The organism is Microbacterium sp. NPDC089189 (assembly GCF_040685095.1).
Classification (GTDB): domain Bacteria; phylum Actinomycetota; class Actinomycetes; order Actinomycetales; family Microbacteriaceae; genus Microbacterium.
Genome location: NZ_JBFBHG010000004.1, coordinates 1 through 115,343 on the forward strand (window position 1 = coordinate 1; position 115,343 = coordinate 115,343).

Here is a 115,343-nt window from a genome sequence, read left to right on the forward strand (position 1 = left end):
GGGGTTGGGGCCGGCGGGGTCCCCCCCATACAGCTCTTGGGCGCCGCGCGGGTGTTAAAAACCCGCTGTCTCGGCGCCAAAGTGCTGTCTCGCGGGTCCTGCGGGGCGGGCCGGCGGGTGGGAATGAGTGAGGGGCGGGTGCGATGCACCCGCCCCTCACTCATTCGGGCGGTCAGCTGATGGCGTCGACGATCGCGTTCAGGGTCGCGGACGGGCGCATGACGGCGTTCACACGCTCGACGTCGGGGTGGTAGTAGCCACCGATGTCGACGGGCGAACCCTGCACGGCCACGAGCTCGTCGACGATCGTCTGCTCCTTCTCGGCCAGCTCCGCCGCGATCGGCGCGAAGGCGGCGGCGAGTTCGGGATCAGCGGTCTGCGCAGCGAGCTCGCCCACCCAGTACAGGGCGAGATAGAAGTGGCTGCCACGGTTGTCGATCGTGCCGAGCGCACGCCCCGGCGACTTGTCGTTCTCGAGGAAGGTGCCGGTGGCCGCATCCAGCGTGTCGGCCAGGACCTTGGCCTTGGCGTTGCCGGTGAAGCCGGCGTAGTGCTCGAACGAGGCGGCGAGGGCGAAGAACTCCCCCAGCGAGTCCCAGCGCAGGTAGTCCTGCTCGACGAGCTGCTGCACGTGCTTGGGGGCGGAGCCGCCCGCGCCCGTCTCGAACAGTCCGCCGCCGGCGAGCAGCGGCACGATCGAGAGCATCTTGGCGCTCGTGCCGACCTCGAGGATCGGGAACAGGTCGGTCAGATAGTCGCGCAGCACGTTGCCGGTCACCGAGATGGTGTCCTCGCCCGCGCGCAGCCGCTCGAGAGAGAACAGCGTCGCGTCGAAGGGCGCGAGGATCTCGATCCGCAGCCCGTCCGTGTCGTGGTCGGCGAGGTAGGTGCGGACCTTGCGGATGAGCTGCGCGTCGTGCGCGCGGGTCTCGTCCAGCCAGAAGACGGCCGGGTCGCCGGTGGCGCGCGCACGGGTGACGGCGAGCTTCACCCAGTCGCGCACCGCGATGTCCTTGGTCTGCGTCGCGCGCCAGATGTCGCCCGCCTCGACCGTGTGCTCGAGCACGACGTCGCCGTGGGAGGTGACGACCTGCACCACACCGGGTGCCGCGATCTCGAACGTCTTGTCGTGGCTGCCGTACTCCTCGGCGGCCTGAGCCATGAGGCCCACGTTCGGCACGGTGCCGATCGTGGCGGGATCGAGCGGGCCGTGGGCGATAACATCCTCGATGACGGCCTGGTAGACGCTCGCGTACGAGGAATCCGGGATGACGGCGAGGGTGTCGTCCTCGCCCCCGTCGACGCCCCAGAGCTTGCCGCCGTTGCGGATGAGGGCGGGCATCGACGCATCCACGATCACATCCGACGGCACGTGCAGGTTGGTCGTGCCCTTGTCGGAGTTGACGTACGACAGACGCGGACCGGAGGCGAGATCGGCCGTGATCGCCGCCGCGATCTCCTCGCCGCCCTCGACCGAGCCGAGGCCCGAGAGGATCGCCCCGAGGCCGTCGTTCGCCGAGAGACCGGCGGCCGCGAGAGCGGCGCCGTGGTTCTGGAAGACGTCCGCGAAGTAGGCCTTGACCACGTGGCCGAAGATGATCGGGTCGCTGACCTTCATCATGGTGGCCTTGAGGTGCACCGAGTAGAGCACGTCGTCGGCCTTGGCCGTGGCGAGCGTCTCGGCGAGGAACGCGTCGAGCGCCGCCGCCGAGAGGAACGTGGCATCCACGATCTCGCCCGGCAGCACCTTGATGCCCGACTTCAGCACGGTCTGGGTGCCGTCGGTCGCGACGTGGCGGATCTCGAGCACGTCGTCCTGGCCGCTCTCCCACGAGATCTCGTTCGAGCGGAAGTCGTCGTGGCCCAGCGTGGCGACGCGCGTCTTGGAGCCGTCGGCGAAGGGCTTGTTGCGGTGCGGGTGCTTGCGCGCGTAGTTCTTGACCGACTGAGGCGCACGGCGGTCGCTGTTACCCTCGCGGAGCACGGGGTTCACCGCCGAGCCCTTGATGCGGTCGTACCGTGCGCGCACGTTCTGCTCGTCGAGGGTCGACGGCTCGTCCGGGTAGTTCGGCACGTCGAAGCCCTGCGACTGCAGCTCGGCGATCGCGGCCTTCAGCTGCGGGATGGACGCCGAGATGTTCGGCAGCTTGATGATGTTGGCCTCGGGCAGCGTCGCGAGGGCGCCGAGCTCGGCGAGCGCGTCGCCGACCAGCTGCTCCGGGGTGAGCTGCTGCGGGAACGAGGCGAGGATGCGGCCGGCCAGCGAGATGTCGCGGGTCTCGAGCTCGACGCCGGCACGGGCGGCGACGGCACGGACGAGGGGAAGGAAGGACGCGGTGGCGAGTGCCGGAGCCTCGTCGGTGTGCGTGTAGATGATGGTGGAATCAGGCACGATGTTGTCTCTCCGTAGAGGCGTCGAGGGTCGTCGTCCAGCCTATCGCACGGCCGAGATATCTCTCGATGTCGAGATATCTCGACGGGGGCGGGCGACGGTCTCCGAGCCCGCAGGACGGCGGCATGACACACGCGACGACGACCGTCCCGGTATTCCCGGCGCAGAGTCTCCCCACCGGGAACCGCGGCGCGTTAGCCTGTGTCCATGACTCTCCTGCGCCTCGAAGAGCTGTCGGCCGCGACGATCGTCGCCGTGAACACCCTGGGCCTCAAGCCCGGACAGGAACAGTTCCTCGCGCCGGTGAGCTACGGCGTGGCGGGCACGGTGCTCGACCCGCGCACCGGCTGGCAGCGTGTCGTCCTCGACGGCGACGAGGTCGTCGCGTTCGTGAGCGCGAACTTCGACCCGGAGGAGTCGACGCCCTGGTTCCAGTCGGTGCTCTGGCGCATCAACGTCGACGCGGACGACCAGGGGCGCGGCGTCGGCCGTTTCGCCATCGAGGGGCTCGTCGACGAGGCGCGCGAGCGCGGCATGGACCACGTCGACGTCATCTACGAAGCCGGCGAGGACGGCCCCGAGGCCTTCTTCCGTCGCGTGGGCTTCGAGCCGTTCGACGAGACCGAGTTCGGCGAGGTCGTCGCCCGCATCACCTTCTGACCCCGCCGGCGGGGGCTTCAGCCCATGCGCGTTCTCGGAGAATCCCGCGTTTCTCGGAGGATGCGGGGTGGATCGTCCGAGAAACGGCGGATTCTCCGAGCACCCTCTCTCCTCCCCACAGCGTTCCGACCGCCCGTCACCGCACAACGCCGGCAGCCCGGGTATCCGCGGTCACCGAAGCGCGGACGCTGGGGCGATGGAACTCAGAACCTGGCTCGAGGCGCAGGGCGCGATCGCGCACCGTGACGCCGCAGCGGCGGCGGGGTTCTCGCGCGAGCACGTGCGCGCGGGCATCCGGTCCGGACAGGTGCACCGCATCCGCCGCTCGTGGATCGCGACGGATGCGGCACCGCCCGACCTGGTGACCGCAGCCGCGGCGAGCGCCCACCTCGCCTGCCTCTCGTCCGCGCGCCGACGCGGATGGTGGCTGCCGCCGGACCTGCCCGAGGTCGTGCACCTGCATCTGGCCCCGCATGCGTCATCCGCCGGTCTTCCGCCGGATGCCGTCCCCCACTGGAGCGAACCGCTCGCACCGCCTGCCCGCCATTCGCTCCTCGAGTCCGTCGAAGACAGCCTCCGCCACATCGCGCACTGCCTCCCGCCCGAGGCCACGCGCGTCGTGTGGGAGTCGGCCGTCCGCGTGGAACGCATCGATCCCGACGCCCTGCGCCGGGTGCGCTGGCGCTCCCCCGCCGCATCCGCGTGCGCCGCCGAAGTGCGCGGCCTCTCGGATTCCGGTATCGAGACGCTCTTCGTCGTCCGGCTGAGCCACTGGGGGCTCCCGCTGGTGCAACAGGCCGTCGTCGCCGGTCGCCGCGTCGATCTGCTGATCGGCGAGCTGCTGGTCGTTCAGATCGACGGGTTCGCGCACCATCGCGGCGCCGCGCAGCGCGGGGCGGATGTGGCGCATGACGCCGAACTCCGGCTGCGTGGATACACCGTGCTGCGGTTCACGTACGCACAGATCGTCTACGACTGGCCCACGGTGGAACGAGCGGTCGCTCGCGCGATCGCGGCCGGCCTCCATCGCCGCCGCTGAGGGTCACCGCTCACCACCGTTCTCGGAGAAACACGCGTTTCTCGGAGGATCGACGCCGGTTCCTCCGAGAAACGGCGGATTCTCCGAGAAAGCCGGCCGCGGCGGCCGCGCCAGCCGCCTCCGCGCCTCCGCCGCCGCCGCCAGTCGCGTCAGCGCGGGGCGCGGGCGCGGCGGATCGCCTTGTCGACCTCGACCATCACGGCGGGCACGAGCGACAGCCCGAGCGCGGCGAGCCACTGCCCGCCCGACAGGCTCGTCGTCATGAGCAGGTGCTGCGCGAAGCCCACCTCGACCGAGACGACCGTGATGAGGACGGGGATCCACAGGTACTTGAGGGCGTCCGCCCAGGGGGCGACGAATCCGGATGCGGGATCGCGCCGCATCGCCACGCCCGCCAGCACCGAGCCGAGGCTCAGCACGACGAACGCCATCGTCACCGGCACGGTCGGCGCGGTCGTGCTGGGCTCGCCGGGGGCGAGCAGCAGCGCGGCGAAGGCGACGGCGAAGATCGAGAAGCCGTAGACGAGCCACTGCACGAGCGCGCCGCCGTGAGCCAGGCGCACCCGGACGTCGCGGGGCGGCCGGTCCATCAGCCCCGCGGGCTCGGGCGCGAAGGTGATCATGAGCACGGGGAAGAACGTGATGACCGTGCTGAGGAAGATCACCATGAGCGGGGTGAGCGGCACGCCGTCGTTGATGCCGAAGATGCTGGCGACGAGGAAGAGCAGCACGAGCGAGAAGAGCGTCGCCATCTGGTAGCGCACGTAGCCGACGATCTTGTCGTAGATGCCGCGGCCCAAGCGGATGGCGGCGACGAGCGTGCCGAAGTCGTCGTCGGTGAGGATCATGCGCGCCGCCTGTTTGGTGACCTCGCTGCCCGACCCCATCGCGACGCCGATGTCGGCCTGCTTCAGGGCAGCCGCATCGTTGACGGCGTCGCCGGTCATCGCGACGATGTCGCCGCGCTCCTGCATCAGGCGGGCGACCCGCAGCTTGTCCTCCGGCGTCACACGGCCGAAGACGTGCAGCTCGGGGAGCCGCGCCGAGAGCTCCGCATCGCTCAGCGCCGCCAGCTCCGGCCCGCTGATCGCTCCCGGACCGAGTCCCAGCTCCGCGCCGATGGCGGCGGCGGTGACGGCGTGGTCGCCCGTGATCATCCGCACCTCGATGCCGGCGCGATGGGCGGTCTCGACCGCGGTGATCGCCTCGGGCCGCAACGGATCGACGATGCCGACCAGGGCGACGAACACGAAGTCGTCGGCCAGCGCCATCGGGTCGGCGGCCGCCTCGGCCTCGCGCCCGGCGACGTCGCGGTACCCGAAGGCGAGCACGCGCAGGCCGCTCTCGGACAGCCGCCGGTTCGCGGCCAGGATGTCGCCCCGCGCCTCGGCGATCGGCACCACGCCGTCCGCGGTCAGCGCCCGATCGCAGCGGTCGAGCACCACATCCGGTCCGCCCTTGATCGTCGCCGTGAACGCCGGCTCCCCCTCGAGCGGAACCCGATGGAAGGTGACCATGAACTTGTACGCCGAGTCGAAGGGCACCTCGGCCAGCCGGGGGTAGAGCCGGCGGGTCTCCTCCGCATCCACGCCGAGCTTGGCGGCGAGCACCACGAGCGCCGCCTCCGTCGGATCGCCCACCACGGCGCCCGCGTCCGAGACGGTGGCGTCGCTGTTGAGGCACAGCCCGTAGGCGAGGGAGGTCAGGTCGGGGTTCTCGAGCCCGGCGGCGTGGCGCAGCGCGCCCGTCTTGCGGTAGCCCTCGCCCTCGACGGTGAACCACTGTCCGCCGGTGTAGAGCCGGCTCGCCGTCATCTGGTTGAGCGTGAGGGTGCCGGTCTTGTCGGAGTTGATCGCGGACGTGGCCCCGAGCGTCTCGACGTCGCTCAGGTTCTTCACGACCGCGCGGTGCTCGGCCAGCTGCTTCGCCCCGTACGAGAGCATGACCTGCACGAATGTCGGAAGCCCCGAGGGGATCGCCGAGACGGCCACCGCGATGCCGACGAGCAGCACCGTCTCGAGGGACTCGCCGCGCAGGATCCCGAGCACGATCATGATCGCGACCGCGCCCCAGGCGATGAGGCCCAGCACCTTGGTGAGCCCGTCGAGTTCGCGCTGCAGCGGCGAGCGCGTCGGCGACACCTCGCTGAGCATGTCGGCGATCCGCCCCATCTGCGTGTCCATGCCGGTCTCGGTGACGAGCATGACCGCTGTCCCGCGCGTGAGGCTGGTGTTCTGGAAGAGCATGTTCGCCCGGTCGCCGAGGGCGATCTCCGCGCCGGTGACCAGCACCCCCTCCGACTTGGGGATGGGGGCGCTCTCCCCCGTCAGCGCCGACTCCTGCGCCTCGCAGGTGGCACTGCGCAGGATCCGGCCGTCGGCGGGCACGAGGTCGCCCGACTCGAGGTGGACGAGGTCGCCGCGCACGATGCCGGTGGCGTCGATCTGGCGCAGCGTCCCGCCGCGTACCACCCGCACCTGCGGGATCTGCAGCTCCGACAGCGCGTCGACGCTCCGCCGCGCGGCGAGCTCCTGGCGGGTGCCGAGCGTGACGTTGATGAGCACCAGCAGTCCCACCACGATCGCCACGGGGATCTGCGCGATCACGATGCTGACGACGATGACGCCGAGCAGCATGAGGTTCATGGGGTCGGCGATCTGCCGCAGGGCGATCGTGAACGCACGCGGAGGCGGCGGCGCGGCGATCGCGTTGAGTCCGTCGGCGGCGAGCCGACGTGCGGCCTCGGCATCCGCGAGTCCCTCGACCGCGTCGGTGTCGAGCGCGTCGGCCACGGCCGCCGCATCCATGCCCCACCAGGCGCGGGATGCGGGGCCGTTCTCCGCCCCGCCCGTCGTCGTGCCGACCGTCGTCTCGCTCATGGCGCACCCCCGTCGCGATCCTACTCACGCAGCCCCTCGCCCGCCCGCCGATTTCCGGTGGCGGACCGCGCGGGCGGACACGGATCGGACACCGGATGCCGCTCTGCCCGCCGCAGCAGCGACGCGGGACCGGATGACGCACCGGACACCGGCAGGACAGTGCCGGATTCGACGGCTCAGCGGCGCCACGGGCACCCCTCGCGACGCCCTATCGTGTTCGTCATGCCGCGCTTCGACATGGACCCGCACGCCCTCCAGAGCTATCTCCCCGACGTGCGCGAGCCGAGCGACTTCGACGATTTCTGGCAGCGCACGCTAACCGAGTCCCGCGCCGTCGAGACGCCCGTCGTCTCGACGCGCATCCAGACGCCGTTCTCGCTCGTGGACGTGTACGACGTCACCTTCCCGGGCTTCGCCGGCGACCCGGTGAAGGCGTGGTTCACGGTGCCGGCCGGCGCCGATGGACCCCTCCCGACCGTCGTCGAGTACAACGGGTACGGCGGCGGGCGCGGTCTGCCGGGTGAGCGCCTGGCGTGGACGGCTGCCGGCTACGCGCACCTGTTCATGGACACGCGCGGGCAGGGCTCGATGTGGGGCGCGGGCGGCGAGACCCCCGACCCGCACGGCACCGGCCCGTCGGCGACCGGGTTCATGACCCGCGGCATCGACGACCCCGAGGACTACTACTACCGCCGCGTGTTCACCGACGCGGTGCGCGCCGTCGACGCCGTGCGCACCTTCGATGCGGTGGACGCCGACCGGGTCGCCGTCTGCGGCGGCAGTCAGGGCGGCGGTATCGCGCTGGCGGCGGCCGGGCTGTCCGACGGACTCATCGCCGTCATGCCCGACGTGCCGTTCCTCTGCCACTTCGAGCGCGCCGTCGGCCTCACCGACGCCGACCCCTATCAGGAGGTCGTGCGCTACCTCTCGGTGCACCGCCACCAGGAGGAGCGGGTCTTCACCACGCTCTCCTACTTCGACGGGGTCACCATGGCGCGCCGTGCGACGGCGCCCGCGCTGTTCTCGGTGGGGCTCCTCGACCCGGTGTGCCCGCCCTCGACCGTGTACGCGGCCCACAACCACTACGGCGGCCCGCGGAGCATCGAGGTCTACCCGCACAACCAGCACGAAGGCGGCCAGATGCACCAGTGGATGGCGCAGGCCGCCTTCCTGGCAGGTCATGCCTGACGCGCGCACCCCCGGCTGGACCGCCGACGCCGATGACGAGGCGCGCCTGACGCGCAGCGTCCGGCGCTCGAAGCCGCTGCGCTCGCTGCTGCTCCTGCTGCGCCCCCACCGCACCGGGATGCTCGTGGCGATCGCCGCCTTCATCGTCAAGGACAGCCCGCTGTGGGTGCTGCCGCCGGTCACCGCCGCGATCATCGACATCGTCGCCGCGAACGGTCCGCTGTGGCGGATCGGCGTGTGGGCGGGGATCGCGGCACTCCTTCTCGCCCTGAACTACCCGTTCAGCATGCTCGTCGTGCGCCTCACGAGCCGCGCCACCCGGGGCCTTGCCTACTCGGTGCGCTCGGGCCTCGCCGCGCGGCTGCAGCGCCTGTCGCTCGGCTTCCACAACCGGCAGAGCGCCTCGGTCGTCCAGACGAAGATCGTCCGCGACGTCGAGAACCTCGAGCTCATGCTCGCGCAGAGCTTCCCGACGATCCTGTCGGCCACCACGACCCTCCTCGGCGCGATCGTCATCACCGCCATCAGCGTCCCGCAGTTCGTCGCGGTCTTCGCCCTGGCCATCCCGATCGCCGCCTTCCTGATCGTCTGGATCCGGCGCCGGGCGGCGCGCAACAACGAGCGGTTCCGCCAGGAGGTGGAGCTGCTGTCGGCACAGGTCAACGAGATGGCGGCACTGTTGCCACTCACCCGCGGACACGGCCTCGAGGACGTGGCGACCGCCCGCGTCGCGGAGCGCGCCGCATCCGTCCGGCGCGCCGGCCAGGACCTCGACGTGCTCAACGGCCGCTTCGGCGCGATCTCGTGGATCACGTACCAGTTCCTGGGTCTGCTCTGCCTCGTGGGGGCCGCATCCGCCGCGGTCACCGGCATCATCCCGATCAGCCCCGGGCAGGTCGTGCTCGTCAGCACCTACTTCACCCTGCTCACCAACGCGATCGTCATGCTCATGAACGCCGCACCGATTCTGGCGCGCGGCATGGACGCCATGCGTTCCATCGCCGACGTCGCGGAGGAACTCGATGTCGAGGACGCCAGCGGGCGCGTCGTGGTCGGGCGGGTCCGCGGCGATATCACGCTCGACGACGTCGAGCTCCGCTACCCCGACACCGCCGACGAGCCACCGGCGCTCGACGGGATCAGCCTGGAGATCCGCGCGGGCGAGACCATCGCCTTCGTCGGCCCGTCGGGATCGGGCAAGTCATCGATCCTGAACGTCATCCTCGGGTTCGTCCGCCCGTCCGGCGGGCGCGTGCTCATCGACGGCCAGGACCTGCGGGAGATCGATCTGCGGTCGCTGCGGCGGAGCGTGTCGATCGTGCCGCAGGAGACGGTCCTCCTCGCCGGCACCGTCCGCCAGAACGTCACCTACGGCGCCGGCGAGCTTCCCGACGACGTCGTCATGCAGGCGCTGCGCGACGCGAACGCCCTCGACATCATCGCGGACTCCTCGCACGGTCTCGACACGCTCGTCGGGGAACGCGGCTCCCGCCTGTCGGGAGGGCAGCGCCAACGACTCGCGATCGCGCGCGCCCTCGTCCGCGATCCCCGCATCCTCGTGCTCGACGAGGCCACGAGCGCCCTCGATCCGCAGTCGGAGGCCACGGTCACCGAGGCGCTCGATCGCGCGCGCCGCGGACGCACGACGCTGATCGTGGCGCACCGGCTCTCGACCGTGCGCCACGCCGACCGCATCGTCGTCATCCGCCGCGGGCGCGTGGTGGAGGTGGGCTCCCACACCGAGCTGATGGCGGCGGGGGGCCTCTACTCCCAGCTGGCGCTGCTGCAGACGGGCTGAGCGCTCGCTCAGCCCTCGATCCGCTCGAGGTGCAGCACGAACGCCTGCACCGGCCAGAGCGTCGGCAGCTGGAGCCCCACGGTCGACAGCAGCGCGCCGGACGACTCGAGACCGCCGTCGGTGAACCACGACGGCGCGATCCAGCCGTAGCGCGCCGCGCCGATCTCGTCCCGCACCCGCACCCGGTAGCGGGCGTCGCGGTCGAGGCCCGGGATGCGCAGCCGTTCGGCGCGGGCGTCCTCGAGGCTCGCGATCGTCGCCACCACGACGACCGCCGCGTCCGTGGCGACGGAGGCCGTCGCCCGCCAGGCCGGATCGCGCAGTTCGGGATGCAGCACGCGGCCCGTGTGCACCACCGGGCGCAGCTCGCGGTAGAGCTCGGCGAAGCGTGCGATCGTGGCCGACTCGGCCTCGTCGCACCCGGCGATGTCCCACTCGAAACCCGCCGACCCCAGGAGACTCGTCGCCATCCGGTACGACAGATCGGTCGTCCGACCGGAGCTGTGGGAGGTGGTGGGCCCGACGTGGGCGCCGACGAGCTCGGGCGGAAGCAGGAGCCCCGTCCAGCGCTGGATGTCCTGGCGCTCGATCGGGTCGTTGGAGTCGCTCGCCCAGACCCGGTCGCACACCTCGAGGATCCCGAGGTCGGTGCGCGCACCGCCGCTCGAGCACGATTCGATCTCGAGCGCCGGGTGGCGCTGCTTCAGCTCGGCGATGAGCGCGTAGACCGCGCGCATCTGCGCGTGGGTCCCGGGCGCTCCCGCGTGGACGCTCTCGACCAGATCCCGGTTGTGGTCCCACTTGATGAAGTCGATGCCCAGCTCGCGCACGCGGTCGTCCATCTGCCCGAGCACGTGCGCGTACGCACCGGGATCGGCGAGATCGAGCACGTACTGGCCGCGCCACGAGAGGCCGGGGTCGTGATCGAGGTGCCGCGGGTCGTGCAGGAGCCATTCCGGATGCTGCCGCGCCAGGTCGGAGTCCAGGCTCACCATCTCGGGCTCGAACCACAGCCCGAACTGCATGCCGAGCTCGTGTACGCGGGCAGCCAGCGGCTCGAGGCCCTCGGGCCAGACCTCGCGGTCCACGACCCAGTCACCGAGACTCGTCGAGTCGTCCCGGCGCCCGGCGAACCAGCCGTCGTCGAGCACGAACCGCTCGATCCCGAGCGATGCGGCGTGGTCGGCGAGCGCGAGCAGCCGTGCCGGATCGTGGTCGAAGTACACGGCCTCCCAGGTGTTGAGCACCAGGGGGCGATCGGTGCGGGGATGCTGCGGACGCGCCCGCATCCAGGTGTGCACGCGCCCGGCGAAGCCGTCGAGCCCCGCGTCGCTGTGGACGAAGGCGATGCGGGGGGCCGCGTGGCTCTGCCCCGCCGCGAGCACGATCTCGCCGGGGCGCAGCACCTCGCCGGCGCCGATGAGCGTGACGGCGTCGGTGACCCGGTCGACGCGCATGGTGACATCCGACGACCACGCCGGGTGCACTCCCCACACCTCGCCCGCACCCCATCGCGGCTCGCCGATCGCGGCGAGCGCGGCGATCGGCGCATCGTGCCCTGGACGTCCGCGCCGCGACTGCCGCACGGTCGATCCCGCCGGCATCGCGGTCACGACAGGACGCTTCTCGCGCGTCCACCGACCGTCGAAGGTCAGCAGTCGGTCGGTCGTCGACGGCACCGGCAGCGCCGATTCCAGCCAGTCGATCTCCACCTCGGCATCGGCGTCGTTGGTGAGCGTCTGCTGCACCCAGACCACGCCGCCCGTCTCGATGCCCACGGTGATCGTGAGCCGCAGCCCCGCGGCCCGGTCGTCGGCGTGGACCACGACGGCGTCCGGCGCGGCCTCGACCCGCGTCGTGCTCCAGCGCGGCCACAGCACGCGCCCGCCCCGACGCAGCTGCATCCCCGGGCGTCCCGTCCACCCGTCGGCCTCCTGCGGGCTGAGCGAGAGCTGCCAGGCCGCGTCGAGCGTGCCGGGGGCGCCCTGCCTGCTGAGCGCGCCGGGCAGAGCCCGCAGATCCGCGTCGTCGACCGGGCCGAGCGCGTCGCCCCAGTGGAGCACGGTGGGGAGCCCCGCTCCGGTGGCGTCCAGCACCAGGGCGATGCCGTCACGTTCGATGTGCACGAGGCGGTCCGTCATACGGAGGTCCTTTCGTCGGGGGCCCGCTCGCCGGATCCGCGCTCGACGACCCAGGTGGGCAGTTCGAGCTGTCGGGTGAACCCGGCGGGGTCACGGGTGCGTTCGATGGTCAGTCGGGCGGCGCTGCGGCCGAGCTCGACGGGGTCGTAGGAGACGACCGTGACGCCCAGGACGTCGGCGGTGTCGAAGTCGTCGAACCCGACCAGGGCGATGCTGCCCTCGTCCGGGCGCCCTCGGAGCACCCGGAGCGCGCCGATCGTGATCCGGTTGTTCCCGGTGATGAGCGCGGTGGGCGCGTCGGGGCCCTCGAGCAGGTCGGCGACGAGACGCTCGGCCGGCACCGAGAGGTCGTCGGCCAGCCGCTCCCACCGGGCCGAGTCGGTGATTCCGTAGGCGGCGAGCGCGTCGCGGTACCCCCGGAGACGCTCGGCCTGCGTGTAGACGGATGCGGGGTTGCACACGTAGCCGATGCGGCGGTGCCCGCGGGCGAGGAGTCGGGTGGTCGCGTCGAACACGCCCCGGTGGTTGGCGAGCACGAGCGAATCGGCGACGAGGTTGCGCGCCGGCCGGTCGATCGTGATGACCGGGGTGCCGAGGTGGCGCTCCCCCTCGAGATACGACTGGTCGTCGGCGACGGGGATGAGCAGCAGGGCGCCGATGCGCTGACCGAGCAGGGCCTCGGCCACACGCTCCTCGCCTTCCGGCGAGTCGTCGGTCGTCGCCACGACGAGCGAGAGCCCGCTCAGCGCCAACTCGCGCTCGATGCCCGCGGCCACCTTGTAGTAGAAGGGGTTGCTCAGCTCGCCGATGATGAAGCCCACGGTGTTGGTCGCGCCGCCCCGGCGCAGCCCCCGCGCCAGCGGGTTGGGTCGGAAGCGCAGTCGCTTGGATGCGGTGAGCACCCGTTCGACGGTCTCGGCGGCGACGAGTTCGCGGTGCGTGAAGACCCGCGAGACGGTCTTCGAGCTCACACCGGCGAGGCGTGCGACGTCTTCCAGGGTTGCCCGCTGTTGCATCGTCATCTCCCGCCTCCTTTGCCGCGGCCTTCACCGTATCAAGCGCGGGCTCGGATGTCCACGATGGACATTGCTCGGACATCCGCAGTGCCATTGCGTTTTCTCGGCAAGAAATAACCCAGATCAGTCGCACTTAAATATCAAGCCAGACTGATTGGACAGACTTAGACAGCGTTGACATCGTGGCCTTGTGCATCCCGATTTCGCCGCTTAATCTGACCTGGCGACCGGCCGAGCGAAGCAGCTTCGGGCGGGATGTTCGAAGACGAACCCGAGGAGAAATCACATGGCGAAGAAGGCATTGGTAGGCGTCGTACTGACGGCGGCCGCCGCGGTGGTCCTGAGCGGCTGCGCCGGCGGATCCGGCGCCGACGACCCGTCCAACACGATCGACGGCGAGGTCAAGGGCGACATCAAGGTCGTCACCTGGCGCACCGATCTCGTGTCGGACGGCACGTTCGACAAGTACGCCGAAGCGTTCAACGAGGTGTACCCCGACGTCAACGTGACGTTCGAGGGCATCACCGACTACGCGGGCGAGATGAAGACCCGCATGTCGACGACCAACTACGGCGACGTCATCGGCATCCCCGACATCCAGTCCGACCAGTACGAGCAGTTCCTGGAGCCGCTCGGGCAGACGACCGACTTCGAGGACACGTACCGCTTCCTCGGCTCCTCCGCCTACGAGGGCACGCAGTACGGCATCGCCTTCGGCGGCAACGCCAACGGCGTCGTCTACAACAAGAAGGTCTTCGAAGAGGCGGGCGTCACGGCGCTGCCCACCACCGAGGACGAGTGGCTCGACGCCCTGCAGAAGGTCAAGGACAACACCGAGGCCGTGCCGATGTACACGAACTACAAGGACGGCTGGCCGCTCACGCAGAGCTTCGGCAACCTCGGTTCGATCACCGACGACGTCGAGGCACCCGCGACCATGGCGGCCGACCCGGCACCGTGGACCGAGGGCACCGACGTGTACGCGATCGACGGTCTCCTCTTCGACACGGTCGCGGCCGGACTCACCGAGGCCGACCCGCTGACGACCAACTGGGAGCAGTCGAAGGTCGATCTCGCCACCGGCAAGATCGCGACCATGACGCTCGGCTCCTGGGCGATCTCGCAGATGCAGGCCGCTGCCGAGGACAACGGCGGATCCGCCGACGACATCGGGTTCTTCGCGTTCCCGGCCACGGTCGACGGCACGCAGTTCTCGGTCGTGGGCGGCGACTACAACCTCGCCATCAGCAAGCACTCCAAGGCCAAGGCCGCCGCATGGGCGTGGATCCAGTGGGTCGCCGCCGACTCGGGCTACACCGAGGCGCAGGGCATGGTCTCGTCGGTCATCGACAAGCCGCTCCCCGAGAACCTGACCGCCTTCGAAGAGGCCGGTGTGGAGCTCATGGAGGTCGACCGCGCGGGTGAGGCTCCGCTGCGCGAGATCGGCGACTCGGCCCAGATCGACCTGTACGGACCGCTCTACCGCCAGAAGCTCGTCGACATCGCCCGCGGCGCCGCTGCCGGCGACAAGGAGAGCGCGTTCGCCGAGCTCAACGAGAAGTGGGGCGCGGCCGTCAACGGCTGACGTACCACCCACCCCCGAGCAAGACGGAGACGATGATGGCGATTGCAACACCCGGCACGGCACCCGCCGATGGCCCCGCCGAACTGTCCGTCGCGCTGCGCTCTCGCCGGTTCCGCGGTTTCCGCCGCGGAACCGGCGACGGGCCGCACGGCGACGCACCGACGGGGCGCAAGCGCCTGCGGTGGCTGACACCCTGGCTGTTCCTGGCCGTGGGAGTCGGGCTGCTGCTGCTGTTCACCTACTGGCCCGCGGCCAACCTGGTGTACTACAGCTTCACCGACTGGGACGGCATCGACCTGACGAAGAACTTCATCGGGCTCGACAACTACGTCCGGGTCTTCACCGACCCGAGCATCTTCAACGTCTTCTTCGTCAGCCTCTACTACTTCGCGGCCACGTTCGCGCAGATGGCGATCGCGCTCTACTTCGCGGCGATCCTGAGCTTCTCGACACGCTTCTCGAACCTGTTCCGCGGCGTGATCTTCTTCCCCTACCTCATCAACGGCGTCGCGATCGGCTTCGTCTTCCTCTACCTCTTCCAGCCCGGCGGAACGCTCGACACCGTGCTCGCGTGGTTCGGCGTGGCCGACCCGCCGCAGTGGCTGGGCGACCCGAACCTCGTGAACTGGTCGCTGGCCGGCACCTCGGTCTGGCGCTACACCGGTCTGAACTTCGTGCTCTTCCTCGGCGCCATCCAGTCGATCCCGAGCGACCTGTACGAGGCCGCCGAGCTCGACGGTGCCAGCCGCTGGCAGCAGTTCTGGGCGATCATCTTCCCCGGCATCCGCCGCGTGATCGGCCTCTCCTTCATCCTCGCGATCTCGGGAGCCCTCAGCGTCTTCGAGATCCCCTTCATCATGACCGGCGGCGCCAATGGCTCCGCGACCTTCGTGATCCAAACCCTGCAGACGGCCTTCAGCTACCGCAACGTGGGACTCGCCTCGGCCATGGCCGTGGTCCTGCTGCTGATCGTGCTGGTCGTCACCTGGATACAACGCAAGGTGTTCCCCGACGAGAAGGTCGATCTGACATGACCACCGCCACCCGCCCGCCGCAGCAGTACATCGGGCGCTCCCTGGGCTCGCGCATGCGGTCCATGAGCGCCACGACGGCCAAGTACGCCAGCCTCATCATCGCGTCGATCGTGACGCTGCTCCCCCTGTCGGTGCTGCTGTTCGCCAGCCTGAAGACGGCATCCGAGTACGCCACCACCGGGCCCTTCGACCCGCCGTCCAACTGGTTCAACGTCGACAACTTCGTGACGGCGTTCACCAGCGGCAAGATGCTCGAGGGCTTCTGGAACACCACGATCGTGCTGGTCGTGTCTCTCATCGGCACGATCCTCATCGGCACGATGGCTGCCTACGCGCTCGACCGCTTCGCCTTCCGGGGCAAGAAGCTCGTCATGGGACTCTTCCTCGTGGCGACCCTCATCCCGTCGGTCACCAGCCAGGTCGCGACGTTCCAGCTCGTCAACGGTCTCGGGCTGTACGACACCAAGGCCGCGCTGATCCTGCTGTTCATGGGCACCGACGTCATCGCGCTGTACCTGTTCATCCAGTTCATGCAGTCGATCCCGATCTCGCTCGACGAGGCCGCGATGATCGACGGCGCCAACCGGTGGACCATCTACTGGCGCATCGTCCTGCCGCTCCTGCGTCCCGCGATCGCCACCGTCGTGATCATCAAGGGCATAGCGATATACAACGAGTTCTATGCCCCCTTCCTCTATCTGCCGTCCGAAGGCATGATCTCCACCTCGCTGTTCCGGTTCAAGGGACCGTTCGGCGCGCAGTGGGAAGTCATCGCCGCCGGCACGATCGTCGTCATCATCCCCACCGTGATCGTCTTCCTGCTGCTGCAGCGTTGGATCTATCGCGGCCTCACCTCCGGAGCCGTCAAGTGACTCTCGCCCCCCTGCCCCTGCCCGCCGACTGGACCCTCCGCGCGAGCGGCGGGCCCGCGCCGGAGGACGTCGCCACCGCGACCGTCGCCGCGACCGTCCCCGGGTGCGCGCACACCGACCTGCTCGCCGCCGGGCTGATCCCCGACCCGTTCCTCGACGACAACGAGAGCGCGACGGCCTGGATCGGTCTGGTCGACTGGCGGTACGAGACGACGTTCACCTGGAACGCGGACGCCGCCCAGCGCCACGACCTGGCCTTCGCCGGGCTCGACACGGTGGCGGAGATCACCCTCAACGACCGCACCATCGGCGCGACCGAGAACCAGCACCGCAGCTACCGCTTCGAGGTCTCCGACGCGCTCGTCGAGGGTGAGAACACCCTCGTCGTGCAGTTCCGATCGCCGGTGCGTCACGCCAACGCCCGCAGCGTCGAGCTGGGCGCCCGCGAGCGCCCGTACCCGCTGCCGTACGAGGCCATCCGCAAGTCGGCGTGCAGCTTCGGATGGGACTGGGGAATCGCCACCGCGACCAGCGGCATCGTCGCCCCCGTCACCCTCGAGGCGTGGAGCATCGCGCGCCTCCAGGAGGTGCGCGTGGTCGCCGCCGTCGACCAGAGCGACGCCGGCACGGTCACCGTCGACGCCACGCTCGAGCGGGCGGACGAGGCTCCCGTCGCGGTGCGCGTCACCGCGGCGGGCACGACGATCGAGGTTCCCGTGGCGGGCACCGACACCACGGCGCACGCGGTCGTGCACCTCGACGGCGTCGAGCGGTGGTGGCCCGTCGGCTACGGCGCGCAGCCGCTGACGGACGTGCTCGTCGAGCTCGTGGACGCCGACGGCGCCGTGCTCGACACCCGCGCCCGGCGCGTCGGCTTCCGGGATGTGCACTGGGACACGACGCCGGATGCGGCGGGCACCCCCTTCACGCTCGTGGTCAACGGACTGCCGATCTTCGTCAAGGGCGCCAACTGGATCCCGGACGACGCGCTCACCGTCCGCATCACGCGCGAGCGGCTGCGTCGCCGCCTCACCCAGGCCGTGGACGGCAACCTCAACCTCATCCGCGTCTGGGGCGGCGGGCTCTACGAGTCCGACGACTTCTACGACCTGTGCGACGAGCTGGGGCTTCTGACGTGGCAGGACTTCCTGTTCGCCTGCGCCGCCTACCCCGAGGAGGAGCCCATCCGCTCCGAGGTCGAGGCGGAGGCGCGCGAGAACATCGTGCGACTCGCGCACCACGCCTCTCTCGTGCTGCTCACCGGCAACAACGAGAACCTGTGGGGGTTCGAGGACTGGGGCTGGAAGCAGCGCCTCGACGGCAAGACCTGGGGCGCGTACTACTACTACGACCTGTTCCCGCGGCTCGTCGACGAACTGGCTCCGCAGGTGCCCTACGCGCCGGGCAGCCCGTTCAGCCCGGGAGGCCAGCACCCCAACGATGAGGCGCACGGCACCATGCACCTCTGGGAGCAGTGGAACCGACTCGACTGGCTGACCTACCGCGACCACCGGCCGCGGTTCGTGGCCGAGTTCGGCTGGCAGGGCCCGCCGGCGTGGACGACGCTCACCGAGTCGCTGTCGGACGCGCCGCTGACCCCCGAATCGCCCGGCATGATCGTGCACCAGAAGGCGATGGAGGGCAACGTCAAGCTCACCGGCGGCCTCGTGCCGCACTTCCGCAAGCCCGAGCAGATGCGTGCGTGGCACTGGGCGATGCAGCTCAACCAGGCCACCGCGGTGCGGACAGCTCTCGAGCACTTCCGGTCGCACTCGCCCCACACGATGGGCGCGATCGTCTGGCAGCTGAACGACTGCTGGCCGGTCACGTCGTGGGCGGCGATCGACGGCGCCGAACGGCCCAAGCCCCTCTTCCACGCGCTCCGCTCCGCCTTCGCCCCGCGCCTGGTCACGATCCAGCCGCGCGAGGGCGGCCTGGCCGCGGTGCTCGTCAACGAGCTGCGCGAGAGCTGGACCGGCGCGCTGGAGCTTCGCCGCCTGCGCTTCGACGGCACCGTGCTCGCGTCCGAGACCGTCGACGTCGACGTGGCCGCGGGCGGCACCTCGACGATCGACCTGCCCGACAGCATCCGGCAGTCCGGCGACGCGACCGCCGAACTCGTGACGGCGACGCTCGGCGGCATCCGCGGGGAATGGTTCTTCGCAGAGCCGCGCGACAGCGCCCTCGAGGCCGCGCGCGTGCAGGTGTCGGCCAGCCCCACCGCCGAGGGCAGCCTCGTGACGATCACCGCGGACAACCTCGTGCGCGATCTGACGCTGCTGGTCGACGTGGCGGCCTCCGACGCGACCGTGCTCGACGGGCTCCGCACCCTCCTGCCCGGCGAGAGCACGACGCTCGCCGTGCGCCACGGGGGCGTCGTCGCCGCCGACGCGTTCGCCCACGCGGACGTGCTGCGCACCGCGAACGAGCTGGTGGTCTCGTGAGCGCGCCCCTCGCGCTGCCGGTGCGCGGGATGACCTGGGGATGGGTGGGTCGGCGCGGCACGTGGACGACGCCCGCCGCCGCCGCGTCCCTCGACCGGATGGTCGAGCACGGCGTGGAGTGGACGGCGCTCGCCTACGCCGCGCAGCAGGACACCGCGTTCAGCACGGAGATCCACTTCCGGGACGCCCCGACCGTCACGGACGACGAGATCGTCTTCGCGATCAGGGCGGCCAAGGAGCGGGGGCTCCGGGTGTGCCTGAAGCCCGTCGTCAACTGCGCCGACGGCACGTGGCGCGCGCACATCGGATTCTTCGATCAGGACGTGCCGGGTGAGCCGACCTGGGGCGAGTGGTTCGCCTCATACCGCGAGTTCCTGCTGCACTCGGCGGCGATCGCCGAACGCGAGGGCTGCGAGATGCTCTGCATCGGATGCGAGATGGTGCGCGCCGATGCCCGCGAGGCCGAATGGCGCGCGCTGATCGCCGACATCCGGGAGGTCTACTCCGGGCTCGTCACGTACAACTGCGACAAGTACCAGGAGGACCGGCTCACCTGGTGGGACGCGGTCGATGTCATCTCGTCGAGCGGGTACTACCGGATCGACGACTGGGAGCGCCAGCTCGACCGGATCGAGCCGGTCGTGCGCGCGCACGACAAGCCGTTCGTGTTCCTCGAGGCGGGCTGCCCGAGCCGCGTCGGTTCCGCGCAGCGCCCCAACGACTGGTCGCTCGAGGGCGCGCCGTCCGGCGCCGAGCAGGCCGCCTGGTACACCGCGATGTTCGAGGCCTGCGCCACCCGGCCCTGGGTGGGCGGGTTCATCATCTGGGATTGGCCCGCCGAGCTGTACGACGAGGCAGCGGCGGCAGAGGACGACGACTACTGTCCCTACGGGAAGCCCGCCGGCGATGTGCTGCGGGACTGGTACGGGCGAGCGGGGAAGGCGACGTCGTGACGACGAGAGAGACGGTGCTGGCCGTCGATGCCGGCCAGACCGGGATGAAGGTGCGCTACCGCGATGCGGACGGGCGCGTGTGGGAGGAGACCCACGCCGGCATCCGCACGGACGGCGCCCTGCTGCCGCAGATCGCCGAGGTCGCCCGCGCCGTGACACGTCGCTCCCCCGCGCCGGGCCCGCTCACGCTGGCCGCGGGCGTGTCGGGGCTCACGTCGCGCGAAGCGGATGCCGACCAGTTGCTGGCGATGCTCCACGATCTGCCCGTGCACCGGGTGGCCCTCGCGCACGACTCGACGACCTCGTACCTCGGCGCGCTCGGCGACGCACGCGGCGCGGTCGTGGCGGCCGGCACCGGCGTCGTGACGCTCGCGGTCGGGCCCGACCGCCTCGCCCGCGTCGACGGGTGGGGGAACCTGCTCGGCGACGCCGGGAGCGGGTACTGGATCGGCCGTGAGGCGCTGGACGCCGTGATGCGCGACTTCGACGGGCGCGGGCCCGCGACGCCGCTGCGCGCCCTCGCCGAGGAGCGCTGGCCGCTGCTCACCGAGGCCTACATCGATCTGCAGACCGCTCCCGACCGCGTGCGGACGATCGCCTCGTTCGCGGCGCCCGTCGCGGCTCTCGCGGCCGCCGGCGACCCCGTCGCGCTGCGCATCACCGACCGCGCGGCCGCCGAGCTCGCGCATTCGGTGGCCACGGCACTGCACCGGGTCATGCCGGAGGGCGGGGCCCTCGCGCCGGTCTGCACGATCGGCGGGGTGTTCCACTCGCAGCCGCTCACCGAACGTTTCGCCGCGCACCTGGCGGCGAGCGGCGTTCCGGCGCAGATCGTGCCGGCTCAGGGCTCCGGCCTCGACGGCGTGGTGGCCTTGGCGGCGCTCGCGTCCGCGCATCCGCTCTCGAGTGCGATCTCGAGCGCCGCATCGATCGTGGGCGCCGCGTGAGCGGAGCGCGTCTGCTGTTCGGGGGCGACTACAACCCCGAGCAGTGGGCCGAGGAGGTGTGGGCCGAGGATCTGGCGCTCATGCGCGAGGCCGGCGTGAACGCGGTCACGCTCGGTGTCTTCTCGTGGAGCATGATCGAGGTCGACGACGACGTCTGGGACTGGGACTGGCTGGACCGGGTCATCGCCGGGCTCTCGGATGCCGGTGTCGGCATCGACCTGGCGACACCCACCGCGGCGCCGCCCATCTGGCTCCACCGGGCCCATCCCGAGATCATCCCGGTCGACCAGCGCGGCATCCGGTACCACCAGGGCGGCCGCCTCGGATGGTGCGCCTGCCAGCCGGCGTGGCAGCACTACTCGACCCGCATCGCCCGGAAGCTCGGCGAGCGGTACGGATCCCACCCCGCGGTGTCGATGTGGCACGTGAGCAACGAGATCGGCGGCGGCAACCGGCTCTGCTACTGCGACCGCTCCAGCGAGGCCTTCCGCGCGTGGGCGCGCGCCCGCTACGGCACCATCCAGGCGCTGAACGATGCCTGGGGCACGGCGTTCTGGGGTCTTCGCTACCGCGACTTCGACGACCTGCAGGCCCCCCTCGCCGCGGAGTCCGGCCAGGGTCCGGCGATCCGCCTGGCCTTCGACCGCTTCAGCTCCGATGTGCTCGGCGACCAGTACCGGCGCGAGCACGCCGCGTTGCGCGCCGCCGGCGTGCAGACGCCCATCACGACCAACCTGATGCTCACCACCGGCGGCAGCGTGGCCGACTACGTCGATTGGCTGCCGGAGCTCGACATCGTCGCGATCGACCACTACACGCGGTCCGCCGACCCCCGCCGCGAGGGCGAGCTCGCCTTCGTCGCGTCCCGGGCGCGAGGCCTGGACCGCACCCGCCCGTGGTTGCTCATGGAGCACGCCGCGGCGGCGGTGAACTGGCAGCCGCGCAACGTTCCCAAGCCCGAGGGCGAGGTGATCCGGCACGCGCTGCAGCACATCGCGCACGGTTCGGACGGCGCCCTGTTCTTCCAGTGGCGGGCATCGACGGCAGGCGCCGAGCAGTACCACGCCGGTCTCGTCCCGCATGCGGGACGCGAGACCCGCCAGTGGCGAGAGGTCGTGGCACTGGGCGGCATCCTCGACCGCATCGGCGAGGTGGCCGGCAGTCTGGTCGCTCCCACCCGCACCGCGATCGTCGCCGACATCCCCGCCAAGTGGGCGTGGGAGGAGGGCGACAGGCCCGTGCACGACTTCGCGATCGACCGAGCGGGTCGCCACTGGCACGAGGCGCTCGCGGCGCGCGGCCTCGCGCCCGACGTCGTGCCGCTCACCGCCGACCTCGCCGCGTACGACCTGCTCGTCGTGCCGGGGCTCTACGCCATCTCGGATGCGGACGCCGCGGCGGTGGCGCAGGCGGCCGAGGCCGGAGCGACCGTCGTCGTCGGCTACCTGTCGGGCATCGTCGACCCCGAGAACCGGGTACGCCCGGGTGGGTACCCGGGCGCGTTCCGGGAGCTCCTGGGCGTGTTCGGCGAGGAGTTCCATCCGCTCCTGGAGGGCGACGCCGTGACGCTCTCGAGCGGTGCCGTCGCCGAGACGTGGACCGAGCGCATCCGCACGGTCGACGCCGAGACCGTCGCGACGTACACCTCGGGTCCGCTCGCGGGGCTTCCGGCGGTCACCCGTCGGCGCGTGGGCCGCGGCTCGGCCTGGTATGTCTCGGCCGATCTGTCTTCGGGACTCGACGAGCTGGTCGGCCGGATCGTGACCGACGCCGGCGTGACGCCGGATCTCCCCGTCGTCGACGGGGTCGAGAGCACCCGGCGGACGGACGGCGACCGCACCTGGCTGTTCCTCATCAACCACAGCGGCCTCGACCGGGACGTTCCCGCCGACGGCGTCGAACTCGTCACGGCCGAGACCGTCTCCGGCACGGTGACCGTGCCAGCCGGTGCCGTTCGCGTGGTCCGCGAGAACTGAGCTCTCGCGGACCACGCGGCGGGGTCAGACCAGCGACTCCCGCCAGGCGGCGTGCAGCTGCGCGAACTTGCCGGTCCCGGCGATGAGGGCGTCCGGGGTGTCGTCCTCGATGATCCGGCCGTGCTCCATCACGAGCACGCGATCGGCGATCGCGACGGTCGAGAGCCGGTGGGCGATGATGATCGCCGTACGGTCGGCGAGCAGCGTGCCCAGCGCCTCCTGGATCTGCCGCTCGCTCGGGATGTCGAGCGACGCGGTGGCCTCGTCGAGGATCAGCACCGCGGGGTCGGCCAGGAACGCACGGGCGAACGAGATGAGCTGACGCTGCCCCGCCGAGACGCGACCGCCGCGCTTGTTGACGTCGGTGTCGTAGCCGTCCGGCAGGCGTTCGATGAACGCGTGCGCGCCCACCGCCCGCGCGGCCGCCTGGATCTCGTCGAACGTGGCATCGGGCTTTCCGAGCGCGATGTTGTCGGCGACGGTGCCGCTGAACAGATACGCCTCCTGCGTGACCATCACGATCGCGCGGCGGAGGTCCTTCGGATGCAGCCGCCGCAGGTCGACGCCGTCGAGCGTCACCGCGCCCGCCGTCGGGTCGTAGAACCGCGAGACGAGCTTGGCGAGGGTCGACTTGCCCGCCCCCGTGGTGCCGACCAGCGCGATCGTCTGCCCCGCCGGGATGTCGAGCGAGAAGTCCGGCAGGATGATGCGGTCGTCCGAGTAGCCGAACCGCACGCCGTCGAAGCGGATGCCGCCGCGCGCCTCGCGGAGATCCTCCGGGTCGGTCGGGTCGGGCACCGTCGGCTCCTCCTCCAGCACGCCCGACACCTTCTCGAGCGCCGCGGTGGCGGACTGGTACGAGTTGAGGAAGAACGCGACCTCCTGCATGGGCGCGAAGAAGTTGCGCACGTACAGCACGGCCGACAGCAGGAAGCCGAGGGTGAGCGCGCCGTCGACGACGCGGAGCCCTCCCCAGAACACGACGAGCGCGAGCGACACCGACGCGACGGCCATGAGCCCCGGCTCGAAGATCCCGAAGAGCCGGATGGAGCGCATGTTCACGTCGCGGTACTGGTCCGACAGCGCGCCGAACTCGTCGTCGTTGCGCGGCTCCTTCCGGAAGGCCTTGACGGCGCGGATGCCCGTCATCGTCTCGACGAACTTGACGATGACCTGCGCGCTGACGACCCGCGACTCGCGGTAGACGACCTGCGAGCGCCGGTAGAACCAGCGCATGAGCAGCGCCAGCGGCAGGCCCATGACCGCGAGGATGACGCCCGACTGCCAGTCGAGCAGCAGCAGGGCGATGAGGGTGAAACCGCCGTAGAGCAGACCCGAGACGAGTTCGTTGAGACCGCCGTCGAGCAGCTCTCGGATGGTGTCGAGATCGCTCGTCTGACGCGAGATGATGCGCCCGGACGTGTAGGACTCGTGGAACTCCAGGCTCAGCTTCTGCGTGTGCAGGAAGATGCGCTTGCGCAGATCGATCATGACGGCCTGCGTGAGCCGGGCCGCGACCACGGCGTACCACCCGATGAGGGCGGCACCGCCGATGCCCGAGGCGAGGTAGACGGTCACGACGAGGATGGTCGGCATCCAGTCGGTCTGGTCGATGACCGCCGGCAGGGCGTTCGAGATGCCCCATCCGACGAGCGCGGGTCCGGCGACGCGGAGCGCGGTCGACACGACCAGCACGAGGGCGGCCAGCAGCAGCTGCCACCGCAGCGGCGACACCAGGGTTCCGAGCAGGCGCAGCGACCGGCGGCGGATCGACCGGCTCTCCTCGCGGGTGTAGTCGGAGCGGTCCTCGCCGCTGGTTCCGGAGACGGTTGCCGAGCTCACAGCCGCACCTCCCTCTCGCGCTGACGCGCCTGTTCGTCCTCGAGACTCGAGATCACGTGCCGGTAGTGAGCATTGGTGCGCAGCAGCTCGGAGTGCGTTCCGACCGCCGTGACGCGGCCCTCCTCCAGCAGCGCCACGCGGTCGGCGAGCGTCACCGTCGAGGGACGGTGCGCCACGACCAGCGCGGTCGTCTCGGCCAGCACGACCCGCAGCGCCTCTTCCACGAGCGCCTCCGTGTCGACGTCGAGAGCCGAGAGCGGGTCGTCGAGCACCAGCACGGCGGGCCGCGCGGCCACGGCGCGTGCCAGCGCGAGGCGCTGACGCTGGCCGCCCGAGAGGCTCAGCCCCTCTTCGCCGATGACGGTGTCGAGCCCCTTCGGCAGGTCCTCGACGAACGAGGCCTGCGCCACCTGCAGCGCTTCGGCGAGCACCGCCTCGGCTTCGGCGGATCCGGGTACGAGGTCCTCGCGTCCGAGCAGCACGTTGTCGCGCACGGAGGCGGAGAAGAGGGTCGCGTCCTCGAACGCCATGCCCACGTGACGGCGGAGCTCGGTGAGGCTCAGCTCGCGCACATCCACGCCGTCGAGCAGCACCCGCCCGCCGGTCACGTCGTACAGGCGTCCCGGCAGCGTGGTGAGGGTGGTCTTGCCCGATCCGGTGAGCCCCACGAGCGCCATGGTCTCGCCCGGGCGCAGCACCAGGTCGATGCCGTCGAGCAGATCGCGATCGCCCGCGGGCGCATCCTGGTAGCGGAAGTGCGTGCCCTCGAAGGTGAGCTCGCCGCGCACCTCGGTCAGGGAGACCGGATCGGCGGGGTCGGTGATGGTGTTCTCCTCGTCGAACACCTCGAAGATGCGGTCGGTCGCCGTGCGGGCGTCGACCAGGAACGAGAACAGGAAGCCGATCGACTCGACCGGCCACCGCAGGATCGTGGCCATCGCGAAGAACGCGATGAGCTCGTCGACCTGCACCTGCCCGGCCTGCGCCAGGTAGATGCCGGTGCCGAGGCACAGCGCGAAGGCGATGTCGGGCAGCAGCACGAGCCAGAACCAGATCCAGCCCACCGCGTACGCCTTGCGCATCTCGGTCTGGCGCAGCGTCTCGGCCTGCCGGGTGAAGTTCCCGAGGGCGTGGGAGCCGCGGCCGAACGCCTTGAGCACGCGGATGCCGTGGACGCTCTCCTCCACGGCGGTCGCGAGGTCGCCGGCTTGGTCCTGGCTCTGACGCGACAGCATCCCGTAGCGCTTCTCGAACAGGAACCCGGCGATCCACAGCGGCATCGAGCAGACGACGAACACCGTGCCCAGCAGCCAGTGCCAGCGGAAGAGGATGACGGAGCCCACGACGATCGTGATGACGTTGACGACCAGCAGCACCAGCCCGAATGCCAGCCAGCGGCGGATGAGGCTGATGTCCTGCATCATGCGGCTGAGCAGCTGGCCCGACTGCCAGCGGTCGTGGAAGGCGACGGGCAGACGCTGCAGCCGCGCGTAGAAGCCGGTGCGCAGCTCGTACTCGACGTGGGTCGAGGGGGCGAGCACGAACCAGCGGCGCGCCCACACCATGAGCGCTTCGAGCAGGCCCAGTGCCAGCACCGCGGCGGCGCCCCACGCGATGAGGCCGGCGTCACCCGAGGAGATCGGACCGTCCGGGCCGACGATCACCTCCAGCACGAGGGGGATGCCGAGGCCGAGGAGGGCAGCGATCAGCGCGCTGACGAAGCCGAGCACGAGGCGCGGCAGCACCGGGCGGGCGAACGGATAGAGCCGCGCGAGCGAGCGCGCGGTGGACAACGGGGGGCGAGAGGGCGTGACAGTCATGATCCTCGACGAAAGCGACGGGCGAGAGCACGCGGGCGACGACGTCGCCACGCGCGGCGAAGGGGGGATGCGGCGCGGGGCCGGCGGCTAAGAACGGCGGGCGAGGGCCGGAAGCGAGGCGGGAATCTTCATGGCGACGATGGCCTGATGCATGTCTTCCTCCTCGACGTGACGGGCCGCCGCCGCGGATGCGACGTCAGCCCTCCAGCTTACGGCTGGGTATTCGCTGAACACAACCACGGGCTCGACGATCTTCTTCCCCGGGCGCCGGGGCAGGCAGCTCAGGCGGCTTCGCGGGCGAGCAGGCTGCGCTTGACGTCGAGACCCCAGGCGAATCCGCCCAGTGTGCCGTCGGTGCGCAGCACGCGATGGCACGGCACGAACAGGGCCGGGGCGTTGCGGGCGCAGATGGAGGCAGCCGCGCGCACCGCCGTCGGCTGCCCGAGCGCCGCCGCGAACCCGGTGTAGGTGAGCGGCGCGCCCGGGGCGATCGCGCGCAGCGCCGCCCAGCCGCGCAGCTGCAGCGGCGTACCGCGCTGCGCCACCGCCACCGTGTCGATCGCCGCGACGTCGCCGTCGTAGAACGCGATCGCGGCCTCCGCGGCCGCCGTCTCCCCCGGGCGGATGTCGGTCGGGCGCCGGGTGGGATGAAGGCGCTCGAGGATCGTCGCGGCGTCGGTGGTCCAGCCGGACGCCATGACCCGGCCCTCGTCATCCGCCAGGATCGTGAACGGGCCGTCCGGCGTCTCGATCGTCTGCAGAGTGCTCATGGGGTCTCCTCGAGGAGGTCGATGCGGGCGGTGGTACGACGGCTGACGCGTCGGGTCGGGGGTGCGGCGCGCCAGAGATGCGCTGTCAGGTAGCTGCGCCAGGGCGCGGTGCGCGATGCCCAGCGGTCGAGGTCCGCGGCGTCGCCCGGCAGCCCGATCGCCGCCGCACCGTTGCGGACCGCGACGTCGCCGGGCAGGAACACATCCGGATCTCCCAGCACCCGCATCCGCACGTAGTCCGCCGTCCAGGGTCCGATGCCGGGCATGGCGAGCAGCGCCTGCCGCTGCGTCGGGCCGTCGTCGCCGGCGGTGAGCGTGAGCGTTCCCTCAGCCAGGGCTGCCGCAGCACCGCGGATCGCCCGGATGCGCGCCGCGGGGCCCCGGAGGACCTCGTGCCCGCGCTCGGCGATCGCCGCCATCGTCGGGAAGAGCCGCTCGGCCCCCTCGGCGATGGTCGTGGGCTCGCCGAGGGCGGTGGCCAGCGAGGTGAGCGCCGTGCGCGCCGCCGCGACCGTGATCTGCTGCCCGACCATCGCGCGGATGAGCATCTCGTGGGGATCGATCGCGCCCGGCACGCGGATGCCGGGAAGCGCTGCGACGGCGGGGGCGACCTCGGGGTGGGCGGCGAGCGCCTGGTCGACGGCGACGGGGTCCGCATCGAGGTCGAACAGCCGGCGCGCGCGGCTGATGAGGGCGGGCAGGTCGCGCAACTGGCTGAGTCGCGTGCGCATCCGGATGCGGCCGACCGCATCCTGACGCAGCTCGAACCACGCCGGGCCCGCGGGCAACTGCACGGTGCGGGCGAACGAGGTGGCCGTCGCCGTCTCGACGCCGTCGAGCGCGCGCACCGACATCCACGAGAACAGGCCCGCGGCGTCGAGCGCCCCGCGGTGGGGCAGGATCAGATCGATCGCGCCGGCCGCCGGCTCACCCCCGGACCGACGGCGCGCCCGCAACTGCAGCGGGGTCATCGCGAAGACGTCCTGCACGGTCTCGTTGAACTGCCGCACGCTCGCGAAGCCGGCGGAGAACGCCACCTCGGCGGCCGGCAGGTCGGTGCCCACCAGCAGCATGCGGGCCGTGTGCGCGCGGTGGGCACGGCTGAGGGCGAGCGGACCCGCGCCGAGCTCGGCGGTCAGCAGGCGCGTCAGGTGCCGGCTCGAGTACCCGAGCCGGGCCGCGAGCCCCGTCACCCCGTCGCGCTCGATGACCCCGTCGGCGATGAGGCGCATGGCCCGCGCGGAGATGTCGCCGCGCAGATGCCAGGCCGGCGAGCCGGGGGCGGCTTCGGGCAGGCAGCGTTTGCAGGCCCGGTACCCCGCCTCGTGCGCGGCGGCCGAGGTCGCGAAGAACGACACGTTGCGCGCCAGCGGCGTGCGCGCGGGGCAGCTCGGGCGGCAGTAGATGCCGGTCGATCGCACCGCCGTCACGAACTGTCCGTCGAAGCGCGGGTCGCGCGACTGGATCACGCGATACCGCTCGTCGAAGGTCATGCTCGGCAGGCTCACCTCCCCAGCCTGACACGCCCCTCCCCCACTCGCTCGCGGAAATCGGACATGACGGTGCGGTGGGTGGGGTGGCCGGGCTGGGTGGGGTGGCCGGGCTGGGTGGGTGGGGTTCCCCATCCGCACAACGGCGGACGCCCACCCCGACACGCCGCCTCCGGCACCCGCCCCACCGGCGTGTCGCGATCCCCATCCGCCGTTGTGCACGGACGGGGTCGCCCGGCGACCGGAACGAAGCGGGATGGGGCGGGATGGGGCCGGGCGGGGCGGGGGCCGGATGGGCGACGGACGAGGCGACCGAACGGGAGGCCGGGAGGCGCCCTCATCCGCACAACGGCGGATGAGGCGACCGACACGCCGACCCCGACACCCGCCCCACCGGCGTGTCGCCGGCCCCATCCGCCGTTGTGCACGGACGGGGTCGCCAGGCGACCGGAACGAAGCGGGATGGGGCGGGACGGGGCCGGGCGGGATGGATGGATGGGACGGGAGGAGGCGGGATGGGTGGGCCGGGGGCCGGACGGGTCTACGAGGCGACGAACGGGATGCCGGGAGGCACCCTCATCCGCACAACGGCGGATGGGGGCGGCCGACACGCCGGCCACGACGCCCGCCCCACCGGCGTGTCGCCGGCCCCATCCGCCGTTGTGCACGGATGGGGTGGCCAGGGGACCGGATCGGGGCGGGATGAGGCCAGCCGGGCGCCCGACACGAGAACCGGACGGGGCGGGCGGGCGCCCAACGGCGCCACGCCCGCCCGGATGTGTCGGGTCAGCCCTCGGCGATCGCGAGGCCGCCGGGAGGCAGCACGATCGTGCACTCGCCCGTCGCGGCGAGGACACCGGCCAGCTCGCCGCGCGCGTCGTAGACCCGCACGGTGACGGCGGCGCCATCGACCCCGATCGTCGCCGGCTGCGGCAGGGCCGCACTGGAGTGCACGAGATCGCTCACCCCGCCACCGCCCAGTTGCAGGCGCGACACGACGGGACGCACCAGCAGGGCGTCGAGGGCGAGCGTGCCGTGGCGCACATCGACGCGCAGCTCGTCTCGGGTGGCGAGCACGGGCGCATCGAGCGAGCGCGGACGCAGCACGCCGGCGGTCGGGGAGATGCCCTGGGCCGGTCCCACGTCGTTCAGGAGTCCCACGGGCAGGCGCCCGCTGCGCCAGGTCGAGATGCTGCGTTCACCGGGCTCGGCCCAGACGACCGGCTCGACCCATCGCCGCGTCGCGTCGGTTCCGATGTCGAAGACGGCGTGCTCCCCCGCCCCGAGGGTGAGGGCGTCGCCCGACCAGCTGGACTCGCCGGTCCAGGACTCCGGGGTCGTGATGTCGCCGTTCGTCTCGATCGCCGCCTCCGCCTCGACGAGCTCGAGCCCGTCGCGGTCGGTGATCTCCGTCACGGCGACGGCGCGCGCCGCCACCTCCGGGTGGGCATCCAACGCGAGCATCGTGAGGAGGCCGTGGATGGCGGATTCGGCGCCGCTGTTGCGATTGACCGTGCCGTCGGTCTGCAGTCCGTCGAAGGTCACGCCCGTCGCCGGGTCGTACATCACGGCCCCGGCGTGGTTCGCGCCGAAGAACCAGGCCGCCTGCATCCCTGCGAGCGCGGTGAAGGCCTGCGACCCGGTCGCATCGGCGACGGCCAGCAGCGACTGCACGCGCGAGTCGGCACCGTAGGCGATCTGCACCCGATCGGTCGGTGACGGGTACCAGCCGTTGTCGGGGCCGCCGGCGGTCAGCAGTGTCGGTGTGAACACCGCCGCATCGCGCCGGGCGGGCTCGGCCAGCGTGGGATCGTTCAATGCCGTGGATGCGGCCGCCAGCGCCGCGGGCGCCTGCGACGCCCACGCGTGCCACATGGTCGGCGACTGCGCCCACGGCAGCACCGCCTGGTACGGCCACGCGCGCGCGTCGCCCGCCGACATCGCGGCGATGCCCTCGGCGAGCTTGCGCAGCGCATCGGCCGCCACGGTGTCGTCGGGGCGGGCCGAGACCCGCGCCGCGAGCCCGAGGGCGGCTTCGGCCGAGGCATCCGCGCCGTCGACGATGAGCCAGGCGGGGACCCGCACGCCGTCGGCCTCGGTCCACTGCCCGTACCGGACGAGGCTCTGCCGCTCGACGGCGCCCAGAGCCAGCGCCAGACGTTCCTCGAGGAACGCCGCGAACGCGGGATCGGCGTCCTGGAACGCCGCATACCCCTCGCCGAGCGCCCACACCGTGCGCGCGAGCCAGTACGAGGCCCCGGAATCCGACGGGTCGGGCAGCTCGATCGGCTCGGCCGACGGGTTGAGGGTGCCGTCGGGCTGCATCCACAGCACGACGTTGCCCGCGTTCGGGCCGTCCGTCGTCTGCAGGTACGCCGTGGCGCGCAGCAGCTCGTACGCCGACGTGCGGCTGCTCTCGGCGCCGGTCTGCTGCCAGTGCCGCAGGTAGACCACCGCGGCGCGCGTGATGTCGTCCGCGTTGTAGGCGCCCTGCTCCCAGTACCCGGTGGCGGGGTCGAGCGGGCCGCCGCCGACGCGTTCGAACGTGCCGCCGTCGCGGGCGTCGGCATAGGTCCACGGCAGCGTGAGCTCCGGCTCCTCGGCGAGACGGTAGGTCGTGTGCCCGGGCACATCCGCCGGCGGCGTCGCCTGGTCGAGCAGGAAGTCGAGGTGGTCGAGGTTGGTCAGGGGCGCGGCCGGCGCGCTCGTGGCGGGCGCGGTACGGGACGTCTCTGCGGATGCGGCGTGCGCGGGCACGGCGACGCCGAGGGTGAGCGCGAGCGCGGTGGTCCCGACGAGTGCCGAGACGCGCGCACGACGGTGTGCGAGCGAGAACATGGGGTCCTTCCGGGGGGATGGGGCCGGCGCGCCGCGATCCGGGGATGCGGCGCGCCGGGCGGTCAGGTGTCGGTTCGTTCGAGCAGGGCCACGCCGATCTTCGAGTCCGCCATGCCGTAGAAGACGAAGTGGCGGCCGTCGATCTCCTCGATCGCGGTGGGGAAGACGACGTTGGGCACGATGCCGCTGCGTTCGTCGGCGGTCTCGGGTGCGAGCAGCGGCTCCGGGGTGCGGGCGAGCACCCGGCGCGGGTCGTCGGCGTCGAGCAGCAGCGCACCGGCGGCGTAGTTGACCTTCTGCTGCTGCGAGAACGCGCTGTCGATCACGCCCGTCACCCCGTGGTGCAGCACCAGCCACCCCTCGGGGACACGGAGCGGGGGCGGCCCGCCGCCGATCTTCAGCGCCTCGAACGGGAACTCCGGCCCCGCGACGAAGTGGTGCTGCTCCCACAGCGCGAGGGCGGCGACATCCGCCTGCACGGCGTCGAGCGGCACGTAGCTGATCCAGATGGACTGCCGCTGATCGGTGACCCCGGCCGGCACGCGCACGCCCTGACCGGGGCGCGTCTCGCCGAGGTCCCACATGGGCCGGTGCAGCACCGCCAGGGCGGCGCGGCCATCGGGGGCCGTGACGGGCTCGGGGAAGAACACCGTGTCCTTGTTGTGGAACAGGTTGAGGTCCATGTCGAGGTCCTCCTGGTACCGGAAGAGCGCGGGGCCCAGCCGGCGCCAGTCCCGCAGATCCTCCGACACCGCGATGGCGGTGCGGGGGCCGAGCGGGCCGTACGCCACGTACGTCATGACGTGCAGCCCGAGGGCGTCGATCCACGTCGTGCGGGGGTCCTCGACGCCCGCGTTGCCGACGCCGCGCTCCCATCCCCGGTCGGGTTCGAGCACGATGCCCTCGCGTTCGACGGCCACGGGCGCACCCTCGGCCACGACGACGCGGGCGATGCCCACGCGCGACACGTTGCCCTCGGCGACAAGTCGCGGCAGCAGGTAGAGCTCGCCGTCGGGGCCGCGTCCGGATGCGGGATTGAGGACGCCCTCCGCCTCGCGGGCGTCGGTGGGGTCGGGCGTCATCACGATGCCGACGCGGGTGAGCCGGTAGGGGATGTCGGTGGGAGATCCGGTCATGGTCAACCTTTCACTGAGGAACCGAGGTCATTGGTGGTGAAGTACCGCTGGAACAGGATGAACAGCAGCACCGCGGGGGCGGCGAGCACGACGGCGCCGGCCATCATGGCGCCGAACGGGTTGGAGGTGGACGCCGCGACGTTCGAGATGAAGTTCGCCAGCGACACGGCCAGCGGCTGCATCGAGGCTTCCTTCGTGATGAGGAACGGCCAGAGGAACTCGTTCCACGGACCGATGAAGGTCAGCAGCACGACCGTGAGCAGCGCCGGGCGCACCAGCGGCAGGGCGACGCTCCACAGCAGCCGGAACTCCCCCGCGCCGTCGATACGGGCGGCGTCGAAGAGCTCCCGCGGCACCTGCAGGAAGTACTGCCGGAAGATCACGACCGCGGTGGAGTTGATGAAGAACGGCAGGATCATGCCCAGGTAGTTGTCGGCGAGACCGTAGTCGCGCGCGATCATCACGTAGAGCGGGATCATCAACAGCTGGAACGGCACCACCTGCACGAGCAGCGCGAGACCGAAGACGAATCCCCGCCCGCGCCAGTGCAGCACCGCGAGCGCATAGCCGGCGAGGGTTCCGAACACCACCGTGCCGAGGATCACTCCCCCGGTGAAGATGCCGGAGTTCGCCAGCCCCTGCAGCAGGTTGATGCGGTCGTTGATGGACGTGTAGTTGTCGAGCGTCAGGTTCCCCGGATTCGGGAAGGCACCGGCGATCGACGGATCGACGTCCTCCTGCAGCGATCCGACGATCATGTACCAGAACGGGAAGAGGAAGACGAGGGCGCCGAGGCTCAGCACCACGTAGAGGGCGGCTTTGCTGCCGAGTGCGCGTCTCATCGTTCCTCCCCTCCGACGAAGCGACGTTGGATCGCCGCGATGATGAGCACGAACAGGATGAGGATGACGCCGATGGCGGCCGCCACATCCGGGTTCCCCTGCTCGATTCCCTTCTGGTAGATCAGCAGCACGGGCGACGCGGAGGCGCCGTTCGGGCCGCCGCCGCCGGTGAGCAGGTAGGGCTCGGTGAAGAGGTTGGCGCCGGTGATGGTGGCCAGCAGCACCACCAGCAGCGTCGCGGGGCGCACTCCCGGCACGGTGACCGAGAAGAACTGGCGCAGGCGCCCGCCGCCGTCGACCGAGACCGATTCGTACAGCTCCTTGGGCACGTTCTGCAGGGCGGCGAGGTAGAGCAGGATGTAGAACCCCAACCCCTTCCACGTGACGAAGAACGCGATCGTCGGCATCGCCAGCGCGGAGTTCACGAGCCACGACGGCTGCGGGGCGAGGGGCCCCAGCACCGTGTTGACCAGGCCGCCGCCGGAGAAGAGGAAGAGCCACACCGCGACGACCGCGACGGATGCGGTGACGTAGGGCACGTAGTAGCTCACGCGGAAGAAGGTGCGGGCGTGCACGACCTTGTTGAGGGCGTTCGCCAGCACGATCGACAGCACGACGGTGAGCGGCACGTTGATGATCAGGAAGATCCCGACGTTGCCGAACGAGCGCCACACGGCGGGGTCGTTGATGACGGTGACGAAGTTGTCGAAGCCCACGAACGGGGTGTCGACATCCGCTCCCGGCGCGGCGAAGAAGAAGTCGTGGAACGCCATCCACACCGCGAACACGACGGGGTAGGCGAAGACCACGATCACGAAGATCAGGTACGGCGCGCTGAGGAGGATGCCGAAGGGCTGGGCCCCGAGGATCCGTCGCCGCGTGCGACGGCCGCCGGCGGCGCGCGGATCCTCGCCCGCCCGCCCGGGGCGGCCGGGTTCTCTCCCGGCCCGCCCCTCGACGCGCGGTGCGTCGGTGGTCATCTCATCCCTCCGCGGCGAGGCGGTCGACCTCGGCCGCGGTGTCGGTGAGGAAGGCGGCGATGTCGCCGTCGCCGAAGATGACCGCCTCGGAGTAGCCGTTGCGGAAGGCCTGCCAGATCTCCACGGAGTTGGCCACGTTCGGCACCTCGACCGTGCGCGACGCCTGGTCGCCGAACTGCTCGTAGGCCGGGTTCTCGGCGAAGAATTCCGGGTAGGTCTCGGTGAGGTCCTGTCGCAGCGGCATCTGTCCGGTCTCGGTCAGCCACGCGCCGTCCTGCTCCTCGCTGGTGGCGAACTTCAGCACGTCCCAGGCGGTGGCCTGGTTGTCGCACGCGGTGAACATGCCCACGTTCTTGGCGTCGCTGAACGTCCAGGTCTCGTCCGCCGGAGTGCCCGCGCTCGTGGGCACCGGCACGGCGCCCCAGTCCACGTCGTCGCCGTACACGTCGATCGCCCACGGACCGACGATCGCCATCGCGGCATACGCGTCGGCGAACGCGTCGCCCTGGTACTGCTCCTGACCGGCCAGCTGGTCGGCGTAGATCGTGCGCCAGAACTCGGCGACGCTCTCACCGGCGGCGTCGTCGAAGGTGGCGGTGCCGTCCTCCACGAGTTGCGTCCCGCCGGTCTCGGCCGCGTAGAGCGGGTAGAAGTCGAACCACGACTGGAAGAACTCGCTCGTCGGCGCGGGGTTGATCGCATAGGGCGCGACGCCCGCATCCTTCAGCGTCTGCGCCGTCTGGAGGAAGTCGTCGTAGGTCGACAGCGCCGGGTTCTCGGGGTCGAGGCCGGCCTGCGCGAACAGCGCCTTGTTGTAGAAGATCATCACCGGGTTGGACTTCCACGGCATCTGGTAGAAGTCACCGTCGGCCGAACGGTACTGCTCGGCCAGCTCGCCGCTGCGCGCGGTGATGTAGTCGTCGCCGTCGGAGAACGACGACAGGTTCACCAGCCCGCCCTGCTTCTCAAACTGCGGCACGGCCGCGGGCGACGTGTTGAAGATGAGGCAGGGGGCGTTGCCGGCGGCGATGGCCGCCCCGATGACCTCCTCGCTCGAAGATCCGGCGGGGATCTCCTGCGCCGTCACCTGCTCATCGGGGTTCGCCGCGTTCCAGGCGTCCACCATCTGCTCGCCCCAGGCGATCTCCGACTCGTTGTTCGAGTACCAGATGGTGATGTCGCCGCGACTCTCGCTGCCGCCGTCGCTCGACCCTCCGCCGCCGCAGGCGGTGAGGGCGAGGATGCCGGCGGCCGAGGTCGCCGCGATGAGAATGCGTCGTCGCATGTCATTGCTCCTTGGGTCAGGCGCGGCCGGAGCCGCGCGTGGGGGGATGGGGCGCGGGCCCCGTCGACCCGCGCACGATGAGGGTGGGTGAGGGAAGCGCGATCTCTTCGGGATCGGCGCCGGCCACGGCATCCAGCAGGCTGCGGGCCGCACGACTGCCCCAGAGCCGGGCCTGGGTGGCGACGCTCGTGAGAGCGGGGTACAGATAGCGGCCGATGTCGGTGTCATCGAATCCGGTGAGCGAGAGCTGCGCGGGCACCGGGATGCCGCGTCGCTGCGCGACCCCGAGTCCCGCCACCGCCATCTGGTCGTTGGAGTAGACGATGCCGGTGGGCGCCTCATCCAGATCGAGCAGGTGCTCGGTCGCGGCGGCGCCCTGGGCAGCCGAGAAGTCGGTCTCGACGACGATCGCGTCGATGCCGGCCGTCGCGACGGCGTCGTCGAACGCCGCGCGCCGGTGCGCGGCGTGCAGCATCCAGGAGGGTCCGGCGATGTGCGCGAGCCGGGTGTGGCCGAGCGACACGAGGTGGTCGACGGCCGCGCGCACGCCGGCGCCGTCGTCGATCGACACCGACGAGAAGGGGCTCCGGATGTCGGGGACGCCCAGCGTCACGCCGGCGAGCCCCAGCTCTTCCACCAGGGCGATGCGGTCGTCCGCGGCGCGGAGGTCGCTGAGGATCACGCCGTCCACCCGGCGCCCGGCGGCGAGCGTGCGGTAGACCTCGGTCTCCTCCTCCCCGGGGGCGGCCACCGCCAGCACCAGCACCTGACCGGTCGTGGAGAACTCGTCCTCGACACCCGCGATGAACGAGGGGAAGAAGGGGTCGGCGGCGATCACATCCGGGCTACGACCGATCACCAGCCCGCACGCGAACGAGCGCCCGGTGCTGAGCGAGCGGGCGCGGACGCTCGGCGTCCATCCCAGGTCGTCGGCCGCGGCGAGGATCCGGGCCCGGGTGTCGGCGGCCACGCCCGGTCGGCCGTTCAGGGCGAACGACACGAGCCCCTTGCTCACGCCGGCGGCGCGCGCGACATCGGCGATGGTGGGCCGGGATGCAGCAGTCACAGCACTCCTTCGTGCGGATCGGAAACCAACTGCCTCGAACCTAAACCGGTTCAGACGAGAACGCCACCCCTTGCGGACGACGCCGCGCGGTGTTACCGCGCGGGCGACCACGGCCGGGTCGGGCGCGCACAACGGCGGACCGCACACCCCGACACCCCGCATCCACCCGCCCCGGCACGGGGTGTCGCGCCTCGGATCCGCCGTTGTGCGGGCGCACCTCACGCCGCCGGGCGCGACATCGGGCGGGAAGGGGCGGCGCAAGCCCTCCCCCGCGCCGCGGGCGGGGCGGTACCGTCGGCGGTATGAGCGAACGCACCTACGACCTCATCGTGATCGGCGCAGGACCCGTGGGCGAGAACGTCGCCGACCGGGCCGTGCAAGCCGGCCTCACCGCCGTCATCGTCGAGAGCGAGCTGGTGGGCGGCGAATGCTCCTACTGGGCGTGCATGCCCTCGAAGGCCCTCCTGCGTGCCGGCGCCGTACTCCGCGCCGCGCGGGATGTGGATGGCGCATCCCAGTCCGTGTCGGGCGGGCCCGACGTCGCCGGCGTCCTGCGCCGCCGCGACGGCCTGACCCACGATTGGAACGACTCGTCGCAGGTCGAGTGGCTGTCCTCGGCCGGCATCGACCTCGTCCGCGGGCACGGCCGTCTCACCGGCGAGAAGCGCGTCAGCGTGACGGCGGCCGACGGCTCCGTCACCGAGCTGGTCGCGCGCCACGCGGTGGCCGTCTGCACCGGCACCGCCGCGCTCCTCCCCGACACCCCCGGGCTCGCCGACATCCAGCCGTGGACGAGCCGGGAGGCCACGAGCGTGCGCGAGGTGCCCGCCTCGCTGGCGATCATCGGCGGCGGCGTCGTGGCCGCCGAGATGGCGACGGCCTTCTCCGACCTCGGCAGCGAGGTGACCCTCGTCGTCCGGGGCACGCTGCTGGGCACGATGGAGCCGTTCGCGGGCGAGCGCGTGGGCGCCGCGCTCGAGGCGCGGGGCGTCCGCATCCTGCGTCACACCGACGTCCTGTCGGCCACGACGGTCGACGGCGAGGCCGAGCTCGAGCTCTCCGGGGGCATCCGCATCCGCGCCGAGCGCGTGCTCGTCGCGACGGGGCGCACCCCGCGCACCGGCGACCTGGGGGTGGATGCCGTGGGCCTCGCTCCGGGCGACTGGCTCGAGGTCGACGACACGATGCTCGTCACCGGCACCGACTGGCTGTACGCCGTCGGCGACGTCAACCATCGGGCGCTCCTCACCCATCAGGGCAAGTACCAGGCCCGGGCGGCCGGCGATGTCATCGCCGCGCGGGCGCAGGGCGGCACCGTGGATGACGCGCCGTGGGGCGTGCACGTCGCCACCGCCGATCACGCCGCCGTCCCGCAGGTGACGTTCACCGACCCCGAGGTCGCCTCCGTGGGGCTCACCGAGGCATCCGCACGGGCAGCGGGGCACACCATCCGCGTGCTCGACTACGACCTGTCGTGGGTCGCGGGGGCCTCCACCCAGGCCGATCACTACGAGGGCATGGCGAGGGCCATCGTCGACGAGGATCGCGGGGTCCTCATCGGCGCCACCTTCGTGGGCCCCGAGGTCGCCGAGCTGCTGCACTCGGCCACGATCGCGATCGTGGGCGAGGTACCGCTCACCCGCCTCTGGCACGCCGTGCCGTCGTACCCGACCGTCAGCGAGGTCTGGTTGCGCCTGCTCGAGACCTACGGGCGCCCCACCGCCTGACCGCGCACCCCGAGGCCCCCGGCGGGCGCCACGTCCCCATCGCAGGAGAAGGCCGCCCTGCAGGAGGATTCTCGAGGGAATCTCCTGCAGGGCGGATGTCACCTGCGTGACGGGAGGCCGGGGCAGGCGAAGCCCGCCGCCGTCCCGGCGGCTCAGTGGTAGAAGTGACGCTCTCCGGTGAAGAACATCGTGATGCCGTGCTCGCGCGCGAGCGCGATGGTCTCCTCGTCGCGCACCGATCCGCCCGGCTGCACGATCGCCGTGATGCCGGCGTCGAGCAGCACCTGCGGGCCGTCCGAGAACGGGAAGAAGGCGTCGGATGCGGCGACCGAGCCGACGGCGCGATCGCCCGCGCGCTCGACCGCCAGGCGGCACGAGTCGACGCGGTTGACCTGGCCCATGCCGATCCCGACCGTGGCGGAGTTCTTCGCCAGGACGATGGCGTTGGACTTGACCGCGCGGCACGCCTTCCACGCGAAGATCAGGTTGGTCATGGCCGAGCCCTCCGGCTGCTCGCCCGCGACCAGCTCCCAGTCGGTGGCGACGGAGTCGATGTCGTCGGGGAACCGGTCGGCGTCCTGCAGCAGCAGTCCGCCGGAGACCAGCCGCACGTCCATCCGCTCCTGCTGCCAGTCGAGCGGCAGCTGCAGCACGCGGAGGTTCTTCTTCAGCGCGAAGAGCTCGAGGGCCTCCGGCTCGAAGTCGGGCGCCACGATGACCTCGGTGAAGATGTCGCGCAGGTTCTCCGCCATCTTGAGCGTGACGGTGCGGTTGGCGGCGATGACGCCGCCGAACGCCGACACCGGGTCGCACTCGTGGGCGCGCAGGTGGGCGCTCGCGATCGGGTCGAGCGCGTTCGGGGCGCCGACGGCGATGCCGCACGGGTTGGCGTGCTTGATGATCGCCACCGCGGGCTGCACCATGTCGAACGCCGCGCGCAGGGCCGCATCCGCATCGACATAGTTGTTGTAGGACATCTCCTTGCCCTGCAGCTGCGTAGCCTGCGCGATGCCGTGACCGCCGACGCGGCTGTAGATCGCCGCGCGCTGGTGCGAGTTCTCGCCGTAACGCAGCGTCGCGAGCCGCTCGGCCTTGATCGTCAGGTGCGAGGGCAGCTCCTCGCCCTCGGCGAGGGTTCCCGCCGAGAACCACTCCGCGACCGCGCGGTCGTAGGTGGCGGTGTGGGCGAACGCGCGCGCCGCGAGCTCGCGCCGCTGGGCGAGGCTCGTGCCGCCCTGGCCGATGGCCTCGATGATGGCCGGGTACGACTCGGGCGAGACGACGATCGCGACGTTCGCGTAGTTCTTTGCCGAGGCCCGCACCATCGCGGGGCCGCCGATGTCGATCTGCTCGACGACGGCGTCGCCGGTGGCGCCGGAGGCCACGGTCTCGACGAAGGGGTACAGGTTCACCACGACGAGCTCGAACGGCGAGATGCCGAGGTCGGTGAGCTGCTGCTCGTGGTGGGCGAGGCGGAGGTCCGCCAGCAGACCCGCGTGCACACCGGGGTGCAGCGTCTTGACGCGTCCGTCGAGCGACTCGGGGAACCCGGTGACGCTCGAGACGTCGGTGACGGGGTGCCCGGCGTCGCGGATCGTCTGCGCGGTGGACCCCGTCGAGACGATCTCCACGCCGGCGGCGATGAGCGCGTCCGCCAGCGGGCGGAGGTCGGTCTTGTCACTGACCGAGACGAGCGCGCGCCGCACGGGGACGACGTCGCGGTCGCGGTAAAGGGACGGATCGTGGCTGGGCCCGGCCATGGGACTCCTCGAGGTGGTGCGGTCTGCGGGTGGGCGGTCGGTCAGACGGTGGGGGCGAGCTGGAGCTCGCCGGTGGCGATACGGCGCACGACGTCGATCAGCAGACGTCGTTCGACGGGTTTGATGCGCTCGTGCAGCAGGTGCTCGTCGTCACCGGCGACGACCGCGATCCGCTCCTGCGCGAGGATCGGGCCGGTGTCGACGCCGTCGTCCACCACGATCACGCTCGCGCCGGTGCGGGTGGCGCCGGCGGCGATGGCGTCGCGCACGGCGTGGGCGCCGGGGAACTCGGGCAGGTACGCGGGGTGGGTGTTGATGAGCCGGGGGCTCCACGCGGCGACGACGTCGGGGGGCAGGAGGCGCATCAGGCCCGACAGCACGACCAGGTCGGGCTGCCACACCTGCAGCTGGCGGTGCAGCTCTTCGCCCCACTCGGCGCGTTCCGCGGCGCCGCGCCAGGGCACGACGAAGCTCGGGATGCCGAAGCGTTCGGCGTGCAGCAGGCCGTCGGCCTCGCGATCGGCGCCCACGACGACCACACGCGCGGGGAACTCGGGGTCCGTCGCGGCTTCCAGCAGGGCTCGGAGATTCGAGCCGGTGCCGGAGATGAGTACGGCCACCGTGAACACCCGCACAGTCTAGCGGCGCGGGCCCGCCTCATCCGGATCGGCGTCGTCGCCCTCCCGTGCCGTTCCCGTCGACCCGCCCCATCCGAGCGCCGACCCGCCCCATCCGGATGAGGACGATCGACCCGACAGAGGACTCTCGGCCCCCGGAAGCCCTCGGGCGGACCGATCGTCCTCGTCTCGGGAGCGGAGGTGGTCCGACCCGGACGACCCGACGCGCGCGGCGGAGCGACGCCGGGGTGAGAGCAGCAGGATGGCGGCGCCGAGTCCCACCTCGATGCCGACCGTCACGCCCACGATGGCCGCGTCGGGACCGACCTCGGCGAGGCGGCCCGGGCCCATCGATCCGCTGGCCAGCGTGCACAGCAGGGCCGTGCCGAGCGCGGCGATCAGCGCGATGCCGCCCGTCAGCGTCCAGAGGATGCCGGGGGTCTCGGCATCGGCGGCGCTCCCCCGCGGCTCGAGGCGCGAGCGCACCGCCCACCCGGCGAAGGCGCCCGCGGCGATGGGCACCAGGGCGAGCGCGAGCAGCCAGGACGACGAGGTCTCCGGCAGCACACCCAGCACCGGGATGCCGGGGACGATACCGAGCTGCGTTCCCACCGGCGCGACGAGGCTCCCGCCGCCGAGCCCGATGCCGGGGCCGGCGAGGAAGGCGATCGCCCAGATGACGAGGGTCGGCAGGTACAGTGCCTGCCCGAAGGCCACCACCACGGCGCCGAGGGCGTCGAGGTTCGCGGCCTGCGAGAGCGCGACGATCTGCGGGCCGCGGATGACGAGCGCGACGGCGAGGGCCAGCGCACCGGCACCGATCAGCCCGGTGAGCGCGATGGCGCCGCCGCGGGCCAGGAGCTCGGGCACCTCGGGCCAGGCCCCGGGGCGCCGGTCGAGGACGCCGCGCAGGGCGTCGATGGAGCCGCCGTCGCCGGCGTTCCATCCGACCCGCACCACGCCCGCGACGCTGCCCGCGGCGTAGAACGCGACGGGGAAGAGGATGGCCTGCCACAGCTCGACCGACGCCGCGGGTGCCGCGCCCGTCAGCGCCACGAGCGCCGCCAGTGCGGCGAACACGAGCGAGCCCGAGAGGGCGCCGGTGAGCCCCGCCCCGGCCCGGCCCGCGCGGGCGCCGGAGCGCGCGGCGAACAGGAAGGTGAAGGCCGCGAGGGCCAGCGGAGCCAGCGACAGCGAGAACGAGGCGACCGACGCGTCGATGCCGGTCTGCGCGAGGTAGGCCTCGGGAAGCGTCACGGCGACCGGCACGACGTGACCCAGCTGCCAGATCACCGCCGAGCTCTGCCAGATCAGGCCCAGGTCGGGCGCGCCGAAGGCGACGAACCAGAGCACGGTGAGCGGCGCCAGCGCGACCGCGACGCCGATGGCCGCGGCGACGAGGGCGTCGAGCGCGGAGAGGAGGATGACGAGGACGCGTTGCATGCCTCGACGACCTTACCCAGCCCGGCTGAGCGCGCCGGCGTCCCACGCTGGCGGCGAGGTTTTGCCGGGCCACGATCGCGCATCGAGGCCCGCGGGCGACTAACGTCGTGGGGTGCACGACGCTCCTCCCACCGTTCCCCCCACCGCCCCCGACTCCCCCGCCCCCGCTCCGCGCGGCCGTCTCGACCGCTACTTCGGCCTCACCGCGCGCGGCGCGACGCTCGGCGGCGAGATCCGCGGCGGCATCGTCACGTTCGTCGCGATGGCCTACATCGTGGTGCTCAACCCGATCATCCTCTCGGGCGGCACGGATGTGGCCGGCGACAACCTCGGCTTCGCGCAGGTCGCCGCCACCACCTCTCTCACCGCCGGCGCCATGACGATCCTGTTCGGTCTGGTCGCGCGTCTGCCCTTCGCGTTCGCCGCGGGACTCGGCATCAACTCGTTCCTCGCGGTGAGCGTCGTCGGTCAGGTGACGTGGCCGGAGGCCATGGGCCTGGTCGTCATCAACGGCCTGCTCATCGTCCTCCTCGCGGTCACGGGGCTGCGCCGCATGATCTTCGACGCCGTGCCCCTCGCGCTCAAGACCGCGATCACGGTCGGCATCGGCCTGTTCATCGCGTTCATCGGCCTGGTCAACGCCGGGTTCGTGCAGTCGACGGGCCTCTCCTCACCGCCGGTCGGCCTCGGCGTCGACGGGTCGATCGCCACCGTGCCGACGCTGCTGTTCGTGCTGACCCTGCTGGTCACCGCGATCCTGCTGGCGCGCAAGGTCAAGGGCGCTCTGCTCATCGGGCTCGTCGGCGGCACGGTCGCCTCGGTCGTGGTCGAGGCCATCTGGCACCTGGGGCCGAAGGTGGCGGCCGACGGGGCGGTCAACCCCGGCGGCTGGTCGCTCACGGTGCCGGAGCTGCCCGCCTCCATCGTGAGCCTGCCCGATCTCAGCCTCGTGGGTCAGATCAGCTTCGGCTCGTTCGAGCGCATCGGCGTACTGGCCGCCACGATGCTCGTGTTCACCCTGCTCTTCACGAACTTCTTCGACGCGATGGGCACGTTCACCGGGCTCTCGCGCGAGGCCGACCTCGCGGACGAGCGCGGCAACTTCCCGCGGCTGCGGTCGGCGCTCATCGTCGAGGGCGTCGGCGCCGTCGCGGGCGGGCTCACCTCGTCGTCGTCGAACACCGTGTTCCTCGAGTCCGGCACGGGCATCGGCGAGGGCGCGCGCACGGGGATCGCGAACCTCGTCACCGGCGTGCTGTTCCTGCTCGCCATGTTCATCACCCCGCTGACGACCATCGTGCCCACCGAGATCGCCTCGGCGGCGCTCGTCATCGTGGGCGCCCTGATGATGAGCCAGATCCGCCTGCTCGATCTGACCGACATCTCGGTGCTGATCCCGGTCTTCCTGACCGTCATCGTGATGCCCATGACCTACTCGATCGCCGACGGCATCGGCGCGGGCTTCGTCAGCTGGGTGATCGTGCGGTCGCTTTCGGGCGCCGCGCGCACGATCAGCCCGCTGCTGTGGGTCGTCGCCGCGGGCTTCGTCGTGTTCTTCGCTCGCGGACCGATCGAGATGCTCCTCGGCGGCTGAGGCCGGCGAGGAGCGGGTCGGCGCCGCTCAGGCGTCGCGCGGTTCGAGAACGAAGATGGCGATGCGCCGGTCGGTCTTGGTCTGGTACTGGTCGTAGTCGGGCCAGACCGCGACCGCGCGCTGCCACCACTCGTCGCGTTCGGCGCCGTCGAGCTCGCGGGCGTCGTAGTCGCGCTTGACGGCGCCGTCCTGCAGTTCGACGTGCGGGTGCTCGCGCATGTTGCGCCCCCAGGCGGGCTCTTCGGGCGCGCCGCCCTTCGAGGCCACCACGAGGTAGCGTCCGTCGTGCTCGACCCGCATCAGCGCGGTCTTGCGCAGGGCCCCGGAGGAGGCTCCGACGGTGGTCAGAACGATGATCGGCACGCCCCGGAGCTCGTTGGCCTCGGTTCCACCCGACGCCTCGTACGTCTCGGCCTGGGTGCGGGCCCACTCGGACGTGCTCGGCTTGTATTCCCCTGTCAGCGGCATGCCTTCACGCTACCCCCACCCGGCGACTCGAGGGTCGGTGGTCGGCCCGCCGCATCCACCGCACACAGACGAAGGGCGGATGCGGCGGCGTGTGGCCGCGGCATCCGCCCTTCGTCGGAGTGGGGTCAGAGACCCTGGATGACCTCGCGCATGAGGGCAGCGGTCTCGGACGGCGTCTTGCCGACCTTGACGCCCGCGGCCTCGAGGGCTTCCTTCTTGGCCTGTGCGGTGCCCGCGGAGCCCGACACGATGGCGCCGGCGTGGCCCATGGTCTTGCCCTCGGGAGCCGTGAAGCCCGCGACGTAGCCCACGACGGGCTTGGTGACGTTGGCGCGGATGTAGTCGGCCGCACGCTCTTCGGCGTCGCCGCCGATCTCGCCGATCATCACGATCGCCTTGGTCTCGGGGTCGGCTTCGAACGCGGCGAGCGCGTCGATGTGGGTGGTGCCGATGACCGGGTCGCCGCCGATGCCGATGGCGGTCGAGAAGCCCAGATCGCGCAGCTCGAACATCATCTGGTAGGTCAGCGTGCCCGACTTCGAGACGAGGCCGATCGGGCCCTTGCCGGTGATGTTCGCGGGCGTGATTCCCACGAGCGCCTCGCCGGGCGTGATGATGCCGGGGCAGTTCGGGCCGATGATGCGGGTCGTGTTGCCCTTGGACTGGGCGTAGGCCCAGGCCTCGGCGGTGTCGCCGACGGGCACGCCCTCGGTGATCACCACGAGCAGGCCGATCTCGGCGTCGATGGCCTCGATCATGGCGTCCTTCGTGAACGCGGGCGGAACGAACGCGATCGACACGTCGGCGCCGGTCTTCTCGATGGCTTCGGCGACGCTGGCGAACACGGGCAGCTCGACGGCGTTGCCGTCGGCGTCGGTGTGGCTCACGGTCGTGCCGGCCTTGCGCGCGTTGACGCCGCCGACGACGTTGGTGCCCGCCTTCAGCATGAGCGCGGTGTGCTTGGTGCCCTCGCCGCCCGTGATGCCCTGGACGATGACCTTGGAGTCCTTGTTGAGGTAGATCGACATATTCTCAGTCCCTTATCCGGATGCGTCGGGTCAGGCGTTCGCCAGAGCGGCGGCCTTGTCGGCGCCCTCGTCCATACCGGCGGCGAGGGTCACGAGCGGGTGGTTGGCGGCGGCGAGGATGGCGCGGCCCTCTTCGACCTGGTTGCCGTCCAGACGCACGACGAGCGGCTTGGTGGCGGTGTCGCCGAGGATCTCGAGTGCCTTCACGATGCCGTCGGCCACGGCGACGCACGAGGTGATGCCGCCGAAGACGTTGACGAACACGCTCTTGACCTGCTCGTCACCGAGGATGACGTCCAGGCCCGCGGCCATGACGGTCGCCGAGGCGCCGCCGCCGATGTCGAGGAAGTTGGCCGGCTTCACGCCGCCGTGGTTCTCGCCCGCGTAGGCGACGACGTCGAGCGTGGACATGACCAGGCCCGCGCCGTTGCCGATGATGCCGACCTGGCCGTCGAGCTTGACGTAGTTGAGACCGGAGGCCTTGGCCTTGGCCTCGAGCGGGTCGGCGGCGTCCTTGTCCTCGAGCTCTTCGTGCTCGGGGTGACGCACCTCGGACGCGTTGTCGTCGAGCGTGACCTTGCCGTCGAGCGCGACGATGTCGCCGTTTCCGTCGAGGATCAGCGGGTTGACCTCGACGAGGGTAGCGCCCTCGCCCTTGTACACGTCGTAGAGCTTCACGAAGACGTCGGAGACCTTCTCGACGAGGTCTTCGGGGAAGCCACCGGCACGGGCGATCTCGACGGCCTTCGTCTTGTCGATCCCGGTGAGCGGGTTGACCTCGATGCGCGCGAGCGCCTCGGGCTTCTCGACGGCGAGCTGCTCGATCTCCATGCCGCCCTCGACGCTGGCGAGCGAGAGGTAGGAGCGGTTGGAGCGGTCCAGCAGGACCGAGAAGTAGAACTCGCGCTCGATGCTCGCACCGGCGGCGACCATGACGCGCTTGACGACGTGGCCCTTGATGTCGAGACCGAGGATCGTCTTGGCTGCGTCGAACGCCTCGTCGGGGGTCTTCGCGACCTTGACGCCGCCGGCCTTGCCGCGTCCGCCGGTCTTGACCTGAGCCTTCACGACCACGACACCGCCGAGCTTCTCAGCGGCCGCCTTCACCTCCTCCGGAGTGTCGGCGACGATGCCGGCAAGCACCGGCACCTCGTACTTCTCGAAAAGATCACGTGCCTGGTACTCGTACAGATCCACGGGGTTTCCTTCGCTGTGGCGACGGGTGGGAATGACGCAAAACGTCTCGACGTCGAGATATCGACCGTGTTAAAGCCTACTCCCCGGCCGGCGTCCCCTCGTTCAGGATGTGCGCAGGCGCAGCGAGCGCCCCGCCCCGCCGCGTCTGCCGCGTTCAGTCTTCGTGCTCACCGCGCAGGAGAGTCAGATCCGAGACGGCGGGCCCCTCGATGCGTGCGCCGTCGGCCGCGAAGCGCGAGGCGTGCAGCGGGCAGTCCCACGTGCATTCGGCGTCGTTCCAGGCGAGGACGCCGCCGAGGTGCGGGCAGACGGCGCTCACCGCACGGGTGCGCCCGGCGACGGTCGAGATCGCGACCGGGCGCCCGCCGCGTTCCGCGACGACGCCCTCGCCCTCGGCGGGCCGCACCACGGGCACGGGACTCGCGAGCGCGCCCACCCATCCCCGCGCCGCCGCGGCGCCGACCTTGGCGTTCTCGACGGCACCGCGACCGATGTCCGCGGGCACGGTGAGCCGCGTCCCGATCTGCGTCATCCAGAGCGGGCGGTCGTGACGGGGCACGCCCCCGATCTCGGCCGCGATGCGCAGCGCCGCCGCCGGGCCGTTCGTCAGCCCCCACTTGGCGAAGCCCGTCGCGAACCGTATCCGCCCGGCGCTGCGCGGGAGGACACCGATGAACGGCACCCTGTTGTGCGACTCGTAGTCCTGCGCCGACCACCGGAACACCGCCTCGGCGCCGGGGAAGTGCGCGGTCGTCCACCGCTCCAGGTCGTCGTACCTCTCCTGTTCGGATGCCGTGCGCCCGACCGCGTGCCCGTTGCCGCCCACGACGAGCCGGATGGCGCCGATCGCGCCGTCGGACTCCCCCACCGCACGGAGCGAACGCGCGGGCTCGTCGGCCGAGAGGTACATGCCCTCCGGCACCTCCACGCCGTCCGGGAGGGCGAAGGCCATCGCGTAGGAGCGCATGGCCGAGACCTTCGCGAAGTACAGCCCGCGATCCGCGATGGGCGTGCCGGTGGCGAGCACGATCTGCTCGGCGGCCACATCCCCCTTCTCGGTGCGCACGCGAGGCGAGGGGAGCACCGAGACGCCGGTGACCCGCACGCCGGTGTGCAGTGTCCCGCCCGCGGCCAGAAACGCGTGCGCGAGGGCGATCGCCACCGCATCCGGATCGATGCTGAACTGCCCGGCGAGGGCGACCGCACCCACGGCGGGGAACGGGAGGCCATCGAGATCGGCGGGGCTCGTCATCCGCACCGGCAGTCCGGCTTCGCGGGCCGCCTCGAACTCGGCCTGCACGTCGGGCATGCCCGCGGGCGTGTGCGCGTACGTGTAGGCGGTGCGGTCGACGACGGGCACACCCGCCTCGGCGCAGAAGGCCCGCAGCCACCGCTGCCCGTCGCGGTTCGCGTCGACGTACGCCCGCACGAGCGACGCCGGATGGTGCGCGCGCAGCGTCGAGGCACGCGTGCCCTGCAGCAGCGACGCCTTGCCGGTGTTCGCGCCGGTGGCGAGCTGCGCGATCTCACCCGCCTCGAGGAGCGCGACGTCCCTGCCCTCGCGGGCGAGAATCAGGGCGGTGCTGAGGCCCGTGATCCCGGCGCCCACGATCACGATCTCGTGGCGGGCGCCGTGGTCGAACGGGGAGCCCTCGATCGTGCGGCCGTGCGCCTTCCACAGTGACGTCATCGGGCCAGTCAAGTGCGCGTGGCATCACCCGCCATCGGGGTTGACAGGTTCCACACCCCGCTCATCGACACCGGGTCTAGGCTTGCTCACCGATGAGCGACACACCCTCCCCTGTGGCCGCGCGGACCGACGTCGTCGTCGCCGCGCTCGACCTCTTCGCCCGGCAGGGCTTCGAGGCGACCTCGGTCGACCAGATCGCGCAGGCCGCGGGGATCTCGCGATCCACCTTCTTCCGACAGTTCGGCGGCAAGGACGACGTCGTCTTCGCCGATCACGAGCTGCTCCTGGCCCGGCTGCGCGAGTGGTTCGCCGCCCCGCATGCCGATCCGTGGCAGGCCGTCTGCGAGGGATCGCTGCGCGTCTACCGTCACTTCGCCGCGGACCCCGAGCTGGCCCGGCGACGCTACGCCGTGGTGCGCGGCGTGCCGGCGCTCCGCGACCGCGAGATCGTCACGGTGTTCCGGTACGAGCGGCTCTTCGGCGACTACCTGCGCGGCGCTCTCCCCGGTCTCGACCCCCTCGACGCCGTCGCCTTCGCCGCGTCGGTGACGGCCGTGCACAACCACGTGCTGCGCCGTCTGCTGCGCGGCGGCAAGCGCGTGCCCGCTTCGGTGCTGCGCGCCGCACTCGACGTGTGCCTCGACCGCTTCGGCGTCGGCGCGCCCGCCGCACCGGCGGAGGACGACGTGGTCGTCGCGGTCTTCCCCAAGCGGATGCCGGCGGCCGAGGTGGCCCGCCGCATCCGCGACGAACTCTCCTGACGCCCCCGCGCTCTCGCCCCGCGCCGCGCTGTGCCGAGCCGCGCCGCGCTGCGCTGTGCCGTGCTGTGCCGCGACACCTGCACGCCCGGCACCCGGCCCCGGCCCCGACCCCCGGCCCAACCCATGGCATCGAGTGTCATATGTGGCGACGCTGCGTGTCAGAGGCATATCGTGTGGAGCATGAGTTCCTTTCCCGGCGAGCGCGTCTCCTCCTACGACGTCACCGAGCGCCTCGACACCGACTACTACGCCGTGTTCAGCGACATCCCCGACGCGGACCGCGCCGTCTGGGACCGCGCCCGGTCGTACATCGACGAGGTCGGCGATCGCATGGTCGCGGCGTGGAACGCGGCCGAGTACCCGTTGGATCTCGCGATGCGGATGGGGACGCTCGACCTCTTCAACGACGGCATCGCCCACCCCGACCTCACCGCCTTCTCGCCCCTCGCGGCAGGCCTGGTGAACATGGAGGTCTCGCGTGGCGACGGCTCGCTCGGCACGGTCCTGGCGGTGCAGGGCGGCCTGGCGATGCGCACGCTCGCGCTGTTCGGCAGCCCCGCGCAGCAGGAGCGCTGGCTGGCCCCGATGGCCCGCGGCGAGGTGCTCGGCGCCTTCGCGCTCACCGAACCCGATCACGGCTCCGACTCGGTGTCGCTCGAGACCCGGGCGCGGCGCGAGGGCGGCGGATGGGTCCTGCGCGGCGCGAAGAAGTGGATCGGCAACGGGGCGTCCGGCGGCATCACCTTCGTGTGGGCGCGGGTCGATGACGACGGCGCCGAGGATCACGGTGCCGTGCGGTGCTTCCTCGTCGAACAGACCGCGCCGGGCTATCACGGCACCGTCATCGAGGGGAAGGCGTCGCTGCGCGGCATCCACCAGGCGCACATCGCCCTCGACGACGTGCGCCTGAGCGCCGACGCCGTGCTGCCCGGAGCCCACACCTTCCGCGATGCATCGACGGTGCTCTACTCGACCCGATCGGGCGTCGCCTGGTCGGCGCTCGGTCACGCGACCGCCTGTTACGAGGCCGCGCTGTCGTACGCCCAGCAGCGCGTGCAGTTCGGCAAGCCGCTCGCCGGCTTCCAGATGGTGCAGGAGCGCCTCACGCAGATGCTCACCGAGCTGACGGCCATGCAGCTCTACTGCCGGCGGATGGCGGACCTCGAGCGCGACGGACTGCTGCGCCCCACGCAGGCATCGCTCGCGAAGTACCACAACACCCGCACCGCCCGCCGGATCGCGCAGACCGCGCGCGACCTGCTCGGCGGCAACGGCATCCTGCTCGAGAACCGGGTGATGCAGCACATGGCGGACATCGAGGCGATCCACACCTACGAGGGCACCGAGAGCGTGCAGGCGCTGCTCATCGGCCGCGACATCACGGGGCACAGCGCGTTCGCCTGAGCGCCGCTGCCCGCATCACATCAGGGCGCCCTCGCGCAACTCCCCCGGCTCGGGGGCGACGGGGGTCTACGGTCTGAGGATGGGATTCTTCCGACGCGGCCCGGCGGCCGTCACGCTCGAACGCACGACCGTCGAGATCGAGGCCAAGCGCGCCCCGTGGAGCCTGTGGTCGGACGGCTTCGGCAGGCTCGCCATCCGGTCGGTGCAGATCATCGTGGTCGTCGCCCTCGTGGCGGGGTTGATCTGGGGCATCCGTCAGGTGACGGTCGTGGTCATCCCGCTGATCCTGGCGCTCATCTTCGCGTCCGCGTTCGCTCCCGTCATGGGGTGGATGCGGCGCCGCGGCGTCCCGGCGCTCGTCGCCACGCTGCTCACGCTCCTCGCCGTCGTGGTGCTTCTGGGCGGTCTCGGCTGGCTCATCGTCTGGGCCGTCCGCGATCAGTGGGACGACCTGTCGAGCCAGGCGCAGGAGGGATTCCAGCAGCTGCTCACCTGGGTCAACACACTGCCGTTCGCGCCCACCCAGTCGCAGATCGACGAATGGCTCGAGACGGCGCAGTCGTCGATCGGCGACATCATCACGAGCAGCCAGTTCGGCAGCGGCGCCCTGGCCGGCGTCAGCGCGGTCGCGACGTTCGTGACCGGTCTTGTGCTGATGGTCGTCATCCTGTTCTTCTTCCTCAAGGACGGCCCGCGCATGTGGGAGTTCGTCCTCCGCCCGTTCCGCGGCCAGAGCTACGCACGCGCCCGCCGCATCGGCGACAAGTCGGTCACCGTGCTCGGCTCGTACGTGCGCGGCACGGCCGCCGTCGCGTTCGTGGATGCCGTCGGCATCCTGATCGGTCTGCTCATCCTGCAGGTGCCCCTCGCCGTGCCGCTGGCCGTGCTGGTGTTCGTGCTGGCCTTCATCCCGATCGTGGGTGCCGTGCTGGCGGGTGTGCTGGCGGCGTTGGTGGCCCTGGTCGCGAACGGGCCGCTGAACGCCCTGCTCGTCGTCGGTGTCGTCGTGCTCGTGAACCAGCTCGAGGGCAACCTGCTGCAGCCCGTGCTCATGGGCCGCACCATGAAGCTGCACGCATTCGTCGTGCTGGTGGTGCTGGCCGGAGGCACGACCATCGGCGGCATCCTCGGCACCCTGCTCGCGGTGCCGCTGACCGCCGTGGTGTGGGGCATCATCCAGGTCTGGGACGGCTCCGACACCCCCGCCCGTTGGGCGCGCCCCAAAGCGCGAGAACGGGAAGAGGTCGCACGCCCGACCGTCGGCTAGGGGTGTGATCCGCGCCCGCGCCGGGGCAGGATGAGGCCATGCGCTACGACATCCCCGCGCCGATGCTGGCGAAGTCCGTGCCAACCGTCCCCGAGGGGGACGCGTATCTCTTCGAGCCCAAATGGGACGGCTTCCGGGTGCTCGCCGCGTGGGACGGCGAGAGCGTCGAGCTGGGATCGCGCGGCGCGAAGCCGCTGACGCGGTACTTCCCCGAGCTCGTCGACGCACTGCCGCGGCTGCTGCCCGAGCCCTGCCTGATCGACGGCGAGATCGTGATCCCCACCGGCCCCGCCGGGCGCCAGCGTCTGGACTGGGAGGCCCTCAGCCAGCGCATCCATCCGGCAGCGTCGCGTGTGGCGCGGCTCGCCGACGAGACGCCGGCGCGCATCGTGGCGTTCGACCTGCTCGCGCTCGATGACCGCGACCTCACGGCGGAGCCGTTCGCGGCGCGCCGGGCCGCGCTCGAGAACCTGCTCCGGGGTGTCGCGGCGCCGCTGCACCTCACCCGCACGACGGACGACCCGACCCTCGCCCGGCGCTGGCTCGCCGAGTTCGAGGGAGCGGGGCTGGACGGCGTGATCGCCAAGCGCCGCGCCGACCCCTACCAGCCCGGCAAACGGACGATGCTCAAGATCAAGCACGCGCGGACGGCGGATGTGGTGGCCCTCGGCTACCGCGTGCACAAGAGCGGCACGGGCGTCGGGTCGTTGCTCGTCGGGCTGTACGACGGCGACGGCGAGCTGCGCAACGTCGGCGGGGTCTCGGCGTTCACCGATGCACGCCGCCGCGAGCTGGTGGACGAGCTGGCGCCCCTCGTCGAACGGGACGAAGCGGGCGATGCGGTGACGGGCGAGACCGAGAGGTCGCGCTTCACCGCATCCAAGGACGTGTCGTTCGTGCGGCTGCGTCCCGAACGCGTCCTCGAGGTGCGGTACGACCAGCTCGAGGGGGCGCGGTTCCGCCACACCGTGCAGTTCGAGCGGTGGCGTCCCGACCGCGACGCGCGCTCGTGCACGTTCGCGCAGCTCGAGCAGATCGCCGACTACGACCTGGCCGACGTCCTCGACTGAGACCGGTCAGTCGGCGGCGCGCGCCCGGCTCGGCTGCACCCGTGGCGGCTCCCCCGGCATCTTGGGGAAGTCGGGCGGGAAGGGCAGCTCGCCCAGGCCGTCGGCGAGGTCGCGTTCCCACCACTCCAGCAGCGTGTCGATGCGCCCCGGCTTCTCGGCGATCCGCGCCCACGGGTCGCCGATCTCCCGCACGCGCGCGGGCACGGTGTGCACCGTGAAGGCGTGCGGGTCGACGCCGGGAAGCTCGTCCCAGGTGATCGGCGTCGACACGGTCGCGTCGGGAAGAGCCCGTGGGCTGTAGGCACCCGCCATCGTGCGGTCGCGGTTGGCCTGGTTGAAGTCGATGAAGATGCGGGCGCCGCGCTCCTCCTTCCACCAGTTCATCGTCACCCGATCGGGCTCGCGGCGCGCCAGCTCGCGCCCGGCGGCGATGACGGCGTGCCGCACGTCGAGGAACTCGTGGGTGGGTTCGATGGGGCAGAACAGGTGGATCCCGCGGTTTCCGCTCGTCTTGATCCACGACTCCAGCCCCGCTTCCGCCAGCACGTCGCGCATGAGCGGCGCGACGGCGGCGGCGTCGGCGAAGCCGGTACCGGGCTGTGGGTCGAGGTCGATGCGCAGCTCGACGGGGCGGTCGGGATCGCTCGCGAGCGACGCCCAGGGGTGGAACACGACCGTGTTCATCTGCACGGCCCACACGAGCGCGGCGGGTTCGGTGAGCACGACCTGCGGATGGCTCCGCCCGCTGTTGTAGGTCACCGTGACGGCATCGACGAAGTCGGGCGTCCCCTTCGGCGGGTTCTTCGAGAAGAAGGCCTCGCCGCCGATGCCGTCGCGGAACCGCTCGAGAGAGACGGGACGACCGCCGTTCGCCGCCAGGAACGGGTCCGCCACGGCGAGGATGTAGTCGACCAGGTCGCGTTTCGTGATGCCGGCGTCCGGCCAGACCTCACGCGACGGGCTCGAGACCGAGATCTCGCGGTCGGCCGCCGGGCCGGGGACGATCACGGTCGTGCGTTCGCTCGCCATGACCCGACCCTAGGGCGACCGGACCGCTCCGCGACACCCCTTGCGCGCGGGCGCGGGGCGGCGATCCGTCGGCGCGTCAGGCGCCGACGGCCAGGAGCGGCGCCAGCTGGTCGCGTCCGAGACGGATCCAGGGGCCGGCAGGGTTGATGATGACGCCGGCGATGCCCTCATCCGAGCGCAGCGCGGCGCCGAGCTGCTCGGCGCTCACCTTGGCGGGCTGGTCGCCGCGGCCGAGCGCGACGAGCTCGAGCGGGTGCGAGAACAGTTCGAGCAGGCGGCCGCCGTCCGGGGTGCGCAGCTCGGCGATGCCCACCTGTCCGGACTCGGTGCGGCGCGCCGCGATCCACAACGGCGCGGTGGTGAGCGCCTCGGCGATCTGGCCGGGGATCGCGTCGGTGCGGGGCGCGGCCAGAAGCGTCTTGACCGTGACCTCGGGATCGAGATCCGACAGCGCCTTCTCGAGCAGCTGCGAGGGAAGGATGGCGGATCCGGGGCGCGACGCATGGTCGACGGCGATGCCGCCGAAGTCACCCTCGACGACCTGTCGGATGATGCCGGTCACGGGCTGTGCGAGCGCCGATGTGCCGGTGTCGCCGTCGCCGCTCACGGCCTCCTGCAGCGCCTTGCCGCTGGAGTACGCCAGCAGATACTTCTGCTCCTGGTAGGTGATGATCGACATCGGCAGCCCCTCGCCCTTGGCGAGGAGCTCACGGGCGTCACCCTGCACGCGGATGAAGAGGTGCCCCTGCAGCAGCTGCCGGGCGACGTTCATCAGCTCGGCGGGCGAAGCCTGCGCGGGCAGCGCGGCGAGGGCGTCGCGCAGCAGGACGTTGTCGCGCAGCCCCGGCACGGTCTCGAGCTGCGTCGAGGCTTCCGCCTCGGGGTTGGCCAGATGCGGCGGACGCGCGGGGGCACGGTCGGCCTCGGGCACGACGGGCGCGGCCGGCGCCGGGGCGTCCTCGCCCGGAGCGGCGGCGGGGGTGCGCCCGCCCGAGCCGAACGCCGTCACCGAGATCGGCACGTGCGGAACAGCGACGGCGTCGGCCTCGGCAGCGGATGCCGCATCCTGCTCGTCGTCGGCGCGCGCGGGCTCGGCGGGGGTCTCGGAGGAGGCGGCGGACTTGGGACGGCGCGAGAAGAGTGCCATCGGGCCAGCCTAATGCGGCGGCCGGAGGCAGCGAGGGACACCCGCGCGTGCGCGGGTCAGATCTTCTCGATGGGCGCGATCTTGATCAGCAGCTTCTTGGCACCGGCGCTGTCGAACCGCACGTGGGCGATGCGCTTGGCCCCCTCGCCGGTGACGACGTCGACGCGCCCCTCACCGAAGTCCTCGTGGCGGATGCGGTCGCCGGCGACGAGCTCGAGCGCACTGTTGTCGCGCACCTTGGCGGGGATCTTGTTCGGGAAGCGGTCGAGTGACGTCTTGCTCGGTGCGAGTGCGGGCGGGTCGTCGCGGCGCCCGCCCCATCCGCCGGGCTTGCGGGCGTTGAGCGCCCGCGACTGGTTGCCGCCGCGCGAGTTGACGTCGCCGGGCGACTGGCGCCAGTCGATGAGCTCGGCGGGGATCTCCTGCAGGAAGCGGCTGGGCATGGCGACGGTGACCTCGCCGAACTGCGCGCGGGTCATCGCGAGCGACAGATGCAAGCGCTTACGGGCCCGGGTGACGCCGACGTAGAACAGGCGGCGTTCCTCGGCGGGGCCGCCCGGCTCGTTCGCCGAGATGCGGTGCGGGATGAGGTCCTCTTCGACGCCGGTGAGGAACACGGTGTCGAACTCGAGGCCCTTGGCCGTGTGCATGGTCATGAGCGACACGGATCCCGAGGCGTCGTCGAGGTCGTCGGCGTCGGCGACGAGAGCGACCTCGGTGAGGAAGTCGATGATGGTTCCCTCGGGGTTGTTGCGCGCGAACTCGCGGGTCACCGCGATGAGCTCGTCCAGGTTCTCGAGGCGCGCTTCGTCCTGCGGGTCGCGGCTGGCACGCAGCGCGTCCATGTACCCGCTCTTGTTCAGCAGGAGCGTGATGCCCTCGGTGACCGCCGTCGGCGGCGGCAGCTCGCCCGACGCTGGGGTCATGATCGCGGCGGCCTCGGTGAGCACCTGGTCGAGCTGCGCGATCGCCGCCTGGATCTTGGGCCCGACGCCGAGAGCGGCGGGCGAGGCAAGCGCGTCGCGGAAGCTGATCTGGTTGTCCTCGGCGAAGCGCGCGATCGCCGTCTCGGTGACGTCGCCGATGCCGCGGCGGGGCTTGTTGAGGATGCGGCGCACCGCCATCTCGTCGGCGGGGTTGGCCACCGCGACGACGTACGCGATGGCGTCCTTGATCTCGGCGCGGTCGTAGAACTTGGTGCCGCCCATGATCTTGTAGGGCAGCGCGGAGCGGATGAAGATCTCCTCGAGCGCACGGGACTGCGAGTTGGTTCGGTAGAACACCGCGACCTCGGAGTACGCGAGCCCGCCGCGGTGCAGCTTCTCGATCTCGTCGGCGACGAACTGCGCCTCGTCGTGCTGCGAGTACCCGGTGAAGCCGACGATCGGATCGCCCGCCCCCACATCCGTCCACAGCTTCTTGTCTTGACGATCGAAGTTGTTGGAGATCACGGCGTTGGCGGCCGAGAGGATGTTCTGGGTGGACCGGTAGTTCTGCTCGAGCAGCACGACCTTGGCACCCGGGAAGTCGCGCTCGAACTCGCTGATGTTGCGGATGTCGGCGCCGCGGAAGGCGTAGATCGACTGGTCGGAGTCGCCGACCACGGTGAGGGACGCACCCTCGAGCTCGGGGGCCTGGTCGGGCTCGAAGATCATCATGCCGCCGGCGGAGTACGGCTCGGCGGAGCCCACGACGGGGCGGGTTAGCTCGTGGATGAGCGAGTACTGCGCGTGGTTCGTGTCCTGGTACTCGTCGACCAGGATGTGGCGGAAGCGGCGGCGGTACACGTCGGCCACGTGCGGGAAGGCGCGGAACAGGTAGACCGTCTGCGCGATGAGGTCGTCGAAGTCGAACGCGTTCGCGCGCTGCAGGGCGCGCTGGTAGTCGCCGAAGATCGCGGAGAACTTGCGCTCGGCGGGATCGTTCATGTTGGCCTGCCGCGCGAACGCCTCGGCATCCGAGAGCTCGTTCTTGAGCTTCGAGATGCGCCCCTGCACGGCGGCGGGGGTGAGCCCGTATGCGTCGCCCTCGTGTTCTTTGACGAGGCGCTTGATGAGTGCCCGCGAGTCGCCCGAGTCGTAGATCGTGAACGAGCTCGTGAAGCCGAACTGCTGCGCCTCGCGGCGGAGGATCCGCACGCAGGCGGAGTGGAACGTCGAGATCCACATGGCGCGGGCGCTGTCGCCCACCAGCTGGCCGACGCGCTCGCGCATCTCGCCGGCGGCCTTGTTGGTGAAGGTGATCGCCAGGATCTGGCTCGGCCAGGCCTCGCGCCCGCGCAGCAGCGATGCGATGCGGTGCGTGAGCACGCGGGTCTTGCCGGAACCCGCACCGGCGACGATGAGCAGAGCCGGACCGCGATAGGTGACCGCCTCGCGCTGCGGCGGGTTCAGCCCCTCGAGCAGATCGGCGTCGGGGCGGCCGGCATCGCCGGATCGGCGGTCGTCGTTCCCGACGATGAGGGGCGAGGATGCGTCGGTCATGTCCTGTCGATTCTAGGCGCGACCGCCGACATCCGACTCGGCCTCCGGAGACGCGCGATGACCCGGGGAGCTCGCGGAGGGGCGAGGATCGAAGAGCATCATCTTCGAAAGACCGGGAACCCGTTCATGCCCACACCCACGCTGTCCGACCACGACATCGACCTTCTCGACAACGCCGCGTGGCACGCGCTCGACGGACCGCACGCGCGCTTCGCCGTCGGCGACGACCTCGTCCGTCGTTACCAGCCCGATGTGGCGCCGTTCCTCGCCGTACGGTCATGGGACGAGCCGGGCGTGTGGGATTCGATCGTCTCGCTCGTGGGACCCGGCGCCGACGTCGCCATCTCGGGCGCCGACCCGGAGCTGCCGGACGGATGGACCGAGCTCTGGCGCGGCAGCGGCGTGCAGCTGGTCGAGACCTCGCGGCTGCGGCCCGTCGCCTACGACGAGGCCGTGGTTCTCGGCGCGGAGGACGTGCCCGACATGCTCGCCCTCGTCGAGCGGAATCGCCCGGGTCCCTTCCTCCCCCGCACCCACGAGCTCGGCCGGTACGTCGGCGTGCGCCGCGAGGGCCGCCTCATCGCGATGGCCGGAGAGCGGCTGCATCCGACCGGCTGGACCGAGATCAGCGCCGTCGCCACCGACCCCGACTTCCGTCGCCAGGGCATCGCGTCGCGACTCGTGCTCGACGTCGCCTTCCACATCCAGCAGCGCGGCGACCGCGCACTCATGCACGCCGCGGCCGACAACGTGGACGCCATCCGCGCCTACGAGAAGCTGGGGTTCCACCTGTGGCGCCGCCGCGGATTCCTGTCGGTGCGCTCGCCCGGCACGGGCGCCGGGACGAGCACGACCGAACAGGCGGCCTGACCGGGCGCTCCCCGCCGGCGCACAGGAGACGCGTCAGCGCGCGTCACGTTCAGTCACGCGCGGTCATCTTCCGGCCGGCCGGCGCGGATCCGGGTTAGCGTCGTGGCATCGCGGCGATCCGGGTGGTCCCGGGCTCCGGTTCATACCCGGAAGCGTTGCGGGTTCGACTCCCGCCGTCGCGTCTATGCCGAGGTGTGCGGCGCTCGCGCCGCGTTCGCTAGCATTCCGAACGTGACCACCGCGACGCCTCCCCACGACGTGCCCATCGGAGAGGGCGGCATCCGCCTCGGCCAGTTCGCGAAGTTCGCAGGCCTGCTGGACTCCGGCGGCGACGTCAAAGAGGCCATCATCGACGGCTACGTGCGAGTGAACGGCGAGATCGAGCGCCGACGCGGACGGCAGCTGCAGGTCGGCGACCTCGTCACCTTCGAGGGGCGCAGCCTCCGCGTCACCGCCTGACCCCGGCACCGACCGCTCAGACGCGGTCGTGGAGCGTCACGTGGTAGCCGTCCGGATCGGCGAACGTGAACGTTCGACCGAACGGGCCGTCGATCGGCGCCGCGACGATCGGGTGTCCGGCGGCGGCGAGCGCGTCGTGGATCGCCTGCACGTCGGTGGCATGGAACCACAGGGCTGCACCGATGCCGGGCTGGGCGATCGAGGCCAGATCGGTACCCGGAACGATGTCGCGCAGCGCGAAGGCGATCGGCGTCGTCTCGAACACGACGGCGTGCGGCGGACCGGCGGGCGACCGGACGAGTCCGAGGTAGTGCTCGTAGAACGCCTGAGATGCGGCGAGGTCGCGAACCTGGAGGGAGAGGAAGTCGGGGCCGGTGGCGGGCATGCGCTGCTTCTTTCGTCGATGTCAGCTTTCTGACATATGCGACTGTATGTCAGAATACTGACATGAGTCAAGACGGCATCGATCTCGACACGTCCCTCGGCTACCTGCTGAAAGAGGCCTCGAGCGCCCTCCGCGTCGCGATGGAGACCGTGCTGCGTCCATGGGGCATGACGATCACCCACTACTCCTGTCTCGAACTGCTCGCGCAGCGCCCGGGCCTGTCGAACTCGGAGCTCGCACGCGGGGCATTCGTCACCCGCCAGTCGATGAACGTGCTGCTGCAGTCGCTGGAGCGCGACGGGTACGTGGCCAGGCCCGCGGAGGGACGAGTGGGCAAGACCCTTCCCGCGCAGCTCACCCCGCTCGGGCGGCAGCGCCTCGAGAGGGCCACCGCTGCCGTGCGTGCGGTCGAGGTGCGCATGCTCGACGGCATGACCCCCGAGGAACAGTCCGCCGCCTTCACCGCGCTCACGCGGATGATCCGGTCGCTCCGCGCCGAGGAGATCGCGGACTGAGCCCGGGCGCGCCGCCGAGATCGGGCGGGCTCGGTCGAGCCCGGAACTCCTCGACCGCTATTCGCCCTTGCCGCTGTTCCCCTTGGTCCCGTTCCCGTTACCGTTGCCGTTCCCGTTCCCGTTGCCGCTGCCGCTGTTGCCATTGCCATTGCCGCTGTCGTCGGCGGGCCCGGGCTCGTCGACGACGGTCGGGACCTCCGAGGGCTGGGACTCAGGATCGGGCACCGGCGCCTCCACGGACGAGGCCTCCAGGTCGGCTCTGACGAGCGCGACGGCGGCGCGGATGGCTGCGGCGCGATCGGCGTCGATCTCGCCCCGCGCGAGCGCCTGTTCCGTCTCTGATTCCAGCGCGGCGAGATCCTCGAGAGCCGTCGACGGATCGTTCGCCGCCGCGGACTCGGCGATCGCGACCACCCTCGTCTGCAACGCCTCGGTCGTCGACGCCGCGTCCACGGCCGGCGATGAGCAGCCGGCCAGCATCGCCGCGACCGCCAGCAGGAGGGCGGCGGCTCCACGGCGCATCACGGCGACACCGCATCCATGAGCTGCTCCAGATGAGAGCCCAGCGGATCGTCGAGAGCGGGGAGCGTTGGCACCGGAGCGGGCTCGTCGCCCGGCAGCCACGTCACGACGCCGACGACGACGGCAGCAGCCACCAGGGCGGCCGCGATGAACGCCCACGGCGAGACGCGCCGCGGTCGCCGTGCCGGCGACGCCGCCCGCGACGAGACCCCGCCGCCATCAGCGAGCACCATCGTCGGTGCGTCGCCCGGAGGATCGGCCTCGTCATGCCCGAGCGGCTCGACGAGTGTGCGGCGGTCGCCCTCCGACCCGACTTCCGTGCCCGTCGGCCGCGCGCCGACGTCGGCGACCGTCGCGTCCGCGGTGACCGTCGCAGCCGCGGTGACCGGCACCGCACGAGTGCCGATGTCGGCCGCGCGGATCACGACATCCAAGGCCGGTGGACGGTGCGCGGGATCGCGCGCCGTCATGTCGGTGAGCAGCCTGCCCCAGTCCCTGCCCACCGAACCCGGGACGATCGGGTCCTGTGTGAGACGTGCGAGCGCGGCCTCGGTGCGGCCGACCTGCGGGAACGCCCGTCGCCCCGTGAGCGCCTCGATGAGGACCAGACCGAGCGAATAGATGTCCGAGGCCGGACCGGGCGCCTCCCCCGACACCTGCTCGGGGCTGAGATAGGCGGCGGAACCGATCACGGCCCCGGGCACGGTGAGCCGGGTCGCATCGATCAGATACGCGATCCCGAAGTCGGCGAGCTTGGGGTGGAACTCCTCGTGGGGCACGCTCGAGGGCCGCAGCAGCACGTTGGCGGGCTTGATGTCGCGGTGGACGATGCCGGCACGGTGCACGACGTGCAGCGCCTCGGCGAGGTCGCGCGCGAGGCGTGCCACGGCCCGGGGAGCGAGCGGACCGGAACCGAGCCGGGAACGGAGGGTCGGGCCGTCGACGAACTCCATGACGAAGTACCGGGGCTCCTCCCCCGCGACCTGGGCGTCGAAGAGCGTCACCAGCGCCGGATGGTTGAGACTCGCGAGGATCTGCGTCTCCGACGCCGTCCGCGCGCGCTCGGCCGTGCCCTCACGGAACACCTTCACCGCGACGGTGCGCTCCAGCAGGGTGTCGGTCGCCCGGTAGACGACCCCCATCCCGCCCTCGCCCAGCACATCGCCCAGCGCATACCGGTCGCCCAGCAGGGCGCCGCTCATGACGCCGGCCACCGGCTGTGCGGTATCCGGGTCAGGCGATGGGGTCATTGTCGCGGACGCTGCGGCGCGTGACGCGCTCCCCGGTTCCCGGGTCGACCGCGGTCCGCGCCACGGTCTCCGTCTGGCGACGGCGGAGCATCAGGATGAGGCTGATGAGGAACACGACGACGCCCGCACCCATCAGGATGTAGCCGATCAGGTCGAGGTCGACGTAGCCGCCGGTGTCGATGTTGAGCGCGAAGGCGAGGATTGCTCCGATGACGAAGAGCGCGATACCGCTTCCGATTCCCATGATCTACCTCCCTGGGGCGGCAGGCGCCGCGTCCGACACGCAACGATAGAGTCAATGCGCGCTGAGTCAATATCCATGGACTTGCCCGGGGCGGCGTGCTATGGATGAAGCGATGTCCGATATCGAACGACGCGTGGCGATCTTCGCCGCGCTCGCAGACCAGACCCGCCTGCGCATCGTCGATCTGCTCTCGCTGGGCGATCTCTCCTCGTCGGAGATCGGCGCGGCTCTCGATCTGCGATCGAATCTGGTCGCGCATCACCTCCGCACGCTCGAATCGGCCCGGATCATCGCGCGCACCCGTTCGGAGTTCGACCGGCGCCGCAGCTACATCGGGCTCCGTGCCGAGGTCTTCGACACGCTCGCCCCGGCCAGCGTCACGCCTCCCGAGCGCGTGCTCTTCGTGTGCACGGCGAACTCCGCCCGCTCGCAACTGGCCGAGGCGATTTGGCGCGACGCGAGTGCGGTGCCCGCGGCCTCGGCGGGGACCCGGCCCGCGGCGGGGGTCAACCCCGGGGCCACCGCGTCGGCATCACGGCACGGGCTCCGGATCGACTCCGCCCGGAGACCGCGGCACATCGACGAGGTGCGCGCCGAGGGCGACCTCGTGATCACGGTGTGCGACGACGCGCACGAACGGCTGAAGAGCGGCGACGACCTCCATTGGTCGATCCCGGATCCCGCGGTTCAGGGCACCCCCGCCGCCTTCGACACCGCGTTCGATTCGCTTCGCCTGCGCATCCGGGCGTTCACGTCCCGCTTGTCCGCGGCGTGACACCGCTCCGGCACTCAGTCGCCGTCGAGCGTCAACAGCCCCAACCGCGATCCTGCCTTGGCTGCCTCGTCCCTGGTCGAACAGCCCAGCTTCCGGTAAAGCGACTTGAGGTGGGACTTGACCGTGTTCGGCGAGATGTGGTGCGCTGCCGCGATCGCCGCGGTCGTGGGGTACTGCGCGATCGCATTGAGCACACGCAGCTCGCCCTTGGTGAGCATGGGGCGGCTGTCGACGTCGGCGAACAGCAGACCGGACGTGTCGTCGACGAACCGCGCCCGTAACTCCGGGGCCAGGCCCACCGTGGCCGCATCGATCACCTGGACCGGGAGCGAGCCCACCATGCGGCGCGCGTTCCGATTCTCGGCGAGCCGCCGGAGACGGCAGAGCACATCGCTCTCCAACCGCCCGGAACGATCGAACTGCGCCCATACCGACAGCACCAGGCACTCCGAACGCTGCCCCGGGCCGAGATTGCGGTCGCGGTCGAGTCGCGAGAGACCTGCCTCGGCCGCATCCAGTCTTCCCTCGTGCAGCGCCAGACGCACCGCGGCGATCTTCGTCAGGGTGCCGGGGTGTCGAACGCCGTCGACGAGCTCTCGGGCGTGCGCGGTGTCGCCGAGCATGGCCAGCGCCGAGATCCGCGCCGACGCGATGACATCCGAGGCGAAAGAACCGTGCAGCCTCGGATGGGTCTCGTCCGCCAGTCGCACGACTTCCAGGGCATGCTCCGGCTGCTGCTGGGCGATGAGGCCTCGGGCGCGGGCGAGCAGCGCGAACGGCCATGACACCTCGACGCTGTCGAACGGCTCGAGCCGTTCGAGCAGTGCGTCGACGTCAGGATCCTGACGCTCCACCGCGATCAGCGCTTCGGCCGCCGCCTCCGACGTCAGCGCCGCGTCGACGTGCGCGGCACCGGGGACGTCGTACCGCCCGAGCTCGGTGATCGCGCGCTGCGCGTCGTCGATCGAGCCCCGCATGGCGTGCGCGAGCGCCATCCGCCCGAGCGCCATCCGCACGGCGTCGCCCTGCGAGGTCAGCTGACCGAGCTGGCGCGCCGTCGCGAAGTCCGCGAGCGCACGCGAGAACTGCCCCGCCGCCAACCGCGTCGACCCGATCTGGAAGTGCAGATACCAGCGAGGCCCATCCGTCTCGCCGCTGGCGCCGACCGGCGCCCGCCCGATCCGCTCGTCGAGACGGTCGGCGTAGGTGACGGATGCGGCCAGGTCTCCGCTCAGGCGGAAGGCGATGACCTGGGCCAGAAGGGTGATGTCGAGCTCTTCCCGGCTCAGCTCCCGCGCGGTCTCCGGGTAGACGAGCGGCTTGAACGGGTGCGTCGTGCGCGCGAGCACCGGCGTCACCGGATGCAGCAGCCGCAGCACGGGATACCGGTCGAGAACCGCCTCCGGCAGCGCAACGACGGCCGAGATCAGCGCGGCGTGATGATGCTGGAAGAGCGGCCAGATGTTCTCCATGGCGGTGCGCGCCACCGCCTCCGGCGCACCGCTGCGCACCGCGTCGTCGAGTTCCCCGCTGGCTCTGTCCGGGTCAGAGTTATTCATGTCGTCCCCCTTCCGGCAGCTTATAGACTCCCCATCCAGACCCGATCGGGGGGTTGGCTGGGCGCAGCACGAGTCCATAGGATTCGTTCTCGGAAGCACGTGACGCGCTTCGCCCTGGCCGTTCTCCGACCTCGACGAAGGGGGCGCACATGCCCGGCGCCATGGCTCGCTTGCGAGCGACGATGCGCGCACTGCGCGGCGATCGCTCATCCGAGCCCGCCGCGGACACCGCCTCCCCGCTGGTGGACATGCTCGGCGCGCTGGCCTCGGCCCTGCTCGCGAGCTCGCAGGCGACGAACGACGTCGAAGACACCCTTCGCGAGCTCGCGACCGTCTACGGCCACCCGCGACTGAACGTCTTCGTCCTGCCGACCCTGGTGATGATCGAGGATGCGACCGCGCACGCGCGCGGGTCCGCGATCTTCCCGGTGCAGCAGACGGCGCTGCGGCTCGATCAGGCCGGTGCGATCGACGCGCTCCGCCGCCGCTGTCTCACGAGCGCACCGCCCCCGGAGGACGTGGTGCGGGAGATCACAGAGATCATCAGCAGCCGGCCGCGGTTCGCCCTGCCCTTGACCGTTTTCGGGCACGCGTTGCTGACGGTGGGGTTCGGGATGGTGCTGAACCCCACGCTGACCGCCCTTCCGGTCTACGTGATCCTCGGCAGCGTGGTGGGGCTCATCGTCGCCATCGGGACTCGGCTGCCGACGCTGGCGCTGCTTCTGCCGGTCGCGACCGCCTTCGTGGTCACCGTGCTCGTCGCGGTCGTGATCCGACCGATCGTGCACGATGACTCGCTGCGGTTGGTGGCACCCGCGCTGGTGTCGTTCCTCCCCGGGCTCACGCTGACGATTGCCGCCGTCGAGTTGACCTCGGGGCAGATGATGGCGGGCGCCAGCCGTCTCGTCTACGGCTTCGCTCGGCTCGGCCTCCTGGCCTTCGGGGTGTTCGCGGGGCTGTCGGTGTCGCGGGGGTCGACAACGACCGCATCGTCCGCAGAACAGCTCGGCGCGTGGGCACCGTGGGCCGGCATCGTCCTCGTCGCCGTCGGCTACTACTTCTTCTCGTCCGCCCCGAAACGCTCGCTGCCCTGGATCCTGTACGCGCTCGTGCTCGCCTACGCCGGGCAGTTGCTGGGCAACGTCGTGCTGGGCGCGCAACTGTCGGGGTTGGTGGGCGCCCTGATCGTCATCCCCGGGGTCTACCTGGTGAGCCACCTCTCGTCGTCGCCGCCTCCCGCGATCATGCTGACCTGTGCGTACTGGCTGCTGGTACCCGGGAGCATGGGATTCATCGGCATGAGCGAAGCAGCCTCCGGCACGGCGGGCGCCACGGCCGTCATCCTGCAGACGCTCGGTTCACTCGTCGCGATCGCCACCGGCATGATCATCGGCGCGGGTCTCAGTCGGGATGCGTCCCGTGTGGCACGGGCGTGGCGACGCGCGGACGGCGGGATCGCACCGGGCTGACACCCTCTTTCACCCCCGGGTCATACGCGGGTGAGCGGGTGGGCGGTCTTCGGCGCCGACCGCACCGCGGCGAGGCGCACGTCGTTACGGTGAGGGCACTTTCCCGCCCGCCTCGGCCGGTCCGACGGCAGGCCTCTTCGTCGACGACAAGGAGACCGACGTGCACTACAGCAGCGGTAACTACGAAGCATTCGCCCGCCCCCGCCCGCCGGAGGGAGTGGAGCGGAAGTCCGCCTGGCTCGTGGGCGCGGGCCTGGCCAGCATGGCCGCCGCGATCTTCATGATCCGTGACGGCGGGATGGCGGGCGAGCGGATCACCATCCTCGAGGAGCTCGATCTTCCCGGCGGGGCGCTGGACGGCATCAAGTACCCCGAGAAGGGCTTCGTCATCCGCGGCGGGCGCGAACTCGAAGACCACATGGAGTGCCTCTGGGACCTCATGCGGTCGGTCCCGTCGCTCGAGATCGACGGGGCCAGCGTGCTCGACGAGTTCTACTGGCTCAACAAGGACGACCCCAACTCGTCGAAACGTCGTGTCACCGAGAAACAGGGCCAGGATGCGGGCACGAACTTCACATTCGGCCTGAGCGAGAAGGCGCAGAAGGAGGTCGTACGCATCTTCCTCGCCACCCGCGAGCAGATGGAGGACAAGCGCATCGAGGAGGTGTTCTCGCGCGAGTTCCTCGACAGCAACTTCTGGCTGTACTGGCGCACGATGTTCGCCTTCGAGGAGTGGCATTCGGCGCTCGAGATGAAGCTCTACCTGCACCGCTTCGTGCACCAGCTCGGGGGCTTCCCCGACATGTCGGCGCTGAAGTTCACCAAGTACAACCAGTACGAGTCCTTCGTCCTGCCGATGTACACGTGGCTGCTCGAGCAGGGAGTGAACTTCCGCTTTTCGACGACCGTCACCGACGTGGCCTTCGATCTTTCGAACGGCGTCACACGAGCCACCCGCATCGACTGGATCAGCAACGGCGAAGCCGGCGGGGTGACCCTCACGGATGACGACCTCGCCCTCGTCACGATCGGGTCGCTGACCGAGAACTCGGATGACGGCGACCACAACACCCGCGCCGAGCTCAAGACCGGTCCGGCGCCGGCCTGGGACCTGTGGAAGCGGATCGCCCGGAAGTCCTCCGACTTCGGCCGACCCGAGGTGTTCTGCGGCGACATCGACAAGACGAAGTGGGAGTCCGCGACCGTCACGACCCTCGATCACCGGATCCCCGCGTACATCGAGAAGATCGCCGAACGCGACCCTTTCTCGGGGAAGGTCGTCACGGGCGGCATCGTCACGGTGCGCGATTCGCCCTGGCTCATGAGCTGGACGGTGAACCGCCAACCGCACTTCAAGGCGCAGAAGCCGAACGAGATCGTGGTCTGGGTCTACGGGCTCTTCGTCGAGACGCCCGGCGCCTACGTGAAGAAGCCGATGCAGGACTGCACGGGCGAGGAGATCACGCAGGAATGGCTGTACCACCTGGGCGTGCCGGTCGACGAGATCGACGAGCTCGCCGCGCACGCGGCGAAGACGGTCCCCGTGATGATGCCGTACGTCACGGCATTCTTCATGCCGCGCAAAGCCGGCGACCGACCCGACGTCGTGCCCGAGGGGAGCGTCAATGTCGCTTTCCTGGGCCAGTTCGCCGAGACGACCCGCGACTGCATCTTCACGACGGAGTACTCGGTGCGCACCGCCATGGAAGCGACCTATCGGCTCCTGGGGGTCGAGCGGGGCGTGCCCGAGGTCTTCAACTCGACCTACGACCTGCGTTTCCTGCTGCACTCGTCGCAGATCCTCCGCGATCATGAGCCCCTGAACCTGCCCGGCGCCCCGTTCATGGAGCGGCACCTCGTGCACCGCTTCGGAAACTCCGAACTCGGCCAGCTGCTGGTCGACTTCGGGCTGATCCCCGCCGTGGCGGACGTGCAGGTGCACGACCGTCGCGACGACGCGATCCCGTGAGCATCCCCGGCGCCGCCTCGTCGACGGGGTACCGCGTCCTGGCCGGAGTCGTCTCCGTGGTCGGCTTCGTCGTCGTGATCGCCGTCCTCGCGGCGGCGATCGGCGCCCTCGTCGTGTCGGCGGCGCTCATCGCGACGCACACCTGGTGACGTCCTGTCGGATGCCGTGACGACGCCACGGCATCCGACAGGGCACGAGCAGCGGCTCAGCGGTCGATCGAGGCCATGTTGCCCTCGTCGTGCCGGGCGCCCGCCGCGGGCTCCAGGTCATCGAGCCGGCGGATCTGGGCATCCGTCAGCACGATCGCATCGGCGGCGGTGTTCTCCTCCACCCGCGCGACGCGGCGCGTACCGGGGATGGGGGCGATGTCGTCGCCCCGCGTGAGGATCCACGCGAGCGCCGTCTGCGCGGGGGTCGCGCCGATCTCGGCGCCGATCGCGGTGACCTCGTCGACGATGCGCAGATTGCGGTCGAAGTTGTCAGCCGTGAACCGGGGGTTCGTCTTGCGCCAGTCCCCCTCGGGGATGTCGGCGGCCGAGCGCAGCTGCCCGGTGAGCAGCCCGTGGCCGAGCGGCGAGTACGGCACGAAGCCGATGCCCAGCTCGCGCAGCAGCGGCAGGATCTCGGCCTCGACGTCGCGCGTCCAGAGCGAGTACTCGGTCTGCAGCGCCGAGACGGGCTGCACGGCGTGCGCGCGGCGGATGGTCTCGGGCGACGCCTCGGAGAGCCCGAAGTACCGCACCTTCCCCTCGGCGATCAGATCGGCCACCGCCCCGGCCGTCTCCTCGATCGGCGTGTTCCGGTCCACCCGGTGCTGGTAGTAGAGGTCGATATAGTCGGTGCCGAGTCGTCGCAGCGACCCCTCGACGGCGGACTTCACGTTCTGCGCGCTGCTGTCGATGTTGCGCCCCTCGCCCCGTGCGTGCGAGACGAGACCGAACTTGGTGGCGATGCGGACTTGGTCGCGACGACCGCGGATGGCGCGCCCCACGACCTCTTCGCTGTGGAACGGGCCGTAGACCTCGGCCGTGTCGATGTGGGTCACGCCGAGGTCGAGAGCGCGGTGGATCGTGCGGATCGACTCGTCGTCGTCGAGTGCACCACCGGTCGTGTAGGTGCCGGCCATGGTCATGGCGCCGAGTCCGATGCGGGAGACCTCGAGGTCTCCGAGGTGTGCGTTCTTCATGGGATTCCTTCGTTCGAGTGCGTCTGATGACAGTCAACGCCTCGGCCCGGGAATGAGCGTGGCCCCACATACGGGTGCTCCGCCGGGGCCCCTCTCGGGTCCGTGCCCGGTCGGTTCAGCGCGGGGTGGATGCGGGGCGCCGGAACACTGCCACCAGCACCACCATCGCGACGAGCTCGATGAGCGTCTGCGTCACGACGACGACCGGCGCGAGCGCGAACGACGCGGGCAGCGCGAGTGCCAGCGGCAGCACCACGAGCGAGTTGCGGGTGACCCCGCTGAACACCAGCGCGATGCGATCGGGGCGATCGAGCCGCGCGGCCCGCGCGATGAGGACACCGATCACCGCGAGGACGGCCGCGAACAGCACGAAGACGGGCACCACGATCAGAAGCCCCCCGAGCGCCGCGCCGACGGCGGCGACCTGGGAGCCCACGACCACGGCGAGCGTGATCATCATGAGCGGCACCATGGCGCCCTCCGCATGACCCGCCGCCCGGCGCACGGCGGTCGCACGGCGCCCCAGCACCTGCGTCACGACGGCGAGGCCCAGCGGCAGCAGGATGAGCACGAGGAAGGCCTCGACGAAGGGTCCCACCTCGACGGCCGCGACGAGCTCGGGTCCGGCGAGCGCCCACAGGTACAGCGGCAGCAGCACGATCTGCAGCAGCATCAGCAGCGGCGTCACGGCGAGCAGCCGGTCGCGCGCGCCGCCCGCCAGTCCCGAGAAGACGATGACGTAGTCGACGCACGGGGTGAGCAGAACCAGCAGCACGCCCGCCAGGAGCGCGGGCTCGCCCGCGACCACCCGCGACAGCATCCCGACCACGAGCGGCACGACGAGGAAGTTCAGCGCCAGCACGAGCGAGAGGAACCGCAGGTCGGCGAAGGCGCTCGCCATGCGCTCGAACGGGACGCCGAGGAAGGCGACGAACAGCAGCAGTGCGAGCGCCGGGACGATCGCGTGCTCGAGCGCGGCCGCGATGGCCGGGACCCAGAACCCGAGCGCTCCGCCCACGGCGATCGCGGCCGCGTACAGCGCGATCTGGTGGCGCTCCGCGAACGCCCGGGCCGTCGTCATCCCCCCAGACTGCCGCACGGGCGGATGCGCGGCGGACCGCCCGGGTCCGCCGCGCATCGTCGATCAGGCGCTGAGGCGCGGGTAATCCGTGTAGCCCTCGGCTCCCGAGCCGTAGATCGTGGCCGCGACCGGCTCGTTCTCGGGGTGCTCGCCCCGCCACCGCTCGACCAGGTCGGGGTTCGCGATGGCCGGCCGGCCCACGGCCACGGCGTCGGCGAGCCCGTCGGCCACGAGATCGTGCGCGTCGTCGCGCGTGGTCACCGCGGCGAAACCGGTGTTCGCCACGAGCACGCCGTCGAACCGGCGACGCAGATCCTGCACCAGCTCGTCGGCCGGGTCGGCGAAGAGCACGCTCAGATAGGCCAGGCCCAGCGGTGCGAGCCCGTCGACGAGTGCCTCGTAGGTGGCGCTCACGTCGTCGGCGTCGTCCTCGATCACGTCCTGGATGTTGTGGCGCGGCGAGATGCGGATGCCGACGCGTCCCGCCCCCACCTCGTCGACGACGGCGCGGGCCACCTCGAGCACGAAGGAGGCGCGCGCGGCCGGCGATCCGCCGTACGCGTCGGTGCGGGTGTTGGAGGACGGTGCGAGGAACTCGTGCAGCAGGTAGCCGTTGGCCGCGTGCAGTTCGACGCCGTCGAATCCGGCGTCGACCGCGCGCCGCGCCGCCGCCACGAACTCGTCGCGCACCGTCGTGAGCTCCTCGGCCGTGAGGGCGTGCGGCACCGGGAACGCGGCCTTCGAGCCGTCGGCCAGTCGCACCTCTCCGTCGATCGCGATCGCGCTCGGCGCGACGATCCGCTCGGTGCCGGTGATGCCGGTGTGGCTCACCCGTCCCCCGTTCATGAGCTGCATGACGATGCGGCCGCCGGCCTCGTGCACGGCCTGCGTCACGGGACGCCACCCCTCGGCCTGTGCATCGGTCGCGATGCCGGGCTGACCGGGGTAGGCCCGCGACTCGGCGCTCGGGTAGACGCCCTCGCTGATGATGAGGCCCATGCTGGCCCGCTGCGCGTAGTGCTCGGCCATCAGCGCGGTGGGCACACCATCTGCGTTGGCGCGCAGCCGCGTCATCGGGGCCATGACGACGCGGTTGGGCAGCTCGATGTCGCCGGCGGTGAGAGGGGTGAACAGGTGCATGGGTGCCTTCCGACGGTCAGGCGGCCGGGCGCGGAATGCCCGTCCGCGACGATGCGCGGGCGCGAACGCCCCCAGGCGCAACCGTCGGATGCGGCCGCGCATTCCGCGTCGCCGGCTCAGGCCACGCGGGTGCCCGGCGGCAGCGTGCGCGCGGGCGTGCGCGTGCGCGCCCAGCCGCCGCCGAACAGCACGCCCGCCAGCAGGAGCTGCACGCCGAGCCCGACGAACCAGCTGGGCACGAGCCCGGCCGTGCGCTCCTGAGAGCTCGGGTAGGCCTCGTCGACGTACCCCGCCTCGCAGCCGTCCGACCAGACCTCGGTCTCGGGCGGGATCTGCGCCATTCGCACCCCCGTCGCGATCTGCCCGAACAGGTCGGTCGGGTAACCGGACCGGTCGTAGGCGGTCGGCGTGGCGTCCGCGATGATGACGAACGGGTTCGCTGCCAGCACCCACCAGACCCGATCGAAGCGCGGCGACTCGCTCGTGTACGTCTCCCACTCGGTGCACGTGTAGTTCTGACCGTCCATCGAATCGGTCCAGCGGGAGTGGTAGGTCGTCTCGGTGCGGACGGCCGCGCCCCCGAGCCCGAACACGATGAGGGTGCCGATGACGAAAGCCGCCATCACGAGGTACGTCGAGGCGATCGAGAACAGCGGGCGCGCGAGCAGGGCGCTGAGGCCCACACCGATCGCCGAGAAGATCCCGATCTCGACGATCAGGACGATCAGCGACGCGGCGAGCGCCCCCGGCGACACCCCGCCCGCGATCGTGGCGACGGCCAGGAACGGCACGGCCACGCCGACGAACGCGAGCCCGGTGATCCAGGCCGCGAGGAGCTTGCCGAGCACGATCTCGCCCGTCGTCACGAGGGTGACCTGCACGGGGGCCAACGTCGCGGCGTCACGGTCGCCGTTCACCGCGTTGCCCGACACGGTGGGCGAGACGAGCAGGATCAGCAACAGCACGACGTAGACGATGACCGAGTAGATCGCCCCGCCCGCGCCGCCGGAGGACGCCGTCATCCACGAGAACGCGAAGAACGACAGTGCGGTCACCCCCAGGAGGATGACGGCGAAGACGCCGAGCAGCACGTACCAGGCGACCGACCGCACCCGCTGGGTGAGTTCGAGCACGGTGATGGCCCACAGCCGTGAGAGGTTCATGCGTCGCCCTCCTCGCGCGCCGTCCGCGGCGCGTGATCGGATGCCGGAGGCGGGCCCGACAGGTCGAGGAACGCCTGCTCGAGCCGACCGACGGCGGGCGCGAACTCGGTGACCGGGATCTCGGCGGCGACGAGGGCGCGCAGGCCACGGGCCGCGGCCTCCTCACCCGCGAACGGCAGGACCAGTGCGTCCCGGTCGCGGCCGACGTCGTCGGGCCGGAGCCCGAGGGCCGCGGCGACGGACACGGTCGACACCGGGCCGCCGAGGACGCGCAGCCGCCACGCGCGGAGCCTCTCGCCTCCGGTCGGGGTGTCGACCGACATCCCGTCCCGCAGGAAGACCGCGTCGTCGACGAGCTCCTCGAGCTCGGCGAGCACGTGGCTGGAGACCAGGACCGTCCGGCCTGCCGCGGCGAAGCCGCGCAGCAGCGTGCGCAGTTCGATCCGTGCCTGCGGGTCGAGGCCGGACGCGGGTTCGTCGAGAAGCAGCACCTCGGGGTCGTGCACGAGGGCGCGGGCGAGTCCGAGTCGCTGCTTCTGTCCGCGCGACAGCACCCGCGCGGGAGCGTCGGCGAGGTCGATGAGCCCGACGTGCACGAGCAGCGCCTGTGCGCGCCCGGACGCGTCGGCCTTCGGCATGCCGTACAGCCGCCCGGTGGCCACCAGCGTCTCGCGCGCGGTGAGCGCCGGCCAGGCGCCCAGGGCGTCCGGCATCCATCCGAGCAGCCGTCGCGCGGCGGCCGGATCGGCGACCGGATCGACGCCGCCGATGCGGATGCTGCCCGCATCCGGCTGCAGAAGCGAGGCGAGCATGAGCAGCAACGTGGTCTTGCCCGCACCGTTCGGCCCGATCAGGCCGGTCACGCGTCCGGGTTCGGCGGTCAGCGTCGCGCCTCTGACGGCGTGCACGGCACCGAACGAACGACGGACATCGGACACCACGATTCCGGAAGCGCTCACGCCTCGACCCTAGAGGGTGCGATCGCGGATGTCCCGGAGCGGCCGGCTCAGCGGAAGAACGCGACCCCGAGGTCGGCGTGGTCGACGAAGACGCCGTCGAGCTGCGCGTCGCGAAGGATCTGCCACTCGCCCTCGTAGTCGCCGAAGGCCGCCGGATCACCCGCTCGGAACTGCCGCGAGAGGAACTTGTTCTCGGGCCGGGCCGTCCAGGTGTACACCTGCAGGCCCCGCTCCTGCGCATCGGCGACCACGGGTGCCGGTCGGGTCACCCGGCCCAACGCGTTCGGGGCGAGGATCATCTTCTTGTCGAGGCTGATGCCGTCGACCTGCCCGACGAGCGCGTCGAGCCCCGCGGGCGACACGATCTCGCGATAGGTCGGTGCCGCGTTCCCCTGCGCGAGCAGCAGGTCGACGGGAGCGCCGTCCGCCTCGATCAGATGGATGTAGGTGCCCGGGAGCCCGCGCTCGCGCAGCTGCCCGAGCACCGTGGGCTCGAACGACTCGATGATCAGGGGGGCGTCGGGGCGGTCCCACCCGCACGCGGCGAGATCGGCGAGGATGCGCGGCACCAGGTCGAGGCCGATGGCGGCGAAGTACGCGGCGTGCTTGATCTCGAGCACCATGCCCACGGGGCGCGGCGCCGCATCCAGGATCGCGAGCAGGTCGACGAGCCGGAGGATCGGCTCCTCCCCGTCGTGGGCGGCGCTCGCCCGCCGGATCTGCGGGAGGCGCTCACGGCAGCGGAGGGTGGCGAGCTCGTCCCAGGTGAAGTCCTCGGTGAACCACCCCGTCTCGGTGCGGCCCGCGAACTCCTTGGTGCGGTGCAGGTGGGCGAACTCGGGACGATCCGCCACATCCGTCGTGCCAGAGATCTCGTTCTCGTGACGGATGACGAGCACACCGTCCTTCGTCGCGACGACGTCGGGTTCGACGGCGTCGACATCGGCGGCGATCGCCCATTCGTAGGAGGAGCGCGTGTGCTCGGGAAGATATCCCGGGGCACCGCGGTGGCCGATCACGAGAGGAGGCATCGAGCCCCAGCGTATCCGCGCGACGACGGGATGCGTGCCGACAGCGGCATGCGCATCGCGTGCTCAAGGTTCACTCTCAGCGATACCCTTCACTCCCGCGGAAACACTGGGATATCGTGGGTAGGCGGCACCGTGCCGCCACCTGACTCTGGAGTGTGACCCTGCCGATGGCTTCGTCCAACCCCGCGTTCAACAACCCGGCCTTCCAAGACCCGCGCGCCGTGAAGTCCTACCCGGGCGGATCGAACGCCGCGGGCATCGGCCTCACCCCGCCCCCCGCTCAGCCCGTCGCCCCCGGGGTGCAGGCAGGCCTCGAGGGCGCCTACGCCGGTCCGCCGGCCGGTGCCGCCGAGACCGGCCGCATGACCATCGAGGACACCGTCCACAAGACGATCGGCCTGTTCGCGATCCTGCTCGTCGGCGCCGTCGCCGGCTGGTTCGTGACGCTCGGCGGAACCTTCATCCCCACCGAGGCCGAGGTCCTGTCGGTCGCACCGATGCTCGTCGGCGCGCTCGTCGGCTTCGTCCTGTCGCTCGTCGTCATCTTCACCTCGCGCAAGAAGGTCCGCCCCGCGCTGATCTTCGCGTACGCCGCGTTCGAGGGGATCTTCGTCGGCGGCATCTCGGCGTTCTTCGAGTTCCAGTGGTCGGGCATCGTCATCCAGGCGACGCTGGCCACCCTCGCCGTCGTCGGTGTGACCCTGGCGCTGTTCGCCAGCGGCAAGGTGCGCGCGTCGAAGAAGGCCACCAAGATCTTCCTCATCGCGATGTTCGGCTACCTCGCGTTCAGCCTGCTGAACGTCGTGCTGATGCTGTTCAACGTGTTCCCCGCCGACCAGATGTTCGGTCTGCGCAGCCAGCCGATCTTCGGCATCCCGCTGGGCCTCATCCTCGGCGTGCTCGTCGTCATCATGGCCGCGTACTCGCTCGTGCTCGACTTCGACACCATCCAGCAGGGTGTGCGCAACGGCGCTCCCCGCGTGTTCGGCTGGCTGGGCGGCTTCGGCATCATGGTCACGGTCGTCTGGCTGTACCTCGAGATCCTGCGCATGATCGCGATCCTTCGCGGCAACAACTGACCTCGCTCCGCACGAAGGGCCGTCCCGATCGGGGCGGCCCTTCGTCGTCGGTGGCGGGTGCCAGCGCGCGTCAGGGGCGCGGATGCGTCAGGGGCGCCCGGGGCGCGGGGGGTGTGCGTCAGGGGCGCGCGACGACCGATCGCACGACGTCGGCGAGGCGCGCGGCGACGGCTGCCGGAGAGTCCTCCGACGCGCGGTCGAGCGCCGCGCGGGCGGCCCGCATCCGCCGCTCCGGGTCCCCCAGCAGCGCGATGACGCCGTCCGCCAGGGCGTCGACGTCACCGTCGGGCACGAGAACGCCGGCGCCGGCGCCCAACAGGTCACGCGGGCCGTAGCGCACGTCGTAGCTGACAACGGGGCATCCTCGGCTCATGGCCTCGAGCGCGGCAAGGCCCTGCCCCTCGAACGCCGTGGACTGCACCATGAGCGCGGCGCCGTCGAACAGCGCGGCGCCCGCGGCGCTCCATCCCCGCAGCCGCACGGATGCCGCGAGCCCCTCTGCGTCGATCAGGCGCTGCAGGTCGTCGCGCAGCGGTCCGTCGCCCCAGATCTCCAGCGTCGCGTCGGGCACCGACTCCACGACCCGCGGCCAGGCCCGGATGGCGTGGTCGACGCGCTTGCCCGGCGCGAGGCGCCCGAGCATGACGACGCGGTTCGCCGCGACGGGCGCGGGCTCGCGCACGGGCTCGGGCGCGGCGTTCGAGAGGACCGTGTACCCGGGGAGCGCGCCGAATCGCGCCTCGACGTCGGCACGCTGCTGCGCCGTCGGCCAGAGCACGGCGTCGAACCGGTCTGCGACGGCGAGCCACCGCTGCCACAGGGTGTTCACCGGCGCGTCCGGGCCGTAGGGGGCGCCGAGGTGCGTCGTGTGGATGGTGTGGATGAGGCGCGCGCCGGACGGCGGCGCGTCGGCCAGCAGCTCGCCCAGCTGCCGCGATTCGCAGACGATCACGGTCGGGCGCCCGTCGGCCGGCACCCGCGTGCCGAGCCAGGCGCGGTACAGCGCGCCGAAGCCGGCGAGGATGCGGTCCCCGTCCGCGCCGTGCACCACGACCGCCGCCGTGCTGAGATGCCAGTCCGGGTCGCCCGCGATGACGGGCAGCGAGACGAGCGGACGGCCACCGGCATCCGGGATCACGCGATACTCGATCCCCTCCGTCGCCTGCCCCGGGGCGGCGGCGGCGCGCAGCCACGACGGGTCGGCGACCGCGTCGTCGAAGAGGTTGCCGAACGCCGTCACGGATGCGGCCTCGCCGCGCGCGACGAACGTCTCACGGTGCGCCGCGTGCTCGGCGGGGGACGCGGGGTCCAGGGTCAGGAGCGTCGTCTCGGCGCCGCCGGCGGCGAGCAACCGGGCGCGCTGCAGCGTCGCCACGGTGAAACCGCCGTCCAGATCCGGCACGAGCCGGGACGACAGCACGAAACACCGAACGCCGGCGAGCGGGAACTCGTCGGCGTCGGGGGTCGCTGCGGGGAGGGTCACTCCCACTCGATCGTTCCCGGCGGCTTCGACGTGACGTCGAGCACGACCCGGTTGATGTCACGGACCTCGTTGGTGATGCGGTTGCTGATCTTCGACAGCACGTCGTAGGGCAGACGCGTCCAGTCGGCGGTCATGGCGTCCTCGCTCGAGACCGGGCGCAGCACGATCGGGTGCCCGTAGGTGCGGCCGTCGCCCTGCACGCCGACGGAGCGGACGTCGGCCAGCAGCACGACCGGGCACTGCCAGATCTCGCCGTCCAGGCCCGCTTTGCTCAGCTCGGCGCGCGCGATGGCGTCGGCGTCACGCAGGATCTCGAGACGGTCAGCGGTGACCTCACCCACGATGCGGATGCCGAGGCCGGGCCCCGGAAACGGCTGGCGCCCCACGATGACCTCGGGCAGCCCCAGCTCGCGGCCGATCGCGCGAACCTCATCCTTGAACAGGGTGCGCAGCGGCTCGACGAGCTCGAACTGGAGGTCTTCGGGCAGGCCGCCCACGTTGTGGTGGCTCTTGATGTTGGCCGTTCCGGTGCCGCCACCGGACTCGACGACGTCGGGGTACAGCGTGCCCTGAACGAGGAAGCGGATCGGCTCGCCGTCCGCGGCCGCCTCGGCGACCAGCTGACGCTCGGCCGCCTCGAACGAACGGATGAACTCGCGCCCGATGATCTTGCGCTTCTGCTCGGGGTCGCTGACACCGGCCAACGCCGTGAGGAACTGCTCGCGGGCGTCGACCGTGATCAGGCGCACGCCCGTGGAGGCGACGTAGTCGTTCTCGACCTGCTCGCGCTCGCCCTTACGCAGCAGACCGTGATCGACGAAGATCGCGGTCAGCTGGTCGCCGACGGCCTTGTGCACGAGTGCCGTGGAGACCGCCGAATCGACGCCGCCCGACAGCGCCGAGATGACGCGCGCGCTGCCGATCTGCGCGCGGATCTTCTCGACCTGCTCGGCGATGACGTTGCCGCTGTTCCAGTCGGCGGGCAGACCCGCCGCCTTGTGCAGGAAGTTCTCGATGACGTTCTGGCCGTAGTCGGAGTGCTTGACCTCGGGGTGCCACTGCACGCCGTAGAAACCGCGCGCGTCGTTGGCGAAGGCGGCCACCGGCGTCGCGGCGGTGCGGGCGAGGACCTCGAAGCCCTCGGGTGCGCGCGAGACCTGGTCGCCGTGGCTCATCCACACGTTCTGGTCGGCCGGCTGGCCCTCCAGGAGCGTCCCCTCCGTGACGATCGTCGCGTCGGTGGCGCCGTACTCGCGCAGGCCCGTGTTGGCGACCTCGCCGCCCAGGGCGCGCGCCATCACCTGGAAGCCGTAGCAGATGCCGAGGGTCGGGACGCCGAGGTCGAAGACACCCGCATCCAACGCCGGAGCGCCCTCCTCGTACACCGACGACGGTCCCCCCGAGAGGATGATGCCGACGGGGTTCTTGGCGGCGATGTCGTCGGCCGAGGCCGTGTGCGGGACGATCTCGCTGTAGACGCCTGCTTCACGCACGCGGCGGGCGATCAGCTGCGCGTACTGGGCGCCGAAGTCGACGACCAGGACGGGGCGCTGGGAGGTTTCGGTCTGTTCGGTCACCGGGTGCCTTCCGAGGCGGGGGCGGGAGAAGAGGCGGCAGCAGCGGCAGCGGCAGCCTCGCGTTCGGCGAGGTAGCCACGCACACGACGGGCGGTGGAGGCCTCGAGGAAGAAGGAGAGCAGCGGCACGATGCCGCCGAGGGCGAGGAGCAGGAACCGGCCGAAGGGCCAGCGCATGAGGCTCCACACCCGGAAGCACGAGAAGAGGTACACGACGTAGAACCAGCCGTGCGCCACGAGGATGAACAGCGAGATGTTGAAGCCGTCGCCGGCGGAGACGATCTCGCAGCTGTTGGTCGCCGGCAGGAACAGCGACCACCACGCGCAGTCGGGTCCGGGGAACACCGGCGCGAACCAGAGGAAGCCACCCGACCCGCCGGCGAACAGCTCGACGTGCAGCGGGGTGTACTTGAGGATCATCTCGGCCAGCAGCAACAGCAGTCCGACACCGGTGATGATCGAGCAGATCTGGTAGAAGCGCAGTGCTCCGCGGATCGCCGGGAAGCTGGCGAGTTTGGGGGCGCGAGGCATGGTTCCCAGTCTACCCGCGCCCACTCACCCCTCCCTCCCCTCCCCTGCCCCTGCCCGTGCTGCGTGCGCTCCGTGCGCCGGTGCCGCGTGCGCTCCCGGTGCGGGCACTCCCTGCTCACTCGTCGCATATGCGGGGTGCCAGCGCCGTCGACCCCGCATACGCGACGAGCGAGCAAGCGTGCCACCCGCTGCGGATCCTGTCCCCGCGGCGCGCTTCATCTCGCCCCCGCTCCGGCACGCCAGGCGCTCCCCGTGCGGCACCCCTGCTCACTCGTCGCATATGCGGGGTGCCAGCGCCGTCGACCCCGCATACGCGACGAGCGAGCAGGCATGCCACCCGCCGCACTCCCCCTCCCCGGTTCACTCGTCGCGAAAGCGCGGTGTGGGCGCAGCGCAGCCCGCTTTCGCGACGAGCGAGCTGGGCTTCGACTCCGAGTGCGTGCCGCGTACGTGGGATGGCGCGGGTCGAGCCTCGCGCCAGCATCCTTCACTCGTCGCGAAAGCGGAGTCGTCGCGGCGCGGACCCGACTTGTGCGACGAGTGAACAGGGGTTCGCGCGCCACCGCACAGCACAGCACAGCACAGCACCGCGCCAGCACAGCATGCGCTGCAGCACAGCACGCGCCAACGCAGCACCCGGCCACGCGCCGCCGCGCCAGCACAACACAGCACAGCACGCGCCGCTGCACCCGGCGCGAGGGGGTCAGGCGGGGAGGGGGTCCTCGTCGTCTTCGAGGTCCTCGATCTCCTTCTCCCACGCGTCCTTCGCGAGGCGGTACCAGAGGTAGAAGGCGAAGCCGGCGAAGATGACCCACTCCGCGGCGTAGAAGATGTTGAGCCAGTTGATGGTGGAGCCGGCATCCGGCGCCGGAGACACGATGTCGTCGAGACCGCCCAGCGGATCGTCGATCACCACGAACTGGCGATAGACCTCGGCGTCGTCGATGTCGTGCCACCGGCTGAGCAGCGCGGCGGGCGACATGCGGGTCATCGCCCACGGATCGGTGCGCGGCGGCGGGACGGGACCCTCGTCCGCGATGAGGCGTCCGACCACGTCGACGCTCTCGTCCGGATCGGCCGTCTGGGCCAACGACGCGGCGACGTCATCCGCCTGCTCGCGCGTCGGGGCCCACCCGACGGCGACGGCCAGCGACGCGCTCGGCTCGACCGCCTGCAGCTGCGCCGTCACCCAGTACCCCTCGACGCCGTCGTTGAAGCGCGACTCGACGACGATGAAGTCCTCGGGGACGAAGGTGCCCGAGACCGAGACGCGCTGACCGACCAGCGGGTCGGTCAGGTACGACCCCGGGGCCACGACATCGGCGATGGGCATGACCTGCTCGGTCGCGCCCTCCTCGCGCGGATCCGTGTCGACAGCCCGCGCGAGCTGCCACTGCCCGAGCCACGCGAAGATACCGGCGACGACCAGGCACAGCACGAGCATCGCGATCCAGCGCGGCCGCAGCATGACCTCGCGCAGCGTCGGCGGGAAGACCTCGGGAAGGTCGGGGGCGGGTGCCGTCGTGCTCACGGTCGTGGGACTCCGGATACTGCGATGCGCATCAGTGGCCGTACGGCGCGACGACGACCTCGACGCGCTGGAACTCCTTGAGGTCCGAATAGCCGGTGGTCGCCATGGACTTGCGCAGCGCGCCGATGAGGTTCGCGGTGCCGTCGGCGACGGGCGCGGGACCGTAGAGCACACCCTCGAGCGATGCCACCTGGTCGACCCGCACGCGACGACCGCGCGGCAGCTTCGTGTGGTGGGCCTCGGGGCCCCAGTGGTAGCCGCGTCCCGGCGCATCGGTCGCACGCGCGAGCGCGACGCCCAGCATGACCGCGTCGGCGCCCATCGCGAGCGCCTTGACGATGTCGCCCGAGGTGCCGACGCCGCCGTCGGCGATCACGTGCACGTAACGCCCGCCCGACTCGTCGAGGTAGTCGCGACGCGCGCCAGCCACATCCGCGACGGCCGTCGCCATGGGCGCGTGGAGTCCCAGCGTGGCGCGCGTGGTGGATGCGGCGCCGCCGCCGAATCCGACGAGCACACCGGCGGCACCGGTGCGCATGAGGTGCAGCGCCGCGGTGTAGGTGGCGGCACCGCCGACGATGACGGGAACGTCGAGGTCGTAGATGAACTTCTTGAGGTTGAGCGGCTGGTCGACGCTCGAGACGTGCTCGGCCGACACCGTGGTGCCCCGGATCACGAACAGGTCGACGCCGGCGGCGACGACGGTCTCGTAGAGGTCCTGCGTGCGCTGCGGCGTGAGCGAGCCTGCGACGGTGACGCCGGCGGCGCGGATCTCGGCGAGGCGGTCGCGCACGAGCTCGGGCTTGATCGGCTCGGTGTAGAGCTCCTGCATCCGACGCGTGGCATCGGCGTCCGAGAGCGAGGCGATCTCGGCGAGCAGCGGCTCGGGGTCGTCGTACCGCGTCCAGAGCCCCTCGAGGTCGAGGACGCCGAGTCCACCGAGCTGGCCCAGCATGATGGCGGTGCGCGGGCTGACGACGGAATCCATCGGCGCGCCCAGCACGGGGATGTCGAAGGAGAAGGCGTCGATCGTCCACGACGTCGACACGTCCTCGGGGTTGCGGGTGCGCCGCGAGGGAACCACGGCGATGTCGTCGAACGTGTACGCGCGGCGGGCCCGCTTGGCGCGGCCGATCTCGAAGTCCATGCTCACCATCCCAGCCTAGCCGCCGCGACCGACGGGCTCCGCGTGGCGTGGCCCGCCCGGTGCTCCCGCCGCGCTCACCAGGGCTCGTCGACGCGGGGAGCGAGCTGCAGCACGGTGGCTTTCTCAGTGGGGAAGCACGCGGTGAACATCTCGGTGATGCGCGGGTCCTCGCCGTGCCCGTCGGCCAGGCGCAGGCCGATCATGGTGTTGAGCAGCATGCCCTGCGCCAGGAACTCCTGCGCGTGCTCCGGCTCGAACCCGATCCCCCGCAGGTACTCCCACACCCGCGCGAAGCCGTCGCGGGCGCGCGGTCCGATGACGGGATGCGAACCGAGCAGGAACGCGTGGGACAGGGTCTGGTGCAGACCGCGGACGTGGAGCAGACCGATGTACTCGTGCCCCATGCGCGCCTCGATCGCCTCGTCACCCGAGGCCACCCCGCGCTCGAACGCGGCGAACAGCAGCGCGAGCGCCTCGTCGAGCGCCGCGAGGAAGAGCTGCTCCTTCGAGCCGAAGAGCCGCACGACGTAGGGCTGCGAGACCTCGGCGGCGCGGGCGATGTCGTCGGTGGTCGTGCCGACGTAGCCCTTGGCGCCGAACACGGCGAGCGCGGCGAGGATGATCTGCGCGCGGCGCTCCTCGGAGCTGAGTCTCTTCTTCGTCGAAGCGTCGTCACCGGCCATGCTTGACATGTTATCAGTCGATTACTACAGTCGCCCCAGCTAAGTAATCATCGAATTACAAACTGGAAGGCCCTCATGTCCGCATCCCGTCGCCCGTTCGGCCTGGTCATCGCCGCCACGAGCGTTCCCATGTTCATGGCCACCCTCGACAACCTCGTGATGACCAATGCCCTGCCGGTCCTGCATTCGGAGCTCGGCGCGAGCGTCGAAGAACTGCAGTGGTTCGTCAACGCGTACACCCTCGCGTTCGCCGCGACGATCCTGCTGGCCTCGGCCCTGGGCGACCGCCTCGGACGCCGATCGGTCTTCATCGGCGGCATCGTGCTGTTCGCGGCGGGCTCCGTCCTCGCCGCCCTCAGCACCGATCCCGGCCAGTTGATCATCGCGCGCGCCGTGCAGGGCTTCGGCGGCGCCGGCGTCCTGCCGCTCTCGCTCGCGCTGCTGTCGGGCGGGGTGGCGCCCGAGCGCCGGCCTCTCGCGATCGGCATCTGGGGCGGCGTCTCCGGCCTCGGCGTCGCCGTCGGCCCGCTCGTGGGCGGCGCCGTCATGGAGGGCTGGAACTGGCAGGCCATCTTCTGGCTCAACATCCCCGTCGCGATCATCGCCATCCCGCTCGCATTCTGGGCGCTGCGCGACGACCGCGGCGCCCGCGCACCCCTCGACGTCCTCGGCACCCTCCTCGCCGGGGCGGGCGTCCTCGCGCTCGTCCACGCGATCGTGCGCGGCAACGATGACGGATGGGGCTCGGCCGGGGTCGTCGGCGAGATCGTCCTTGCCGTCGCCCTGCTGGCCGGGTTCGTCGTCCGCCAGGCCCGCACCCGCGCGCCCCTCCTGCCGCTGCGACTCTTCCGGGACCGTTCGTTCACCCTGACCAATGTGGTGGGCTTCGCGTTCAGCTTCGGTACGTTCGGCGCCGTCTTCATCCTCATCCAGTACATGCAGGTGGTGCAGGGGTCCACGCCGTTCGAGGCGGCTCTGCAGACCACCCCGTGGACCATCGCGCCGATGTTCGTCGCACCGCTAGCCGGGCTCGTCTCGCACCGCGTGGGCACCCGGGCGCTGCTCGTCGCGGGACTCACGCTGCAGGCGGTGGCGCTCGGCTGGATCGCCCTGCTGCTGTCGAGCTCGCTCGACTACCCCGTTCTGATCGCACCGTTCCTGCTGGCCGGCATCGGGATGGGGCTCGTCTTCGCCCCGTCGGCGACCGCGCTGCTGGCCACCCTGGGCGTCATCGACCACGCCAAGGCGTCGGGCGTGAACTCGACCGTGCGCGAGATCGGCCTGGCACTGGGCACCGCCGTGATGACGGCCGTCTTCGTCGGCGCGGGCGGTGAGCTGCTCCCGGACATGTACGTGGATGCGGCGCGTCCGGCGGTCTTCATCGGCGCCCTGGTCCTGGCGGGTGCGGCGATCACCGCGCTGTGGCTGCCGGCCGGTCGCGGAGCCGCCGCGGCGCCGGTCGCCCCCGAGCCGGAGGTCGCGCTCTCGGCCCGGTGACCCCGGCCGACGCGCTCAGGCGATGGGCCCCGCCACCGGTGGTGGCGGGGTCTCGTCGTCCGGGGGCTCCTCGATGTGGTGCGTGCGCACGCCGCCCACGTCGAGGGCCGAGGACGATCCGCCGAGGGCCCGCGTGAGGAGCCCGTCGAACGCGAAGAGGAAGAAGGCGAACGATCCCACGAAGGGGCTCGCCGCCACGACGCCCGCCGAGATGATGAGGGCGCTGAGGCCGCCACGTCCCTGCGCGCGGGCCGCCGCCTCGGACAGCCCGGGCTGCAGGAGTTCCCGATGCCGCACGGCCCACATGGCCTGCGCCCAACTGCAGACGATCGCCAGGAAGAAGTTGATGGGCAGCAGCATCCGCCCGAGCAGGAGATCCGAGAAGTCCGTCAGGATGCTCGAGGTGAAGGGCACCAGCACGATGAACAGCAACCGGAAGTTGTTGATCCACGTGCCGACCGCGTCGATGCGCACGATGAACTCGAACTCCGAGACGTGCGTCATCCACATGAGGCTGAGGATGAGGAAGCTGATGACGAACGTCAGCACCGGCTGGTACATGCCGGTCAGCGCCGCGACGAGGTCGGCGTCGGTGCGCACGTTCTCGAACGACCGACTCGTGAGATCCAGCACGAGCAGCGTCGCGGCGATCGCGAACACGCCGTCGGTGTAGGCCTCGACACGGCGCGTCGAGACGCTCGCGTCGGGATGGCTGCGGCGACGGATCACGCGTCCAGCGTAGCGAGATCGCCCGCACGGGACCCTGCCGTCCGCGGATGCGGCGGGTTCCGTGCGGGCGATCTCGGTCAGCGGCTGCGGATGCGGCGGCGCACCATCAGCCCGCCGCCCAGGCCGAGCGCGAGAAGCGCGGCGAGGACGAGGGCGGTGAGGTCGGTGCCGCCGGTGGCCGCGAGCCCGCCCGAGGGCGCATCGGCACCGGGGCCCGCGACCGGAGCCTCGTCGACGAGCGCGGGCAGCACCGTCACGGCGCGCGAGGCGGCACCCGATGCGGCGCTCGCGTGCAGCGTGTGGGCTCCGGGCGCGACGGCCGCGGGCACCGTGATGCGCACGGTGGCCCGGCCGTCGGCGTCCGCCGTCACCTCGGCCAGGGTCACGGGGTCGCTCGTGAGCGACAGGGTGATCGTCTCCTCCGGGGCGAAGCCGGAGAGCGAGACCGTGGCCGGCACGTCGACGCGCAGCCGATCGCTCGTGAGCCCGATCTCCTTGGCGACGAAGTGCGCTCCGAAGCTCAGCGCCACCACCTGCGAGGGGAACAGCTTGTGCTCGGGTGCCGAGAGGTCCTGGGCGGCGGTGCCGTCGCCGTAGATGTCGACCGTGCCCGAGTCGAGCAGCAGTCGCACGCTCTCGCCGTCCGCCAGGCTGCCGACGCCGGCGATGCCCTCGTAGGACCCCGCCCACCCGTCGAGCCCGAGCGTTCCCTGCGCCGCGACGGGCGCGTCGGCGAGCTCGCCCGACCATCCGTACAGCGCGAAGCGGCCGGTGTCGTCGGCGCTGCCGGCGACGATCAGGTAGTCCCCGGACTCGGCACGGGCCATGTCGCGGATGGCGCGTCCGCCGAGGTCGAGGAGGGTCGGAGCCCCGAGCTGCGGCTCGGCACCGGCCACGACGCCGGCGATGTCGGCCACCGGCACGATGAGCGCCTGCGCGTCGTCGCCCACCTCGGGCGAGCGGAACCCCAGCCAGAGGGTCGTTCCGTCCGGCGCGATGGCGGCGCCCTCGATGTTGAGCGAGTCGGGGCCCTCGGCGGAGGATCCGGGCTGGGTGGCGGCGAGGAAGCCGAAGTGGTCGGCGCCCAGACCGTGCGCGTCGTCGTGGTCCCACGCGACGAGCGCGTCGCGGAGCACGTGGCGTGCGCCGACGAAGCTCAGCGCCGCGTTCGCACCCGAGCCGCTCACCCGGGTGTGCACCACGATGTCGCGGTCGAGACGCACGTTGCCGCTGCGTGTGTTGCCGGTCGAACCGATCCAGTAGACGTCGTCCCCGACCCGCGCGACGGCCTCGAAGTCATGGGCCTCGCCGGGACGCTCGAACTCGATCCGATCGCTGAAGTCGAACTCCGCGACCGGCTCCCCGCCCGTCGCGGCGAACAGCCGGAGGGCGTTGGAGTCGTCGTCCGCCGCGAAGAAGTAGCCGTCGCCGGCATCGATGGCGGCCGAGGCGTCGGACATGCCGATGTGGCCGGTGGCGGCCGCATCCGAGAAGGCGGGAGCGACGCGGTAGCTCAGCTGCGCGATCCCCGAGCGGCCGTCGGCCGTCTCGGCGCGGAGGGTGATGACGGCGCTGCCGGCGGCCACCGGGGCGGCGGCCAGCCGGAAGGCACCGGTCACGGCATCCACGTCCAGCGAGATCGCGTCGTCCGCGAGCACCGCCGTGTTGCTCGAGGCCGCGGTGACCGAGATCTCCTGGCCGGCCGGGTCGATCACGGTGCCGGATGCCGCCGGGTTGCTGCCCTGCCCGAGCACCGCGGCGAGCGCTGCCCCGGTGCCGCCGGCGACGCGGGGGTCCCACGTGATCGCGGGCTTCGCGAGGATGGGGCCGGCCGCATCCGTGCCGGCCTCGAAGCCGGGCGCGAAGGCGACGCCGCGGAACGCGGTGCCCACCGCGGCCGTGGCGAGCACATCGAGCGTTCCGGTGAAGGCCGCGGCGTCGCCCTCGTCGACGATGCGCACGAGCTCGTTGCCCTGCCCGGCGCCGCGCACGGCGTAGATGACCGTGTCGTCGCCCGCTTCGCGTGCCTCGATGCCCCAGTAGTTGCCCGGGTAGGTCGCCACCCAGTTCCATGCCTGGCCGGCACGCGCGTACTTGGCGATGCCCTGATTGGCACCCTCGGTGTAGCCCACGTAGAGCGTGTCGCCGGCGAAGGCGAAGTCGTGCGCGACCGACGCGCCCGCGGGAGCGGCGGCCACCAGCGCGAGCGGGGCCGAGGTCGTGGGGGTGCCCGTGCCGACGGCGTTGAGTCCCGAGAAGCCGGAGCGGTCGCTCGTCGCGTACAGCTGGCCGTCGTGGACGTCGACGACCCGTGCGTTGTTGAGGTTGTTGGAGCCTGCGACGACGGCGGTCGGGGTGGCCTCGCCGACCGCGACCGTCAGCACGCCGCCGGTGGGTGCGGTGCTGTCCCCGCCGTGGCCGCCGGTCCAGTACCGGGTGCCGTCGACCGTCGCGGTGCCGCGGATATGCCGCACGCTGTAACCGCCGCCGAGGGTCGTCGAGGTGTCGACGCCGCCCTGCGCGTCCACGCGCGCGACGACGCGGGGCGTGGCCGGGGCGGTCGTGTCGTTGAGCGCACCCGATCCGGGGGCGGCGTCGTACCCGCCCAGCGTCACGTAGCGGTGGTCGGCGGACTGCTGCAGCGCACCCTGCTGATCCCGATCGGCGCCGAGTGTGACCGCGTGCTGCGCGCCGGCACCCGCGGTGGGCAGCGCGACCGTGCGGTCGATCTCCCCCTGTCCGTCGAGCAGCAGGATGCCGACCGGCACCGCGTTGTTGCCCGTGGTCGCCCCATCCCCCACGACCGAGACGGCCAGCTGGTCGACGGGGGCGACGGGGTCGGCGGCATGGGCGACGTTCGGCGCGAGAGCGAGCACGAGCGCCGCGGCGGCTCCGGTCGCGATGGCTCGGCGCCACGACGGGCGGTGGTGCGCAGGAAGGGACACGGCGGCCTCCGGTTCGGGTGCAGGGGTCGGCCTCACCGAACCGGACGCCGACGAACACCGCGGAACGCCCGGGTGAACGAACGACGAACGCCGCACCGGTGAGGGTGCGGCGTTCGGGGTGGATGCGGCGACCTGCCGCCGACGATCAGCGCTTGTAGTTGGGCGCCTCGACGACGATCTGCACGTCGTGGGGGTGCGATTCCTTCAGCCCCGCGGGCGTGATGCGCACGAAGCGCCCCTTGGCCTTCAGCTCTTCGACGGTGCGGGCGCCCACGTAGAACATGGACTGCCGGAGCCCTCCGACGAGCTGGTAGGCCACGGCGCCGAGCGGGCCGCGGTAGGCGACCTGGCCCTCGATGCCCTCGGGGATCAGCTTGTCGTCGTTCGGGACGTCGGCCTGGAAGTACCGGTCCTTCGAGTACGACGTCTTCTTGCCGCGCGTCTGCAGGGCACCGAGCGACCCCATCCCGCGGTAGGTCTTGAACTGCTTGCCGCCCTGGAAGACGATCTCGCCCGGCGACTCGTCGGTGCCGGCGAACAGCGAGCCCAGCATGACGGTGTCGGCGCCGGCGACGAGCGCCTTCGCGATGTCGCCGGAGTACTGCAGCCCGCCGTCGGCGATGACCGGGACACCGGCCTCGCGGGCGGCCTGGAAGGCCTCCCAGATGGCGGTGACCTGCGGCACGCCCACACCCGCGACGATGCGGGTGGTGCAGATGGAGCCCGGGCCGACGCCCACCTTGACGGCGTCCACGCCCGCGTCGATCAGGGCCTGCGCCCCCTCGCGCGTCGCGACGTTGCCGCCGATGACGTCGATGCCGGCGAAGCTCGGGTCGCCCTTGATGCGGCGGACCATGTCGATCACGCCCGCGGACTGGCCGTTCGCGGTGTCGACGACGAGCACATCCACGCCCGCATCGCGCAGCGCCTCGGCCCGCTCCCACGCGTCGCCGAAGAAGCCGATGGCCGCGCCCACGCGCAGACGCCCCTGGTCGTCCTTGGTCGCGAGCGGGTACTTCTCGCTCTTGTCGAAATCCTTGATGGTGATGAGCCCGGCGAGCTTCCCCTCGTCGTCGATGAGCGGCAGCTTCTCGACGCGGTGGTGGGCGAACGCGGCGATGACGTCGCCGGCGCTCACGCCGACGGACGCGGTGATGAGGTTCTCGCTCGTCATCACGTCGCGCACGAGCGTCGTGCGGCGCTCGAAGCCGGAGACGAACCGCATGTCGCGGTTGGTGACGATGCCCACCAGGCGACCATCGGGGTCGATGACGGGCAGGCCCGAGATGCGGTACTGCGCGCACAGCGCGTCGACCTCTTCGATCGTGGCCTCGGGCGTCGTGGTCACCGGATCGGAGATCATGCCCGACTCGCTGCGCTTGACCCGGTCGACCATCGACGCCTGCTCGGCGATCGAGACGTTGCGGTGCAGGATGCCGAGGCCGCCCTCGCGGGCGATGGCGATCGCCATCCGCGACTCGGTGACGGTGTCCATCGCGGCCGACACGAGTGGGGTCGCCACCGTGATGCGGCGCGTGAGACGCGACGACGTGTCGGCCTCGCTCGGGATCACGTCGGTGTGTCCGGGGAGGAGCAGGATGTCGTCGTAGGTCAGCCCCACGAAGCCGAACGGGTCGTGATTGTCCATCAACATCTCCTCCCCCGCCGACGGGAAAAGGATGCGGCGGGCCCTAGCGATCGGGATGCGGGGCGTTCTCATCGTCCGCGCCGTGACCGTGCAGCACAGGGATCGGGGCGAACGACGGGATCGTTCCCGACGTGTGACGATTCTAAGCGTCGGAGGGGCCCGTTTTGTTCCCGCGCGCGAGCGCCCGTGCGTGCGTGCGTCGCGCCCACGGGCGGGAACACGCGTACGCGAGGCACCCCGTCCGCCCGGACGTGAGACTCGGTTCCAGCGGCATCGGCGTGTAATGTGGCCGACCGCGGCATGCGAGCGGCGTGTCCTCCGCGAAACACGGTGGACACAATACGCTCGTAGCGTCGTCGTCAATGCCGATGCCGACCGCATTTCGCGTGCGAGTCCCAACAGGAGGTGCCAGTGGCGTCCACTGAGACATCCCACCGATCCAGAAACCGTGGGCGGGTGTTGCGGATCCTTCTCGGAGGTCTTCTCGCCGTCGTCGCGCTCCTTGGAATCGCGTCCCCCGCGGTCGCTGCGACCGACGATGCCGGAGAGGATTTCCCCTTCGCCATCGCCGGAAACGTGCGCACCGGCGGTGAACCCGTGGAAGGCGCGGTCGTCACCGTGACCGGAGCCGACTTCGAAGGCGAGGCGACGACGGAGGCCAACGGCAGCTGGCGCGTCGGAGTGCCCACCAAGGACGGCGCCTACACCGTCGAGCTCGACGCGGACAGCCTCCCCTCCGGGGCGAGCGTCCCGGACGGCTTCGAGACGAGCATCGAGGTCGAGTTCGGCGCGACCAACACGATCACCCGCAACTTCACACTCGAAGCCGCGGAGCGCGTGACCGTCGGGTTCTGGGACCAACTGGCATCCCGCGCCGTGAACGGTCTCAACTTCGGGCTCATGCTGGCTCTCGCCGCCATCGGCCTGTCGCTCGTGTTCGGCACGACCGGGCTGTCGAACTTCGCCCACGGCGAGATGGTGACCTTCGGCGCCCTGGCGGCACTCCTCTTCTCCGTCGGGCTCGACGTGCCGATCTGGATCGCGATCCCGTTGGCGGTGGTCGCCTCGGCGCTCTTCGGCCTGACGATGGACGCCGGGCTCTGGCGACCACTCAGGCGAAGAGGCATCGGCACGGTCCAACTCATGATCGTCTCGATCGGTCTGTCGCTGGCACTGCGCTACGTCTACCAGATGTTCATCGGCGGCGGCACCCAGCAGCTCCCGGGAGGGGCGACCGCGTCGATCCCCGGGCTCGGCCCCATCCGCCTCACCTGGACGGACGTCATCAGCATGGCGGTCTCGGTCGTCGTGATCGCGGCGTTCGCCTGGTGGCTCATGCGCACCCGCATCGGCCGGGCCACGCGCGCCGTGTCGGACAACCCGTCGCTCGCCGCCGCCAGCGGCATCGACGTCGACGCGGTGGTGCGCGTCGTGTGGGTCGTCTCCGCGGCGCTGGCCGGCCTTTCCGGTGTGCTGTGGGCCTACTTCCGACCCGGCATCAAGTGGGACATGGGAACCAGCATCCTGCTCCTCGTGTTCGCGGCCGTCACCCTCGGCGGCCTCGGCACCGCGTTCGGCGCCCTGGTGGGCTCGATCATCGTCGGACTGCTCGTCGAGGTGTCGACGCTGTGGATCCCGTCGGACCTCAAATACGTCGGCGCCCTGGTCGTGCTGATCGTCATCCTCTTGTTCCGTCCGCAGGGCATCCTCGGACGCCGCGAGCGAATCGGTTAGGACGGCCTCGTGAACATCCTTCAGATCCTGTCCAACACCCTGGCGCAGATCCTCGCCCCGGCCACCCTGGGATACGTCCTGGCGGCCATCGGCCTGTCGGTGCACTTCGGGTTCGCCGGACTGCTCAACATGGGCGTCGCCGGCTTCATGGCGATCGGCGCGTACGGCTTCGCCATCTCGATCACGACGTTCGCGGCCCCGTGGCCCCTCGCGATCGTGATCGGGCTGCTGGCGTCGGTCATCTTCGCGCTCGTCATGGGCATCCCGACCCTGCGCCTGCGCGGCGACTACCTGGCGATCGTGACGATCGCCGCCGCCGAGGTGCTGCGTCTGCTGTTCCTCACCTCCGCGTTCCGCAACTACACCGGCTCGGCCGACGGGCTCTCGGGCTTCCAGGCCGGGTTCCGTGCCAGCAATCCGCTCCCTCCGGGGCGCTGGGGCATCGGACCCTGGACCTATCAGTCCGACCAGTGGTGGGTCATCATCGTCGGCCTCATCACGATCGCGATCGTCATGGTGCTGGTGTGGCTCCTCATGCGCAGCCCCTGGGGTCGTGTGATCCGCGGCATCCGTGAGGACGAGGACGCCGTGCGCTCGCTCGGCAAGAACGTCTTCGCGTTCAAGATGCAGGCCCTCATCGTCGGCGGTGTGATCATCGCCGCGGGCGGCATCGTGACCGCCATGGGCACCAACGTGAACCCCAACGTGTACGTGACGTCGCAGACGTTCTACATCTGGACGGCCCTGCTGCTGGGAGGCGCCGCGACCATCTTCGGCCCCCTCCTCGGTGCCGTGCTGTTCTGGGTCGTCCGCGCGTTCCTGTCGAACCTGCTGCCGGCGTTGGTGAACATCGGCTGGCTGCCGTTCCTCACGACCGAACAGAGTCAGATGCTCGTCTTCGTCCTCGTGGGCGTCGCGCTGATGCTGTTGGTCATCTTCCGCCCGCAGGGCATCCTCGGAAGCAAGAAGGAGCTGACCTTTGTCCGCTGAGGCACTGCCACCGACTCCCCGTGCGAAGGCCACCGGCCTGCACAAGGGAGAGATCCGTCCGGGGGTCGAGAAGGTCGATCCCATCATCGTCATCGACGGCGTCCGCCGGATCTTCGGCGGTCTGACCGCCGTCGACGTCGAGCACCTCGAGATCCCCCGCAACGCCATCACGGCGCTCATCGGCCCGAACGGCGCCGGCAAGACCACCCTGTTCAACCTGCTGACCGGCTTCGACAAGCCGAACGCGGGCAGCTGGTCGTTCGACGGCACCAACCTCGCCGGCATCCCCGCGTACAAGACCGCGCGGATGGGGCAGGTGCGCACCTTCCAGCTGACGAAGTCGCTGGGCCTGCTGACGGTGCTCGAGAACATGAAGCTGGGGGCGCCCAAGCAGACCGGCGAGCACATCTGGTCGGGGATCCTCCCCTTCGTCTGGCGCAAGCAGGAGTCGCAGATCGAGGAGAAGGCCCGCGATCTGCTGGCCCGCTTCAAGCTCGACGCCAAGGAGAAGGACTTCGCCGCCAGCCTGTCGGGCGGTCAGCGCAAGCTCCTCGAGATGGCACGCGCGCTGATGAGCGACCCGGTGCTCGTGATGCTCGACGAGCCCATGGCCGGCGTCAACCCGGCCCTCACCCAGTCGCTCCTCGACCACATCCTGGATCTGAAGGATCTGGGGATGACGGTCGTCTTCGTCGAGCACGACATGCACATGGTCCGCCACATCGCGGACTGGGTGGTCGTCATGGCCGAGGGCAAGGTCGTGGCCGAGGGCCCGCCCGACGCGGTCATGAAGGAGCAGGCCGTGATCGACGCGTACCTCGGTGCGCACCAGGACGTCGACCTGGGTGTCGTGACCGGGCGCCACGAGGGCACGCTGACCGCGGAGGGCGCGGAGCTCGCCGAGGTCGCGCAGGAGCTCGACCAGGTGATCGCGGCCGAGAGCGAACCGAACGCCGACGAGTCCGAGAAGCGGGAGGACGGCCGATGAGCACGAACGTCGTGGAACTGAACGATGTCGTCGCCGGCTACCTGCCGGGGGTGAACATCCTCAACGGCGCGAACCTGACGGCGGCCAAGGGCGAGCTGATCGGCATCATCGGCCCGAACGGCGCCGGCAAGTCGACCATGCTGAAGGCCATCTTCGGCCAGGTGAAGGTGCGGGGCGGATCCGTCCTGCTCAACGGCGAGGACATCACGGGCCTGCGCGCCAACAAGCTCGTCGCCAAGGGCGTCGGGTTCGTGCCGCAGACCAACAACGTCTTCCCGAGCCTCTCGATCGCGGAGAACCTGCAGATGGGCGCCTACCAGCGCCCCAAGGCCGTCAAGGAGCGCATCGACTTCGTCACGTCGGTGTTCCCCGACCTCGGCAAGCGTCTGGGCCAGCGGGCCGGCTCGCTGTCGGGCGGTGAGCGCCAGATGGTGGCGATGGGTCGCGCCCTGATGATGGATCCCCACATCCTGCTGCTCGACGAGCCGTCCGCCGGCCTTTCGCCGTCGCGACAGGATGAGGCGTTCCTGCGGGTGTCGGAGATCAACAAGGCCGGCGTCACCACGATCATGGTCGAGCAGAACGCCCGCCGCTGCCTGCAGATCTGCGACCGCGGCTATGTGCTCGATCAGGGCCGTGACGCCTACACCGGCACCGGCCGCGAGCTGCTGAACGACCCCAAGGTCATCGGACTGTACCTGGGCACCCTGGGCGCCTGACGCCCCGCCCCACCACGACGACGCCGGCTCCCCAGGGTGCCGGCGTCGTCGTCTGCGCGGGCGCGTGCGGGCGGCGCCAACCGTTCCGGTTCTCGGAGAATCGCCCCCAACTCCGAGCTTTCCCGCTGGGAACCTCCGAGAACCGACGGAATCTCCGGGAACACGGCCACGGATGGGGTGTGTGGGTGGCAGCGATGTGGCGCGTGTCGGGTGACGAGGCGCGGGCACGGTTCTCGGAGAATCGCCCCCAACTCGGAGCTATCCGCGCGGAACCTCCGAGAAACGACGGAATCTCCGAGAACACGGCCAGCGGATGGGGCGGGTGGGCGGCAGCGGATGGGGCGCGTGCCGGGCAGCGCGGGATCGGGCGGGGGCGGGCACGAGAAAGGCCCCGGTCCGAAGACCGGGGCCTCAGTCCTTCGCGCGGGGTCAGCCGACGTTCAGGAACTCGTAGTTGTTGTCGTCACCGTACTGGAAGATGCCGATCGAGGCTTCCGTGGGGTCGCCCACCTCATCGAAGGTGATCGGACCGGAGACACCGTCGTAGTCGGCGACGCCACCGGCGATGATGATGTCGGCGCACTCCGCGAACGTCGTGCACTTGGTGCCGTCACCGGTGCCACCCGAGACCTGCTGCAGGTGCGCAGCCACATCCGGGCCCGCCGTCGAACCGGCCTCGAGAGCGGCCAGCGCGAGCAGGATGACCGCGTCGAACGACTCCGGAGCGTAGGTGTAGTCCTCGAGCGCCGCGTTGCCCTTGCCGGTCCAGTAGGCCTGCAGGTTGTCGCGGAACGTGGTGATCGTGTCGGGGTCGACCGCGGGGTAGGTGCCCTTGGCGCCCGCGAGCGTGCCCGCCTCGAAGTCCTCGCCGAAGTTGGCCAGGTTGCCGTCGACGAAGTACAGCTTGTCGGCCGGGAAGTCCGCACCGATCAGCTCGGGGATGATCGTCTTGACCTCTTCGAACGTGATGAGCGCGATCGAGTCGGGGTTGGACGCGAGGACGTCCTCGACCTGGGCCGAGAAGTTGGTGTCACCCGTGTTGTAGAGCGACGTCGCGACGACCTCGCCGCCGGCGGCCTCGAACGCGGCCTTGGTGAAGCAGGCCAGGCCCGTGCCGTAGGCGTCGTTCAGGACGATCATGCCGAGCGTCTCGTTGCCGTCCGCGGCGACCAGGTTGCCGAGCACCTCGCCCTGGAGGACGTCGGAGGGCGCGGTGCGCCAGTACAGGCCGTTGTCCTTGTAGCCGGTGAAGGCCGCCGAGGTGTTGGCCGGGGAGAACTGGATGGCGTTCGCCGCGATCACCTGGTCGATGAACTGCAGCGAGGTGCCGGAGGAGGCGGCGCCGACGATGGCGGTGGCGCCCTCGCCCAGCAGACGCGGGATCTCGGTCTCGTAGGCCTTGTTGTCGGTGTCGCCCGAGTCGCCCTGGATGAGGTCGATCGTGATGCCCTTGGCAGCGGCGTTCACCTCGGAGGCGGCGTAGTCGGTCGCCGAGATCTCGGGCGGGCCGAGGAAGGCGAGGTTACCGGTGACGGGCAGGGCCGTACCGATCTTGTAGGTGAGGTCCGTTCCCGGGCCCTCGGAGGTCGACGCGTACTCCGGGGTGTACGACGCGGGCGCGGCTGCGTCGCAGTCGATCGGGAAGTCGGCCCCCGATGCCTCGGTGGTGCTGGGATCACTACCGCCGCCGGAACAGCCGGCCAGCAGGAGTGCACCGACGCCGACCGCGGCGATACCGCCGAGGATCCTGCCGGCGCGCGGACGCGTGATGGGGCTCATGTTGCTCCTTGATGTCAGGACGTCGGCTTCGTCGTCGACGTCGGGTGCCACCAACCTAGCCGCGGCTTCGTCTCGGGAATGTTGCCGTTGATTAACGATGCGTTTCGTGGGCCGATCGTTACCGATTTGCGACTTTTCCGCGAGATGTCAGGTCAGATCGGTGACATCGGATGCCGCGGGCGCCGAGACTCGGGACCGTCGGGAGCGACGCGACGCCCAGATCGAGTCCACCGTCAGCAGCACGAGCGCGGCCCACACGAGCGAGAAGCCGATCCAGCGCCCCACCGTCATCTGCTCGCCCAGCAGCCACCAGCCGATGAGGAACTGCAGGATGGGCGCGATGAACTGCACGATGCCCAGCAGGGTGAGCGGCGCGCGCCGGGCACCGGCGGCGAACAGCAGCAGCGGGATGGCGGTGGCCACGCCCGCGAGGGCGAGGAGGGCCGCCTTCTCGGGTCCGAGCGCACCGATCAGCAGACCGCCGGTGGACGCCACGACCGCGAGCTGCACCACGGCGACCGGCGAGAGCCAGAGCGTTTCGAGGGTCAGGCCGCTGACCGCATCCACCGACGGCCCGATCTTCTTCTTCACGAGGCCGTAGAACCCGAACGAGAACGCGAGGATGAGGGCGATCCACGGCACGGAGCCGTAGCCGACGACGATGACCACGACAGCCGCGGCGGCGAGCGCGATGGCCGCCCACTGGGCGGGACGGAGCCTCTCGCGGAGCACGAGCACTCCGAGGAGCACCGTCACGATCGGGTTCGTGAAGTACCCGAGGCTGGTCTCGATGACATGCCCGCTCAGGGTGCCGATCAGGTAGGTCTGCCAGTTGATGAAGATGAGGACGCCGGCGAGGGCAGTGAGCGCGAGCAGCCGCGGCTGGCGCATGATCGCCAGCAGCGGGCGCCAGGCGCGCGTCACCGCGATCAGCAGCGCGCAGAAGACGAGCGAGAAGAGGATGCGCCATCCCACGATCTCGAACGGGCCGACGGGCGCGAGCAGCAGGAAGTACAGCGGCAGGACGCCCCAGAGGGCGTAGGCCCCCGAGGCGTACAGGCCGCCGGCCACGACGCGTTCGCCGGGCGCAGCAGAGGTCATCCCCTCAGCCTAGGTCCGCGCCCGCACACGGAGCGCGAACACCGAAGGGCCCGGTCGCCGAAACGACCGGGCCCTTCGAAAGGGTGTCAGCGAACGACGACAGCGAGGACGTCGCGAGCCGAGAGCACGAGGTACTCGTCGGCACCGAACTTGACCTCGGTTCCGCCGTACTTGCTGTAGATCACGCGGTCGCCCACGGCGACGTCGAGCGGAACGCGGTTGCCGTTGTCGTCGATGCGGCCGGGGCCCACGGCCACGACCTCGCCCTCCTGGGGCTTCTCCTTGGCGGTGTCGGGGATGACCAGGCCACTCGCGGTGGTCTGCTCGGCCTCGACCTGCTGGATGACGATGCGGTCCTCGAGCGGCTTGATGGAAACCGACACGGTCTACCTCTTCTTTCTCGCTTCGTGAAACGGAAGACTCTGTTAGCACCCTCACACCGAGAGTGCTAATGACAAGTCTAGAGGCGGACTGGCACTCGTGCAACGCGAGTGCCAACACAGCGTCACCGTAGGCTGATCGCATGGAGATGAGCGAGCTGCGCACCCTGCTCACCCCGGAGGGCCTGCGCCTCGTCGACGAGCTGGGGACGGTCGACTCGACGACGGCCGTGGCATCGGCCGTCAGCCGTCTGCGCGCTGCCGGGCATTCCCCCGAGCTGGTGTCGGCTGTGGTGGCCCAGGCGCGGCTGCGCAGCCGGGCACACGCCAAGTTCGGACCCTTCGCCGATCGGATGCTGTTCACCCGCGCCGGCCTAGAACAGGCCACGCGCCTGGGCATTGCCGCGCGCCACGCCGGGCGATTCCGCCAGGCGGGACTCGCCCATGTGGCCGATCTCGGATGCGGCATCGGCGGCGACGCGCTCGGGCTCGCCGCGCTCGGCATCGAGGTGACCGCGGTCGACGCCGACGAGGCCACCGCTGCGGTCGCGGCCTACAACCTCGCCCCCTTCGGCGACCTCGCGCACGTGCACCATGCCCTCGCCGAGGACACCGACCTCGCCGACGTCGACGGGGTCTGGCTCGACCCGGCGCGCCGCACGGCAGGAGGCGACCACACGCAGCGCCTGCGCGCCGAGGACTTCACGCCCGCGCTCGACTGGGCCTTCGCGCTCGCCGACCGTCTGCCCACCGGGATCAAGCTCGGTCCCGGCTTCGAGCGCGCCGACATCCCGGCGCATGCCGAGGCGCAGTGGATCAGCGTCGACGGCTCGACGATCGAGCTGGTGCTGTGGAGCGGGTCGCTGGCCCGCGAGGGCGTGCGCCGAGCCGCGCTCGTGCTGCGCGGCGACGAGGCGCACGAGATGACGGCCGCGGCCGATGCACCCGACGCCCCGGTGCGCGAGCTCGGCGAGTTCCTGCACGAGCCGGAGGGCGCCGTCATCCGCGCCCGTCTGATCGGAGACGTCGCCCGCTCGCTCGATGCCGGCATGCTCGACGAGCGCATCGCCTACCTCACGTCCGACGCCGCCCTCACGAGCCCCTTCGTGCAGTCCTTCCGGGTGCGCGAGACGCTGCCCGCCGATGAGAAGAAGCTCGCGCGGGCCCTGCGCGAGCGCGACATCGGACGACTCGAGATCAAGAAGCGCGGCGTGGACGTCGACCCGGCGCAGCTGCGCACCCGGTTGAAGCTGAAGGGCGACCAGCAGGCGACGCTGTTCATCACGCGCATCGGCGACCGCCGGACGGCGCTGCTCGCCGATCGCGTGAGCTGACGCCGGGCGTCAGCCGAGCATGCCGGAGCGGTACGCCGCCCACACCAGCCAGCCGCCGCTGTAGACGAGCGACAGCACGCCGAGCACGATCCCCCAGACCGCCAACGGGCGGCTCTCGACGAGGCGCCGCAGCGACAGCACCCCCAGCACGACCGCCACGATGCCGAGCGGAAAGCCCCAGCCGACGACGAACGACACGATGAGTCCGACGACCGCGAACCCGATCGACAGCACCGCGAGGCTCATCGGCGGAGCGGCGTCATCGGGCACCACCACGGTCCGCGTCGTGGGCACGAACTCCTGCGGCCCCTCCACCTGCGCGCCGATCTCGATCGGAGCGGTGGGGGCGCGCGAGAAACCGCCGCGGTGCGCACCGGGGAGCGCGGACTCGTCGGTCGGCACGACGACGTCGGGCGATGGCGCCTCGAGCCGTGCGACCACCGGGAACACCGGAACCGGCACGGGCGGCGGCGCGTCCCCGGCGGGTGCGTCGTCGGCGCGGCGGCTGTCCTCCCAGGCGGCCGCGGCGGCGAGCAACGGCTGCGCCGCCGGGTCATCCGGGTCGACGGGCGGCGGCGACGGGATCCCGCGGATGCCGTCCTGCTCGCTCATGCGAGGGCTCCGGGCCTCTCGACGGCGGGGTCCTCGGCGGCGGGGTCCTCGGCGGCGGGGTCCTCGGCGACCTGGATCTCGGTCACCGGCAGGGTGGAGTCCGCCCCGAAGGCCAGCGTCGACGGCGCACGCCCCGACATGATCAGACGCGCACCGAGGGCGGCGATCATCGCGCCGTTGTCGGTGCACAGGCGCAGCGGCGGGATGCGCACGGTGACGCCGGCCGCCTCGCCGCGCGCGAGGGCCACCTCGCGCAACCGCCGGTTGGCGATCACGCCGCCGCCCAGCAGCAGGCGGGGAACGCCGTGCCGGGCGCAGGCGTCGAGCGCCTTCGTGACCAGGACGTCGACGACCGACTCGCGGAACGAGGCCGCCACGTCGGGCACCGACGCATCCGGGGTCTGCTCGAGATACCGCGCGACCGCGGTCTTCAGCCCCGAGAACGAGAAGTCGTAGCGATGCTCGGCCATGTCGGAGGCGCGCGAAAGCCCGCGCGGGAAGCGGATGGCGGTCGGGTCGCCGTCGGCCGCAGCGCGGTCGATCTCGGGACCGCCCGGGTAGGGCAGACCGAGGATGCGGGCGACCTTGTCGAAGGCCTCGCCCGCCGCGTCGTCGACCGTCTCACCGAGCAGCTCGACGTCGGTCGTGAGATCGCGCACCAGCAGGAGCGCGGTGTGGCCGCCGCTCACCAGCAGCGCCACGGTCGGGTACTCCAGCGGAGCCGCGTCGGGATCGAGGATGTCGGCGGCGATGTGGCCCACCAGGTGGTTGACGGCGTAGAGCGGGCGGTCGAGCCCCACGGCGAGCGCCTTGGCGGCTCCGACGCCGACCATGAGGGCGCCGGCCAGGCCGGGACCGGAGGTGACGGCCACGGCGTCGATGTCGGCCAGCGTCACGCCGGACTCGTCCAGCGCCGCCTCGATGGCGGGCTGCAGGGCTTCGAGGTGCGCACGTGCGGCGACCTCGGGCACGACGCCGCCGTAGCGGGCGTGCTCGTCCATCGAGCTCGCGATGGTGTTGCTCAGCAACGTGCTGCCACGGACGATGCCGATGCCGGTCTCGTCGCAGCTGGTCTCGATCCCCAGCACCAGGGGTTCCGCGGTGTTCATCGGACCTCCGTCCCTTCTGCGGCGGATGAAGCTGCGGCGTCGGATGAGGCGGCGCCTGCGGACGCGGACGCTGCCGCCCACGCCGGGATGTCGGCCCGCATCACGAGTGCGTCGACGTCGTCGGGCTGGTAGTACCGGGGACGCCGGCCCACCTCCGTGAAGCCCTCCGACGCGTACAGCCGCTGGGCGACCGGATTGTCGTCGCGCACCTCGAGGAACACCTCGCGCACGCCCCGCTCCGCGGCCGCGGCGAGCAGGGCGCGCAGCAACGCGCGCCCGCTCCCCCGACCCCGCGCCGCCTCGGCCACGGCGATCGTCTGGATGTCGCCGTCGCGACCGCCCCGCGGTGCACGGAGCCCCGCGTAGCCGGTGAGGACGCCGCCGTGCTCGAGCGCGATGTAGTGCCCGTGCGGCGACGCCAGCTCCTCGCGCATCATCGCCTCGCTCCAGGCGTCGGTCGGAAAACTGATGCGCTCGAGGCGCATGATGGCGTCGAGATCGGCGGCGACGGCGTCACGGATCATGCGCCCACCTTCTTCGGCGCGTGCGGCATGGTCACATCCGGCTGACGCAGATACAGCGGCTCGCTCGTGGCCAGCGTGCGCCCGGCGGCGACGGCCCGGGCCGCCGCGAGGGCGAGCAGCGAAGCGGGGATCGCGGTGGCGTCGAGCCGCATCGCGGCGAGGTCGTCCAGCCGCGCGTCGAGCTGATCGCGCGGGATGAGGGCGGGCTCGGCATCCCGGATGGGGAGGCCGTCGTCGTCCAGCCCGGAGTACACGGTGTACGCGAACTCGCGCCGCCGGGCATCGGTGACCACGGCGAAACGGCCAGGCAGGGCGTCCTCCATCGCCGCCGCCAGGAGCACGCCCAGCGCGACCGCGTCGTGGCTCGGCACGGGGACGACGGGCAGCGCCCGCGCGAGCGCGAACGTCCGGGCGGCGGCGATGCCGATGCGCAGCCCGGTGAAGGGGCCGGGGCCCATGCCGGCCGCCACATGGGTGATCGCGTCGTCGCCCGCGGCCGGCAGACCGGTGCCGTGGGCCGCCGTGGTGGCCGCCGCATCCAGGACGCTGCGGAGCAAGTCGCCGATGACCTCGGCGTGCCCGAGCGGGTTGTCGCTGGAGACCTCGGCACGCACGACCCCGTCGGGGTCGACCACGGCGAGCGCCGTACCGAGGGAGGTGTCGATGCCGAGGATCACGTCTCCAGGGTAGTCGGCGTGCGCGGCGCGCCGCGGGAGGGAATCCGCTGGCGCCACGGGAACGAATCACCGTCATGCACGAGAACACGACCCGGGGAGCCCTGCGCACCGACGAACCCGCGCTGGGGCTCACCCGCCGTGTACTGCCGGGGCCCGACGGCGCCGCGCTCGTCGTGCGCACCGGACGCCGCCGGCCGGGAGCGACCTCAGCCACCGTCCTGCTGCACGGCGCGGCAGGGTCGTGGAGCACGTGGACGCCGCTGCTCACGGCATCCGATCGCCGCGGCGCGCCCCTCACCGACGTCGTCATCCCCGATCTTCCGGGGTGGGGCGAGTCGGCGGGCCCCGTGCCCGACATCGCCGAGGTCAGCGCACGGATCGCCGGCGCCGTCCGCGCGCTCGGCTACACCCGCTGGCACGTGGTCGGGCACTCCATGGGCGGGTTCCTCGCGCTCGATCTGGCCGCGCGGGAGCCGGATGCCACGGTCGAGGTCGGGCTGGTCTCGCCCAGCGGTCCCGGGGTGCAGCTCGCGGCGCGGCATCGGCTCTCGGGAGCCGCCCGGGTGCCGGGCTTCGGCGGCATGATGGCGATCATGGGCGTGCTGCGCGCGCTCGGCGGCCCGGGCCTCGCGCTCGTCCGCCTGCTGGAACGCATCGGCATGCTGCGCCTGCTGGCCTCTCCCTTGTTCGCCCATCCGCGCAGGGTCGACGGCAGCGTCATCCGCGCCCTGTCGCACGAGGTACGGCCGACGGCCTTCGCGGCGGCGACCCGCATGTCGGCCGACTACGACGAGACGCGGTGGCGCGCCATCCGGAGCCCGATGCGGTCGGTGCGCGGCGAACGCGACGTCTTCGCGAGCGCCGACGAGGCGACGCAGCTGGCGCGGCTTCTGCCCGGGCTGCGCGAGACGCGACTGCGCGGTGCCGGGCACTTCGCGCACATCGAGCAGCCGGCGGCGACGCTCGCCGCGCTGGGCCTCGGGCGCCGCGGGGCTCCCGTGCAGTGGTCGGCCTACCGGGTGGCGTCACCCGGGGCGGACGTCACCGTGCATGGCGCGTGATCCTCACCAGCCGCGGACTGTCGGCGTCGAGGGCCTCCGTCGCGCGCGAGTAGGTGCCGCAGGCGGTGTCGACGCCGCGACCGTGCCATTCGCGGTCGAGCTCGACCTCCCACCACGTGTCGGCGACGCGCGCGACGACCTCGCGACCCCACTCGACGACGACGACCGAGCCGTCCAGGTCAATGTCGAGGTCCTCGAGCTCGGCCGACGACCCGAGTCGGTAGGCGTCGACGTGGACGAGCGGGGCGCCGCCCACCAGGGAGGGATGCGTGCGCGCGATGACGAAGGTGGGGCTCTGGATGGGGCCGCGGACGCCGAGACCCTGCGCGATGCCGCGGGTGAGCGTGGTCTTGCCCGCCCCGAGCGGACCGGTGAGGACCACCATGTCGCCCGCTCTCAGACGCTCTCCCATGTCGCGGCCGAGCCGCTCCATGTCGGCGGGAGAGACGATCTCCCGCTCTCCGACGAGGTCGTCGAGTCCGATCGATCCGGTGTGCGTCGTCATACCCTCTGCAACGTCGGCGCGCTCGGGTTCATGCCCGGTCATCCGGCGACCTGGCGACGGGGCACGCGGGCGCCGATGCGGGTGACGATCTCGTAGTTGATGGTGCCGGCGGCATCCGCCCAGTCGGTCGCGGAGGGCACGCCGAGCGTCGGATCGCCGAAGAGCACGACCTGATCGCCCACCGAGACGGCGGCGTCGCCCACATCCACCACGAACTGGTCCATCGCGATGCGGCCGACACCGGTGAAGCGCTGCCCGGCGATGCGCACGGGACCCGCGCCGGAGGCCTGCCGGGGCACGCCGTCGGCGTAGCCGAGCGGGACGAGGGCGAGGGTCGTGTCGCGGTCGGTGCGGTAGTCGTAGCCGTACGAGACGCCCTGGCCCGGGCCGACCCGGCGGACGGCGGCGACCGCCGCACGCAGCGTCATCGCCGGACGGAGGCCGAGGTCGGCCGACGAGCGGTCGTCGAACGGCGACAGGCCGTAGATGCCGATGCCCAGCCGCACGCAGTCGAAGCGGGATTCGGGCAGCGCGATCGCGGCGTGCGTGGCGGCGATGTGCCGCAACCGCGGCGAGAGCCCGGCCGCCGCCGCCGCGCCCAGCCCGGCCTCGAACCGGGCGATGGCTTCGCGGTCGGCCTCGGGCGAGGCGTTGGAGAGGTGGCTGAAGATACCGAGCACGCGGATGCGGCCGAGCCGCTCCAGCCGCGCCGCCTCGGCGAACAGCACCCGGTATTCGGCCGGGGCCGCGCCGTTGCGCCCGAGCCCCGTCTCGAGCTTGAGGTGGATGACGGCGGCCCGGTCGCCGCTGCCCGCCGCGGCCGCGGCGTTCAGCTGCGCCATGTCCGAGATGCCGAGCTCGATCCCCCGCTCCACCGCCTCGCCGAACGAGACGCCCGGGGCGTGCAGCCAGGCCAGGATCGGCGCGTCGATGCCGGCGCGGCGCAGCGCCAGCGCCTCGCCGATGTCGGCGACCCCGATGCGCGTCGCGCCCCCCGCGAGCGCCGCCGCCGCCGAGCGGGCCGCGCCGTGGCCGTACCCGTCGGCCTTGACCACCGCGATGACCTCGACCCCCACGAGGCGCCGCAGCTGCCGCACGTTGTCCTCGATGGCGCCGACGTCGATCGTAGCCTCGCGCATCACCCCTGCCGGGAACGTGCTCATGTCTTCTCCCCCTCGGGCGTGGGTGCGGGTGCGGGTGTGGGTGCTGTTGCGGGCGCGGGTGGTGCTGTTGCCGGTGGTGCTGTTGTGGGTGCCGGCGCTGCTGCCGGGCGCCCCTCATCCCCGAGCGCATATCCCGTCGTCGAGAGCACATCGTCCCGCATATGCGCTCGATCACCGGATGTGCGCTCGGCAGAGGGCGGAGCGAGCGCGGGCGAGGCGGGCGAGGGCGAGGCGGGCGAGGGCGGGGCGGGCGAGGGCGAGGCGAACTCGGGCGACGCGAGCGAGGCCTGGGACGGGGCGGACACGGAGGGGGCGGGCAGGGCCTCGGCGATGACGTAGGCGGTGGCGAGGCCCGCATCGTGGCTCATCGACAGGTGGAGGGCCGTGATGCCACGGGCGGCGACGACGGCGGCCGTCGACCCGCAGAGCGCGAAGCCCGGCTTGCCGGAGGGCTCGGACGCGACCTCGATCTCGGTCCAGTGCACGCCGTCCGAGCCGCCGAGGGCCTTGATCAGCGCTTCCTTCGCGGCGTATCGCGCGGCCAGCGAGCGGGGCTTGAGCGGACGCTCCGCCACCGAGAACAGCCGGTCGCGCAGGCGCGGCGTCCGCGCGAGCGTGCGCTCGAACCTCGGGACGTCGACGAGGTCGACACCGATGCCGACGATCATGCGTCCTCCCCGGATGCGGCACCCGCCGCATCCGTCAGCTTATCCACGCGGGCGCCGCCTCTCACGAGCGCCCGTGCCGGCTCACTCGACGGTGACGGACTTGGCCAGGTTGCGCGGCTGATCCACATCCAGGCCCTTGGCCGTGGCCAGCCCCATCGCGAAGATGTGCAGCGGCACGACCGCGAGGAACGGCTCGAACAGGGGGCCGGCGAGCGGGATGTGCAGCACCTCGTCGGAGAAGGGCAGCACCGAGGCGTCCCCCTCCTCGGCGACGACGATGACGCGGGCGCCGCGGGCGCGGATCTCCTGGATGTTCGAGACGACCTTGTCGTGCAGCACCGCGGACTCGCGCGGCGACGGCACGATCACGAAGACGGGCTGGCCGGGCTCGATGAGCGCGATCGGACCGTGCTTGAGCTCGCCGGCGGCGAAGCCCTCTGCGTGGATGTAGGAGATCTCCTTGAGCTTGAGGGCTCCCTCGAGCGCGATCGGGTAGTTCACGTGCCGTCCGAGGAAGAGCACCGAACGGGTGTCGGCCATCCAGTGGGCGAGCTGCGTGATGCGCTCCTGCTGCGTCTCGATGACGTCCGCGATCTTGCGCGGCACGGCCTCGAGCTCGAGCACGTGACGGGTGATCTCGGCGCGCGAGATCGAGCCGCGCACGCGCGCGACGTGGAGGGCCAGCAGGTAGATGGCGGTGATCTGCGCGACGAACGCCTTGGTCGAGGCGACCGCGACCTCGGGACCCGCGTGGGTGTAGACGATGGCATCCGACTCGCGCGGGATGGTGGCGCCCTGCGTATTGCAGATCGACAGCGTCTTGGCGCCGCGCTCGCGGGCGTACTTGACCGCCATGAGCGTGTCCATCGTCTCGCCCGACTGGCTGATCGAGACGACGAGGGTGTTCTCGCCGATCACCGGGTCGCGGTAACGGAACTCGTGCGCGAGCTCCACGTCGACGGGGATGCGGGTCCAGAGCTCCAGCGCGTACTTGCCGGTCTGGCCGGCATAGGCGGCCGTGCCCGCCGCGATGATGACGATGCGGTCGATGCCGGCGAACAGCTCGTCGAGCCCGTCCAGCTCGGGGATCTCGACGACGCCCTCGTGGATGCGGCCGCGCAGCGTGTTCGCGACGGCTTCGGGCTCCTCCGAGACCTCCTTCGCCATGAACGAGGACCATCCGCCTTTCTCGGCGGCGGCAGCATCCCAGGTGACCTCGAAGGGCTCCGGCTCGACGGGGTTTCCCTCGAAGTCGGTGACCTCGACGCCGCCGGGCGTGATCGCGACGATCTCGTCCTGACCGATCGCGAGGGCGTTACGGGTGTATTCGACGAAGGCCGCGACGTCGGAGCCGAGGAAGTTCTCGCCCTCGCCCAGGCCGATCACGAGCGGCGAGTTGCGGCGGGCCGCCACCACGAGGCCCGGGTGGTCCTGGTGCATGGCGAGCAGCGTGTACGCGCCCTCGAAGCGACCGACCGTGGCACGGAAGGCTGCGACGAGATCGCCGGATGCCGCGTACTCGCGCCCGATGAGCAGGGCCGCGACCTCGGTGTCGGTCTCGCTGCGGAACGTGTAGCCCTCGCTGATCAGCTCGGCCTTCAGCTCGGCGAAGTTCTCGATGATGCCGTTGTGGATGACGGCGAGCTTGTCGTCGTCGGCCAGGTGCGGGTGCGCGTTCTCATCCGTGGGCCCGCCGTGGGTCGCCCAGCGGGTGTGGCCGATGCCGGTGGTGCCGTCGGCGAGGGGGTGGCGCGTGAGGTCGTCGCGCAGCATCTGCAGCTTGCCGGCGCGCTTGCGCATCCCCAGGTCGCCGGCGGCGTCGATCACGGCGATGCCCGCCGAGTCGTATCCCCGGTACTCGAGTCGGGCGAGCCCGGAGATCAAGATGTCCTGGCTCGGCCGAGGGCCGACGTATCCGACGATTCCACACATGGGGTCCATCGTAAGCCGCCGCGGCTGCCCGCCCGCCGTGCATACCCTCCGGGCGTGCCGCGGGCGCGTGCGGGTCGGGCGTGCCGCGGGGGCGTGCGGGTCGGGCGGGTCGAGGGCGGGTCGTGCGGGTTGGACGCGGGTCGTGCGGGTCGGGCGCGGGTCGGGTGCGGCCCCGGGAACCCCACAGACCCGCGAGACAGCATCCCGGCGCCGAGACCGTGGGTTAAACCCACCGTCTCGGCGCGAAACTGCTGTCTCGCGGGTCCAGTCAGAGCGTTACGGGCGGGATGCGGCGCGGCGACGGGCAGCGGCGACCGTCAGGCCGGCGCCGACCAGCAGACCGGCGGCCGCCCACAGCGCCACCGGAGCCAGATCCGTGTCCTGACCGGTGCGCGCCAACGCCACGGCGGGAGCGGGAACCGGAGCGGGAGCCGCGGCGGTGACCTGCAACGCCACCCACCCGAGCAAGGTGCCGTCCTCCGCGCGGAACGCCAGACGGTGAGCCCCAGCCGGAACAGACGCCGGAACCGTCACCGTCGCCGCACCATCCGCCCCGGTCCACGCCCACCCGAGCGCGGTCGGATCCGAGAAAAACCAGCCATACACATACTCACGCGACGGCAAACCCGTCACGGTGACCGTGCCGCCCGCGGCGACCGTCGCCGGCGTCGCCACCAGGCCCGGAGCAGGCGTCGAGCCCAACTCCGCGACCGTCGGCGCGGCCGGCGTCGTGCCAGGCACCGCGGGACGCGGCGTCGACACATCCACGGATGCCGCCGGCCCATACGCCGACGCGCCGATCGCCGTCACCCGCACCGTGTACGACGACTCCGCCGTCAGCGCGTCGAACGTCGTCGCCGTCACCTCGGCATCGAGCTCGACATCGTGCAGCACGGCGTCACCCGCGAGCACCTCGACCCGGTACGCCGTGGCTCCCGCCACCGCATCCCACGAGACCGCGATACTCGTCGGCGACAACGCCTCCGCCTCGAGCCCGGCCACCGCACGCGGCGGCAACTGCTCGAGCAACGCATTCGCATCGACGAGGCCGGCGCCGAAGACCTCGGCGTCGGTGCGGTACGCCGGGAACGGGTTCTCCATCGCGCGCGCCGTGACGAGCAGCGCCTCGGTCACCTCGCCGGCACGCAAGCCGGGGGCGTACTCGGCGGCGAGGGCGTGCACGGCGGCGGCGTTCGGAGCGGCGGCCGACGTGCCGAAGAACCGGTACACGCCGTCCTCGCTGAGCTGGCCGAAGAAGCTCGTGCGGTTGCCGTCGACCGATGCGACCTCGGGGCCGGCGACGACGAGCGGAGCGGGCAGCGCCGCGGAGGGGACCGGCTCGAAGGCGTTCATCGGCTCGAACAGGATGGTGCCGGGTCCGGGAGAGCTGTAGGACTCCGGCAGGGTGGGCGTGCGCCAGTCGGCAGCCGCGACGCCGATCGTCGATCCGTCCGCCGCGTGGCCGAACGCCGCGGCGCCCACCAGGTCATCTCCCACGGTCTCGTTGTGCTCGCGGGTCGTGAGCGCGCCCGCGCCTGCCCAGTTGCCGATCCAGACCGCCGGGGTGCCGACCTCCCCGGCTGACGTGTCACGCACGACGACGAGGTCGACCTCGTCGTACGCGGGACCCTCGGCATCGACCGAGACCAGAGCATTCGGGATCCACGAGGAGAACACCTCGCTCCCGGCGATCAGCTCGGGTTCGCCCGACGCGCTCGAGTACACCTGCAAGCTCAACGCCGTCGTGACGTCGTACACCGCTTCGCCCCAGCTGAGGACGAACCCGGGGTGCACCGCCCGCGAGTAGGAGAGCGTGTCGGTGGGATCCGACGTCTCGCCCGGATCGAAGTCCAGGCAGTCCCAGCTCGTGGCGTCCGCGGGGCCCTCCACCCACTCCGGGCAAGCGATGGGCCGGTACGACATCGTCTGCCAGGCCGCGATGGGCTTGCCGGCGCTGGGTGTGCGCGGATGCCCCGTCGCATTGTCGTTGCCGACGGCCGAGTAGTACGCCACGCCGCGGTTCTGGACCTCGGTGATCGCGGCGGAGATCAGCCCCTGCTGGAAGCGCGGCTCCTCGGCGTATCCCAGGTCGTCGACGATGATGTCGGCACCCGCATCCGCCAGAGCGATGATCGAGTCGGCCATGGCGTTGGTTCCGCCGTTGCCGCTGGCGAAGAGCAGGCGCGACCCGGGGGCGACGCCGTGCACGAGCTGCGCCATCCCGCGGCCCTCGTCCCCGCCGGATGTGGATTCGACCAGCACCTCGACCGGGCTCGTGTACCCGCAGGGATTGCCTGGGCCCGGGAGCAGTCCCGCCGCGATCTCCTCGGCGGGCGTGGTCGCGCGTGCGGCGCCGCTCTCGTACGAGTCGGAGATGATGCCGACGGTCACGCCGGTCCCGTCGACGTCGAATGTTTCGCGGGCGAGAGCGGAGCGGAGCGGCTCATCCGCATCCACGCCGAACGCGCGGCAGGAATCCTCGGCGGCGAGCCGGATGCCGGGGCCGGCGGCCTCGGCGGCGGGGTCCGTCGCGGCGGCGCTGTTGGCGACACTCGTCGCCGGCGCGAGAACGGGGGCCACACCCACGACCCCCGGCAGCGCCGCGAGCTCGGGCAGCCGCTGCGGATCCGCGACGACCGTCACCGCCGCGCTGAAGCCGTGGACCGTTTCGAGGGTCGCGATCGCGGCGACGGCATCGAGCGTCGCCACATCCGGTCGCGATGCGAACGTCACGGTCGCCTGCACCGCACCGGATGCGTCGACCGTGAGGCTGCCGGGGCCCGTTGCGGGCAGGGATGTGGATGCCGCGAGCGCGGCCGCATCCGTCGCCCCGTCGGCAGCCGCCGACGCGAGCGCGTCGGCGAGGGTCGTGACGGGCGCGGGCTCGTCATCGGCGACGGCCCCGCTCCCCCCGAAGATCAGCCCGGCACCGACAACGGTGCTCACCACGACAGCAGACAGCGCACGTCTCATAGAAGTCCCCCAGAACGATGTGCTCCGACGGTACCGAAATCACTTCCCGCACGCGCCCGAGGCACGGTAAACCACCTAGTGCCCGCCTCCGCCCGCACCTCACCAGACCCGCGAGACAGCATCCCGGCGCCGAGACCGCGGGTTTAACCCACCGTCTCGGCGCGAAACTGCTGTCTCGCGGGTCCAGCGCGCGGGGTGGGGTCAGAGCTTGCGGAGGAGGACGCTCTCTACGGCGTGGGAGAGGCCCTTGCGGAGGACGAGAGAGGCGCGGTGCTTGGTCGGCAGGACGTTCTCGACCAGGTTCGGCAGGTTGATCTCGTTCCAGTAGTAGCCGGCACGCTCGACGGCCTCGGCATCCGAGATGTCGGCGAAGACCTTGAAGAACGACGTCGGGTTGCTGAACGCCGACTCGCGCAGCGCCAGGAACCGCTCGGTGTACCACTGCTGGATGTGGGCGGGATCGGCATCGACGTAGATCGACACGTCGAACAGCTCGCTCACCGCGATCTCGTGCGGCGCGGGCGGCGGCTGCAGCACGTTGAGCCCCTCGACGATCACCACATCCGGCCGCCGCACGGTGGTGTGCGCATCGGGGACGATGTCGTACCGCATGTGGGAGTAGTACGGGGCGCGCACCTCGGGCTCGCCCGACTTCACGGCCGTCAGGAACTCGACCAGCGCGCGTCGATCGTAGGACTCCGGGAAGCCCTTGCGGTCCATGAGGCCGCGACGCTCCAGCTCCGCGTTCGGGTAGAGGAAGCCGTCGGTCGTGACGAGCTCGACCCGGGGCGTGCCGGGCCAGCGGCTGACGAGCTCACGGAGCAGACGCGCGATCGTCGACTTGCCGACGGCGACGGAGCCGGCGACGCCGATCACGAACGGCGTCGTCGTGTCGGGCTCACCCAGGAAGGCGTTCTCCTCGGCACCGAGCCGCTTGATCGCGGACGCGCGCAGCGACAGCAGTCGACTCAGCGGCACGTAGACCTCGCGCACCTCGGCGAGGTCGAGCCGGTCGCCGAGACCGCGCAGCTGAACGACCTCCGCCTCGGTCAGGGGCTGTTCGATGCCCGCCGCGGTGCGCGCCCATTCGGCACGATCGATCTCGCGGTACAGCGACATCGCCAGCGGCGGCGCGGGAACGAAGGTCTCCTCGGGCACGCGCCCATCGTAGTGCGCGGGCGGCGGATGCGGCGGGCCCTGGCACACGGATGCCCCGACCCTCCCGGGCCGGGGCATCCGCGTCTCAGACGTGGGCGCGGCGGCGTCGGGCGGCCACGAGGACCGCGCCGAGCACGAGCGCAGCGAGGGCCGAGGCGCCCCATATGACGGGCAGCTCACTGCCGGTCGCCGCCAGAGCGGCGCTCGGCGATGCGGCCACCGTGATGGCGGTGCGCGCCACCTCGACGCCGTCGACGAACACGACCACGGCGTGCGCGCCGGCGGGCGTCGCCGTCGGGATCGTGGCGGCGAGACGGAACGTGCCGTCCGCCGCGACGACCGCGGTACCCAGCGGCTGCGGGGTGGAGTGGATCTCGACGCTCACGCGCGCGGCGCCCGCGAGGTGCGCACCGGTGACGACGATGCTGCCGCCCGGCTTCAGATCCCCCGTCACGGACACCGAGGGAAGGAGCTGCGGCTCCTCACCCGTGCCCGGCTCCTCACCCGCACCCGGCTCCTCGCCCGTGCCCGGTCCCGGCGGGGTCGTCGGCTCCGCGACGGTCACGGCCTGCGAGAACACCGCGGCGGAGGCGCCGAGGTGATTGACGGCCGCGACCGACACCCGGTGCGACCCGGCGGGGACGCCCGTGAACACGTGGCTGCGCTGATCGGCGGCGACGGTCACCGGAGCGGCGTCGTCGAGGCTCACGCGGTAGCCCGTGATCGCGCTGCCGCCGTCGGCCGGCGCGCTCCAGCGCACGGTGATGTCCTGTCCCGAGACCGTGGCGGTCGGCGCCGCGGGAGCCTCGGGGGCAGCGGCGAGTCCGAAGAATCCGTCGATCTTCGCGATCGCCTCGGCAGCGAACGCCCACGACGTCGCCTGGCGAGCCGGCCACTCGGCCTCGGGCACGTTGTTCGGCCGCGAGCCGGGGAGCCCCGCCACCCACCACCATTCGGTCATGTACTCGGTGACGGTTCCGTTGCCGTTGTCACGCAGCCAGTCCTGCACGATGCCGCCGCGGTCCTTGTCGTAGCGCACGAGATAGGGCACCTGCAGCTTCTGCGCGGTCTTCAGCTCGGCCGTGGCGTCGCCGCCGGGACGGTAGTCCACGCGCTGTCCCGCCGAGGCGTTCGTGACGTACTGGGTGCGCAGCACCGGGAAGTGCTCGGCGACCAGGTCGCCGTACAGGTAGGAGAGCGCGGAGTTCGTGTCGCGGATGTGGGCCTGCCCGCCGCTCCAGCCGTCCAGGCGCAGGTCGAAGACGTAGACGGTCTCGACACCGGCGTCGGCGGCGGCACGGTTGACGTCCTTCACGACCGCGCGGGTGTTGTGGCACCAGGTGCCGCCGAAGAGGATCGTGTGCTCGCCGTCCGACTCGAGCAGGTGCACCAGCTCGGGGTAGGTGATCGACTGGAGCACGAACTCCTCGCCGTCGGCGGCGGTCAGGATCTCGCCGCCGTGGGTCGCGGGGTTGATGTACTGCGCCGCGTGGCGCTGGTTCACCGCCTGCGAGAAGAAGTCGAACTGGCTGCGCGTGTCGACGTCCGCCGTGCCGCCCGTGGCCACCGCGTCGAAGACCTCCGCCACCTGCGCCCGGTACGCCGACGCGCCGTCGTCCGTGCCGAGGGCCGCCGCATCCACCGTGCCGCTCAGCGACGCGACGATGCGATCCTCGACGCCGCCCGCCGTGTGCGAGCGGTCGTAGACGACGAGGTAGGGGTCGCTGTCGCCGTCGGCGAACTCCGGGGTCGTGTCCTTGTTCAGGTACGACGTCACGAGGTTCGTGTAGAGCCCGGCGATCTCGGGGATGGCGGAGGTGCGGATGTCGACATCCGCTCCATCCAGCCGCGGATCGAACGTGTAGACCGCGTCGACGCCGTACTGCGCGGCGACCGCGTCGATGTGGGCGGCGGTCGCCGCCGTCGTGGCGTCCTCGGGACCCCCGATGAGCACGGCGTACGTGCCGTCCGAGTTCAGCAGCCGCTCGAGCCGCTCGTACGTGACGGCGGTGAACACGGAGCCCGCCCGCAGGCCCGGGATGGTGTCGGCGAAGTAGTCGGGCGCGTCGGGCGCGGGTGCCGCGGACGCGGCCGGGACGGCGACGCCGCCCACCGCCAGGAGGGCGCCGGCGGCGATGGCCGCGGCATACCTCGTGGATCTGCTCATGGTCGGGTGTTCCTGTTCTCTCGGTGGATGGGAGCGGGACGTTCAGGGGGTCTCGGTGGATGCCGCCGATGCGCGGCGTCGCCGCAGCCACCACCATCCGGTGGCCCCGCCCGCCGCGATCACGAGCGCGATGAGCGCCACGCCGCCGACAAGGGGCGCGGAGTCGTCGGTGCGCTCCCCGGCCGACGCGAGGGCCGTGAGGGTGGGCGACGGGGTGGGCGTGGCGCCGATGCGGATGCCGGTGATCTCGGCAGTCGCGGGCGACGCACCCACGGCGTTGGTGGCGGTGAGGACGGCGTCGTAGTCGCCGGCGCCCAGCGCGATCTCATACGACGTGGCATCGGCCGGGAGGACGATGGGCGTTCCCCCGTTGAGGACGAGCGCATAGCCGGTGAGGGCGGACCCGCCGTCGGCCGGAGCCGTCCACGTGAGCGAGAGGGTGCGACCGGTCACGGTGTGCGCGAGCGCCGTCGGGGCGCCGGGTGCCGCGACGACGACCCCCTCGACGGCACCGGTCTGCGACGTGGTGCCGGTCTGCGACGTGGTGCCGGTGCTCCCCGCGCCGGGCGCTGCCGGGCGTGCGGGCGACCCCGGTTGCGCCGGGGCGGCGGGCTGCGCGGGCGCGGCCGGCTGCGCGGGCGCGGGCGCGGGCTGTGCGGGGGCCGGCGCGGGCTGCGCCGGAGCGGGGGCGGGCTGCGCGGGAGCGGGGGCCGTTCCGCCCGACACCGCCGGCGGCGGCGACTCGAGCGTCGAGTCATAGGGCCAGCCGCCGATCCTGTCGCAGGCGCCCGGGTCGAAGTTGACCGAGCAGAGGTCGCAGACGTCACCGGCCGCGTGCGCGGCGGGGAGGACGGGGGCCACCGTCGGCGACGCCACCGCGGCGAACGCCACGACCAATCCGGCGGCCCACAGGCGGGCGTGGCGACGGGTGCGGAGGGGGGATCGGGCGGTCATGGGGTCCTCACGGATCGAGAGCGGTCGGCGGGCAGCTCGCACTGCCCCACGGGGATGTCGTCGGGGATCGTGATGCCGGCGGGCGGGGTGGCCGCGGCGGTGCGCGCCTCGGCACGGGTCGCGGGCGCGCGCGGGGGCGCTCCGTCGACGACCGACGCCGCGGGCGTCGCGACCGCGAGCTCCGAGGGCGCGCCCGGGGCAGCCGTGCCGCGGAACACCGCGTCGTCGAGCTGCCCGCGGCGCCGGGCGACGATCGTCGCGGCGGTCGCGGCGGCGGTGACGTTGGCCATCGTGCTGGCCGTTCCGGCCACCGCACTGATGGGCACCAGGATGACGAGGATCTCGACCGGAAGCCCGACGGCGGTCAGCACGGCCGTGGCGGTGATGATCGCCGTGCCGGGCACACCGGCCGTGCCGAGCGAGACGAGCAGGCAGAGCCCCGCCAGCACGAGGTAGTCCACGACCGAGTACTCGATCCCCAGCGCGTTGATCGAGAAGACGGCCACGATGATCGGCCAGATCCCCGCGCACCCCGGCATGCCGATCGTGGTCCCCACGGGCGCAGTGAACGCGGCGATGTCTTCGGGGACCCCGACCTTGCGCACGAGGGTGGGGATCGTGATGGGCAGCGTGCCCACGCTCGACTGGGTCGTGAAGGCCGTGTACTGCGCGGGGGTCAGCAGCCGGAACCACCGGAGCGGGTTCACGTCGGCGACGATCCGCAGCAGCAGGCCGTTGACGACGTAGGCGTCGAAGAACGTGATGGCCAGCGCCACGATCAGCACCGAGAGGAGCGAGAGCACCGTCTCGATGCGGGTCACCGCGACGGCGGTCGTGGATGCGACGAGCGCGAGCACGGCGTACGGGGTGAGCTCGACGATGAACCCGACGGCGGTCATGACGACCTTCTTGGTGCCGTCGACGAGGTCCTTGAACGCGGTGAGCTGCCGGTCCTCGCGGCGCGCGGCGACGATGTAGGCCACGGCGAGCAGCAGCGCGAAGAGGATGATCGGCACGATGTTGTTGCCCACGAAGTCGCCCGCGAGGTTGGCGGGGAACAGCCCCAGCAGCACCTCGTCGAGCGGGCGGATGAGGCCCGTGAGCGAATCGGCTCCGCGTGCGCCCGCCACATCCAACTCGGCGCCCTCGCCGAGGCCGATCGTCAGCACCACGGCCAGCGTCAGCACGATCGCGATCGCGTTGGTCGCGAGGAGCCAGAGCGTGCTCGACAGCCCGATGGTGCGCAGCTTCGACGTCGACCCGAGCGAGGTCACGCTGGAGAGGATCGAGATGAAGATGAGCGGGGCGACGACCGCCGTGATGATCTGCACGTAGAGGTCGCCGAGGAAAGCGACGTAGGACAGGTGGCCGCCGAAGGCGAGCCCCACGCCGATGCCGATCACGAGCGCGATCAGGACGAGCGATGTGAAGCCCCATCCCCGGCGCCGCAGCACGATGAGGCCGGCGAACGCCGCGACGACGACCGCCAGCGAGACGGCGGAGAGCGGGTCGAATGATTCGAGCATGGTGAGGACCTCGGGATCGGGGATGTGGCGACGCTATCCATCGGCTATGCGTGGGCTGTGAGCGCGTCGGGGCATGACGTCACATGACGCCGAGTGTCGACACCGGTTGCCGACGCGCACGCTCAGCCCTACCGCTCCGTCGCCCGGGCCCACACCCGCAACCCCGGTCTCCCGCACCGCGGTCA

Annotated in this window: 91 protein-coding genes, 1 tRNA gene and 1 pseudogene; 33 read left to right on the forward strand and 60 right to left on the reverse strand. The window is 71.4% G+C overall.

The window, feature by feature from the left end:
- Nucleotides 1–172 precede the first annotated feature (172 nt).
- Entirely contained in the window at nt 173–2,392 is a 2,220-nt protein-coding gene (locus tag AB0N73_RS03240; RefSeq protein ID WP_363560310.1) for an NADP-dependent isocitrate dehydrogenase, read from the reverse strand.
- A gap of 207 nt (nt 2,393–2,599) precedes the next feature.
- Here AB0N73_RS03240 and AB0N73_RS03245 point away from each other — a divergent pair, with 207 nt between their 5' ends.
- Together AB0N73_RS03245 and AB0N73_RS03250 are read left to right on the forward strand one after the other, a co-directional pair.
- Nucleotides 2,600–3,052, forward strand: a complete 453-nt coding sequence (locus AB0N73_RS03245; RefSeq protein WP_363560312.1) for a GNAT family N-acetyltransferase — start codon at nt 2,600–2,602, stop codon at nt 3,050–3,052.
- A 196-nt stretch (nt 3,053–3,248) separates the two neighbouring features.
- Nucleotides 3,249–4,091 (forward strand): DUF559 domain-containing protein, encoded by an 843-nt coding sequence (locus AB0N73_RS03250; RefSeq protein ID WP_363560314.1) that lies wholly within the window; start codon nt 3,249–3,251, stop codon nt 4,089–4,091.
- Nucleotides 4,092–4,240: 149 nt separating this feature from the next.
- Here the strand turns inward: AB0N73_RS03250 and AB0N73_RS03255 are convergent, their stop codons facing one another.
- Nucleotides 4,241–6,970: a cation-translocating P-type ATPase gene (locus AB0N73_RS03255; protein WP_363560316.1), complete on the reverse strand. Its 2,730-nt coding sequence runs from the start codon at nt 6,968–6,970 to the stop codon at nt 4,241–4,243.
- Between the two features lie 222 nt (nt 6,971–7,192).
- On the opposite strand from AB0N73_RS03255, the gene AB0N73_RS03260 reads away from it, so the two are divergent.
- A complete protein-coding gene (locus AB0N73_RS03260) occupies nt 7,193–8,158 on the forward strand; it encodes an acetylxylan esterase (RefSeq protein WP_363560318.1) in 966 nt (321 codons plus the stop codon).
- Nucleotides 8,151–9,956 (forward strand): ABC transporter ATP-binding protein, encoded by a 1,806-nt coding sequence (locus tag AB0N73_RS03265; protein WP_363560320.1) that lies wholly within the window; start codon nt 8,151–8,153, stop codon nt 9,954–9,956. Before AB0N73_RS03260 ends, AB0N73_RS03265 begins: the two co-directional genes overlap by 8 nt.
- Nucleotides 9,957–9,964: 8 nt before the next feature.
- Here the strand turns inward: AB0N73_RS03265 and AB0N73_RS03270 are convergent, their stop codons facing one another.
- A complete protein-coding gene (locus AB0N73_RS03270; protein WP_363560322.1) occupies nt 9,965–12,097 on the reverse strand; it encodes an alpha-galactosidase in 2,133 nt (710 codons plus the stop codon).
- Complete coding sequence (locus tag AB0N73_RS03275) at nt 12,094–13,119, reverse strand: LacI family DNA-binding transcriptional regulator (protein ID WP_363560324.1); 1,026 nt, start codon at nt 13,117–13,119, stop codon at nt 12,094–12,096. The genes AB0N73_RS03270 and AB0N73_RS03275 overlap by 4 nt, the downstream gene beginning before the upstream one ends.
- 280 nt (nt 13,120–13,399) lie before the next feature.
- Here AB0N73_RS03275 and AB0N73_RS03280 point away from each other — a divergent pair, with 280 nt between their 5' ends.
- Genes AB0N73_RS03280 through AB0N73_RS03310 form a run of 7 tightly spaced genes read left to right on the forward strand, consistent with a single transcriptional unit; the run spans nt 13,400 to nt 22,924 of the window.
- Nucleotides 13,400–14,698, forward strand: a complete 1,299-nt coding sequence (locus AB0N73_RS03280; protein ID WP_363560326.1) for an ABC transporter substrate-binding protein — start codon at nt 13,400–13,402, stop codon at nt 14,696–14,698.
- A 35-nt stretch (nt 14,699–14,733) separates the two neighbouring features.
- The gene (locus AB0N73_RS03285; RefSeq protein WP_363560328.1) at nt 14,734–15,732 is read left to right on the forward strand and encodes a sugar ABC transporter permease; all 999 of its coding nucleotides are present in this window, start codon (nt 14,734–14,736) and stop codon (nt 15,730–15,732) included.
- Nucleotides 15,729–16,604, forward strand: a complete 876-nt coding sequence (locus tag AB0N73_RS03290; RefSeq protein ID WP_363560330.1) for a carbohydrate ABC transporter permease — start codon at nt 15,729–15,731, stop codon at nt 16,602–16,604. The genes AB0N73_RS03285 and AB0N73_RS03290 overlap by 4 nt, the downstream gene beginning before the upstream one ends.
- Nucleotides 16,601–19,048: a glycoside hydrolase family 2 protein gene (locus AB0N73_RS03295; protein WP_363560332.1), complete on the forward strand. Its 2,448-nt coding sequence runs from the start codon at nt 16,601–16,603 to the stop codon at nt 19,046–19,048. Before AB0N73_RS03290 ends, AB0N73_RS03295 begins: the two co-directional genes overlap by 4 nt.
- A 29-nt stretch (nt 19,049–19,077) precedes the next feature.
- Entirely contained in the window at nt 19,078–20,001 is a 924-nt protein-coding gene (locus tag AB0N73_RS03300) for a 1,4-beta-xylanase (protein ID WP_363560587.1), read from the forward strand.
- Nucleotides 19,998–20,948 (forward strand): BadF/BadG/BcrA/BcrD ATPase family protein, encoded by a 951-nt coding sequence (locus tag AB0N73_RS03305; protein WP_363560334.1) that lies wholly within the window; start codon nt 19,998–20,000, stop codon nt 20,946–20,948. Before AB0N73_RS03300 ends, AB0N73_RS03305 begins: the two co-directional genes overlap by 4 nt.
- On the forward strand, nt 20,945–22,924 hold the full coding sequence (locus tag AB0N73_RS03310) for a beta-galactosidase (RefSeq protein WP_363560336.1): 1,980 nt from the start codon (nt 20,945–20,947) through the stop codon (nt 22,922–22,924). Before AB0N73_RS03305 ends, AB0N73_RS03310 begins: the two co-directional genes overlap by 4 nt.
- Before the next feature lie 24 nt (nt 22,925–22,948).
- Here AB0N73_RS03310 and AB0N73_RS03315 read toward each other — a convergent pair whose 3' ends face one another.
- From AB0N73_RS03315 to AB0N73_RS03360, 10 genes are all read right to left on the reverse strand, one after another.
- Entirely contained in the window at nt 22,949–24,766 is a 1,818-nt protein-coding gene (locus AB0N73_RS03315; protein WP_363560338.1) for an ABC transporter ATP-binding protein, read from the reverse strand.
- The gene (locus AB0N73_RS03320) at nt 24,763–26,586 is read right to left on the reverse strand and encodes an ABC transporter ATP-binding protein (RefSeq protein ID WP_363560340.1); all 1,824 of its coding nucleotides are present in this window, start codon (nt 26,584–26,586) and stop codon (nt 24,763–24,765) included. The genes AB0N73_RS03315 and AB0N73_RS03320 overlap by 4 nt, the downstream gene beginning before the upstream one ends.
- A gap of 281 nt (nt 26,587–26,867) precedes the next feature.
- On the reverse strand, nt 26,868–27,356 hold the full coding sequence (locus AB0N73_RS03325; RefSeq protein WP_363560342.1) for a methylated-DNA--[protein]-cysteine S-methyltransferase: 489 nt from the start codon (nt 27,354–27,356) through the stop codon (nt 26,868–26,870).
- Nucleotides 27,353–28,849 (reverse strand): Ada metal-binding domain-containing protein, encoded by a 1,497-nt coding sequence (locus AB0N73_RS03330; protein ID WP_363560589.1) that lies wholly within the window; start codon nt 28,847–28,849, stop codon nt 27,353–27,355. The genes AB0N73_RS03325 and AB0N73_RS03330 overlap by 4 nt, the downstream gene beginning before the upstream one ends.
- 783 nt (nt 28,850–29,632) lie before the next feature.
- Nucleotides 29,633–31,684, reverse strand: coding sequence for a hypothetical protein (locus AB0N73_RS03335; RefSeq protein ID WP_363560344.1), 2,052 nt, complete (start codon nt 31,682–31,684; stop codon nt 29,633–29,635).
- Nucleotides 31,685–31,746: 62 nt separating this feature from the next.
- Nucleotides 31,747–32,820 carry a glycosidase gene (locus AB0N73_RS03340; RefSeq protein WP_363560346.1) on the reverse strand — a complete coding sequence of 358 codons (1,074 nt, stop codon included), beginning with the start codon at nt 32,818–32,820 and terminating at the stop codon, nt 31,747–31,749.
- 2 nt (nt 32,821–32,822) lie between these two features.
- On the reverse strand, nt 32,823–33,662 hold the full coding sequence (locus AB0N73_RS03345; RefSeq protein ID WP_363560348.1) for a carbohydrate ABC transporter permease: 840 nt from the start codon (nt 33,660–33,662) through the stop codon (nt 32,823–32,825).
- Nucleotides 33,659–34,642, reverse strand: a complete 984-nt coding sequence (locus AB0N73_RS03350) for a sugar ABC transporter permease (protein ID WP_363560350.1) — start codon at nt 34,640–34,642, stop codon at nt 33,659–33,661. Before AB0N73_RS03350 ends, AB0N73_RS03345 begins: the two co-directional genes overlap by 4 nt.
- Nucleotide 34,643: 1 nt before the next feature.
- Nucleotides 34,644–35,927, reverse strand: a complete 1,284-nt coding sequence (locus AB0N73_RS03355) for an extracellular solute-binding protein (RefSeq protein WP_363560352.1) — start codon at nt 35,925–35,927, stop codon at nt 34,644–34,646.
- A gap of 16 nt (nt 35,928–35,943) precedes the next feature.
- Nucleotides 35,944–36,993 carry a LacI family DNA-binding transcriptional regulator gene (locus tag AB0N73_RS03360; protein ID WP_363560354.1) on the reverse strand — a complete coding sequence of 350 codons (1,050 nt, stop codon included), beginning with the start codon at nt 36,991–36,993 and terminating at the stop codon, nt 35,944–35,946.
- Between the two features lie 302 nt (nt 36,994–37,295).
- On the opposite strand from AB0N73_RS03360, the gene AB0N73_RS03365 reads away from it, so the two are divergent.
- Nucleotides 37,296–38,720, forward strand: a complete 1,425-nt coding sequence (locus AB0N73_RS03365) for an NAD(P)/FAD-dependent oxidoreductase (protein WP_363560356.1) — start codon at nt 37,296–37,298, stop codon at nt 38,718–38,720.
- 152 nt (nt 38,721–38,872) lie between these two features.
- Here the strand turns inward: AB0N73_RS03365 and purH are convergent, their stop codons facing one another.
- From purH to AB0N73_RS03380, 3 genes are read right to left on the reverse strand one after another with little or no spacing between them, the layout of a single operon-like run.
- Nucleotides 38,873–40,480, reverse strand: a complete 1,608-nt coding sequence (purH, locus tag AB0N73_RS03370) for a bifunctional phosphoribosylaminoimidazolecarboxamide formyltransferase/IMP cyclohydrolase (protein ID WP_363560358.1) — start codon at nt 40,478–40,480, stop codon at nt 38,873–38,875.
- Between the two features lie 41 nt (nt 40,481–40,521).
- Complete coding sequence (purN, locus tag AB0N73_RS03375) at nt 40,522–41,109, reverse strand: phosphoribosylglycinamide formyltransferase (RefSeq protein WP_363560360.1); 588 nt, start codon at nt 41,107–41,109, stop codon at nt 40,522–40,524.
- Between the two features lie 9 nt (nt 41,110–41,118).
- Nucleotides 41,119–42,540 (reverse strand): DUF6350 family protein, encoded by a 1,422-nt coding sequence (locus AB0N73_RS03380; protein ID WP_363560362.1) that lies wholly within the window; start codon nt 42,538–42,540, stop codon nt 41,119–41,121.
- Nucleotides 42,541–42,652: 112 nt separating this feature from the next.
- Here AB0N73_RS03380 and AB0N73_RS03385 point away from each other — a divergent pair, with 112 nt between their 5' ends.
- Complete coding sequence (locus tag AB0N73_RS03385; protein ID WP_363560364.1) at nt 42,653–44,134, forward strand: NCS2 family permease; 1,482 nt, start codon at nt 42,653–42,655, stop codon at nt 44,132–44,134.
- A 27-nt stretch (nt 44,135–44,161) separates the two neighbouring features.
- Here the strand turns inward: AB0N73_RS03385 and AB0N73_RS03390 are convergent, their stop codons facing one another.
- The 4 genes from AB0N73_RS03390 to AB0N73_RS03405 form a co-directional block, all read right to left on the reverse strand.
- Nucleotides 44,162–44,602, reverse strand: a complete 441-nt coding sequence (locus AB0N73_RS03390) for a nitroreductase family deazaflavin-dependent oxidoreductase (protein WP_363560366.1) — start codon at nt 44,600–44,602, stop codon at nt 44,162–44,164.
- A 125-nt stretch (nt 44,603–44,727) separates the two neighbouring features.
- Nucleotides 44,728–45,630: a succinate--CoA ligase subunit alpha gene (gene sucD, locus AB0N73_RS03395; RefSeq protein ID WP_363560375.1), complete on the reverse strand. Its 903-nt coding sequence runs from the start codon at nt 45,628–45,630 to the stop codon at nt 44,728–44,730.
- Between the two features lie 30 nt (nt 45,631–45,660).
- The gene (gene sucC, locus AB0N73_RS03400) at nt 45,661–46,827 is read right to left on the reverse strand and encodes an ADP-forming succinate--CoA ligase subunit beta (protein WP_363560377.1); all 1,167 of its coding nucleotides are present in this window, start codon (nt 46,825–46,827) and stop codon (nt 45,661–45,663) included.
- A 154-nt stretch (nt 46,828–46,981) separates the two neighbouring features.
- Entirely contained in the window at nt 46,982–48,517 is a 1,536-nt protein-coding gene (locus AB0N73_RS03405; RefSeq protein WP_363560379.1) for an FAD-dependent oxidoreductase, read from the reverse strand.
- A 92-nt stretch (nt 48,518–48,609) separates the two neighbouring features.
- Between AB0N73_RS03405 and AB0N73_RS03410 the strand changes: the two genes are divergently transcribed.
- The 4 genes from AB0N73_RS03410 to AB0N73_RS03425 all read left to right on the forward strand — a co-directional run bounded on the left by AB0N73_RS03410 (nt 48,610) and on the right by AB0N73_RS03425 (nt 53,019).
- Nucleotides 48,610–49,278 (forward strand): TetR/AcrR family transcriptional regulator, encoded by a 669-nt coding sequence (locus AB0N73_RS03410; protein ID WP_363560381.1) that lies wholly within the window; start codon nt 48,610–48,612, stop codon nt 49,276–49,278.
- A gap of 180 nt (nt 49,279–49,458) precedes the next feature.
- On the forward strand, nt 49,459–50,682 hold the full coding sequence (locus AB0N73_RS03415; protein ID WP_363560383.1) for an acyl-CoA dehydrogenase family protein: 1,224 nt from the start codon (nt 49,459–49,461) through the stop codon (nt 50,680–50,682).
- Nucleotides 50,683–50,761: 79 nt separating this feature from the next.
- Nucleotides 50,762–51,949 carry an AI-2E family transporter gene (locus AB0N73_RS03420; RefSeq protein ID WP_363560385.1) on the forward strand — a complete coding sequence of 396 codons (1,188 nt, stop codon included), beginning with the start codon at nt 50,762–50,764 and terminating at the stop codon, nt 51,947–51,949.
- Nucleotides 51,950–51,987: 38 nt separating this feature from the next.
- Nucleotides 51,988–53,019 (forward strand): ATP-dependent DNA ligase, encoded by a 1,032-nt coding sequence (locus tag AB0N73_RS03425; protein WP_363560387.1) that lies wholly within the window; start codon nt 51,988–51,990, stop codon nt 53,017–53,019.
- Nucleotides 53,020–53,025: 6 nt separating this feature from the next.
- Here AB0N73_RS03425 and ligD read toward each other — a convergent pair whose 3' ends face one another.
- The 3 genes from ligD to AB0N73_RS03440 form a co-directional block, all read right to left on the reverse strand.
- Nucleotides 53,026–54,048: a non-homologous end-joining DNA ligase gene (gene ligD, locus AB0N73_RS03430; protein WP_363560389.1), complete on the reverse strand. Its 1,023-nt coding sequence runs from the start codon at nt 54,046–54,048 to the stop codon at nt 53,026–53,028.
- A gap of 76 nt (nt 54,049–54,124) precedes the next feature.
- Nucleotides 54,125–55,195 (reverse strand): SseB family protein, encoded by a 1,071-nt coding sequence (locus AB0N73_RS03435; protein ID WP_363560391.1) that lies wholly within the window; start codon nt 55,193–55,195, stop codon nt 54,125–54,127.
- A gap of 56 nt (nt 55,196–55,251) precedes the next feature.
- Nucleotides 55,252–57,678 carry a UvrD-helicase domain-containing protein gene (locus AB0N73_RS03440; protein ID WP_363560393.1) on the reverse strand — a complete coding sequence of 809 codons (2,427 nt, stop codon included), beginning with the start codon at nt 57,676–57,678 and terminating at the stop codon, nt 55,252–55,254.
- Between the two features lie 126 nt (nt 57,679–57,804).
- Between AB0N73_RS03440 and AB0N73_RS03445 the strand changes: the two genes are divergently transcribed.
- The 3 genes from AB0N73_RS03445 to AB0N73_RS03455 all read left to right on the forward strand — a co-directional run bounded on the left by AB0N73_RS03445 (nt 57,805) and on the right by AB0N73_RS03455 (nt 59,007).
- Complete coding sequence (locus AB0N73_RS03445) at nt 57,805–58,548, forward strand: GNAT family N-acetyltransferase (RefSeq protein WP_363560395.1); 744 nt, start codon at nt 57,805–57,807, stop codon at nt 58,546–58,548.
- A 109-nt stretch (nt 58,549–58,657) separates the two neighbouring features.
- Nucleotides 58,658–58,730 (forward strand) — tRNA-Met (locus tag AB0N73_RS03450).
- A 49-nt stretch (nt 58,731–58,779) separates the two neighbouring features.
- Nucleotides 58,780–59,007: an RNA-binding S4 domain-containing protein gene (locus tag AB0N73_RS03455; RefSeq protein WP_363560397.1), complete on the forward strand. Its 228-nt coding sequence runs from the start codon at nt 58,780–58,782 to the stop codon at nt 59,005–59,007.
- A gap of 16 nt (nt 59,008–59,023) precedes the next feature.
- Here the strand turns inward: AB0N73_RS03455 and AB0N73_RS03460 are convergent, their stop codons facing one another.
- Nucleotides 59,024–59,392 (reverse strand): VOC family protein, encoded by a 369-nt coding sequence (locus AB0N73_RS03460; RefSeq protein WP_363560399.1) that lies wholly within the window; start codon nt 59,390–59,392, stop codon nt 59,024–59,026.
- Between the two features lie 62 nt (nt 59,393–59,454).
- On the opposite strand from AB0N73_RS03460, the gene AB0N73_RS03465 reads away from it, so the two are divergent.
- Nucleotides 59,455–59,907 (forward strand): MarR family transcriptional regulator, encoded by a 453-nt coding sequence (locus AB0N73_RS03465; RefSeq protein WP_363560401.1) that lies wholly within the window; start codon nt 59,455–59,457, stop codon nt 59,905–59,907.
- Between the two features lie 57 nt (nt 59,908–59,964).
- Here AB0N73_RS03465 and AB0N73_RS03470 read toward each other — a convergent pair whose 3' ends face one another.
- From AB0N73_RS03470 to AB0N73_RS03480, 3 genes are read right to left on the reverse strand one after another with little or no spacing between them, the layout of a single operon-like run.
- On the reverse strand, nt 59,965–60,432 hold the full coding sequence (locus AB0N73_RS03470) for a hypothetical protein (RefSeq protein WP_363560403.1): 468 nt from the start codon (nt 60,430–60,432) through the stop codon (nt 59,965–59,967).
- Complete coding sequence (locus tag AB0N73_RS03475; RefSeq protein ID WP_363560405.1) at nt 60,429–61,679, reverse strand: serine/threonine-protein kinase; 1,251 nt, start codon at nt 61,677–61,679, stop codon at nt 60,429–60,431. Before AB0N73_RS03475 ends, AB0N73_RS03470 begins: the two co-directional genes overlap by 4 nt.
- Entirely contained in the window at nt 61,663–61,923 is a 261-nt protein-coding gene (locus AB0N73_RS03480) for a DUF6458 family protein (RefSeq protein ID WP_363560407.1), read from the reverse strand. The genes AB0N73_RS03475 and AB0N73_RS03480 overlap by 17 nt, the downstream gene beginning before the upstream one ends.
- A 112-nt stretch (nt 61,924–62,035) precedes the next feature.
- On the opposite strand from AB0N73_RS03480, the gene AB0N73_RS03485 reads away from it, so the two are divergent.
- Nucleotides 62,036–62,698 carry an ArsR family transcriptional regulator gene (locus tag AB0N73_RS03485; protein WP_363560409.1) on the forward strand — a complete coding sequence of 221 codons (663 nt, stop codon included), beginning with the start codon at nt 62,036–62,038 and terminating at the stop codon, nt 62,696–62,698.
- Between the two features lie 14 nt (nt 62,699–62,712).
- Here the strand turns inward: AB0N73_RS03485 and AB0N73_RS03490 are convergent, their stop codons facing one another.
- Nucleotides 62,713–64,257 (reverse strand): LuxR C-terminal-related transcriptional regulator, encoded by a 1,545-nt coding sequence (locus AB0N73_RS03490; protein ID WP_363560411.1) that lies wholly within the window; start codon nt 64,255–64,257, stop codon nt 62,713–62,715.
- 182 nt (nt 64,258–64,439) lie between these two features.
- Here AB0N73_RS03490 and AB0N73_RS03495 point away from each other — a divergent pair, with 182 nt between their 5' ends.
- From AB0N73_RS03495 to AB0N73_RS03505, 3 genes are all read left to right on the forward strand, one after another.
- On the forward strand, nt 64,440–65,726 hold the full coding sequence (locus AB0N73_RS03495; RefSeq protein ID WP_363560413.1) for a threonine/serine exporter family protein: 1,287 nt from the start codon (nt 64,440–64,442) through the stop codon (nt 65,724–65,726).
- A gap of 160 nt (nt 65,727–65,886) precedes the next feature.
- Nucleotides 65,887–67,695: an oleate hydratase gene (locus tag AB0N73_RS03500; RefSeq protein ID WP_363560415.1), complete on the forward strand. Its 1,809-nt coding sequence runs from the start codon at nt 65,887–65,889 to the stop codon at nt 67,693–67,695.
- On the forward strand, nt 67,692–67,844 hold the full coding sequence (locus tag AB0N73_RS03505) for a hypothetical protein (protein WP_363560417.1): 153 nt from the start codon (nt 67,692–67,694) through the stop codon (nt 67,842–67,844). Before AB0N73_RS03500 ends, AB0N73_RS03505 begins: the two co-directional genes overlap by 4 nt.
- Nucleotides 67,845–67,900: 56 nt before the next feature.
- On the opposite strand, the gene AB0N73_RS03510 is transcribed toward AB0N73_RS03505, so the two are convergent.
- From AB0N73_RS03510 to AB0N73_RS03535, 6 genes are all read right to left on the reverse strand, one after another.
- Nucleotides 67,901–68,881 carry an aldo/keto reductase gene (locus AB0N73_RS03510; RefSeq protein ID WP_363560419.1) on the reverse strand — a complete coding sequence of 327 codons (981 nt, stop codon included), beginning with the start codon at nt 68,879–68,881 and terminating at the stop codon, nt 67,901–67,903.
- A gap of 115 nt (nt 68,882–68,996) precedes the next feature.
- Nucleotides 68,997–69,962 (reverse strand): bile acid:sodium symporter, encoded by a 966-nt coding sequence (locus AB0N73_RS03515; protein ID WP_363560421.1) that lies wholly within the window; start codon nt 69,960–69,962, stop codon nt 68,997–68,999.
- Between the two features lie 63 nt (nt 69,963–70,025).
- Complete coding sequence (locus tag AB0N73_RS03520) at nt 70,026–71,102, reverse strand: alkene reductase (RefSeq protein WP_363560423.1); 1,077 nt, start codon at nt 71,100–71,102, stop codon at nt 70,026–70,028.
- A gap of 116 nt (nt 71,103–71,218) precedes the next feature.
- A complete protein-coding gene (locus tag AB0N73_RS03525) occupies nt 71,219–72,265 on the reverse strand; it encodes an ABC transporter permease (protein ID WP_363560425.1) in 1,047 nt (348 codons plus the stop codon).
- A complete protein-coding gene (locus AB0N73_RS03530) occupies nt 72,262–73,224 on the reverse strand; it encodes an ABC transporter ATP-binding protein (protein WP_363560427.1) in 963 nt (320 codons plus the stop codon). Before AB0N73_RS03530 ends, AB0N73_RS03525 begins: the two co-directional genes overlap by 4 nt.
- Before the next feature lie 47 nt (nt 73,225–73,271).
- On the reverse strand, nt 73,272–74,255 hold the full coding sequence (locus tag AB0N73_RS03535; RefSeq protein WP_363560429.1) for a glycerophosphodiester phosphodiesterase family protein: 984 nt from the start codon (nt 74,253–74,255) through the stop codon (nt 73,272–73,274).
- A 167-nt stretch (nt 74,256–74,422) separates the two neighbouring features.
- Between AB0N73_RS03535 and AB0N73_RS03540 the strand changes: the two genes are divergently transcribed.
- Nucleotides 74,423–75,334, forward strand: coding sequence for a Bax inhibitor-1/YccA family protein (locus AB0N73_RS03540; protein WP_363560431.1), 912 nt, complete (start codon nt 74,423–74,425; stop codon nt 75,332–75,334).
- Nucleotides 75,335–75,452: 118 nt separating this feature from the next.
- On the opposite strand, the gene AB0N73_RS03545 is transcribed toward AB0N73_RS03540, so the two are convergent.
- The 6 genes from AB0N73_RS03545 to AB0N73_RS03570 form a co-directional block, all read right to left on the reverse strand.
- Nucleotides 75,453–76,817, reverse strand: a complete 1,365-nt coding sequence (locus tag AB0N73_RS03545) for a glycosyltransferase (protein ID WP_363560433.1) — start codon at nt 76,815–76,817, stop codon at nt 75,453–75,455.
- Complete coding sequence (gene guaA / locus AB0N73_RS03550; protein WP_363560435.1) at nt 76,814–78,394, reverse strand: glutamine-hydrolyzing GMP synthase; 1,581 nt, start codon at nt 78,392–78,394, stop codon at nt 76,814–76,816. Before guaA ends, AB0N73_RS03545 begins: the two co-directional genes overlap by 4 nt.
- Complete coding sequence (locus AB0N73_RS03555) at nt 78,391–78,924, reverse strand: DUF3817 domain-containing protein (RefSeq protein WP_363560437.1); 534 nt, start codon at nt 78,922–78,924, stop codon at nt 78,391–78,393. The genes guaA and AB0N73_RS03555 overlap by 4 nt, the downstream gene beginning before the upstream one ends.
- Before the next feature lie 703 nt (nt 78,925–79,627).
- The gene (locus tag AB0N73_RS03560; protein ID WP_363560439.1) at nt 79,628–80,455 is read right to left on the reverse strand and encodes an SURF1 family cytochrome oxidase biogenesis protein; all 828 of its coding nucleotides are present in this window, start codon (nt 80,453–80,455) and stop codon (nt 79,628–79,630) included.
- 31 nt (nt 80,456–80,486) lie between these two features.
- Complete coding sequence (locus AB0N73_RS03565; RefSeq protein ID WP_363560591.1) at nt 80,487–81,602, reverse strand: GuaB3 family IMP dehydrogenase-related protein; 1,116 nt, start codon at nt 81,600–81,602, stop codon at nt 80,487–80,489.
- Nucleotides 81,603–81,676: 74 nt separating this feature from the next.
- Nucleotides 81,677–82,285: a helix-turn-helix domain-containing protein gene (locus AB0N73_RS03570; RefSeq protein WP_363560441.1), complete on the reverse strand. Its 609-nt coding sequence runs from the start codon at nt 82,283–82,285 to the stop codon at nt 81,677–81,679.
- Nucleotides 82,286–82,360: 75 nt separating this feature from the next.
- Here AB0N73_RS03570 and AB0N73_RS03575 point away from each other — a divergent pair, with 75 nt between their 5' ends.
- Complete coding sequence (locus tag AB0N73_RS03575; RefSeq protein WP_363560443.1) at nt 82,361–83,782, forward strand: DHA2 family efflux MFS transporter permease subunit; 1,422 nt, start codon at nt 82,361–82,363, stop codon at nt 83,780–83,782.
- A gap of 15 nt (nt 83,783–83,797) precedes the next feature.
- Here the strand turns inward: AB0N73_RS03575 and AB0N73_RS03580 are convergent, their stop codons facing one another.
- The 3 genes from AB0N73_RS03580 to guaB form a co-directional block, all read right to left on the reverse strand.
- Complete coding sequence (locus AB0N73_RS03580) at nt 83,798–84,511, reverse strand: TMEM175 family protein (protein WP_363560445.1); 714 nt, start codon at nt 84,509–84,511, stop codon at nt 83,798–83,800.
- 77 nt (nt 84,512–84,588) lie between these two features.
- Nucleotides 84,589–87,456 (reverse strand): hypothetical protein, encoded by a 2,868-nt coding sequence (locus AB0N73_RS03585; RefSeq protein WP_363560447.1) that lies wholly within the window; start codon nt 87,454–87,456, stop codon nt 84,589–84,591.
- A 145-nt stretch (nt 87,457–87,601) separates the two neighbouring features.
- Entirely contained in the window at nt 87,602–89,104 is a 1,503-nt protein-coding gene (gene guaB, locus AB0N73_RS03590; RefSeq protein ID WP_363560449.1) for an IMP dehydrogenase, read from the reverse strand.
- A gap of 459 nt (nt 89,105–89,563) precedes the next feature.
- Between guaB and AB0N73_RS03595 the strand changes: the two genes are divergently transcribed.
- Genes AB0N73_RS03595 through AB0N73_RS03610 form a run of 4 tightly spaced genes read left to right on the forward strand, consistent with a single transcriptional unit; the run spans nt 89,564 to nt 93,535 of the window.
- Nucleotides 89,564–90,838: a branched-chain amino acid ABC transporter permease gene (locus tag AB0N73_RS03595; RefSeq protein WP_363560593.1), complete on the forward strand. Its 1,275-nt coding sequence runs from the start codon at nt 89,564–89,566 to the stop codon at nt 90,836–90,838.
- A 9-nt stretch (nt 90,839–90,847) separates the two neighbouring features.
- Nucleotides 90,848–91,828 carry a branched-chain amino acid ABC transporter permease gene (locus tag AB0N73_RS03600; RefSeq protein ID WP_363560451.1) on the forward strand — a complete coding sequence of 327 codons (981 nt, stop codon included), beginning with the start codon at nt 90,848–90,850 and terminating at the stop codon, nt 91,826–91,828.
- Nucleotides 91,818–92,816, forward strand: coding sequence for an ABC transporter ATP-binding protein (locus AB0N73_RS03605; RefSeq protein WP_363560453.1), 999 nt, complete (start codon nt 91,818–91,820; stop codon nt 92,814–92,816). The genes AB0N73_RS03600 and AB0N73_RS03605 overlap by 11 nt, the downstream gene beginning before the upstream one ends.
- On the forward strand, nt 92,813–93,535 hold the full coding sequence (locus tag AB0N73_RS03610; RefSeq protein WP_363560455.1) for an ABC transporter ATP-binding protein: 723 nt from the start codon (nt 92,813–92,815) through the stop codon (nt 93,533–93,535). The genes AB0N73_RS03605 and AB0N73_RS03610 overlap by 4 nt, the downstream gene beginning before the upstream one ends.
- A 429-nt stretch (nt 93,536–93,964) precedes the next feature.
- Here AB0N73_RS03610 and AB0N73_RS03615 read toward each other — a convergent pair whose 3' ends face one another.
- From AB0N73_RS03615 to groES, 3 genes are all read right to left on the reverse strand, one after another.
- Nucleotides 93,965–95,314 carry an ABC transporter substrate-binding protein gene (locus AB0N73_RS03615; protein WP_363560457.1) on the reverse strand — a complete coding sequence of 450 codons (1,350 nt, stop codon included), beginning with the start codon at nt 95,312–95,314 and terminating at the stop codon, nt 93,965–93,967.
- A 147-nt stretch (nt 95,315–95,461) separates the two neighbouring features.
- Nucleotides 95,462–96,415, reverse strand: a complete 954-nt coding sequence (gene rarD / locus AB0N73_RS03620) for an EamA family transporter RarD (RefSeq protein ID WP_363560459.1) — start codon at nt 96,413–96,415, stop codon at nt 95,462–95,464.
- A gap of 86 nt (nt 96,416–96,501) precedes the next feature.
- The gene (gene groES, locus AB0N73_RS03625) at nt 96,502–96,798 is read right to left on the reverse strand and encodes a co-chaperone GroES (protein ID WP_047543013.1); all 297 of its coding nucleotides are present in this window, start codon (nt 96,796–96,798) and stop codon (nt 96,502–96,504) included.
- Between the two features lie 140 nt (nt 96,799–96,938).
- On the opposite strand from groES, the gene AB0N73_RS03630 reads away from it, so the two are divergent.
- Nucleotides 96,939–98,129, forward strand: a complete 1,191-nt coding sequence (locus AB0N73_RS03630; protein WP_363560461.1) for a class I SAM-dependent methyltransferase — start codon at nt 96,939–96,941, stop codon at nt 98,127–98,129.
- 9 nt (nt 98,130–98,138) lie between these two features.
- On the opposite strand, the gene AB0N73_RS03635 is transcribed toward AB0N73_RS03630, so the two are convergent.
- The 4 genes from AB0N73_RS03635 to tsaB are packed head-to-tail and all read right to left on the reverse strand — an operon-like array spanning nt 98,139 to nt 101,051.
- Entirely contained in the window at nt 98,139–98,741 is a 603-nt protein-coding gene (locus tag AB0N73_RS03635) for a DUF4190 domain-containing protein (RefSeq protein WP_363560463.1), read from the reverse strand.
- Complete coding sequence (gene tsaD, locus AB0N73_RS03640; RefSeq protein ID WP_363560465.1) at nt 98,738–99,850, reverse strand: tRNA (adenosine(37)-N6)-threonylcarbamoyltransferase complex transferase subunit TsaD; 1,113 nt, start codon at nt 99,848–99,850, stop codon at nt 98,738–98,740. Before tsaD ends, AB0N73_RS03635 begins: the two co-directional genes overlap by 4 nt.
- Complete coding sequence (gene rimI / locus AB0N73_RS03645; protein ID WP_363560467.1) at nt 99,847–100,374, reverse strand: ribosomal protein S18-alanine N-acetyltransferase; 528 nt, start codon at nt 100,372–100,374, stop codon at nt 99,847–99,849. The genes tsaD and rimI overlap by 4 nt, the downstream gene beginning before the upstream one ends.
- Nucleotides 100,371–101,051, reverse strand: a complete 681-nt coding sequence (gene tsaB / locus AB0N73_RS03650; RefSeq protein ID WP_363560469.1) for a tRNA (adenosine(37)-N6)-threonylcarbamoyltransferase complex dimerization subunit type 1 TsaB — start codon at nt 101,049–101,051, stop codon at nt 100,371–100,373. Before tsaB ends, rimI begins: the two co-directional genes overlap by 4 nt.
- Nucleotides 101,052–101,125: 74 nt before the next feature.
- Between tsaB and AB0N73_RS03655 the strand changes: the two genes are divergently transcribed.
- A complete protein-coding gene (locus AB0N73_RS03655) occupies nt 101,126–102,112 on the forward strand; it encodes an alpha/beta hydrolase (RefSeq protein ID WP_363560471.1) in 987 nt (328 codons plus the stop codon).
- Here AB0N73_RS03655 and tsaE read toward each other — a convergent pair.
- The 9 genes and pseudogenes from tsaE to AB0N73_RS03700 form a co-directional block, all read right to left on the reverse strand.
- Nucleotides 102,093–102,617 carry a tRNA (adenosine(37)-N6)-threonylcarbamoyltransferase complex ATPase subunit type 1 TsaE gene (tsaE, locus tag AB0N73_RS03660; RefSeq protein WP_363560473.1) on the reverse strand — a complete coding sequence of 175 codons (525 nt, stop codon included), beginning with the start codon at nt 102,615–102,617 and terminating at the stop codon, nt 102,093–102,095. The genes AB0N73_RS03655 and tsaE overlap by 20 nt on opposite strands.
- Before the next feature lie 38 nt (nt 102,618–102,655).
- Complete coding sequence (gene alr, locus AB0N73_RS03665) at nt 102,656–103,780, reverse strand: alanine racemase (RefSeq protein WP_363560475.1); 1,125 nt, start codon at nt 103,778–103,780, stop codon at nt 102,656–102,658.
- Between the two features lie 320 nt (nt 103,781–104,100).
- Nucleotides 104,101–104,448, reverse strand: a pseudogene (locus AB0N73_RS03670) (holo-ACP synthase); the annotation flags it as partial.
- An 81-nt stretch (nt 104,449–104,529) separates the two neighbouring features.
- The gene (gene glmS, locus AB0N73_RS03675; protein ID WP_363560477.1) at nt 104,530–106,380 is read right to left on the reverse strand and encodes a glutamine--fructose-6-phosphate transaminase (isomerizing); all 1,851 of its coding nucleotides are present in this window, start codon (nt 106,378–106,380) and stop codon (nt 104,530–104,532) included.
- A 276-nt stretch (nt 106,381–106,656) separates the two neighbouring features.
- Nucleotides 106,657–109,326 carry a S8 family serine peptidase gene (locus tag AB0N73_RS03680; protein ID WP_363560479.1) on the reverse strand — a complete coding sequence of 890 codons (2,670 nt, stop codon included), beginning with the start codon at nt 109,324–109,326 and terminating at the stop codon, nt 106,657–106,659.
- Between the two features lie 228 nt (nt 109,327–109,554).
- Nucleotides 109,555–110,472, reverse strand: coding sequence for a type I pantothenate kinase (gene coaA, locus AB0N73_RS03685; protein ID WP_363560595.1), 918 nt, complete (start codon nt 110,470–110,472; stop codon nt 109,555–109,557).
- Between the two features lie 124 nt (nt 110,473–110,596).
- On the reverse strand, nt 110,597–112,678 hold the full coding sequence (locus AB0N73_RS03690) for a fibronectin type III domain-containing protein (protein WP_363560481.1): 2,082 nt from the start codon (nt 112,676–112,678) through the stop codon (nt 110,597–110,599).
- Nucleotides 112,679–112,720: 42 nt separating this feature from the next.
- Nucleotides 112,721–113,632 carry a fibronectin type III domain-containing protein gene (locus tag AB0N73_RS03695; protein WP_363560483.1) on the reverse strand — a complete coding sequence of 304 codons (912 nt, stop codon included), beginning with the start codon at nt 113,630–113,632 and terminating at the stop codon, nt 112,721–112,723.
- Entirely contained in the window at nt 113,629–115,158 is a 1,530-nt protein-coding gene (locus AB0N73_RS03700; protein ID WP_363560485.1) for a dicarboxylate/amino acid:cation symporter, read from the reverse strand. The genes AB0N73_RS03695 and AB0N73_RS03700 overlap by 4 nt, the downstream gene beginning before the upstream one ends.
- Nucleotides 115,159–115,343: the final 185 nt, after the last annotated feature.

Coding starts and splice junctions, on each gene's coding strand:
- AB0N73_RS03245 (WP_363560312.1), top strand. CDS start 2,600: ATGACTCTCCTGCGCCTCGAAGAGCTGTCGGCCGCGACGATCGTCGCC.
- AB0N73_RS03250 (WP_363560314.1), top strand. CDS start 3,249: ATGGAACTCAGAACCTGGCTCGAGGCGCAGGGCGCGATCGCGCACCGT.
- AB0N73_RS03255 (WP_363560316.1), bottom strand. CDS start 6,970: ATGAGCGAGACGACGGTCGGCACGACGACGGGCGGGGCGGAGAACGGC.
- AB0N73_RS03260 (WP_363560318.1), top strand. CDS start 7,193: ATGCCGCGCTTCGACATGGACCCGCACGCCCTCCAGAGCTATCTCCCC.
- AB0N73_RS03265 (WP_363560320.1), top strand. CDS start 8,151: ATGCCTGACGCGCGCACCCCCGGCTGGACCGCCGACGCCGATGACGAG.
- AB0N73_RS03270 (WP_363560322.1), bottom strand. CDS start 12,097: ATGACGGACCGCCTCGTGCACATCGAACGTGACGGCATCGCCCTGGTG.
- AB0N73_RS03275 (WP_363560324.1), bottom strand. CDS start 13,119: ATGACGATGCAACAGCGGGCAACCCTGGAAGACGTCGCACGCCTCGCC.
- AB0N73_RS03280 (WP_363560326.1), top strand. CDS start 13,400: ATGGCGAAGAAGGCATTGGTAGGCGTCGTACTGACGGCGGCCGCCGCG.
- AB0N73_RS03285 (WP_363560328.1), top strand. CDS start 14,734: ATGGCGATTGCAACACCCGGCACGGCACCCGCCGATGGCCCCGCCGAA.
- AB0N73_RS03290 (WP_363560330.1), top strand. CDS start 15,729: ATGACCACCGCCACCCGCCCGCCGCAGCAGTACATCGGGCGCTCCCTG.
- AB0N73_RS03300 (WP_363560587.1), top strand. CDS start 19,078: ATGACCTGGGGATGGGTGGGTCGGCGCGGCACGTGGACGACGCCCGCC.
- AB0N73_RS03320 (WP_363560340.1), bottom strand. CDS start 26,586: ATGACTGTCACGCCCTCTCGCCCCCCGTTGTCCACCGCGCGCTCGCTC.
- AB0N73_RS03325 (WP_363560342.1), bottom strand. CDS start 27,356: ATGAGCACTCTGCAGACGATCGAGACGCCGGACGGCCCGTTCACGATC.
- AB0N73_RS03330 (WP_363560589.1), bottom strand. CDS start 28,849: ATGACCTTCGACGAGCGGTATCGCGTGATCCAGTCGCGCGACCCGCGC.
- AB0N73_RS03335 (WP_363560344.1), bottom strand. CDS start 31,684: ATGTTCTCGCTCGCACACCGTCGTGCGCGCGTCTCGGCACTCGTCGGG.
- AB0N73_RS03340 (WP_363560346.1), bottom strand. CDS start 32,820: ATGACCGGATCTCCCACCGACATCCCCTACCGGCTCACCCGCGTCGGC.
- AB0N73_RS03345 (WP_363560348.1), bottom strand. CDS start 33,662: ATGAGACGCGCACTCGGCAGCAAAGCCGCCCTCTACGTGGTGCTGAGC.
- AB0N73_RS03350 (WP_363560350.1), bottom strand. CDS start 34,642: ATGACCACCGACGCACCGCGCGTCGAGGGGCGGGCCGGGAGAGAACCC.
- AB0N73_RS03355 (WP_363560352.1), bottom strand. CDS start 35,927: ATGCGACGACGCATTCTCATCGCGGCGACCTCGGCCGCCGGCATCCTC.
- AB0N73_RS03365 (WP_363560356.1), top strand. CDS start 37,296: ATGAGCGAACGCACCTACGACCTCATCGTGATCGGCGCAGGACCCGTG.
- purH (WP_363560358.1), bottom strand. CDS start 40,480: ATGGCCGGGCCCAGCCACGATCCGTCCCTTTACCGCGACCGCGACGTC.
- AB0N73_RS03380 (WP_363560362.1), bottom strand. CDS start 42,540: ATGCAACGCGTCCTCGTCATCCTCCTCTCCGCGCTCGACGCCCTCGTC.
- AB0N73_RS03390 (WP_363560366.1), bottom strand. CDS start 44,602: ATGCCGCTGACAGGGGAATACAAGCCGAGCACGTCCGAGTGGGCCCGC.
- sucD (WP_363560375.1), bottom strand. CDS start 45,630: ATGTCGATCTACCTCAACAAGGACTCCAAGGTCATCGTCCAGGGCATC.
- AB0N73_RS03405 (WP_363560379.1), bottom strand. CDS start 48,517: ATGACGTCACTGTGGAAGGCGCACGGCCGCACGATCGAGGGCTCCCCG.
- AB0N73_RS03410 (WP_363560381.1), top strand. CDS start 48,610: ATGAGCGACACACCCTCCCCTGTGGCCGCGCGGACCGACGTCGTCGTC.
- AB0N73_RS03415 (WP_363560383.1), top strand. CDS start 49,459: ATGAGTTCCTTTCCCGGCGAGCGCGTCTCCTCCTACGACGTCACCGAG.
- AB0N73_RS03420 (WP_363560385.1), top strand. CDS start 50,762: ATGGGATTCTTCCGACGCGGCCCGGCGGCCGTCACGCTCGAACGCACG.
- AB0N73_RS03425 (WP_363560387.1), top strand. CDS start 51,988: ATGCGCTACGACATCCCCGCGCCGATGCTGGCGAAGTCCGTGCCAACC.
- ligD (WP_363560389.1), bottom strand. CDS start 54,048: ATGGCGAGCGAACGCACGACCGTGATCGTCCCCGGCCCGGCGGCCGAC.
- AB0N73_RS03435 (WP_363560391.1), bottom strand. CDS start 55,195: ATGGCACTCTTCTCGCGCCGTCCCAAGTCCGCCGCCTCCTCCGAGACC.
- AB0N73_RS03440 (WP_363560393.1), bottom strand. CDS start 57,678: ATGACCGACGCATCCTCGCCCCTCATCGTCGGGAACGACGACCGCCGA.
- AB0N73_RS03445 (WP_363560395.1), top strand. CDS start 57,805: ATGCCCACACCCACGCTGTCCGACCACGACATCGACCTTCTCGACAAC.
- AB0N73_RS03460 (WP_363560399.1), bottom strand. CDS start 59,392: ATGCCCGCCACCGGCCCCGACTTCCTCTCCCTCCAGGTTCGCGACCTC.
- AB0N73_RS03465 (WP_363560401.1), top strand. CDS start 59,455: ATGAGTCAAGACGGCATCGATCTCGACACGTCCCTCGGCTACCTGCTG.
- AB0N73_RS03475 (WP_363560405.1), bottom strand. CDS start 61,679: ATGACCCCATCGCCTGACCCGGATACCGCACAGCCGGTGGCCGGCGTC.
- AB0N73_RS03480 (WP_363560407.1), bottom strand. CDS start 61,923: ATGGGAATCGGAAGCGGTATCGCGCTCTTCGTCATCGGAGCAATCCTC.
- AB0N73_RS03485 (WP_363560409.1), top strand. CDS start 62,036: ATGTCCGATATCGAACGACGCGTGGCGATCTTCGCCGCGCTCGCAGAC.
- AB0N73_RS03490 (WP_363560411.1), bottom strand. CDS start 64,257: ATGAATAACTCTGACCCGGACAGAGCCAGCGGGGAACTCGACGACGCG.
- AB0N73_RS03495 (WP_363560413.1), top strand. CDS start 64,440: ATGCGCGCACTGCGCGGCGATCGCTCATCCGAGCCCGCCGCGGACACC.
- AB0N73_RS03510 (WP_363560419.1), bottom strand. CDS start 68,881: ATGAAGAACGCACACCTCGGAGACCTCGAGGTCTCCCGCATCGGACTC.
- AB0N73_RS03515 (WP_363560421.1), bottom strand. CDS start 69,962: ATGACGACGGCCCGGGCGTTCGCGGAGCGCCACCAGATCGCGCTGTAC.
- AB0N73_RS03520 (WP_363560423.1), bottom strand. CDS start 71,102: ATGCACCTGTTCACCCCTCTCACCGCCGGCGACATCGAGCTGCCCAAC.
- AB0N73_RS03525 (WP_363560425.1), bottom strand. CDS start 72,265: ATGAACCTCTCACGGCTGTGGGCCATCACCGTGCTCGAACTCACCCAG.
- AB0N73_RS03535 (WP_363560429.1), bottom strand. CDS start 74,255: ATGCCTCCTCTCGTGATCGGCCACCGCGGTGCCCCGGGATATCTTCCC.
- AB0N73_RS03540 (WP_363560431.1), top strand. CDS start 74,423: ATGGCTTCGTCCAACCCCGCGTTCAACAACCCGGCCTTCCAAGACCCG.
- AB0N73_RS03555 (WP_363560437.1), bottom strand. CDS start 78,924: ATGCCTCGCGCCCCCAAACTCGCCAGCTTCCCGGCGATCCGCGGAGCA.
- AB0N73_RS03565 (WP_363560591.1), bottom strand. CDS start 81,602: ATGGACTTCGAGATCGGCCGCGCCAAGCGGGCCCGCCGCGCGTACACG.
- AB0N73_RS03570 (WP_363560441.1), bottom strand. CDS start 82,285: ATGGCCGGTGACGACGCTTCGACGAAGAAGAGACTCAGCTCCGAGGAG.
- AB0N73_RS03575 (WP_363560443.1), top strand. CDS start 82,361: ATGTCCGCATCCCGTCGCCCGTTCGGCCTGGTCATCGCCGCCACGAGC.
- guaB (WP_363560449.1), bottom strand. CDS start 89,104: ATGGACAATCACGACCCGTTCGGCTTCGTGGGGCTGACCTACGACGAC.
- AB0N73_RS03610 (WP_363560455.1), top strand. CDS start 92,813: ATGAGCACGAACGTCGTGGAACTGAACGATGTCGTCGCCGGCTACCTG.
- AB0N73_RS03615 (WP_363560457.1), bottom strand. CDS start 95,314: ATGAGCCCCATCACGCGTCCGCGCGCCGGCAGGATCCTCGGCGGTATC.
- rarD (WP_363560459.1), bottom strand. CDS start 96,415: ATGACCTCTGCTGCGCCCGGCGAACGCGTCGTGGCCGGCGGCCTGTAC.
- AB0N73_RS03630 (WP_363560461.1), top strand. CDS start 96,939: ATGGAGATGAGCGAGCTGCGCACCCTGCTCACCCCGGAGGGCCTGCGC.
- AB0N73_RS03635 (WP_363560463.1), bottom strand. CDS start 98,741: ATGAGCGAGCAGGACGGCATCCGCGGGATCCCGTCGCCGCCGCCCGTC.
- tsaD (WP_363560465.1), bottom strand. CDS start 99,850: ATGAACACCGCGGAACCCCTGGTGCTGGGGATCGAGACCAGCTGCGAC.
- rimI (WP_363560467.1), bottom strand. CDS start 100,374: ATGATCCGTGACGCCGTCGCCGCCGATCTCGACGCCATCATGCGCCTC.
- AB0N73_RS03655 (WP_363560471.1), top strand. CDS start 101,126: ATGCACGAGAACACGACCCGGGGAGCCCTGCGCACCGACGAACCCGCG.
- tsaE (WP_363560473.1), bottom strand. CDS start 102,617: ATGACGACGCACACCGGATCGATCGGACTCGACGACCTCGTCGGAGAG.
- alr (WP_363560475.1), bottom strand. CDS start 103,780: ATGAGCACGTTCCCGGCAGGGGTGATGCGCGAGGCTACGATCGACGTC.
- glmS (WP_363560477.1), bottom strand. CDS start 106,380: ATGTGTGGAATCGTCGGATACGTCGGCCCTCGGCCGAGCCAGGACATC.
- coaA (WP_363560595.1), bottom strand. CDS start 110,472: ATGTCGCTGTACCGCGAGATCGATCGTGCCGAATGGGCGCGCACCGCG.
- AB0N73_RS03690 (WP_363560481.1), bottom strand. CDS start 112,678: ATGAGCAGATCCACGAGGTATGCCGCGGCCATCGCCGCCGGCGCCCTC.
- AB0N73_RS03695 (WP_363560483.1), bottom strand. CDS start 113,632: ATGACCGCCCGATCCCCCCTCCGCACCCGTCGCCACGCCCGCCTGTGG.
- AB0N73_RS03700 (WP_363560485.1), bottom strand. CDS start 115,158: ATGCTCGAATCATTCGACCCGCTCTCCGCCGTCTCGCTGGCGGTCGTC.